This is a genomic window from Paeniglutamicibacter psychrophenolicus (genome assembly GCF_030812255.1).
GTDB lineage: Bacteria > Actinomycetota > Actinomycetes > Actinomycetales > Micrococcaceae > Paeniglutamicibacter > Paeniglutamicibacter psychrophenolicus_A.
Genome location: NZ_JAUSSH010000001.1, coordinates 574,424 through 689,766 on the forward strand (window position 1 = coordinate 574,424; position 115,343 = coordinate 689,766).

Below are 115,343 nucleotides of genomic sequence, written 5' to 3' on the forward strand. Positions count from 1 at the left end.
AAACACTTACTGAGCCGATGAGGCAGGAACACGCAAACTTCCATGGTCCTGGCGCTTCCCGCCTCGGCCCTAAGTGGTGGACCGAGTGACGCGGGGGATGCAACTGCGTAATCCCCTGGCAAGTGGAGTATCGAGTTGCCCGTGCCGGGGCACCAGAGCCTCCATAGGCTGGAAAGAACTTCGGTAGGTGCGACGCGTATGACCACGAAACGTCTACGAGGCGACCGGGATGGCTCCGAATCAGGGGGAGGAGACACGCCATGCAAGAAACCAAACAGCCCGTCACGCTGGGCGACCTAGGCAAACTCGTCAAAAGACGCTGGAAGGCAGGATGCATCGCCTTGCTGGTGACCATCATCGCCGCCGTGGGAATCTGGGCGATGGTGGGAACGAAGTACGCAGCGACGGCCGTGCTGACGGTGAGCCCCATGACGACAAATCCCTTCTCGACGGCGGCGGTCAACCAGCAAATCAACATCGCCACGGAACGTGCCATCCTCGGATCGGGAGAGGTCGCACGGATGGCTGCGGCGAGCCTCGGTGAAAACGTCAGCGCCGCAACCCTGGTGCAAAACACGAGCATCGAGGCGCCCCAGGGATCACAGGTGCTCTCCGTCACCGTTGTCGACCGGGACCCGGAACGGGCAGCCCGGCACGCCAACGCCCTGGCCACGGCCTATCTGGCATTCAGGGCCAAGGGCGCCGCGGACGTGGCGAACACCTACATCGAAGCCATCGACAAGCGGATTGCCGAACTCGACACCAAGGCGACAAAGGGCTCGGTCAGCTCCGTCGTCCTGACCGATCTGGTCAACCAGCGCAACGATTTGTCCCTGGTCGCGGAAAATCCGGGCAGGGTCATCGGCGTCGCCGACGGCTCCGCCACACCTTCAACACCCGGACTGCCGGTGTACCTGGCCGCGGGCCTGTTCGGAGGCCTGATCACCGGACTTGTCACCGCGGTTTCCCGCGACCGGCTGAGCCGCAAGACCGGCACTGCCGAACGGCTGGCAGCGCACACCGGACGGAGGGTGCTGCGGATGGAAGACACGCAAGACACGGAGGGGGTCCGGTGGATCATCCGGTTCCTGCGCATCGGGTCGCGTCCGCTGCACAGCGAAGAACCAACGATCATCGGGATCCTCGGCCTCGGGGAGATCGCCGAGGACCGGTTCCGGGCAGTCTTGGCCCACGTGCTGGCCGAGCAGGAAGTCAACTTCCGCAGCGAATCCCTGGCCGCTGTCGCACCCGGGGTCGTCGACCGCGGGTGGCCAACCCCGGTCCAACGCAGCGCATGGTCGAACCTGAACGCGCTGCTGCTGGGATTCCCCTCCGGGATCGAGGACGCGCGGATCGCCGTGCTGTGCGACAGGGTGCTCTCATCGGCCATCGTCTTCGTTGACGACTCGGCCGACCTGGCCAGCGTTGATCGAAGGCTTGCCGTGGTTGACGGACTGCCACCGGAATCCGTATGCCTCGTCTTTGTCAACAAGCGCCACCGGCGCGGGGGCACGGAGGAATGGGCACCGAAGAATCGAGGTCCCGCGGAAGACCGGGAGCCAGCCGCCGCGACGATGGCCGTGGGGAACGCCATCACAACCAAGGAGGAATACAGCAAATGAAAATCCTTTTCGTAACGTCGCCCGGCGGGCACCTGGCACAGCTTCTGTCACTGCGGTCCTGGTGGGAAAACTATTCCCACGAATGGGTGACGTTCAAGCAATCCGAGGTCGAATCCACCCTGGCAGGTGAACAGATCACCTGGGCCCACTTTCCCACGACGCGCAACGCCCGCAACGCCATCAAGAACTTTTGGCTGGCCTGGCCCACGCTTCGCAGGGTTCGCCCCGACGTGGTGGTTTCCAACGGGGCAGGAGTCAGCGTCCCCTTTTTCCTGGTATGCAAGATCATGAGGATCAGGACCGTCTACATCGAGTGCTTCGACAGGATCACCCTGCCGACACTGAGCGGGCGGATCTGCTACCCGCTCAGCGACCTGTTCTGCATCCAGTGGGAGGAACAGTCCGAGTTCTATCCGGGCTCCGTGAACATCGGACACCTGCTATGAACCCCCGGGAGCAAACGCCCGCGGACATCGGGCCCGAGATCGTCGTCTCCGTGGGCACGGACTTCCACCTCTTCAACCGGCTCATCGACTGGGTGGACGACTGGCTCGCCGAGCAGGGCACACCGCCCTCATGCGTGGTCCAATACGGGTCAAGCCGCGAGCCGACCAACGCCCTGGGGATCTCGCGCCTGCCGCGAAACGAGCTGCTGGAGCTCTATGCCAGCGCCAAGGCCGTCATCGTCCAGGGCGGCCCGGGTTCGATCCTTGACGCCCGGGAGGTCGGGATCCTGCCGATTGCCGTCCCGCGCCGGCCGGAGATGCACGAAGTGGTGGACGGGCACCAAATCGCGTTCACCAAGACGATGCAGGAGCACGGCGAAGCCCTGATGGCCGAAACCGAGCAGGAACTGCGCACGGTGCTGGAACGGGCGATGGCGAATCCCGAATCAATGCGCAAGGCCGCACGGGTAAACCATTCCCAGGACGCGGCCAGCGTCCTGGGCTCGGAAATTGAGCGAATCATGGCAGCACCCCGGCATCCCCAGGCCCTGCGGAGGACCTGGCGGCTGTGGCGCCGGAAACCAGAGGACCACCCCCGGCGGGCCGCACCCCTGGAAACCCCCGCGGGGGAAGCCCTGGGCTTCGAAGCCGCCGCGGCATGGCCCATGCGCAACAAGGACGATGGATAACCGGAATCGAGTGGGAATGATGAACAAGAAGTGGAAAGGACCGCTGCCCCTGCTGGTGGTTGCGGCGGTGGCGCTCGCCGGGTCCTCGGGTTGCGTGCCGCAACCGGGCCCGGGTTCCCTGGCAGACGGGCCGACGGTTTCCGCGACGGGTGGGAGCCCTGCACCACCCGCGGTATCCGTGGCGCCGAGCCAGAAATCCGCGCAGCCTGCCGCGGCCCAGTCGCCGGCTCCTGCCGCAAAAACGAAGGCGACCAAGCCCTCGGCCACGCACCCGGCGGACCCGCCGGCCAAACCGCTCGCCAACCCGGGGAAGCCGCCGAAGACCTGGCCCAAGGATTCCCGCGCGAGCAGTGAGAAGGAAAAGTCGGCTACCGACCACTTTGTGGCCAAGACCGAGCAGATGACCTCTCCCGACTTCGGCAAGAAGGACAAGGAGCCCAACAAGGCGCTGCCGAAGCCGCCGGATTACCGGTCGGTGGCGACCGGGGCGGCACTTGGCGAGCTTCAGGCGCAGTTCACCGAATACGCAAACAACAACTGGAAGCAAACGGGCGCGGTGGTGGTCCGCGGCGAGCCGAAGGTCCAGGACTTGACGGTGGATGGCGTGGCCACGCACCGGGTTTTCGTCTGCTTGGACTCGAGCGCCCTGCAGGTGATCGAGCAGGACGGGTTCGTGGTGACGCCCAAGGCCAAGCCGGGCACCCGGACCGCACTGAATATATACGATCTTCAGGAACACGACGGGCAGCTTGTCGTCGTCAATCACCTCTTTCCAGAAGACCCAAATTGCTAACTCAACCTTGGGGAAAACCATGAGAATGACAACAAGACCGGGGCGGACCGGCATGCTCGGCCGCCTCGCCTGCGTGCTGACAGGCGTGGCGCTTGCCGCGACGGGCGTGGGAGTGGCCGCCCCGGCGGCCCAGGCAGCGGGAACCGTGGTCCACGACGGACTGAGCCAGGAAGGTGCCGCGGCATCGTGCTGGGAGGCCAAGACGATCCGGCCTGCGGCCGGCTCGGGCATCTACTGGCTCATGACGCCGGCCATGGCCGCGCCCGAGCAGTTCTACTGCGACCAGGAGACCGACGGGGGCGGATGGGTCCTGGTCGGCAGGGGCAGGCAGGGCTGGAAGGAAACCTACGAGGGCCTGGGCAGCGCGGCGCAATTGCGCTCAACGGTCACCGGGACCGGGGCCTTCAGCCCCCGGCAGCTGTCCTCGAGCACCATCGACGGGTTGCTCAACGGCAAGACCGCCCAAAGCCTGCCCGATGGAATCAGGCTGCGGCGCGCGTTGAACACCACCGGCAGCCAATGGCAGGAGGTCCGCTTCCAGACCACCAAACGCGAGCGGTGGACCTGGGCGTTCTCTTCCCAGACGCCCGTGACAACATACAAGTTCGACGCCTCCTCCGGCAGCGGCGGGGCGACGGCGAGCTTCGGTTCCGACCAGGGCACCCGCCGGGTCGTCACGAGCGAGGCGCAGGCGCAGGGCTGGACCCAGGGGTGGGCCTACGGCTCAAGCATCGCCGGGACCAACTCCAGCAGCTCCTACCTCTGGTCCGCGACCGCCGGCGTCGGAAACGCGCGCCCCTTCACGCAGATGTACCTGCGGCCCAAGCTGTTGCAGGCCGATGTTTCCTTCGCGACGGTTCCCAATGCCGGAACGGCCAAGCACGAGCAGCGCTCGATGCAGGAAACCGGCGCCATGCCCACGGTGTGGGGCGTCAACGGCCTGGTTTCGGGAAGCGGCGAACTGCGCACCGAGGCACAAAGCTTCGCCCAGGTCGGGAACACGGTCTTCGTCGGCGGCAACTTCAGGTACGTGCAAAAGACCTCGGCAGGCGGAAGCCGGGTCGAGCAATCCTATGTGGCCGGCTTCAACGTGGACACCGGAGAGTTCGTGCCCGGATTCAACCCGACCCTCAACGGCCAGGTCAAGGAGCTCGTGGCCCTTCCCAACGGGTTGCTGGCCGTCGGCGGCGAATTCACCACGGTGAACGGGAAGCCCGCCGTGGGCCTGGTGGCCCTGAATCCCGCCACCGGGGACACCTCCGCCTCGTGGAAGGTGACCATGGAAAACCGCATCTCGGGCGGGGCGGTTTCGGTGCGCGCGATGGGCGTCCACGGGAACTGGCTGTACCTTGGCGGAGCCTTCACGCACCTGACCGGGGGAACCAACACCAGCCCGGTCTATGCCAGGTCCGCCGCGAGGGTGTCTGTGCTCGACGGAACCGCGGACAGGGAATGGAACCCGGCCTTCAACGGGACGGTGCTTGACGTGGCACCCTCCAAGGACGGAAGCCGCGTGTACGCCTCGGGCTACTTCACCGCCTCCAACGGCACGCCGGCCGACGCGGCGGCGGCCGTCAGGACCACCGCCAATGCCCCGCTTGACACCTGGAACTGGACGCCCAGCGCCTCGGCGCACTTCCAGTTCGGCGTTGCGGATGAGGGCGGACGGGTCTGGCTGGGCGGCTCGGAGCACAGCCTCTTCAGCTTCAACCCCTCCACTTTCGAACGGTTGTCAACCAACATCACCCGTGCCGGCGGCGACTTCCAGGACGTCACCGGCAGCAACGGACTGATCTACGCCGGCTGCCACTGCGGAAACTGGAACTACACCGACGGCACGATCTGGCCCGGCCCGGGCCCCAACTGGACCATCGCCGACAAGATCAACCTGGTGGGGATCTGGGACGCCAAGACCGGCGCCTACCTGCCGCAGTTCAACCCCACCATCAAGGGCCGCGGAGGCTACGGAATCTGGGGCAACTTCGTGGACAGCCGCGGCGTGCTCTGGAGCGGCGGGGATCTGGTTTCCTCGGCGCGGAGCAACGGTTCGGGCCAGTGGTCCGGGGGATTCGCCAGATTCGCGCTGAACGACTCCACCGCGCCCGGGGTTCCCGGCACGGTCAAGGCCACCAGCGACGGGACCACCGACACCGTCACCTGGGCCGCCGCCACCGGGGCCCCGGCCGCCTACCAGGTGCTGCGCAACGACAGGGTCATCGGAACCACGACGACGGCGCGCACCTTCAGCGTCGACCACCAAGACGGGGCCAGGTACTTTGTCAGGGCCGCCGATGCGGCAGGGAACTACTCCGCTTCCTCTTCCGTCGCCGTGGCCGCCGCCGTGCAGCCGCCGGCGGGGTCAACGCAGCTGGTCGCGAACGGGGATACCTGGAAGTACCGCTTCGAGAACAGCGCGCCGCCGGCCAACTGGACCACCGGTGCCTTTGGCGATGCCGCCTGGGCATCGGGCAAGGCACCGCTGGGCTGGGGCAATGCATCGGTGGTGACGACGCTCAGTGCGGCCGGGACCAAGCCGCTGGCCTACCAGCTGCGCAAGTCCTTCAATGTCGCTGATGCCGGCACCGTCGAGAGCCTGGAGATCACCACGCGGGCCGACGACGGGGTCGTGGCCTACCTCAACGGGGTCGAGGTCCTGCGTTCGAACATGGGCACCGGAACCATCGCCTACAACTCGTATGCCACGACCGCCCCGCGGACCACGACGGCCCTGGGCAACCCGGTGACGGTGACGGTGCCGGGATGGGCCGTCCAGGACGGTGCAAACGTGGTCAGCGTGGAGGTGCACTCCAACTACCGCAGCACCCCGGACTCGACGTTCGACCTGCAGGTCAAGGCGACACTCGGCACGCAGCCGGCGCCGCCGGCCGAGCCGCCGAACGCCGACCCGGCCATGGCCATCGACGCAGGGGCAACCTGGAAGCACCGCTTCGAGAACTCCGCCCCGGCGGCAGCCTGGATGCAGCCAGGCACGTCGGACAGCTCTTGGGAACAGGGGGCGGCGCCGCTGGGCTGGGGCAGCTCCTCGATCCGCACCGAGCTGGTGGCGGCGGGCACCAAGCCGTTGGCCAGCTACTACCGCAAGTCCTTCACCATCGCGGACCCCGACGACGTGGCCGAACTGAAGATCACGACTCGGGCCGACGACGGGGTGGCGGTGTATCTCAACGGCACCGAGGTGGCCAGGAAGAACCTGCCGACTTCTGCCCTGACCTACCTCAGCTATGCCACGGCCGCGCCCTCGACGTCCGCCGCCCTGAACGCGCCGGTGGAGGTCTCGGTGCCCGGCAGCGTCCTGGTGGAAGGCACGAACGTCATCGCGGCCGAGGTGCACTCCAACTATCGGGCGACGCCGAATGCCAGCTTCGAGCTGCAGGCCGAGGTCGTCGGCGTGGCGGCGGCCCAACACCTGATGAAGAAGGGGCTTGCCAAACAGGATCTCTTGAACGACTAGACGGGGAAACACAGCAACATCGCGGCCTGCGGGCCGCGGGAAACCGGGGGGGAAACAATGAGTACAAGTCAGATCGGGGGGGACACCGGCGCCCGCGCCGGGTTCGGGGCCGTGTTGGCGGACCTTGAAAACGCGCAAAAGCCCGGTGCCGGGGTGCCTGCCTACACCCGGTGGGTCAACCGGCGGGCCGCGCGGGTCGTCGCGGCCGCGGCGGTCCACGCGGGGATTGGCCCGAATGTGGTCTCGCTGCTCAGCGCGCTGGTGAGTTTTGCCGGCCTGGCGCTGCTGGCGCTGGTTCCGGCGGGCTGGACCGTCGGTGTCGCCGCCGCCTGCCTGCTGGCGCTGGGCTACATCATGGATTCGGCGGACGGGCAGGTTGCCCGGGTCACCGGAACCGGGAGCCCGGCTGGCGAATGGCTGGACCACGTCATCGACGCGGTCCGGACCCCGGCCCTGCACCTGGTGGTGCTCATCGGGTTCCATCGCTGGTTTGATGCCGGCCCGGCGCTGTTGCTGCTTCCGCTGGCGTTCAGCCTGCTGGCCGTTGGGCATTTCATGAGCCAGATCCTGGCCGAGCAGCTGGGACGCCAACTTGCCTCGGCGACGCCGGGACGGAGGACCGCAGCCCCGGCCGAGGCGTCCTTGGGCAAGGGCCCGGCCTGGTCGGTGTTGATGCTGCCGGTGGACACCGGAACCATGTGCTGGCTTTTTGTGCTCTGGGGCAGCCCGGCCCTGTTCACCGCCTGCTACGCGCTGCTCTTCGCCGTCCATTTGGTGTTCGCCTGCATCTCGGCGGCCAGGAAGTTCAAGTCGCTACACGGGGGCGCCAAATGAACAACACCGGGATCGCACCGACGCCCGGCTCCCGGGCCTCGGACCGGGAACCGCGGCCGGTCAGCGCCGTCATCACCACCTGCGGGCGGCCCGAGCTGCTGCGCAAGGCCGTCCGCTCCATTCTCGACCAGGACTACCCCGGGGACATCGAGGTCGTGGTGGTCTTCGACCGGATCGCCGTCGACGCGCTGCGCGACGTCGCCGTTCCACCCGGGCGCAGTCTCAAGGCCATCGCCAACACCCGGACCCCCGGGCTGGCCGGGGGACGGAACACCGGCATCGCCGCGGCTGGCGGGGATGTCATCGGGTTCTGCGACGACGACGACCACTGGCACCGGCAGAAGATCTCCCGGCAGCTGGAGACGTGGGGCGCTGAGCCCGCGGCCGTGGCTGTGGCCAGCGGGATCCGGATCCGCACCGGGGGAACGGACATCGTCCGGCTGCCCCCGGATCGGGTGGCGTTCGGTGACTTCCTGCGCTCGCGCATCACCGCGCTCCATCCCTCCACCATGCTATACCGCCGGGCGGACCTGCTGGGCAGGATCGGGCCCGTCGATGAGCAACTTCCCGCCGGCTACGGCGAGGACTACGACCTGCTGCTGCGGGCAACCCGGTTTGGGGACGTGGTCTCCACGCCCGAGCCCCTGGTGGGGATCCTCTGGGACAGGCCCTCGTTCTTTGCCGGGCGCTGGGCCAACATCTCCGGCGGCCTGAGCTACCTGTTGCGCAAGTTCCCCGAATTCGAGAGCTGTCCCAAGGGACTGGCCCGGATCGCCGGGCAGGTGGCCTTCGCCGAGGCGGCCCTGGGCAACCACTCCGCCGCCCGGGCCTGGGCCAGAAGCGCACTGTCGCGGGACCGCGGGCAGATGCGGGCCTACGCCGCCTGGGCGGTTTCCCTGGGGCTGGTCGATGCCGCATGGATCGTGCGGCAGGTGCAAAAGACCGGTCGGGGGCTCTGATGACCGCCGAACCGCGCATCGTTGTGCCCCCGCGGCACCGGGCCGCGGACCCTGCCGTGGCAGGGGATCCGCAGGGGCCCCCGCCCGCAGGCAGGGACCTGCCCCGCTGGCCCATCTTGGTGCTGCTGGTCGGCTTCCCCGCATGGTGGGCCCTGGGCGCGACACCGATCGCCCCGATCCTCCTGGCCATGGCCATGCTGCTGCTCATGTCCGGGCGGCTCACGATCGTGCCGGGATTCATGCCCTGGGTTTTCTTTGTGCTCTGGGTCCTGGCCGCGGCAGTCAACGTCCGCGGGGCCGGTGACCTGGCAGGCTTCGGGATGCGCGCCGGGGAATTGGTGGCCGTGGGCGTGTTCATGCTCTACATCGCCAACGCGCCGCTCTCTCTTCCCAAGCAACGCGTCGTCAACTACCTGGTGTTGATGTGGGTTGCCATCGTCCTGCTCGGATTCCTGGCCCTGCTCATGCCCGAGGTGCGCCTGAAGACCCCCGTCTCGATGTTGGTGCCGGACTCGATTGCCTCCAACGAATTGGTGCGGAACCTGGTGTTGCCCCCGCTGGCGGAGGTCCAGCAGCCCTGGGGTGCCCCCGAACCGTTCATCCGTCCATCGGCGCCGTTCCCGTACGCCAATAGCTGGGGCGTGGCCTTCGTGGTGCTGACACCGGTGGTGCTCTCCCGGGTCGCGACGCTGCGCCGCCGCGGGCCCCGGCTGCTGCTTCTTGGCCTGGTGGCGCTGTCGTTCATTCCTGCGGTGGCCACCAGCAACCGCGGGATGTTCCTGGGCCTGGGCGTCGCCGTCGGCTATGCGCTTCTCCGCTTCGCGGGCCGGGGGCGGTGGGGGCTTGTCGCGCTCATCGGCGGGGCGGGCCTGGCCGCGGCGGCGGCGTTGGTGGCTTCCGGGGCCGTCGACCGGATCCTGGGCCGGCAGGACTACAGCGATTCGACCGGGGGGCGCCTGGCGCTGTACCAGCGTACGTGGGAGTTGAGCGTGCAATCGCCGCTGCTGGGATACGGCGCTCCGCGGCTCGACCCGACGATCGGGGTCTCCCTGGGGACCCAGGGGTACGTGTGGATGCTGCTGTTCTCCTACGGATTCGTCGGCCTGGGGCTTTTCGCCTACTTCATGGTCAACGGCATCCTGCGGACCCGCGTTGTCGAGTCGACGGGTGACATCTGGCTCCACGGCGTGCTCCTCGGCGGACTGGCCATGACCCCCTTCTACAGCCTCTCGGTCATCCAGATGTCCGTCATCGGGATCGTCATGTCGCTGCTGCTGCGCCAGCGGTATCGGGCAACCGATGCGTAGCCATGCCGAGGCCCCGGCCGCCGCCGGCACCGGCGCCTCCACGGCCAGGACCACGCTGCTCACCTTCGCCAGCGTGCTCGGGGGAGCGTGCCTGGCCTTTGCCACCGCGCTCTACCTGGGCAACACTCTCGGGGACGCAGGCACGGGCATGTTCTTCCAGGTCATGGCGTTCTTCTCGATTGCGGTGGTGGCCTGCACCTTCGGGGCCGATACCGGGTTGGTGCGAACCCTTTCGGCGCAGCTGGCGCTGGGCGGCAACCGGCAGCTGCGCCGCACCTTGGTCATCGCCCTCTGGCCGGTGCTGCTGGCCACGGGGCTGCTCGCCGCGGCCCTGTGGTTCGGCGCCGACGCCCTCGCGGCCCGCACCGGGGTGCCGGGGCTGGCCGCCGCCATCCGGCTGGCTGCGCCTCTGCTGCTGCCGGCCGCCGTGATGGCACTGTGCTTCGGGGCCATGCGCGGAACGGGCCACGTGGCGGGTTTCAGCGCCCTGCAGAACCTGGTGCTGCCCGCACTCCGGTTCGCGCTGGCCGCGCTGGCGGTGCTGGCCGGCGGGAGCCTGCTGCAACTCACCGCGGCATGGACCCTGCCGGTGTTGCTGGTGGTGGTTCTCGCGGCCATCGCCACCTGGCGGGCGGTGCACGGCCGCCAGGGAGCGGGCGCGGAACCCTCCGACGAGGCCCCCCGGGCGGGTTTTGGCGTGTTCTGGGGCTTTTCCTCGGCCCGCGGCGCCAGCGCGCTGGTCGAGACCCTCCTCGAGTGGATCGATGTCATCGCGGTGGCGGTCTTCCTCGGGCCCGCCGCCGCGGGGATCTACGGCGCGGTCAACAGGTGCGTGCGGCTCGGGGTGATGCTGGAGCACACCGCCCGGCTGGTCACCGGGCCGATGATGAGCGCCTCGCTGGCCACCGGGGACCACGACGGGGCCCAGCGGCTCTTTGGCGACACCGCCAAGGTCCTGGTGGTCTGCGCGTGGCCGTTTTACCTGACCCTGGCGATCTTCGGTCCGGCGGTGCTCTCGCTGTTCGGCCCCGGGTTCCAGGCCGGTGCCGGGCCGTTGGCGGTCATCTGCATCGTCATGATGTTCGCGGTGTCCGCCGGGGGGGTGCAAAGCATGCTGCTGATGGGCGGTAAAAGCCGGTGGCAGCTGCTCAACAAGGCCTGTGCCCTCGGCGTGGCCGTGGCGCTGAACCTCTGGCTGGTCCCGGCCTGGGGACTTCTGGGCGCCGTCACCGCGTGGTCGGCGGCCGTCGCCGTCGACTACGCGCTGGCCACCCTCCAGGTGGGGCTTTCCATGCGCTTCTGGGCGCCGGCCCGCGAGCTGCTGGCCCTGGCGGTTCTCTGCCTGGCGGTGTTCGGGGCCGGCGGGATGGCCTGGCGCCTGGCCCTGGGGCCGGGCTTGGCCGGGCTTGGCCTCAATCTTGCGGTCGGATTGCCCGCCTATGGCTTCATCTGCCTGAAATTCGGCAGGCAGCTGGGGATCGATGGGCTGACCGGCCAGCTGCGCCGGGCCTTGGGAAAGAAAGCCCCGAAGCCCGCCGGGATCCCCGGGATCCCATAGCCCCGGCAGGCACGAAAAAGCCCGGTGCCGCACCTGCCGGAGGGCAGGTGCGGCACCGGGCCGGGGGATCGGCAGCGATTAGCCCTTGTAGGACCAGACGCGGACGTAGTCGACCTTGTAGTCGGCCGAATCCTTGGTGGTGGAATCCGGCATGCCCCAGTACGGCGAACCATACTGCATGTTCAGGCGAACATGGAACTTGGCGGAGGTCTCGAATGCAGCCTCGTAGGCCGCGTTCCCGGCACGGTTGACGGTCTTGTACGGCTTCCCGTCAAAAAGCCAGGTCATGCCGGTCGGGGTCCACTCGAAGGCCCAGGTGTGGTAGCCGCCGGCGAGATCGGTGACTGGGATCCAGGAGTTGGTCTTTGACTTGCCGGTCTGGTCGTAGTGGAGGGTGCCCTCGCTTCGGTTGAACGGGTCGAAGCTGGTGTTGGCGGTGATCGGGGTGCCGTAGGCCTCCATGATGTCGATCTCGCCGCCGGTGGCTGCGCCGTCGGGGCGAAGCCAGAACGCGGGCCAGATGCCCTTGGAGTTGTTCTTGGTCAGCGGCAGCTGGGCACGCATTTCCCAGCGGCCGTACTTCTGTGAGAACTTGCCGATGCTGTCGATGTAGCCGGTGGAGAACTCGCGCAGGCCGCTCTTGTTGACCGGCTCGCTCATGCGGCGGCCCTGAAGGTTCAGCACACCGTCCTTGGTGGCGGCGTTTTCCTTCTTGATGATGGCGCGGTCGTAGGACAGCACGCCGTGGGTGGCATCATCACGCACGGTCCACTTGGACAGGGACCCGGAGAATTCATCCTGCCACACCGGGCTGCCCCAGCTGGGCAGGTATCCGGACTCCGGAGCAGGGGTCGGCGTCGGAGTCGGAGTCGGCGCGGGGGTCGGCGTTGGGGTGGGCGTGGGGCTTGGTACCGGCGCGACAGAAGTGCCGGCGGTCAGCGGCTTAACCACCAGGTCGTCGTAGGACAGCACGGCCACCGGGCTGTTGGAGCCGCGGAACGCGCTGGCTTGCACTGCACCGACACCCGTCAGCGACTGCGCCGAGGAGTCGGTTGCCGTGGCGGACCAGGCTGAAGGTTCGGTGGTGCCCACCGGCCAGGCCTTGGCCCGGATGTCGACCGAGGGCTTTCCGGTGACCTGGAGCTTCACATTGATCTGCCGGTTCGCTTCAACCTTGAAGGGAAGCTTGACCGGGGTGCGCAGGCTCTTCATGCCGCTGCTGGTCCAGCGGTTGAGCTCCAGATAGGCGACGCCGCCGGGGGACACCCGCAAGGTCGCGCGGTAGTCGCCCGCGACGGACTTTCGGGCATGCAGGGAGGAATAGATCCCGGCTCCGGTGGTGGCCAGCTTGTTCGTGGACACCTTGTAGGTTGCCGCCACGTCCTGGAGGTTGTACGAAGCGGTCACGCTGCTGGTCTTGCCGGAAGCCGGCAAGGCAATTTGGGCGCGCGAGCCATTCACGGAGAACTCCGAACCGCTGCTCATGTAGGAAACGGAGGAAGAGGCCTTGCCCCAGCCCGAAGAAACGAGGCGGCTCATGGAGTCCGACACGACCGGGGTGCCGGAGGTGTAGGAGACGGCGGCCTCGGCCTGGGTGGGTGCACCCAGCACCGGGGCGATGATGCCGAGCGCGGTGGCCAAGGCAGCGGCCGCGGTCACGGCCTGGATGGTTCGCTTCTTGTTTTTTCGGGCCTCCGGAAGCACCGGCTGTGTATCGTTATTCGTCAACGGGGATCTCAAATCATGGTTTCGTCCCGGTCGTTGCACATGGCGAGTACAGGCATGGAACTCGGGAAACGGAAGATGTCTTGGTGCTGCGGCGGCCCCCCACTGCAGCGGGTGCCATCATCGTGGCACGCGCTCAGGATCGTTAGCAAATCGTTGCACTGACGGATTTGCACCTCCCTCCACCTTCACGTTCCGCGCACGAAACACCTATGCCTGCCGCCGCCGGCCAGTTCTGGATCGGATTCTAAATTCGTCCTGACCAGTGTCGTCCACCGGCGGCCGCGCGCTGCGTGGAGCGCTGTCGCGGTGGCCTCTTCGGGGCCGGGTTTTGGATGGATCGCGACCCGGTTGTAGTGACGCAACTCATGGGGAAGCGCGGTGCGGCACTCACCGCGCCGGGCAGCGGCGGCGGTACCCGTGAGGCCGGTCCGGCGCGGCCCGGCAGGATGCCCGGGATTCGGCGGAACATGCATCCAGCGTGGTCGGCGCCGGGCGCATCAGGCGTGCTGCATGCGTGGCCCGTGCCAAGGGCTGCGGTGCCGCGCCCCCTCTACAAGGGGAAAGCGTCGTGCTCGGGCGGCGGGGGTGTGTCGATGGAGATCGGTCGCGGCCAGCCCGACGACCGGGTCCCCTTCCAAGGGCGGGTGCCGCGGGGGCAGAGTCCGGCGCACTGCATTGCGGTGGCCAAGCCGGGGTGCGGAACCGGGAATCGTCCTTCGGGTGTCGATGCGGGTGGGCCTGCGCGCGCCGGCTCGGGAAATCCGCTATTGCGGTCCGGCTTGTCCCTCTCGCAGGCCAGGTTCCTTGCGCAGGCCGGTCAGCCCGTACCAGGCGAGGTTGACCACGTGGGCGGCAACGGTGCGCTTGTCGGGGTGCCGGGCGTCCAGCCACCACTGGGCCGTCATGGCGACCATGCCCACTAGCATCTGTGCGTAGATCGAGCCGTCCTCGGCGCTGAACCCCCGGTGGGTGAATTCGTCCGCCAGGATGTGCTCGACCTGTTCGGTCACCTTGGTCAGCAGCGTGGAATACGTGCCTTCGGGCTGGGACGGCGGGGCGTCGCGCACCAGGATGCGGAAACCCTCCGTGCACTCCTCGATATAGGTCAGCATCGCGAGTGCAGCCTTTTCCAGCAGCACGCGCGAGGAATCCTCCTCGCCGGAAAGCGACTCCGTGATCCGGTGCAGCAGCTCCCGGTATTCGTTGGTGACCACTTCCATGTAGAGCGCTTCCTTGGAGCCGAAGTGCTCATAAACCACGGGCTTCGACACGCCTGCGGCTCGGGCAATTTCCTCGATCGTGGTCCCGTCCACCCCTCGCAGGGAGAAGAGGTGGCGTGAAATGTCGATCAGCTGCAACCGGCGCTGTACTCCGGTCATGCGCGTGCGCGGGCGTGCGGTGGGGCTCATAGTGATCATGGTAACCACAGGTATGGTCCAAACGGGGCCTAGTCGCGAAGCTGTGACCGTGGGACTGACACGGGCCTTTGTCCAAGTCGCATCCATGGCCCCAGTCGTGGCAGAATAGTTCACTGTGCCGGTGAGGCGAGCTCAACGCACATTCCGCCCTGGTGTAATGGCAGCACCCCAGCCTTTGGAGCTGTGGAGTATAGGTTCGAATCCTATGGGCGGAACACATCACCCATTGAATTTCCGGGAATTTTCCCGGGATAGAATGGTGAGGCCTGGCCCGGCCGGTCCGGCTAGCCAATGTACAGGGAGTACCAATCTTGAGCGTTCACGCCAACGCACCAGCCGCTGTCATCGTTCTTGCCGCAGGGGCGGGAACCCGAATGAAATCGGCAAAACCCAAGATCCTGCACGAACTCGGTGGCCGTTCCATGGTGGGGCACGCGCTGGCCGCGGCAGAGGGACTCCAGCCCCAAACGCTCGTTGCCGTAGTCCGCTTTGAGCGCGAACGCGTCGTTGAGCACCTCCTGCAGATCAAGCCCGATGTGATCATCGCCGACCAGGACGATATCCCCGGCACCGGCCGAGCCGTGCAGCAGGGCCTCGAGAAGCTGGATCCCGCGCTCGAAGGCACCGTGGTGGTCACCTACGGCGACGTCCCGCTGCTGACCACCGAACTCCTCGGCGAACTCGTTGCCGCCCACGACTGCGAGGGCAACGCCGTCACGGTACTCACGGCACTGCTTGAGGATGCCACCGGGTACGGCCGCATCCTGCGCGCCGAGGACGGGACCGTCACCGGCATCCGTGAGCACAAGGATGCCAGCGACGCCGAACGCGCCATCCGCGAAGTGAACTCCGGCATCTACGCCTTCGATGCGCAGGTGCTGCGCTCCGCACTGGCCGAGGTCACCACCGACAACGCGCAGGGCGAAATGTACCTGACCGACGTGTTGGGCATTGCCCGGTCCACCGGGGGCCGCGTCGCAGCCGTCGTGACCGAGGATGCCTGGCAGGTCGAGGGCGCCAACGACCGCGTCCAGCTCGCTGCGCTCGGCAAGGAAATGAACCGCCGCATCCTGGAAAAGTGGATGCGCGCCGGGGTGAGCATCATTGATCCGGACAGCACCTGGATCGACGTCGACGTGGCCCTGTCCAACGACGTGACCATCAAGCCCGGGACCCAGCTTCACGGCAGCACCGCGATCGGCACCGACGCGGTCATCGGCCCGGACACCACCCTGGTCAACACGCATGTCGGCCGCGGAGCCAAGATCGTCCGCTCGGACGTCACCGACTCGTCCATTGCCGAAGGCTCGTCCGTCGGCCCCTTCGCCTACCTGCGGCCCAAGACCAACCTTGGCCCCGACGCCAAAATCGGTGCCTTCTACGAGACCAAGAACATCACGGTCGGCCGTGGGTCCAAGCTCTCGCACCTGGGCTATGCCGGGGATGCCGAAATCGGTGAATACACCAACATCGGTTGCGGCAACATCACCGCCAACTACGACGGCGTCAACAAGCACCGCACCGTCATCGGATCGCACGTGCGCACCGCCTCCAACACCGTGTTTGTCGCCCCGGTCACCATCGGGGACGGCGCCTACACCGGTGCCGGTGCCATCGTCCGCAAGAACGTTCCGGCCGGGGCCCTTGCCCTTTCCATGGCCCCGCAACGCAACACGGAGGGCTGGACGATCACCAAGCGTCCCGGTTCCGCCGCCGCGGAGGCCGCATTCAGGTCCGCACTGGATTCCGGCGCAGCCGCCGAATCCGCGGACCAGGTCAAGTAACCCTCCACATCATTTCCGATCCCCGTCTGAGCGAGAAAGCGATCCCATGAGCGAACTAAGCTATAACGTCGATAAGAAGCTGGTGCTGGCTTCCGGGCGTGCCCACCCGGAGCTTGCCGAAGAGGTGGCCGCGGAGCTGGGTACCGAGCTGCTCCCGATCAGCGCCTACGACTTTGCCAACGGGGAGATCTACGTCCGCTCCGGCGAATCCGTCCGTGGCAAGGAAATCTTCGTGATCCAGGCCCACCCGGCCCCGCTGAACAACTGGCTCATGGAACAGCTGATCATGGTCGACTCCATGAAGCGCGCCTCGGCCCGGCGCATCACCGTGGTGGCGCCGTTCTACCCCTACGCACGCCAGGACAAGAAGGGCCGCGGCCGCGAGCCGATCTCCGCCCGCCTGGTCGCCGACATGTTCAAGGTCGCCGGCGCGGACCGCATCATGAGCGTTGACCTGCACACCGCGCAGATCCAGGGCTTCTTCGACGGCCCGGTCGACCACCTCTTCGCCATCCCGCTGCTCGCAGACTACATCCGCGGCGTGGTCGGCGATGACCCGGTCACCGTGGTTTCCCCGGATACCGGACGCGTCCGCGTGGCCGAGCAGTGGGCCGAGCGCCTCGGCGGCGCCCCGCTGGCCTTCGTGCACAAGTCCCGCGACCTGACCGTCCCGAACCAAGCCGTCTCCAAGACCGTCGTGGGCCAGGTCAAGGACCGCACCTGCGTGCTCATCGACGACATGATCGACACCGGCGGAACCATTGCCGGTGCCGTGAAGGTCCTCAAGGACGCCGGTGCCAAGGACGTCATCATTGCCGCCACGCACGCGGTGTTCTCCGACCCGGCCGCGCAGCGCCTCGCCGAGTCCGGTGCCCGCGAGGTCGTGGTCACCAACACCCTGCCGATCCCGGAATCCAAGCGATTCGAGACCCTGACCGTGCTTTCGATCGCACCCCTGCTGGCCCGCGCCATCAAGGAAGTCTTCGAGGACGGCTCGGTCACCAGCCTCTTTGACGGAGACGCCTAACCAACTGCCCTTGCCGCGACGGCAAGTTGTCCTCGGGCCCCTGTGCTGCTCCGTTCCCGGAGCGGCGCAGGGGCCCGATGCCGTTTGCGGTCCAGAGCGACGGACGGCCGCCAATTTCTGTCAGGAGCCCGGTTCCTGCTAAAATATTTACTTGTGCCCAGGCGAGGGAACTTCACGCGAGTGGAGGTCCGTTATCGACGAGGCTAGAAACGCACTTGGCGTCCTTCTCCTTCACCGGAATCGGATGATGATGCTTCTAGGCCCGAGCGGGGCAGGAAACAATCAATCATCTTCCACAAGGAGAACACCATGGCTAACACCATCAAGCTTGACGGCGAACTGCGCACCGACTTCGGCAAGGGTGCCGCACGCCAGGCACGCCGCGCCGGCAAGATCCCGGCAGTCATCTACGGCCACGGCACCGATCCGGTTCGCGTTCTGCTCCCGATCGCCGCAACCACCCTTGCCGTTCGTGGCGCCAACGCCCTGCTGAACATCTCGGTCGACGGCGAAGAAACCGTCACCCTGGTGAAGGACATCCAGCGCCACGCCCTGCGCCAGACCGTTGACCACCTTGACCTTCTGATCGTCAAGAAGGGCGAGAAGGTCGTCGTCGAGGTTTCCGTGCTCATCCAGGGCGAGCTGACCGCCGGTTCCTCCCTGTCGCTTGACCACCCGGTCATCGCCGTCGAGGCAGAAGCCGTTGCACTGCCGGAGCACGTTGTTGCCAACATCGCCGGCCTGCCGGCAGGCACCCAGGTCCTCGCCTCGGACCTGATCCTCCCGGAGGGCACCGCACTGGCCATCGAAGCCGACGTCGTCGTTGCAACCATCGACGCCGCAGCAGTCGAGTCCGAAGAGGATGCAGCGTCGGCAGCTTCCGCCGAGTAATCATCCTCATATTGGTTCTCGCATGACTAGAGAAACCTGGCTTGTAGCCGGGCTCGGCAACCCCGGGCCCGGCTACGCGCATAACAGGCACAATGTTGGCCAAATGGTCCTCGACGAACTCGCCTCCCGAATCGGGGGAAAGTTCAAGACGCATGCTTCCCGCGCCCAGATCCTCGAAGGTCGCATGGGAATCGGCGGCCCCCGTCTCGTCCTGGCAAAGCCGATGACCTACATGAACCTCTCGGGCGGCCCCGTGGCCAACCTGGCGAAGTTCTTCGGCATCGACCCCGCCCACGTCATTGCCGTGCACGACGAGATTGACATCCCCTTCGACACCGTCAAGCTCAAGCTCGGCGGGGGCGAGGGCGGACACAACGGGCTGCGCGACATTTCCAAGGCCCTGGGCACCAAGGACTACCTGCGGGTGCGCGTGGGCGTGGGGCGGCCCCCGGGCCGCATGGAGACCGCGGACTACGTGTTGAAGGACTTCTCGAAGGATGAAAAGAAGGACCTTCCGTTCTTGACCGACACGGCGGCGGACGCCGTGGAGGAAGTGGTGAACCACGGGCTGGAAGTGGCGCAGCGCAAGTTCCATATTGCGCCATAGGAACGTGAGCCGTTCGGTGAAACATCTTGCGTGATTTCCGCGATTTGTTCAACGATCTTGCGACTCATACACTGTTCTAGTGCCGTTTTGGCCCCAAAACGAGGGGTCGGCAGCGGGAGGCCTCCGAGACTGGGCCACCCCCCACCCGCTGCCGACCTCTTTTTTGTGCCCGGGAACGGGCCCCATGGTGCAGTGGTAAGGGTCCACTTATATGCCTTGAGGGCCCGGACGTGGGAGAATTAGCGAAGCAAATGATGCCGTATTCAAGATGCGGCCCGCGAAGACCGCCGCCCGACGGGCGAGGATGCACCCGCGGGCACATCCGGCATGGAACAACCTTCGGAGGATCCCAACGTGTCCAGTGCTTCGCCCACGACGCAAGATACCCTTCCCCGGCACCTGGATGACGTGGAGGTCTCCCGACTGCGGGCCGACTTCCCCATCCTGGGGCGCAGCGTCAACGGTGTTCCGCTGACATACCTGGATTCCGGGGCCACCTCGCAAAAGCCAAATTGCGTATACGAAGCCGAACAGCACTTCTACGAGAACTTCAACGCGGCGGTCCACCGCGGGGCCCACTCGCTGGCCGTCGAGGCCACCGACGTCTTCGAGCAGGCCCGCACGGATGTTGCCGGCTTCATCGGGGCCAAGGACAACGAGGTCATCTGGACCTCCAACGCCACCGAGGCGCTGAACCTCATCACCTATTCCTTCGGCAACGCCAGCGCCGGCCTCGGGGGAGAAGCCGCCCGGGCCTTTGCCCTGGGTGCCGGGGACGAGATCGTGGTCACCGAGCTCGAGCACCACGCGAACCTGATCCCGTGGCAGGAACTGGCCCTGCGCACCGGCGCCACCCTGAAGTACATTCCCGTGGATGAGTCCGGTGCCCTGCGCATGGACCTGGCCGGGAAGATCATCACCCCGGCCACCAAGGTGCTCGCCTTCACCCATGTCTCCAACGTCCTGGGCACCGTGACCGATGTCCCCGCACTGGTGGCACTGGCCCGCAACGTCGGGGCGCTGACCGTCCTTGACGGCTGCCAGTCGGTCCCGCACCTGCCGGTGGACGTCAAGAAGCTCGACGTGGACTTCATGGCCTTCTCCGGGCACAAGATGCTCGGCCCCACCGGGATCGGCGGGCTGTACGGCCGCGCCGGGCTGCTGGACGCCATGCCGCCCTTCCTCACGGGAGGGTCCATGATCACCTCGGTGACCATGGAGAAGGCCGAGTACCTGCCCGCCCCGATGCGCTTCGAGGCCGGCACCCAACGGATCTCGCAGGCCCACGCCCTGGCCACCGCCGTTTCCTACCTGCAGGAGGTCAGCATGGACCGCATCGCCGCCTGGGAGGAACTGCTGGGCGAGCGCATGCTCACCGGACTGGGATCCATCCCCGGAGTGCGCGTCCTGGGCCCGGCCCCCGGTGCAGCCCGCATCGGCACCGCGCCCTTCGTCGTCGAAGGCGTGCACCCGCACGACGTGGGCCAGTTCCTGGACTCGCGCGGCGTGGCCGTGCGGGTCGGGCACCACTGTGCCCAACCGCTGCACCGCGCGCTGGGCGTCGTCTCCAGTACCCGTGCCAGCACCTACCTTTACAACACCACCAGCGACATCGACCGCCTGCTCAACGCGGTGTCCGATGTGCGCGGATACTTCGGAGTCGGCAAATGAGCGATCTGGACCAGCTGTACCAACAAATCATCCTGGACCATGCCAAGGCCCGGCACGGTGCCGGGTTGGTCGAGGCGCCCGAGGGCGTGGCCAGCGGCGAATCGATGCAGCACAACCCGGTGTGCGGTGACCATATCCGCCTGCGCATCCAGCTTGAGGGGAGCACCGTGAAGAACGTTTCCTGGGAGGGGGACGGGTGTTCGATCTCGATGGCCTCGGCCTCGGTGCTCAGCGAGATGGCCGAAGGCCTCGAACGGGATGAATTCATGGTCATCCTGGACGAGTTCCGCGAGCTGATGCGCTCGCGCGGATCCCGTGCCGGTGACGAAGAAGTCCTGGGCGACGGAGCGGCCTTTGCCGGGGTCTCCAAGTTCCCCGCCCGGGTCAAGTGCGCCATGCTCTCCTGGGTGGCCGCGGAGGCCGCCCTGTTGGCAGCCAACGACTAGGACGCACGCCCCCGTATGGCAAAGGGCCGGGTTGGCGGGCCGCAGGAGATCCTGTGGCCCGCCAACCCGGCCCTTGTTCGTGCGGAGTCGGGCTAGGCGTTGTTCTCCGGAGCCTGGAAAACATCCGGGATGCCGTCTTTGTTCTCGTCCCTAGCGGCGCGTTCGTTCACCAGGCGGTAGCGACGGTCGCGTGGCCGCAGCCAGATTGTGCCGAGGATCGCTGCCAGCAGGGAACCTGTCAGGATCGCGACCTTGGCGTGGTCGTAGTGTGGCGAAGCCAGGCCGAAGGACAGTTCCGAGACCAGCAGCGACACTGTGAAGCCGATTCCGGCAAGGAACGTCACGCCCAGGAGGTCGCCCCACTTGGTGTCGGGATCGAGGTTAGCCTTCGACGACCGGGTCACCAGCCAGGTGGCGCCCAGGATGCCAATGGGCTTGCCGAAGACCAGTCCGAAGACAATGCCCCAGAGCACCGGGTCGCCCAGGGCCGAGGCGAAGCCCTCGGCGCCACCGACGGCCACGCCGGCCGAGAAGAACGCAAAGACCGGGACGCAGAAACCGCTGGAGAGCGGGCGGAAGCGGTGTTCGAATTGCTCGGCCAGGCCCGGCTTGTCGATTTCGTGCTTGTTCTTGCGCAGCACCGGGACACAGAAGCCCAGGACAACGCCGGCAATGGTCGAGTGGATGCCCGAGCCGAAGACCAGGGCCCAGCTCGCGATGCCCAGCGGCAACAGGATGACCCAGGGTGCCCAGAGGTTCGCGGCAAAGAACCTCGGCCACATGTGCGTGAGGAATGCGTAGAGGCCGATGGGCGCGATCGCCATCAGGAGGTACGGCGGGCGCAAGTCATCGGTGAAGACGAAGGCGATGATGACAATGGCAATCAGGTCATCGACCACCGCGAGCGTCAGCAGGAAGATGCGAAGCGGGGAGGGCAGGTTCGACCCGATGACCGCAAGCACCGCAACCGCAAAGGCGATGTCGGTGGCGGTGGGGATGGCCCAGCCGCGCAGGGTTTCCCCGCCGGTGGAAGCATTCAGGGCGGCAAAGATCAGGGCCGGGACCAGCACTCCGCCGAAGGCCGCCGTCACCGGGACGATGGCACGTTTCATGTCGCGCAGGTCCCCGGCGACGAATTCCTTTTTCAGCTCCAAGCCGACTAGGAAGAAGAACACCGCCAGCAGGCCGTCTGCGGCCCAGTGGCCGAGGGAGAGGTTCAGGTCGATACCGAAGGCCTGGAAACCGATGGTGAAATCGCGCAGGGCAAAGTAGCTGTCGGATGCGGGGGAGTTGGCCCAGATCAGCGCCACGATGGCACCGATGATCAGTACGAGTCCGCCAACGGTCTCCTTGCGGAGGATCTCACCGATGCGCAGGGACTCGGCGTAACTGCCGGGGCCAAAAACCGTCTTGGGTTTCGGTGTGGGTGTGGGGGATTGGCTCATGGTCTACTTCTTTTCATTTCGGGGACGCTGAAGTTATCGCCGACCAGACTTCCCGGCACACCAAGAACCACACTAACGCCTAAACGTGTCCCGATGCACACCGAGGCAACCGCATGACCTTGAGAACAGGGTGTCCCGTGGCAGCCGGCTGCATCTCCGGGGAAGTCGTAAGAGACGACAGGACCGGTGCCTGACGTGCCCGAACGGACACGCACGCACCGGTCCCGGGCGAAGGAACCAGCCCACCGAAGAAATCGGCGGATTGGTTCGGTCCGACCCCTAGACGCGTTCGATCCAGGAGGACACCTTGGCGCCCTGCAGCGCCAGCGCCTTGGAGATGAACGGCTCGGCGGCCGAGGCGATCTTGCCACCCACGAACGGGATGGAGGAGGACACGGTGGCTTCCACGCCCAGTGCGGAGCCCGCATCGGTGGCCTTCAGCGACTCGGTGCCGGCGACGGAGACCGGTAGCGAACCTACGGTGACCTTCAGCGTGGCCTGGCGCGATCCGTCGGCGGCGGGTGCGGACCAGGACTCGACCTGGGTGACGTCGACGGTCTGGCCGACGAACTTCCGGGCGATTTCCGGGGCCCGGTCGGTGGGCAGGGTGCGCACCGTGGTCAGGGTGAACGCCGCGGCGGTGTCGCCGGCGACCTCGAAGCTCTTCAGCGTGCCGCCGACCAAACCGGTCAGGTGCTCGGCGAAGTCGCGGTCTGCCAGCGTGGCAATGACGGCTTCGGGGGCATGGATCAAATCAGTGGTGGCGTTAAGGGCCATGGGGCAAAACTCCGTAAAATAGATTGGCCGAACCAAATGTTCTTGCAACCCCACCAGCGTACCGGGCATGGGCGCGCGCGGCGGTACGCTTGAATGGCGCACCCCGGGACCCGGCATGGATCTCGGGTACTTGTGTTGTGCGCGTACCCGGTCTTCGGAAAGGACCCCAGTCGATGGCGCTTCACGGCCTGCGCACCGCCCTGCGAGAAGACATTTCCTTTTCCCGCGTCAGATCCAATGCGGCCACGACCTATGCTGCCCGCGCCAACGAGCTGGAGATCGCGGCCCCCGCCGGGATGCGCGCGGTCATCACCGCCGAGGCCGTCGAGGCCCTGCGCACCAAGGTCGCCGGCGGCCTGCTGCTGGCGGTGACCGCCACCGGCCGCGAGGCCGAGGAACTGGTGGCCGGGCTGCACGGGTTCCTGCCCGCCGACGCCGTGGCGGAATTCCCCTCCTGGGAAACCCTGCCCCACGAACGGCTCTCCCCGCGTTCGGACACCGTGGGCCGGCGCCTGCACGTGCTGCGCCGGCTGGAAACCCGCGACCCTTCCCTGCAGGTCATCGTCGCCCCGATCCGCGCCGTCATCCAGCCGCTGGTCGCGGGACTGGGCAAGCTGGAACCCGTGGAGCTGGCGGTGGGCGACGAATACGAGTTCTCCGCCGTCGTCCGGGCCCTGGCCGACGCCGCATATGCCCGGGTGGACATGGTCACGCACCGCGGTGAATTCGCCGTGCGCGGCGGCATCCTCGACGTCTTCCCGCCCACCTCCAACCACCCGGTGCGCATCGACTTCTTCGGGGACGAGATCGAGGCCATGCGCTATTTCTCCATCGCCGACCAGCGCTCGCTGGAAGGCGAAGCGCCCACCGCGATCCAGGCCCCGCCCTGCCGCGAGCTGCTGATCACCCCCGCGGTGATGTCCCGGGCCGCGAAGCTGCAAACCCAAATGCCCGCCGCACGCGACATGCTCGCCAAGATCGCCGGGGGCGTCGCGGTGGAGGGCATGGAGTCCCTGGCCCCGCTGCTGGTCGATGCCATGGTGCCGCTGCTCTCGGTGCTGCCGGCCGAATCCATCGCCGTGGTCATGGAACCCGAACGTGTGCGGGCCCGGGCCCACGACCTGGAAGCCACCAACGCCGAATTCCTGGCCGCCGCCTGGGCCACGGCCTCCGACGGCGGGGCGGCACCGCTTGACCTGTCCCAGGCCCAGGCGCAGGCCGCGGTGGACGAACTTGAGGCCGGGGACTTCACCTCCCTGGCCGCCACCCGCACGCACGCGCAGGCCGCCGCGGTGTCCTGGTGGTCGCTGACCTCGCTGGGATCCGACGCGGAGCTGCTGCCCGAGGCCGACACGATCCGCATCAACGCCCGCGAGCCGCGCGGCTACCAGGGGGATGTGGCCGAGATGCTCGAGTTCATCTCCCGGCGCATCAAGGACGACTGGTCGATCGTGGTGGCCACCGACGGCCCCGGCCCCGCCCAACGGCTGGCCGAGCTCTTCCACGACGCCGACATCCCCACCCACCGCATCAATTCGCTGGACGAGGCACCCACCCCCGGGCTGATCGAGATCACCACGGGCCAGGCCGGGCGCGGGTTCGCCCTGGATTCGCTGAAGCTCGGCTTCCTCACCGAGGCGGACCTCCTGGGCCGCTCCAGCGCCTACGCCCCGCGCGGGGCCAAGCGACTTGCCGCCAAGCGCCGCAACGCCGTGGACCCGCTCACACTCACCGAGGGCGACTTCGTCGTCCACGAACAGCACGGCATCGCCAGGTTCGTGGAGCTGATAGCCCGCAAGGTCGCCGGCGGGGCCGACGCCAAGCGCGAATACCTGGTCCTGGAGTATGCGCCGTCCAAGCGCGGGGCACCGGGGGACAAGCTCTTTGTCCCCACCGACCAGCTGGACCAGGTCACCCGCTACGTCGGCGGGGAGGCCCCGACCTTGTCCAAGATGGGCGGCTCGGACTGGTCAAGCACCAAGTCCAAGGCGCGCAAGGCCGTCAAGGAGATCGCCGGGGACTTGATCCGGCTCTACTCCGCCCGCATGGCCAGCCGCGGCCACGCCTTCGGAACCGACACCCCCTGGCAGTCGGAGCTGGAGGAGGCCTTCGCCTACGTGGAGACCCCCGACCAGCTGACCACCATCAACGAGGTCAAGGCCGACATGGAGCGCGAGATCCCGATGGACCGGCTGGTCTCCGGCGACGTGGGCTTCGGCAAGACCGAGATCGCGGTGCGCGCCGCGTTCAAGGCCGTGCAGGACTCCAAGCAGGTCGCCGTGCTGGTGCCCACCACGCTGCTGGCCTCCCAGCACCAGCAGACCTTCACCGAGCGATACTCCGGCTTCCCGGTGCGCGTGAAGACGCTCTCGCGCTTCCAGACCGCGAAGGAATCCAAGGACATCATCGAAGGGCTGAAAAACGGCACCGTCGACGTGGTCATCGGCACCCACCGGCTGCTCTCGGACACCGTGCAGTTCAAGGACCTGGGCCTGGTGGTGGTCGACGAGGAGCAGCGCTTCGGCGTCGAGCACAAGGAACAGCTCAAGAAGATGCGCACCAACGTGGATGTGCTGTCCATGTCCGCGACCCCGATCCCGCGCACCCTGGAGATGTCCCTGACCGGCATCCGCGAGACCTCCACGCTGGCCACGCCGCCGGAGGAGCGCCACCCGGTGCTCACCTACGTGGGCCCGCGCACCGACAAGCAGATCTCCGCCGCCATCCGCCGCGAGCTGATGCGCGACGGGCAGGTCTTCTTCGTCCACAACCGCGTCTCCTCCATCGACAAGATCGCCTCCGAGCTGCGCGAACTGGTCCCCGAGGCGCGTGTGGAGGTGGCGCACGGCAAGATGAGCGAGTCCCGGCTGGAGAAGATCATCCAGGACTTCTGGGAGAAGAAGTTCGACGTGTTGGTCTCCACCACCATCATCGAGACCGGTCTGGACATCTCCAACGCCAACACGCTGATCGTGGATAGGGCCGACAACTACGGCCTGTCCCAGCTGCACCAGCTGCGCGGACGCGTGGGCCGCGGCCGCGAGCGCGCGTACGCCTACTTCCTGTGGAACGCGGAGAAGCCGCTGGGCGAGGTCGCCCTGGAACGGCTCAAGGCCGTGGCGGCGCACAACGAGCTCGGCTCCGGCTACCAGCTGGCCATGAAGGACCTGGAGATCCGCGGCGCCGGCAACCTGCTCGGCGGGGAGCAGTCCGGGCACATCGCGGGTGTCGGCTTCGACTTGTACCTGCGCCTGGTCGGCGAGGCGGTGGCCGACTTCAAGGGGGAGGCCGACGAGAAGACCGCGGAGATGAAGATCGAGCTGCCGGTCAATGCGCACCTGCCGCACGACTACGTGCCCGGGGAGCGGCTGCGCCTGGAGGCCTACCGAAAGATCGCCGCGGCGACCGACTTCGCGGCGCTTGAGGATGTGCTGGCGGAGCTGGTGGACAGGTACGGGCAGCCGCCGGCCCCGGTGGTGAACCTGTTGGAGGTTGCCCGGATCCGCATCCGCGCCCGGGCACTGGGCCTGACCGACGTGGCGATGATGGGCAACGCGATCAAGTTCGCCCCGGCGGCCATCGCGAACCTGCCCGACTCGCGCCAGCTGCGCCTTGCGCGGATGTACAAGGGCGCCGCCGACAAGCCGGCGCTGAACGCCATCACCATCCCGAAGCCGCAGACCTCGCCGGTGGGGGGACGGGACCTGGTGGACGAGCAGATCCTGGAGTGGGTCTCGTCCGTGCTGTCCAACATCTTCGAGGTCGAGGCGCCGCGCGCCAGGGCCTGATAAGTGCCGGACACGCCAATGCCGGGCGGGCCAGCCCCTGGTGGGGCGGCCGGCCCGGCCTCCGTGCCCGTCGGATCTGCGGGGCGGTTCCTAGGCGGCGGCTGTTTCGCCGTGGTGGATCAGCACCGGGCACTTGGCGTGGGCGGCCAGCGAGCTGGACACCGAGCCCATGACCAGGCCCTTGAAGCCGCCGCGGCCGCGTGTGCCCAGCACCAGCATGGCCGCGTCCTTGGATGCCTCGATCAGGTTGGGGGCCGCCGGGCCCATGGTGACCTCGCGCTCCAGATTGGCCGGGACGTTCTCGCCGAAGGCCTCGGTGATGGACTTGTCCAGCGCGTCGCGGGCGTCCTGCTCCGGCGCCCACTCCGGGGTGTAGTCCTCCAGCGCGATGCGCGGCAGCCACGAGGAGAAGGCCACCAGGTCGTGGCCCAGGGATGCTGCCAGGGACGAAGCATAGCGCAGCGCGGAAATCGATTGCGCCGAACCGTCAATGCCGACAACGATCTTGCTGCGGTCAGTTTTTTCCATGGTGAAACGCTCTTTTCCTCAATCGGGGAAGGCTGGTCCAACGGGGCCCAAGGGCCCTGTTGGATTCATCATACCCTTGCCCACCAGTGACTTTCTACAAATTGTAGAAATCAGGCGGTGAAGCTTCACGCTGCCGGGACACCCGATACCGGTCCCGCCGGCGGCACCGGCGCGGCGCATGCAAAAAGGAGGCCGGGGCGCCGCCGGCACCAACACCCGTGCACCTGGTGGTGCGCGGGTCTTGATGCTGCATGGTGCTCCGGCCTCCTCGGGGAAAACCGTGCGGAAAGCTAGTCCCGCTGTGAAGCTGTCTTCGACGGGTTCTTGTCCGACATGCCCAGGATGTGCTGCGGGATGCCGAAGGCCAGCATGGCCAGCACGAAGCAGGAGATGCCCGGGATCCAGGCGTTTTCCAGCGTCCAGAACGACAGCGAGTAGAGGCAGCCAAGGAACAGGATGAAGAACACCGCGAAGGCGATGAGGTTTCCGGCCAAGCGGCCCTGGCCCGAGTGGGCTACGTTCTTGCCGTTCGAGTACACAGCGATTCTCCTAAAATGGTCTTGTTGCAATGCGCGTTCGAGGGTGGGTGGTCAGTAGCCCTCGTCGCCTTGTTCACCCTCCACAATAGCAACTCCGGAGCTGGAACCAAGACGCGTGGCCCCGGCATCGATCATGGCACGGGCGGTTTCCAGCGAGCGGACCCCGCCGGAGGCCTTGACGCCCAGATCCGGGCCGACGGTTGCGCGCATCAACGCCACATCCTCAAGGGTGGCGCCGCCGCCGCCAAAGCCCGTGGAGGTCTTCACGAAGTCGGCACCCGCGCGCACCGAGGCGCGGCAGGCCAGGATCTTTTCGTCGTCGGTCAGCATCGAGGTTTCGATGATGACCTTCAGGATCGCTCCGCCCTCGTGCACGGCGTCGGCGATGGCGGAAATGTCGGCCACCAGTGTCTCCTCGTCCCCGGCCTTGGCCGCGGCGATGTTGATGACCATGTCGATCTCGTTGGCGCCGTCGGCGATGGCCCCGCGGGCCTCGAAGACCTTGGACGCGGTGGGGGTCGCGCCGAACGGGAAGCCGATCACCGAGCAGGTCAGCACCCCGGAACCGGCAAGTGCGGCGCTCACGGTGGAAACCCAGATCGGGTTCACGCACACGGACTTGAACCGGTACTTGGCGGCCTCGGCGCAGATGCGTTCGATGTCGGCGCCGGTGGCATCGGCGTTCAGGATGGTGTGGTCGATGTACGAGGCGATGAAGGTGTCTTTGGTGCTCATGGCGTGTGTATCAGGCTCCTGGTCGAGATGAAGGAAGGTCGGGGTGCGGGGGAGCGGGTCACCGGCGGAGCAGGTCCGCAAGTTCCTGCTTGATGCGCCCCAGCGCCCGGGTGGCCGCGGCACGGGCCGCCGGGAGCCCGGCGGGGCCGGCTACGGGGGTGATGGTTTCAAGGTAGCACTTCAGCTTGGGCTCGGTACCCGAGGGGCGCACGATCACCCGGGTGTTGGCCGCGGTGGCAAAGAGCAGCCCGTCGGTCGGCGGCAGGTTCGCCCCCAGCGACAGGTCCTCGAACCCGGTGACTTCTTCCCCGCCCAGGGTGGCCGGCGGGGCCGAGCGCAACGCGGCCATCATGCCGTCCAGCAGCCCCAGGTCCGCCACGCGCACCGAGAGCTGGTCGGTGGCGTGCAGCCCGTGTGCCACGGCCAGGGCATCGAGCACCTCGGGCAGCGAGGACCCGGCGGCCTTGAGCTCGGCGGCGTAGTCGGCCAGCAGCAGCGCCGCGGAGAGCCCGTCCTTGTCGCGCACCAGGGCCGGGGCCACGCAATAGCCCAGCGCCTCCTCGTAGCCGAATGCCAGGTGCGGCACGCGGGAAATCCACTTGAACCCGGTCAACGTGTTCTCGTGCGCCAGGGAATGGGCCGCGGCGATGGAGGCGAGCATGCGCGAGGAAACGATGGAGTTGGCCAGCACCGTGCCCGGCGCGGCGTTCGCGGCGGCGCGGTCGCCCAGCAGCCAGCCGAGCTCGTCCCCGCGCAGCATCCGCCAGCCGGTGCCCTCGAACTTCACCGCTGCGGCGCAGCGGTCCGCATCGGGGTCGTTGGCGATGACCAGGTCGGCGTCGGTGGCCCCGGCCAGGGCAAGCGCCAGGTCCAGGGCGCCGGGCTCCTCCGGGTTCGGGAAGGCGACGGTGGGGAAGTCCGGGTCCGGCTCGGCCTGCTCGGCCACCAGGCGCACCCGCGAGAACCCCGCCTGCCCCAGGGCCTGGGCCATGGTGTGCCCCCCGACCCCGTGCATCGGGGTCAGCACGATCCGCAGGCTTTCCCGCGCCGCCGCCAGCGCATCGTTGGCCGTCCCGCCGGTCCGGGGCACCACCGAGGCGATGGCATCCAGGTACGCGCCCTCCACGTCCCCTGGCTCCCCGGCGCCGGGCAACACCTCCCAGCCGCCGGCGGCCAGCGCGATGTCCGCCATGGGCTCGTCGTGGTTGATCCGTGCGGCGATCTGCGCATCGACCGGCGCGACGATCTGCGCGCCCTGGCCCCATCCGGTTTCGGCGCGCCCGCCCAGGTAGACCTTGTAGCCGTTGTCCGCCGGCGGGTTGTGGCTGGCGGTGACCATGATCCCGGCCTCGGTGCCCAGCTCGCGCACGGCCCAGGCCAGCACCGGGGTGGGCAGGGCGGCGGGCAGCAGCTGCACCTGGATCCCGGCGGCGGTGAGCACCGCCGCGGACTCGCGGGCAAAGACGTCCGAGTTGTGCCTCGCGTCGTAGCCGATGACCGCGCGCGGAGTGTAGGCGCCGTCGGCCGCGGCGAGCAGGAAACGTCCGATGCCGGCGGCGGTGCGGCGCACCACCATCGAGTTCATCCGGTTCGGCCCGGCGCCGAGCTCCGCGCGCAGGCCCGCGGTGCCGAATGCCAGGTTCCCCGCGAAGCGGTCCGCCAGCTCGGCGTGTGCGCCCCGGTCCCCGGCGACAACTTTCGCGCACAGGGCCCTCAGCTGTGCGGCGGCGGCCGCGTCGGGATCCTGGTCCGCCCAGGTGGCGGCGCGATCCAGCAAAGCGGTATCCGGTGCGGGGCTGCTCATGGGGTTGGTTCCTTTGTGCGACGGGTTCTTGGGTGCGGGGTGCGAAGCGGCGGCTAGAGCCTGGCGACGATGTCGGCCAGCAGCGCGGAGATCCGCGGGCCGGCGGATTGGCCTGCCTCGATGACCTCTTCGTGGCTCAGCGCGGTGGCGGAGATGCCGGCGGCCAGGTTGGTGACCAGCGAGATCCCGAAGACCTCCAGGCCCGCGTGGCGAGCGGCGATGGCTTCCAGCGCGGTGGACATGCCCACCAGGTCGGCGCCGATCACCTTGGCGTAGCGCACCTCGGCGGGGGTCTCGTAGTGCGGTCCGGTGAACTGCGCGTACACGCCCTCGTCCAGGGACGGGTCCACCTGGCGGGCCAGGTCCCGGATGCGCGGGGAATACAGGTCGGTCAAGTCCACGAACGTCGCACCCTCCAGCGGGGAGGTGCCGGTGAGGTTGAGGTGGTCGGAGATCAGCACCGGGGTGCCCGGGGCCCAGGCCGGGTTCAGCCCGCCGCAGCCGTTGGTCAGCACCAGGGTCTTGGCTCCCGCGGCGGCGGCGGTGCGCACCCCGTGGACCACGGCGCGCACGCCGCGGCCCTCGTAGAAGTGGGTGCGTGCGCCGAGCACCAGCACGCGCTTGCCGCCGGTGGTGAGCACCGAGGAAATCGTGCCCACGTGCCCGGGCACCGCGGCGGCGTGGAAGCCGGGTAGTTCGGTGGCGTCGATGCGGTGGGTGGTTTCGCCGATCAGGTTCGCCGCCTCGCCCCAGCCGGAGCCGAGCACCAGGGCAATGTCGTGGGTCGGGACGCCGGTGAGTTCGGCGATCTTGGCGGCGGCGGCGGTGGCCAGGTCAAAGGGGGCGGATTCGTTGTTGATCACGGGGTTAAACCTACCGGCGGAACCCCGCCTTGTCAGGTGGCCGGTGCCCGGTGCGCCCCGCCGGCCCCGGGCGCGGCCGATTGCCGCGCGGCCCCCAGCGTGTGCGTTGTGCACTTAACCGCACGGTAGGGAAGAATGGGGGATCGTGAGTGCACAACGCGAATTCAAGTCCCCCCGGCTGGTAATCCTTGGCGGTGGCCCCGGCGGCTACGAGGCCGCGATGGTGGGCGCCCAACTCGGCGCCGAAGTCACCATCGTCGAACGAGCGGGAATGGGCGGCTCGGCCGTGCTGACCGACGTCGTCCCGTCCAAGACGCTGATCGCCACGGCCGACGCCATGCGCCGGGTCTCCGGGGCGCGCGAGTTCGGCGTCGAGGTCGGCAACTCCGACACCGCGACGGCCACCAACCTTTCGGTGGTGAACTCCCGCCTGCTTCAGCTGGCCCGGGAACAGTCCTCGGACATCCACGTGGGCCTCGAGCGCGTCGGGGTGCGCGTGGTCATCGGCGAGGGCAGGCTGCTCGACGCCTCCACCGTCGAGGTTGCCCGCGCCGACGGCAGCACCGAGACACTCGAGGCCGACGCCCTGTTGATTTCCGTTGGCGCGCACCCGCGCGAACTGCCCACCGCGATTCCCGACGGCGAACGCATCTTCAACTGGACCCAGATCTACAACCTCAAGGAAATCCCCGAGCACCTGATCGTCATCGGTTCCGGTGTCACCGGCGCCGAATTCGCCTCGGCCTACAACCTGCTGGGCACCAAGGTCACCCTGGTGTCCTCGCGCGACCGCGTGCTGCCCGGCGAGGACGCCGACGCCGCCGAAGTGCTTGAGCAGGCGTTCAAGAACAACGGCGTCAACGTCGTGGCCAAGTCGCGCGCCGAGGCCGTGGAACGCGTCGGCGACTCCGTCAAGGTCACACTGGGTGACGGGAAGGTCATCGAGGGCAGCCACTGCCTGGTGGCCGTCGGCTCGATCCCCAACACCGCAGGCATCGGGTTGGAAGAGGCAGGCATCAAGCTCAGCGAGTCCGGCCACATCCAGGTCGACGGCGTCTCGCGCACCACCGCCACCAACGTCTACGCCGCGGGCGACTGCACCGGCGTGTTCGCGCTGGCCTCGGTTTCCGCGATGCAGGGCCGCATTGCCATGGCGCACCTGCTGGGCGACTCGGTCAAGCCGCTGAAGCTCAACGAGGTTTCCTCCAACATCTTCACCTCCCCGGAAATCGCCACGGTCGGCGTCACCGAGCGCATGGTCGACGAGGGCAAGTACCAGGCCGACATCATCAAGCTGGACCTGGCGACCAATGCCCGGGCCAAGATGATGAACGTGACCGAAGGCTTCGTGAAGATCATTGCGCGCCGCGGCTCCGGAACCGTCATCGGCGGCGTCGTGGTCGCCCCGCGTGCCTCCGAGCTGATTTTCCCGATCGCGTTGGCTGTGCACAACAAGCTGCACGTCGACGACATTGCCGAAACCTTCTCGGTCTACCCCTCGCTATCGGGCTCCATCTCCGAGGCGGCCCGCCGCCTCCACGTCCACCTCTAGGGACCTTCCGCCGGTACGCCGGCACCGTGGCCGAACCGCCGCAATGTGCGCCAACCTTGGTGCCCGTTGCGGCGGTTCGTTCTCTTTAGCCCGCAATCGGGGCCGTCACGTGGCATGCTGGTCCTCGGAACGGGTGAGACCCACAGCACACTTGTCCAGATAGTGGAAGGACTGTCCGAAGGGTGGACATCCAGCCTAAACTTGTCCCCTAGTAACTTGCCGGAACCCACCAAGAGAATCACGAGCCCATGTCCAACAAGACCGCGGTCGTCGCACCGAAGGAAAACACACGCGGACGCGTGCTGTTTGCCAGCCTCATCGGCACCACCATTGAATTTTTCGACTTCTACGCCTATGCGACCGCATCGGTGCTGGTTTTCCCGACGCTGTTCTTCCCGAACGCCTCGAACGTCAACGCGATCCTGTCCTCGTTCGCGATCTTCGGCGTGGCCTTCGTGGCCCGCCCGGTGGGCTCGGTGCTCTTCGGGCACTTCGGCGACAAGATCGGCCGCAAGGGAACCCTGGTGGCCTCGCTGCTCCTGATGGGCATCGCCACCTTCCTGATCGGCTTCCTGCCCCCGGCGCAGGGCAACTTCGTGGTGCTGGCGCCGCTGATGCTGGTGCTGCTGCGCTTCGCCCAGGGCCTGGCCCTCGGCGGGGAGTGGTCCGGAGCGGCGCTGCTGGCCACCGAGAACGCCCCGGCCAACAAGCGCGCCATCTACGGCACCTTCCCGCAGTTGGGCGCGCCCATCGGCTTCATCATTGCCAACCTGATGTTCGTCGGCCTGCAGCTGGGCCTGACCCCGGAGCAGTTCATGTCCTGGGGCTGGCGCGTGCCGTTCATCCTCTCGGCCGTGATGGTCGCCGTGGGCCTGTGGGTCCGCCTGAAGCTGGTCGAGTCCGTGGCCTTCACCAAGGTCGTTGACCAGAAGAAGGTCGCCAAGTCCCCGTTCAAGACCACCATGAAGTACCACTGGCGCCCGACGCTGGCCGGCACGTTCATCATGCTGGCCACGTACGTGCTTTTCTACCTGATGACAGCCTTCACGCTGACCTACGGCACCTCCCCGGCCACCGCGGAAGTGGCCCGCGCCGCCGCCGAGGCCAAGGGCAAGGCGTTCGACGCGGCAGCCTTCGTCCCGGGCCTGGGCATCGCCCGCCCCGAGTTCCTGACCATGCTGATCATCGGCGTGGTCTTCTTCGGCATCTTCACCGTGGTCTCGGGCCCGCTGGCCGAGAAGTTCGGCCGCCGCAAGTTCCTGATCTGGGTCACCCTGGGCATCCTGCTCTTCGGCGCGACCTGGACGCTGATGTTCGGCCCCGGCAAGGGCGCGGCGATGGCCGGCCTGGTCATCGGCTTCACGCTCATGGGCCTGACCTTCGGGCCGATGGCGGCCTACCTGCCCGAGCTGTTCCCCTCGAATGTGCGCTACACCGGATCGGCAGTGGCCTACAACATGTCCTCGGTCATCGGTGCGGCCCCGGCATCGTTCGTGGCCATCGCGCTGTGGCAGTTCGGCGGCGGCAACACCGTCTGGGTGGGGGTCTACCTCGCCGCGGCCGCGGTGCTCACGCTCGTCGCCCTGTTCCTGACCAAGGACACCAAGGACGTCGACTACGAGAACAACGTCTCCTAGTCACCGGCTGCCGACGCTGCCCGCCTTCCCCACACGGACGGCGGGCAGCGTGCGTTAACGCCGGGGCTACTCGCCCACGGTCCCGTCGAGACATTCGCGCAGCAGGTCCGCGTGTCCGTTGTGCCGGGAGTACTCCTCGATGAGGTGCACCAGGATCCAGCGCACAGTCACCGTCCCGTGGTGCCCGGCCTCCACCGCGCGCTTCAACGGCTCGGAGCCCAGGGCGGCATCGGCAAAGGCCATCTCGTCCTTCCACGCGGCGAGGGACAGTGCCACCATCCGGGCATCGGCTGCCGGGAAGTCGAAATCGGTGTCGTTCCCGTCGGGGCCCCAGTACAGCGGCGGGGCCGGGTCCCCGGCCAGGCATGCGCGGACCCAGAACCGCTCCACGTCGCTCAGGTGCCGCACCAGGCCCAGCAGCGACAGCCCGGAGGGCGGCACCGCGCGGGTGCCCAGCTCCGCCGCGCCGAGCCCGGTGCACTTGAGCTCCAGGGTGCGGCGTTGGTAGTCCAGGAATCCCAGCAGGGTTTCGCGCTCGCTGCCGCACGGCGGCGGGTCGGTGCGCGGGTCCGGCGCAGGCGCCGCCATCTCTTGTGCTGACATGGGCACCAGCCTATGGCCGAATGCCCGCCCCCGAGGCAACGCGCGCGGAGGATTGGCGGGAATTCAGCGAACCGGCGTCAACAAGACAAGCGGTGGCACGATGGCGCGAAAGGGGCGGCCCGGTCTCCACGAGGAAGACCGGGCCGCCCTGTTCGGTGCGTTGTTCGGTGCGGTGTCAGTCGCCGATGGAGGCCAGCACGGCCCCTGCCGAGACGGTGTCGCCCGGAACGGCGCTGAGCCCGGAGACCACGCCGTCGCAGTGCGCGGTCAGCGGCTGTTCCATCTTCATGGCCTCCAGGACCACGATCAAATCACCCTCGGAGACGGTGTCCCCGTCGGCCACTGCAACCTTGACGATGGTGCCCTGCATGGGGGAGACCAGGTCCGCCCCTGAGCTGCCGGCGGCTGCGGTGGAACGCGAGGAACGCTTCTTCTTCCGCGTCTTGCCGTTGGACGAGGAGGACACGGTGCCCAGCGACGAAGGCAGCACGACCTCCAGGCGCTTGCCGCCGACCTCGACGGTGATGGCGTTGCGGCCCTCGTCCTCACCCGGGGTGCCGGCGGTGGCCGGGTCCCAGGCGGGGATCTCGTTGGAGAACTCGGTCTCGATCCAGCGGGTGTGGATGGAGAACGGGCCCGACTCCGGGGTGAACGCCTCATCGGCCATCACGGCGCGGTGGAAGGGCAGCACCGTGGGCATGCCCTCGATGCGGAACTCGTCCAGCGCGCGGCGGGCGCGGGCGGCGGCCTGGGCGCGGGTGGCGCCGGTGACGATCAGCTTGGCGATCATCGAGTCGAAGTTCCCCGAGACGGTTTCCCCGGCCTCGACGCCCGAGTCGATGCGCACGCCCGGCCCGGTGGGCAGGTTCATGGTGGTGATGGTGCCCGGCGCCGGCATGAAGCCGCGCCCGGGGTCCTCGCCGTTGATGCGGAACTCGAAGGAGTGCCCGCGCACCTCGGGGTCGGTGTAGCCCAGCGCCTCGCCGCGGGCCAGCCGGAACTGCTCGGCCACCAGGTCGATGCCGGTGACCTCCTCGGAGATCGTGTGTTCGACCTGCAGGCGGGTGTTGACCTCCAGGAAGGAGATCACTCCGTCCTGGCCCACGAGGAATTCGCAGGTGCCCGCTCCTACGTAGCCTGCCTCGCGCATGATGGCCTTGGACGCCTCGTAGAGGCGGGTGTTCTGCTCCTCGGTGAGGAACGGCGCGGGGGCCTCCTCGACGAGCTTCTGGTTGCGGCGCTGCAGTGAGCAGTCGCGGGTGGAAACCACCACGACGTTGCCGTGCACGTCGGCCAGGCACTGGGTCTCCACGTGGCGCGGGGCATCCAGGAAGCGTTCGACGAAGCATTCGCCGCGCCCGAAGGCGGCAACCGCCTCGCGGACCGCCGATTCGTAGGACTCCGCGATTTCCTCGCGCTTGCGCACGACCTTGATGCCGCGCCCGCCGCCGCCGTAGGCGGCCTTGATGGCCAGCGGCAGCCCGTGCTCATCGGCGAAGGCCAGCACCTCGTCGGTCGATGAGACCGGGTCCTTGGTGCCGGGCACCAGCGGGGCACCGACCTTTTCGGCCAGGTGGCGGGCTCGGACCTTGTCACCCAGCTGGTCGATGGCCGCCGGCGGGGGGCCGATCCAGGTCAGTCCGGCGTCGATCACGGCCTGGGCGAAGATGGCGTTCTCCGCCAGGAACCCGTAGCCGGGGTGCACCGAGTCCGCGCCGGAGCGCTTGGCGACCTCGAGGATCTTGGCGATGTCCAGGTAGGACTCCGCGGCGGTGGAACCGCCCAGGGAGTAGGCCTCGTCGGCCAGACGGGAATGCAAGGCATCGCGGTCCGGTTCGGCGTACACGGCAACCGATCCAATCCCCTCATCGCGGGCGGCGCGGATGATGCGTACGGCGATTTCTCCGCGATTGGCGATGAGAACCTTCGTCAACTGACTCATGGCAGGGGCTATCTCCTTAAATATGCTCTTGTGGAGCCTACCTGCGTTTGTGGGATGTGCACCCCCAAAACCCCCTGTGTCGGGAGTAGGTCGTGATTTCTTTGTAGGAGTCCTACAAGAGCCAGCCGTTGCAGCAACTGCTGCGGCACGAGGTGCGAAGCGCCCCGGAGTCGCGCGTTGCGGCCGGTGGCTCCCGAGGCCGGGGAGGGGCCCAGGGCTGTGCCGGTGCCTTCATTCGGGTGGCGGCGCCCGTTGACGCCCACACCGCACCGAGCATGGCCCCCATCGAGGAGCCCATGACGACCATTCCGGCGCTGTCCCTGGACGGTCCACAGGTGACCGGGACCGCCATGCAGGCAATTCCCGCGGCGAAGCTGAGCCAGGCGCACTGCGCTGCTGCGGCCCCGGTTGCTGTTCCTGGTGTTGGTGGGCGTGTTCATGCGGGCGGTCCTCCCGGTTGGCGTGTCCACCCAACCCAGAAACCACTTGCCATCATGGAAATCGGTTTCTGGAAATATTTCACGGCTCATCGTGTGAGGGATCCGCTTCGGGCATTGGGCACCCGCTTCGGCGCGTTAACCGCCCGAGGGGCCCGCACCGGGTGTCGGTGCGGGCCCCTCGGACGGTGCAAGGCGTGGCTAGACCCAGACGTCGGAGATCGACAGTCCGGCCTCGTGCAGCAGCTCGCGCAGCGTGGCCACGTTCAGCCCGATCACGGTGTGCGGGTTGCCCTCGATGCCGCGGATGAAGGCGGCCCCGCGCCCGTCGATGGTGAACCCGCCGGCGCACGGCAGCGGCTCGCCGGTGGCCACATACGCGGCGATCTCCTCCGCATCGACCTGCTCGAAGTCCACGCGGGTGGAGGAGACTGCGCCGATGGTCGCCCCGGAGCCGCCGTCCCCGTCTTCCTCGGAGCGGTTGTCGATGAGCCAGTGCCCGGTGTGCAGGATCCCGGACTTCCCGCTCATCGCCGCCCAGCGTTCGGTGGCGACTTCCGCGGTTTGCGGCTTGCCGTAGATGACGCCCTCGAACTCGAAGACCGAGTCGCAGCCCAGCACCACCGCACCGTCGGCCTCATCCGTGGAGGCGACGTCCTCGGCCTTGGACTTGGCCAGCAGCAGCGCGGTGTCGGCCGGTCCCAGCTCGCCAAGGCGCTCGACGGCGCTTGCCAGTGCCGCGTCCTCGTCGACCGCGGAGACCTGGACGGCGAAGTCGATGCCGGCGTCGGTGAGCACCTTGGCCCGTCCGGGGGAGGCCGAGGCCAGAACCAGCAAGGGCAGGTCCTCGGGGTTCTCGATTTCACCGCGCGGATCGGTGGCGGTGGCGTTGGTGCTGGGGTTCAGGTTCTGGCTCATGCATCAACCGTATCCCGGGCCGAGGGCGCCTGCGGCCCGTGCCCGTCGCCGTGGCCCGGATCCGGAGCAGCGTGCCCGTCCTGCCCATCGGCGGCGAGCGCGGCGATCTTCGAGCCCTCCACGTCCACGTCCGGCAGGATCCTATCCAGCCAGCGCGGGATGTACCAGGCGCGGTGCCCCAGCAGGTGCATGATCGCCGGGGTCAGCGTCATGCGCACGATGAACGCATCGAAGAGCACCCCGATCGCCAGCGAGAACCCGATCGCGCGGATCATCGTCAGGTGCGAGAACACAAACCCGGCGAACACGGAGGTCATGATCAGCGCGGCGGCGGTGACCACCGGCGCGGAGTGGGCGAAGCCCGAGCGCACCGCGGCGCGCGCCGGCTGCCCGTGTGCGAAGGACTCGCGCATGCCGGCGACCAGGAACACCTGGTAGTCCATGGCCAGCCCGAACAGGATGCCGGTGAGCAGGATCGGCAGGAAGCTCATGATCGGCCCCGGCACGTTCACGTCGAAGAAGTCGCCCAGCCAGCCGAACTGGTAGACCGCGACGGTGGCGCCGAAGGCTGCCAGCAGCGAGAGCAGGAAGCCGGCGGTGGCCAGCAGCGGCACCACGACCGAGCGGAAGACCAGCAGCAGCAGGATCAGCGAGAGGCCCACGACGATGCCGATGTACATCGGCAGCGCCTCGGCGAGCTTCTCCGAGACGTCCACCTGCGCGGCGACCTGTCCGGTGACCGCAATGTGCGCACCCGTCGCCTGCTCGATCCCGGGAGACGCGTCGCGCAGCGCGTGCACCAGGGCCTCGGTCTCGGCGCTGGCCGGCCCCGCATCCGGGATCACCTGGATCGCACCGAGGTTCCGTGCGTCGTTGACCTGCACCGGGATCGCGGCCACGACGCCCGGGATCTTGCGCACGGCGTCGGCAACATCGAGGTTCGCCGCATCCGCGCCACGGGCATCGAGCCCGGCCGGCAGGTCGGCGAGCACCAGCAGCGGGCCGTTGTAGCCGGCCCCGAACGCGTCGCTCATCTGCTCGTACGCCTTGTAGGCGCCCGAATCCACCGGTTCGGCGCTGCCGTCGGGCAGCGCGGTGCGCAGCTGCAGGGCCGGCAGCGCCACGATGGCCAGGAGCGCGATGGACGCGATGGCGGCGATCCACGGGCGGCGGGTGACCACCGCGCCCCAGCCGCGGTTGCCCGCGTCGTTGCGCGGCGCCCGGGTCTGCGCCGCGCCGGCCGCATCCCGGCGGGCCCAGGCCCGCTTGGACACCAGACGGTTGCCGATGATCCCCAGCAGCGCCGGGGTCAGCGTGATGGCGATCAGCACCGCCATCATCACGGTGAACGCGGCGGAGAAGCCCAGCACGGCCAGGAACGGGAGCCCCGGCACGGCCAGCGCGGACAGCGCGATGACCACGGTCAGCCCGGCAAACACCACGGCGTTGCCGCTGGTGCCGGTTGCCCGGGCGATGGATTCGCCCAGCGGCACGCCCTGAAGCAGCTGGCGGCGGTGCCGGTGCACGATGAACAGCGAGTAGTCGATGCCCACCGCCAACCCCAGCATCAACGCCAAGGCCGGGGTGATCGAGGCCATGTCGATGAGCGAGGACAGCGCGAGGGTTCCGCCGACGCCTGCGCCCACGCCGAGCACCGCCATGAGCAGCGGCAGCCCGGCGGCGACCAGCGTGCCGAGCATGACCAGCAGCACCGCGGCGGCCACGGCCAGGCCGATGATTTCCGCGGCCCCGAAGATCGAGGAGAGGTCCTGCAGGATCTCCTTGGAGAAGAGCACCTCGACGCCGGCGGCCTCGGGTGCTGCGGCAATGGACTGGATGTCGGCGCGCTGCGCAGTGGAAAGCGCGTCGGTCGAGCCAACGAACGTCACGTGCGCCACGGCGGTGGAACCGTCCGCGGAGATGAAGCGCATGCCCGCCGAGGCACCGGCCTGGCGCTCGGCGAACGCCAGTTCGGCGCGGCCCGAAGCCAGGTCCTTGGCGCCGGCCTCAAGCTTCTCCTCGGCATCGGGCAGGGCCGCGGTCTTCTCGTCCACGGTCTTTTGCCCGGCGAGAAGCTTGGCCTGGTTCTCCTCGATGGCCTGCTGGCCCGCGGCCAGCTTGTCGGCATTCGTGTCGATCTCGGCCTGCCCGGCACGCAATTGCGCCCGGCCGGCGGAGATCTCGGCCGCTGCGGCCTGCATCTTGGAGCGGTTGGTGGCCAGTTCCTTGGCCCCCGCGTCCAGCTTCGCCTTGGCTGCGGGAAGCTTCGCGGCGCCCGCCTCCAGTTCGGCCTGCTTGGCCTTCAGCGTCGCCTGCCCGGTGGCCAGTTCCCTGGCCCCGGCATCGAGCTTCGCCTTGGCGGCGTCCAGGGCCTTCAGGCCCTCGAGGCCCTGGGTAACCCGGGCCAGCATGGCTTCCAGGGACTCCTTCTGCTTGAGCAGCTCGGCTTTTTGGCCGTTCAAGGTCGTGAGCGTTTCCTCCAGCGTGGCGATGTCCTGCTCGGCGGCCTGCTTCTTCGCGTCGGTGTCGGCATTCTTCAGCGCCGTCTTCGCAGCCTGGAGCTGCTGCTTCGTCGAGGTGATCCCGGCATCGAGGTCCTTGATCCCCGCATCCAGCGTGGCCAGCCCCGCGGCGGCCTGCTGCTTGCCGGCTGCCAGCTGCTTCTCCACGGTGGCCCGGGACTTGCCCTCCAGGATGGCCTTCATGCCGGCGTCGTACTGTGCCCGCCCGGTGGCCAGTTCCTTGGCAGCGGCATCGAGCTTCGCCTGGCCGGCGGCCAGTGCCTTGCGGCCATCGGCGATCTGCTTCGCCCCGGCCTGGTACTCGCGGTTGCCCGCATCCCACTTCCTTTGCCCGGCTGCCAGCTGGCCCTGCCCGTTCCTGAGCGCGGCGGCGCCGGTGGCCAGTTCCTTGGCGGCGGCATCGAGCTTCGCCTGTCCTGCGGCCAGTTTCGTGCGGCCTTCGGCGATTTCCTTCTTGGCATCGCCCAGCTGCAGGCGCCCGGAGTCGAGGTCGTCCTGCGCCTCGGCCAGCTGCTTCTTGCCGTCCGCCAGCTGCTTCTTGCCGTCGGCCAGTTGCCTGGCGGCGTCGTCGAGCTTGGCCTGCCCCTCGGCGAGCTTCGGCTTGGCCTCGTCGAGCTGTTTTTGCAGCTCGAAGGGCTTGGCGACCTCGGTGATCCCGGACTGGGAGGCCAAGTCTTCCAGCGAGGATTCGATGGCCCGGTGCTGGGTTGGGCTCAGCGCCTCGCCGTCCTGGGAACGGAAGACGATCGACCCGCTGCCGCCGGCCAGCTCGGGCATCTCGACCTTCATCCGGTCCAGCGTGCGCTGGGTTTCGGTGCCGGGGATGGTGAAGGTGTTGGACAGCTTGCCCATGAAGGCGCCGGCGCACAGGCCGATGGCCAGCAGCAGGACGGCCCAGATGCCCACCACGGCCCAGCGCCTGCGGTAGGCCAGTGCACCCAGTCGGTAAAGGAAGGAAGCCATGGTCTCTTAGGCCTTTCGTGTGTGCTGTGCACGTTGTTGCAGGGAGGGGAAGCCGTCGCGCAATTGGGCGATGGCCTCGGCGAGGGTGGCGCGCAGCAGGTGCGTGCGGCGCGGATCGGCGGGGTCCGGGGTGGCGGCGAGCTCGCGGGACCACTGGGCGAAGGCGGCCTTGCCGGCGCCGATGACGCAGTGGGCGAAGACCGTGGCGGCCAGCGGGGTGCCGTGCCGGGCGCGGGCGGTGATGATCCCGGTGAGCGCCTCGGCGCAGTCGTTCCATGCCTCCAGCTGCATTCGGGCCATCTGCGGGTGCTCGGAGGCCAACAGGTACAGGTTGGCGATGGGTTCGAGCAGGGCCGGGTCCACGAGGGATTCGACCGTCGTCACCGCGGCGGAGAGCAGGTCCAGCTCCGGGTCCAGCTCGTCGAGCACGGCCACGGCGTTTTCCAGCAAGAGCTTGGTCGGCTCGTTCAGGGCCGCCTCGATCGAGGGGAAGTAGTTGAAGAAGGTGCGGCGGGAGACCCCGGCGGCGTCGGCAACGGACTCCGCGGTCAGTGCGGCGTAGCCGGCGGATTCCAGTTGGCCGAAGGCCGCCTGCACGATGGCCGCCCGGGTGGCTGCCTTGTTCAGTTCGCGCCGCGAGGGCGGGGGCGTGGGGGAGGGACTCACCTTTCTACACTACGTGCAAACTTGCATGCCGTGCAATTTTCTTGGCGATTTCCTGTCGGCTCCCCGACAGGGGGCAGTTCCCGGGCACAACAAAGGGCGGGCCGCCCGGTGCCCGGGGATGTTGCATCCCGGGAACCAGGCGACCCGCCCTGGTGGAAAAATCGTGACTACCGCACGGCGTTGCGGCTAATTGGCCTGGGCCGGCTGCAGCTCGCGCGCCTGGGCATCGGTGGATTCGGCGGCTTCTGTGGCCGCCTTGAATTCGTCGTTGAACGGGTCGCCGTGGCGCGGTGCGTTGTACAGCTCCTCGTCGAGGATGCCTTCGCGCTTGGCGACGATGGTCGGAACCAGGGCCTGCCCGGCGACGTTGACCGCGGTGCGGCCCATGTCCAGGATCGGGTCGACGGCCAGGATCAGTCCGACGCCGGCCAGCGGCAGTCCGACGGTGGACAGCGTCAGGGTCAACATGACCACCGCGCCGGTGGTTCCGGCCGTGGCGGCCGAGCCCAGCACCGAGACCATGGCGATCAACAGGTAGTCGGTCAGGCCCAGGTCGATGCCGAAGAACTGCGCGACGAAGATCGCGGAGATCGCCGGGTAGATCGCGGCGCAGCCGTCCATCTTGGTGGTGGCGCCCAGCGGCACGGCGAAGGAGGCGTAGCCCGAGGGTACGCCCAGGTTGCGTTCGGTCACGCGCTGGGTCAGCGGAAGGGTGCCGATGGAGGAGCGGGAGACGAAGGCCAGCTGCACGGCGGGCCACACGCCGGAGAAGTACTGCTTGATGCTCAGGCCGTGGGCGCGGACCAGCACCGGGTAGAGGCCGAAGATCACCAGCGCCAGTCCGATGTAGATGGCCAGGGTGAACTTGCCCAGCGCGCCGATGGTGTCCCAGCCGTAGGTGGCCACGGCGTTGCCGATCAGGCCCACCGTACCCAGCGGGGCCAGGCGGATGATCCACCAGAGGACCTTCTGGATGACGGCCAGGGTGGCGGCGGAGAAGTCCAGGAACGGGCGGGCGGCGTCGCCCACCTTGAGTGCCGCGATGCCCACGGTGATGGCAATGACCAGCACCTGCAGCACGTTGAAGCTCAGCGCCGTGGTCGCGTCCCCGCCCTCGGCAATCTTGGTCGTTGCTCCGAGGCCCAGGAAGTTCGAGGGGATGAGCCCGGTCAGGAACGCCCACCAGTCACCGGTGCGCCCGTCGTATTCGGGAGGGGCGCCTTGGCCGGTGCCGGATCCCGGGCGCAGCACGGTGCCCAGCACCATGCCGATGACCACGGAGATTGCCGAGGTGATGGCGAACCAGAGGATGGTCTGCCAGGCCAGGCGTGCCGCATTGGTCACCTTGGACAGGTTGGCGATGGAAGCCACGACCGCGAAGAAAATCAGCGGGATGACCGCCGCCTTCAGCAGCGAGATGTAGCTGGAGCCGAGCGTGGCCAGGGTCGTGCCCAGGCCCGTGGGGGTCTCCTTGGTGTGCCCGGTGTACTTGGCCAGCAGGCCCAGGACCAGGCCCAGGACCAGGGCGACGATGATTTGCGGGCCGAACGCGGTGGCCCAAGCCGGGATGCGCCTCGTGGGCGTCGTATTGGAGGTAGTCACGATAAGAAGCTAGGCGGTGGACCCTAGCAAAGGACAGCCAGCATTGAGCAATGTTACGCAAAAGTCCTCCCCAGCGGATTGTTTCGGGGAATTTGTGTTCCATTACATAGCGATGCGCCCCGGTGTTAAGCTGGGCTTTCAACCAATCGGTTTGTGTGTTATTTGTTCGTGCCCGCGGAAAATGCAGTACTCCGGGCCCGATGAATCGCAGCTGGGGAACGGAGGCCGGAACGCATGACCTGGGGAAAATTCGACGACACGCTGTCCAGGCCACGCCTCGAGCGCCTGCTTGAACAGGCGGTGGCATCTTCGGCGGTGATCGCCAGGGCACCGCGCGGCGCCGGCAAGCGCGTCGCCGTTCGCGACTGGCTGTCCCGGCGTGATCCCCAGGCCCGGAGCTGGAGCTGGATCAAATGCAGCGAACTCGAGGAGCCGCTGGATCTCGTGCTGGCCAAGCACTATGAGGCGGCCGCCGCCCCGGACTCGCACCTGGTCGTACTCGAGGACTGCACCGCCGCGTTCAACGGCTGGCTCACCGGCTTCGTGCAGCAGATGGCACACGGGCATCCCGGGCGACGCGCGCTGGTGCTCACCAACGAATACCTTGACCTCGAGCGCCGGCGCACGCTGCTGCCGTTCGAAGTGGCCGTGGTTCCGCCACATGAATTCCGCTTTACCCCAGATGAGGCGGCGGACTATTTTCGGGGTAGCGTGCTCGAGCGCTTCGCCGAGCCGTTGTGCCTAGATTTGTGCGGCACACCGGAACTCATGCGCATGGCCAAGCTCCGGGCGCAGACCATGCGCGCTCCGGAGCCGGCGCGGGTTAAACCGGGCAAGCACGCTTCGCCACTGGGCCAGCCGACGCCTGCACTGCTGGAACTGGACCCGCCGGCCCGGGCGTTTCTGGCCGAAGTGAATGCCGCGGTGGACCGCGACCTGAAGGCGATGCTGGAAGGCGAAGCGCTCGAGCCCGGACAGCTCGACTTCCTTGCGGTGCTCGCCGTGCCCACCACGGTGCCCCGGGAGTTGCTGCCGCTCGTGGCCGAAGACCACCTCGCGGCATGGCTGCCGGATTTGGAGAGCAGGGGCCTGGTCTATCGCTCATCGAGGAACCCCGACGACGAATATTGCCTGCACCCCGTGCTGCGCCGGGTGCTGACAAGCACCTGCCTGGCCTCGGACAAGGACCGGCTGCGCTCGCTGCACCAGATTTGCGCACGGTACGAGATGACCCATGGGTCCGCGTTCCGGGCGCTGCGCCACGCGTTGGCCGCGCCGGACCACCAGCTGGCCTCCGACATCCTGCGCATGCATGCGGACGAATACCTCGAGGGGGAACTGGGCACCCGCGGGTCGGTGCTGCTGGACGAACTGCCCCTGACGGTGCTGGCGCGGTACCCGCTGCTGGCCATCTGCCTGGCCATCGCCTACAGCGCCACCGGCAAGTTCAAGCTCAAGACCCTGGAATTGCTGGCCCTGGCCGCCACCGGTGCGCGCACGGTGGGGCGCAATGCCCCGCCCGCGGACAAGATGGTCATGGTCCTGATCGAATCGGTCGCGGCGAGGCTCAGCGGCATCGGCGAGCTGTCGGTCAAGACCGCACGCAGCGCCCTCGCCCTGCACCGCGACATGGACCCGGGGCAGCGCGACGACCTGGGGCCGTTCGAGGGCCCGATGCTCGTCCAGTTGGCACTGGGCCTGCAGGCCGGCGGTGCCCACGACGAGGCGCTCATCGCCGCCGAGCTGGGGGTCTCCGCAGACCAGCGGCACAACCGGGCAGACAACGACCACTACGCAACCACGGTCCAAGCCTATTTTTATACACTCAGCGGGGACATCCACAAGGCGTCGGCACTGCTGGCCGAGTCCTTGCCTGAACACTGGGCCAATCCCGCCACCAGCGCCTACTTCGCCACCCCCTTCAGGGCCGCGTCCTTCGTGTGCGCCATGGAGGAACAGCGTTTCGAGGATGCCGCACGCTGGGTGGAACTGCTGCGCATCGACCAGCACAACAACGAGTTCTGGCCGGCCATCCGGTTGGCCGAGGCGATACTGGCAGTGGTCACCGGCGAAACGACGGCGTCCCTGGTGCGGATGCAGGGCTACCTGGGGCGCGAACGCGAACAACCCGTCGCGCAGAAATACGGCAAGCAGATGCTGGTTTCGGCCTCCTGCCTGCTGAACCTGGCGGTGGGTGATCCGGTCAATGCGTTGAGGGTCGCCGCCAAGTCCGTCTCGGAAACGTCGCGGACCTTGATGCAGGCGCGCGTGCGCCTGGCCCAGGGGGATGCCGCGGAAGTCCTGCGGCTTTGCACCTCGCTGGGAGCGGTCGTGCAACCACGCACCCGCTTCCGGCAGGCGGTCCTGGTCCTGGCCGCAACCCTGCAGCAAAACAACCGCCGCGCCGTCGGCGGGGCCCTTCGCATGGTGGCCGCGCTGAGCGAGGAATACGGCCTGGGCATGGCCCTGAACCTGTTGCCCGCCCCGGATCTGGAGCGGATACTCGCCGAAGCCAGGGAACTGGGCATCACGCTGAAGGTCGATCCGAACACCGTCTCGAACATCCCCGGCGGCCTGGGACGTGCGGTGCTCAGCGCCCGCGAGCTGGCGGTGCTGGGGGAGCTGGTTTCCACCGGGAGCGCTGCCGAGATCGCCGAGCGGCAATTCGTCTCCGTGAACACCGTCAAGAGCCAGTTGCGTAGCATCTACCGGAAGCTGGGGGTGTCCGACCGCGCCTCCGCACTGGAAGCGGCACGCGTGCAGGGGCTGATCCCGAGCAAGGACGTCGAAGCGGCCGATTAGGAAAGTGCGGACCGTGGGTCCGGAAGCGGCACGGTCCGCAAGGTGAAATCCGAAGGGCCCGGTGGCATGCGGTGCCCCGGGCGGGGGCAGGGTTTCCACCAAACACAACTCGAAACATTCCCCCATCGGCACCGATGCAGCCCCCAAGCAATGCATCCATGCCGCACTGCGAACTTCCCCAGCGGTGAACGCTTTTGTACGCGAAGTGGAGTTTTCCGGTTTCCCGGGTTGTGGTCACCTCGACGTGTTCTGCAGCAACATGACCAACTATCGCAGGTAATCAAGCCGGATATCAGTGTCGATGCGCGGTTTCACCCTTGCCTTCACCCTCAAACCAACGCAAATGGATAAAATGTCCGGCAGGGTATCCGGAACGCATGCAAAACACCTAATCAGGCTCGAAAATTTCACCAGGACGGGTTTCGGTGCCAAGATGCCGCCAAATCGGTGCCCGGCCTTCAAGGCTGCGGCCGGGCACCGATTGTCCGAACCGGGGGAGGACAGGACCCCCGGGCTACGCCAGCAGGGCCCGGCGCAGGGTGTCCAGCCCCACCGAACCAAGCCCCAGCGCCTGGGTGTGGAACGCCTTCAGGTCGAACCCGTCCCCGGCGCGGGCGGCACGCTCGTCGCGGATCTGCTCCCACAGGCGCTGTCCGACCTTGTACGCCGGCGCCTGGCCCGGCCAACCCAGGTAGCGGTTGAACTCGAATTCCAGCTGTCCGGCCGAGATGTCCAGGTTCTTTTCCAGGAACGCGAAGCCTGACTCGCTGTCCCAGGTCCCCGAGCCCCAGGCCTCGGGAATCTGAAGCCCCAGGTGGACGCCGATGTCGAAGACGACGCGCGCGGCGCGCATGCGCTGGGCATCGAGCATGCCCAGGTAGTCGCCCGGATCCGCCAGGTACCCCAAGTCGTGCATGAGCCGCTCGGCGTACAGCGCCCAGCCCTCGCCGTGCCCCGAGACCCAGCAGGCATGCCGGCGCCAGTCGTTGAGCGTGTCGCGGGACATGACGGCGGTGGCCACCTGCAGGTGGTGGCCCGGAACGCCCTCGTGGTACACGGTGGTCAGCTCGGACCAGGTGGTGAACTGGTCCTCTCCCTCGGGCACCGACCACCACATGCGGCCCGGGCGGCTGAAGTCCTCGGAGGGCCCGGTGTAGTAGATGCCGCCTTCCTGGGTGGGGGCGATCATGCACTGGATCTGGTCCATGGGGGAGGGGATCTCGAAGTGCGTGCCGGCCAGCGCCAGCAACGCCGCGTCGGACTTCTCCTGCATCCAGGCCTGCAACGCGTCGGTCCCGGCCAGCTGGCGTGCGGGATCCTGGTTCAGGACCTCCTTGGCCTCGGCGATGGAGGCTCCGGGGCGGATCTGTTCGGCCACCCGCTCCTGCTCCTTGATGATGTTCGCCAGTTCATTCACGCCCCAGGCGTAGGTCTCCTCCAGATCGACCGCGGCACCCAGGAAGCGGCGGGACATCAGCGCATAGTATTCCCGGCCCACGGCGTCCGTTTCCGGCGCCAGCGGCAGCAGCTCCGACTCGAGCACCTTGGCCAGGCGCAGGTAGGCGGCGTTGGCGGCCGCCGCCCCGCCGGCCAGGCGCTCGCCAAGTCCGGGGTCGACATTCGTGCCGGCGGCGGCGAGGGCGTCGAAGAAGCCGCCTTCCTTGGCGTACTCCCGTCCCTGGCTGATGACGATCTTCACCTGCCGGGAGGCTGCGACGAGTCCGCGGGCCGCCGAATCGCGCAGCGAGGCGATGTACCCGTCCATCGCTGCGGGCAGGTTGTGCATCCGCTCGGCGATGAACCCGTAGTCGGCGGAGGTCTCCTGCGGCATCAAGTCGAAGATGGCGCGCAGGTCCTGGGCGGGGGAGGCGATGTTGTTCAGCTCGGTGCGCCGGGTCTCGGCGATCTCGATGTCCAGCCCGAGGCGCTCGTTCATCGCGTCGAGCGTGGTCGCATCGATCGCGTCCACCGGGGCTAGGGGCTCGAGCTTGGCCAGGGCCTCGCGGGCCGCGGCGGTCTGGGCTGCCACGCCGGAGGGCGAGTAGTCGGAGTAGGCGGCCTCGTTGCCGGGCAGGCCCAGCTCGGTGGCGAACTCCGGGACGAGCTCGAGCAGGCGGGCGAAGTACTCGTTGGCGACGGCATCGATGGCGCTGGGGGTGCGCACGGCTGTGGTGTTGGTCATGGCACCAGCCTAAACGCTTCTGAAAGCGTTGTTGAAGATATTCCACGACCAATTTCGCATGGGGGGCACCACCGGGCACGCCGGGCAGCACCTCGGGGCAGGTTTCCACGCACCGGATTCCACGAGCAGAGGGCGGTGCGTGGCACGCAGGGCGAGCCTACGTGCCGTGCTCCGCCCCCGCCATGCCGTTGCCGGTCCCCGGTTCGAGGGGGAGCCGGGGACCTGGCTAGTGCCGCCCGACCTTCCAGGGCAGCGGAGCCCCGGTCAGTTCGCGGCGCCGGCGGATGCGCCCGCGGCGCAGCTCCGTGCCCGAGGGCAGCGCTGCGGAGGGTTCCTGGGACACCAGCACGGAAACCACGGCGGCCAGGGCCGCGATTTCCTCGGCCGTGGGGTTCCCGCGGGTGATGGACAGCGCCGCGGCCCGGGCCTGGGCAGCGGGATGCATGTTCCGGCCGCCGGTCACAGCGGGATGTTCCCGTGCTTCTTGGCCGGCAGCGAGGCGTGCTTGTCGCGCGTGGCGCGCAACCCGCGCACGATCTGCAGGCGGGTCTCCGAGGGGGCGATGACCGCATCGACGTAGCCAAGCTCCGCGGCCTGGTAGGGATTCAGCAGCTCGGCCTCGTAGCCCTCGATGATCGCGGTGCGGCGTGCCTCCACGTCCCCGCCCTCGGCCTCGACCGCGGCCAGGTCGCGGCGGTAGAGGATGTTGACCGCGCCCTGGGCGCCCATGACGCCGATCTGCGCGGTCGGCCAGGCCAGGTTGATGTCCGCGCCGAGCTTCTTGGAGCCCATCACGATGTACGCCCCGCCGTAGGCCTTGCGCGTGATCACCGTCAGTTTCGGCACGGTGGCCTCGGCGTAGGCGTAGAGCAGCTTGGCACCGCGGCGGATGATGCCCTGGAACTCCTGGTCCTTGCCCGGCAGGAAGCCCGGCACATCGACCAGGGTGAGCAGCGGGATGTTGAAGGCGTCGCAATTGCGCACGAAGCGGGCCGCCTTCTCGGAGGCGGCGATGTCGAGCGTTCCGGCGAACTGCATCGGCTGGTTGGCCACGATGCCGATGGTGGCGCCCTCGACGCGGGCGTAGCCGATCATCACGTTCGGCGCGTAGAGCGACTGCATCTCCAGGAAGATGCCGTCGTCCACGATGTGCTCGATGACCTTGCGCATGTCGTAGGGCTGGTTGGCCGAGTCCGGGATCAGCGTGTCCAGTTCGAGGTCCTCGGCGGTCAGCTCGAGCTCCTCGTCGAACTCGGTGGCCGGGGCGTCGGAGATGTTGTTCGAGGGCAGGAACTCGAGCAGTTCCTTGCAGAACTCGATGGCGTCGGATTCGTCGGTTGCCAGGTAGGTGGCGGTGCCGGTGGTGGCGTTGTGCTGGCGCGCCCCGCCCAGGGTCTCCATGTCCACTTCCTCGCCGGTGACGGTCTTGATCACGTCAGGGCCGGTGATGAACATGTGGCTGGTCTTGTCGACCATGATCACGTAGTCGGTCAGCGCGGGGGAGTACGCCGCGCCTCCGGCGCTCGGGCCCATGATCAGCGAGATCTGCGGGACCACGCCCGAGGCATGGACGTTGTTGCGGAAGATGTCGGCGAACATCGCCAGCGAGGCCACGCCCTCCTGGATGCGTGCGCCGCCGCCGTCGAGGATGCCGACCACGGGGCAGCCGTTGCGCAGCGCGAATTCCTGCACCTTGACGATCTTCTCGCCGTTGACCTGGGACAGCGAACCCCCGTAGACGGTGAAATCCTGCGAGTAGACCGCCACCTGGCGCCCGTCCACCGTGCCGTAGCCGGAGACCAGGCCGTCGCCCAGCGGTCGTTTCTTGTCCATCCCGAAGGCGGAGGTGCGGTGCACGGCCAGGGCGTCGAACTCAACGAACGAGCCTTCGTCCATCAGCATCTCGATGCGCTCGCGGGCGGTGTGCTTGCCGCGGGCGTGCTGCTTTTCGATCGCTTCCTGGCCCGAGGGTGCCTGGGCGAGGGCCTCGCGGCGACGGAACTCGGCGATCTTGCCGGCAGTTGTCGACAGGTCGATCGATTCCGTGGCGTCAGCGACGCGGCTCTGGGTCATCCCATGGCTCCCTTGAAGTAGTTACGTAGTAGGAAAGGCACAACAACCATGCCACCTTGGCCAGTCTAATGAGGCTTTGTGCGCTTCCGTGTGTAGGAAAGCTACAAAATCGTGTCGCGCCGGGGGCCAAGTCGTCCATAAAACAAGTTACTGGTGAGTAGCCTTAGTACCGGGGGTTCCCGTAATGTGGCTCACATGAGTGAATTGAACCGCGGGAAGATCGCAGCCAACGCCAGGCCCCTGAAGGGCAAGACCATCCTGATGAGCGGGGGCTCGCGCGGCATCGGGCTGGCCATCGCGCTGCGCGCGGCCGCCGACGGGGCGAACGTCGCCATCATGGCCAAGACCGCCACCGCGCAGGCGAACCTCGCCGGGACCGTGTTCACCGCCGCGGACCAGATCACCGCCGCCGGCGGCGCGGCGCTGGCCATCGTGGGGGACGTGCGCAACGACGAAGACGTGATCTCCGCCGTCGCGCAGGCAAAAGAGCGTTTCGGCGGCATCGATGTGGTGGTCAACAACGCCTCGGCCATCGACCTGTCCAAGACCGACGAGGTGTCCATGAAGAAATACGACCTGATGATGGACATCAACGTCCGCGGCACCTTCCTGCTGTCCAAGACCGCCCTGCCGCACCTGCGCGAAAGCGCCAACGGGCACATCCTCACGCTCTCCCCGCCGCTGAACCTGGACCCCAAGTGGGCGGGCATGCACCTGGCCTACACCATGGCCAAGTACGGCATGAGCATGACCACCCTGGGGCTGGCGCAAGAGCTGCGCGGCACCGGGATCGGGGTGAACTCGCTGTGGCCCGCCACACTGATCGACACCGCCGCGATCCGCAACATGCCCGGTGGGGAGCGGATGGTCAAGGCTGCCCGCTCGGCAAGCATCGTGGCCGATGCCGCACACGCGATCCTCACCTCGGACGCGCGCACCTGCAGCGGGAACTTCTTCACCGACGAGGCCGTGCTGGCCGCCGCCGGGACCACCGACCTGTCCGGCTATTCCATGGGAGCGGACGAATCCGACCTGATCGGCGACATCTTCCTCTAGGAACCCGTCGGTGCCCGCCGCCGCCGTGGCGAATGCCAAGAAAGACTGGCTAGTCTTGGGTTCATGAGCAACCCACAGGTCCCCGGGCCGGAGCACGAAACTTTCAGCGCCTTCGAGATCTCCGAGGCCGACCGCGCGCCGCTGGATGCCGCCGCCCTGCGCCGGGGCATGGCCGCGGCCGGCCTGGGGGAGCTGTGGATTTCCGAGCACACCGGATCCACCAACGACGACCTGGCCACACGTGCCCACGGCGCGGACCTGGCCAACCTGTCGGTGGAAACCACCGAGCACCAGATGGCCGGGCACGGGCGGCTCGGGCGCGACTGGCAGACCCCGGCGCGCAGCGCCCTGGCCTCGTCCATCTACTTCCGCCCGGGCCCCGGGTTCGATTCCTCGGGCCTGGCCTGGCTGTCGATGCTCTGCGCCGCGGCCATGGTGCAGACGCTGCGCGAAGACGCCTCCCTGGCTGCCGGGCTAAAGTGGCCCAACGACGTGGTGGCCGAGGGCAAGAAGGTCTGCGGTGTGCTGGCCCAGCTGGTCATGCGGCCCGCTGGCCCGGTGGTCGTGGTGGGTGCCGGGTTGAACGTGAGCCTCACCGCCGCCGAGCTGCCGGTGGACACCGCCGCCAGCCTGGGGATGCTGGGTGCGGCCACGGTGGATCGCACCGCGCTGCTGGACGGCTACCTGCGCCGGGTCGCGCAACTGTTCCGGACCTTCGAGAGCGCCGGCGGGAATGCGTCCGCCAAGGCCCGCTACACGGCGGGGGCCGGGGCAACGGATGCGGAAACGCCTGACGCGGAAACGCCGGAGGCTCCGGAAGCCACGCTGCGCGAGGTGGTGCGCTCGGTCATGGTGACGATCGGGCACCGCGTCGATGCGCACCTGCCCAACGGCACGGTGCTGCGCGGCACCGCCATCGACCTGGACGCCGACGGATCGCTGAAGGTGCGCCAGGACGACGGCACGGTGCACAGCGTGATGGCAGGGGACGTGACGCACCTGCGCCGCTCCGACGGCTCCTACGCCTAGAACGCCCGGGGCCGGATACTCCCGGCGGGCGTTCGCGAAACCACCGGCCGGCCGGTGCCCTGAACCGGCGGGACGAGTCCCCGGGCATCGAAGCAATGGCGCCAATGCAGGACACATCACGCAACGATGTGCGGCGCCCGGATCCGAAACGTGGGTGCACTGGCTCTACCATGGAAGGAGCAAGACCGGCACGCACAACCGGTGTGTGGGTTGAAGGAGCCGGGACGTGAAATTGATACTGGAGAAGCGCGAGCGAGTCCTCGTCAAGACCCGTGCGCACCGCCGGGTGCTGCGCGGGCCGCTGCTGCGCTTCCTGCTCCTGGTCGCCGGCACCTGCTACCTGCTGGGCCTGTTGCTGCGCGAGGACCTTCCCGGGTGGGTCGTCGAGGCACGCGCGCTGGCGCTGGCGCTGCTGGCCGTGGTGTTCGCCGTGCTGCTGGTCATCTGGTGCCTGCGGCCGTGGATCCGCTGGGCCAACAGCTTCATCTACCTGACCACCGAGCGCATCGTCACCAAGCGCGGACGCCGGGCCGCGGGGCAACATTCCATCGGGTTGTACGCAATCCACGATATCGTTGCCGTGGTGAGACCCAAAGCGCCGGAGCTTGCCCCCGGGACGCTGACCCTGGTGCTGGCCGAACAACGTTTCAACATCCCGCACGTCCCGGCGGTGGCCCGCATGCGCGGATACTGCATCGGGGCGATCGGTGCACTGCCGCACTTCCCCCGGGTCGATGGTGTAAACATGGAAGAAGCCGACGGCAGCGGGCCGCCGATGAAGCCGACGAACGAAGCGCCCCACCAGCATGACCAGCAACACCACCACGAACGAAGAGAATGGACGCAGCATGAGTGAGCGGTCGCCGGCGACGGGCACCCAACCCGCCGCGCCCACCGCTGCCCGCGACGCGGCCCGTGCCCAGCGCCATCCCGCCGAGTCGTCCGAGACCCCGGCACCCGAGGCCAACGGCGCGACGCACCCGGCCACGGTCCACCCCGCCACGGTGCACCGGGCGGCGGAGATCGAACCGGCGCTCGATGACCCGCTTGCCGAACTGGTCGAGGCGATGAAGCGCCCGGACCAGGTCGACGGGTCCACCCCGGCACCGGCACGCGACGCGGTCCGCGAACTGGAGCTGCGCCTGCTGGGCGCCGACCGCACCATGCGCCGACGCGAAATGGCCGCGGGGGCCGGAGTCTCGCTGCTCTCGGCCCGCAAGATCTGGCGCGCCATGGGCTTCCCGAACCTGGGCGACGAAGAGGTCTTCTTCACCACCGTCGACCAGGACGCGCTCAAGCTGATGCTGAACATGGTCCGCGACGGCATCCTCACCGAGGAAACCGCGATCTCGCTGACCCGTTCCATCGGCCAGATGACCGACCGCATGGTGGTCTGGCAGGTCGAGGCACTGGTCGAGGACATGGTGCAGAACCAGAAGATGAGCGACCCCGAGGCGCGGCGCAACCTGGTGAACCTGCTGCCCGAGCTCATCTCGCCGCTCGAGGAGCTGCTGGTCTACTCCTGGCGCCGGCAGCTGAACGCCGCGGTCCACCGCCTGGCCGTGCGCGCCGAGACCGGCCTGGCCGCCTCCGCCGAGGGTCGCGACGGCTCCGAGGACGACGCCCCGCTGCCGCTGGCCCGCGCGGTCGGCTTCGCGGACCTGGTCTCCTACACCTCGCTCTCGCGCCGGATGAACGAACGCACCCTGGCCCAGCTGGTGCAGCGCTTCGAATCCAAGTGCGCGGAAATCATCTCCATCGGCGGCGGCCGGCTGGTCAAGACGGTCGGCGACGAGGTGCTCTTCGTGGCCGAGACGCCGCAGGCCGGCGCGCAGATCGCCCTGGCGATGTCCCGGGAGTTTGCGGCCGACGAGCTGTTGCCCAACACCCGGGTCGCGCTGGTCTGGGGCCGGGTGCTTTCCCGCCTGGGCGACATCTACGGGCCCACGGTGAACCTGGCCGCGAGACTGACCTCGCTGGCCGAGCCCGGAACCGTGCTCACCGACGAGCTGACCGCCTCCACGCTGGCCGGGGACGCCCGCTTCGTGCTGCAGCCGCAGGAAACCACCGCGGTGCGCGGCTTCGGCGACATCAACCCGGTGCTCCTGGCACCGGGCACCGGCTCGGGGCTGGTGCTGGACTAGATGCGCTTCGGATTCGGGCAGGTTCATGCCGTGGCGGCAACCGACATCGGGCTGCGCCGCGCGGTCAACGAGGACTCGGTGCTCGAGGCCGGAACCATCTTTGCGGTGGCCGACGGCATGGGCGGGCACGAGGCCGGCGACCTGGCCTCGCGCCTGGGCATCGGGACGCTGAACGAGATCGCCGCCGGCCCCTGCGATGCCGGCGACCAGCAAACGCTGCTGCCGCACGCCCGCGACGTGCTGGCGCAGGTCACCGCGGCCGATGTCCGCATCCGCCAGGCCATCGGTGCCCGCGGCGGAACCACGCTGTGCGCGCTGGCGCTGGTGCGCGTGGAGGACGACGGCGGCACCTGGCCCGCGCAGACCTCCGGCACCCCGGCCACGCCCGAAACCTCGGCCCTTCCGGCCGTCGCCGGGCCCGCCGGGCAGGATCCTGACACCACCGAGGCGCTGCACCTGCCGCTTCCGGCGCTGGGCACCCCGCGCTACCTGTCCAGCACCCGCGAATCCAACGAGCCGGCCGCATCCCGGGATTCCCGCGAAGCAGGCGACGGGCCCGAGGCATCCAACGCGGCCGGCCAGGCCGGGGCGGGGGACCCGGAGCCCACCACCGATGTGCTCCCGCGCGCGCAGGCCGACGCGGCACTGGCCGCCGGCGCCGTGCCGCCGGCGGTTGCCGCCACCTCCGCGAAGGTCACCGAGATCCCGCTCCCGGGGGCCGGCACCCCGGCGGAGGCCGACACGGTCCGGCTGATGCTGCTCAACGTGGGGGACTCGCGCGGCTACCGGCTGCGCGCCGGCGTGCTCAGGCAGCTGACCCGCGATCACTCCGCGGTCCAGGAACTGATCGACGGCGGCATCATCACCGAGGCCGAGGCCCGCATCCACCCGCAGCGCAACCTGATCACCCGGGCGCTGGGCGCCGGCGGCAACTCGGTCCCCGACACCCAGTTCCACCACCCGCGCCCCGGGGACCGCTACCTGCTGTGCACCGACGGGCTCACCGGCGAGGTCGAGCACGCGGCCATCGAACAGATCCTGGCCAACACCCCGGACCGCACCGAGGCCGTGGGCCGGCTCATCGACGCCGCCCTGGCCAGCGGCGGACGGGACAACATCTCGGTGGTCATCGTCGATATCGAGGGCCCCGCGGCCTGATCGGGCGCACGCCGGGCACGACGCGCCACACGGGCACCGGCCCCGGACACCAACCCGGGGACGTTCTGGGGCAAAATGGAGGGGTGAGCCACGAAGAACCGACCCCGCAGCCCGAGACGCACCAGCCCGTTGCCGCCCGCCCGCCCGAGGATGCCCACGTCCTGGCCGAAGCCCTGGAGGCCGGGGCAGTGGTCCCCGACGAGGCCCTGCGCGCCGAATACGTACAGCTCACCGACGAGGTCCGCAAGCACCGCGCCGCCTACTACAACGACGACGCCCCGCTGATCTCCGACGCCGAGTTCGACAAGTTGTACTCCCGCCTCGAGCTGCTCGAGGCGCAGCACCCCGAAATCGTCGCCAACGACTCGCCCACCCAGGAGGTCGGCGGCGAGGTCTCCGCGGCCTTCGCCGAGGTGGTCCACCTTTCGCGCATGTACTCGCTGGAGGACGTGTTCTCCCTGGAGGAGGTCACCGCCTGGGGCGAAAAGACCGCGGCCAACGCCGCGCTGCGCGCCGCCGGGCACGAGCTGAAGTGGCTCTGCGAGGTCAAGATCGACGGGCTGGCGGTAAACCTGCTCTACCGCCAGGGCAAGCTGGTGCGCGCCGCCACCCGCGGGGACGGCACCACCGGGGAGGACGTCACGCACAACGTGCTGACCATCAAGTCGATCCCCACCCAGCTCCAGGGGGAGAACTGGCCCGAGGAGGTCGAGGTCCGTGGGGAGATCTTCATCCCCTCGGCCGACTTCGCCGCCTACAACGAGGCGCTCATCGAAGCGGGCAAGGCCCCGCTGGCCAACCCGCGCAACGCCGCGGCCGGCTCCATCCGGCAGAAGGACCCGGCGGAAACCGCCAAGCGCCCGCTGCAGATGTTCGTCCACGGGTTCGGCGTGCGCGCCGGCCTGGCCGCGGCCACCCAGTCGGAAACCTACGCGCTGATGGCCTCCTGGGGCCTGCCGGTCTCCCCGTACTCGCGCGTCGTCGACACCCTCGATGAGGTGCTCGGGTTCATCGCCGAAAACGGGGAGCACCGCCACGACCTGCTGCACGAGATCGACGGCATCGTGGTGAAGACCGACTCCTTCGAGATCCAGCGCAACCTCGGCTTCACCTCCCGGGTCCCGCGCTGGGCGGTGGCCTACAAGTACCCGCCCGAGGAGGTCAACACCAAGCTGTTGGACATCCAGGTGCAGGTGGGCCGCACCGGCCGGGTCACCCCCTTCGGCATCATGGAACCGGTGCTGGTCGCCGGGTCCACGGTGGAGCGCGCGACGCTGCACAACCAGGACGTGGTCAAGGCCAAGGGCGTGCTGATCGGGGACACCGTGATCCTGCGCAAGGCCGGGGACGTGATCCCGGAAATCGTCGGGCCAGTGCTGCCGCTGCGCGACGGCACCGAGACCGAGTTCGTGATGCCCACCACCTGCCCCTCCTGCGGGACGCCGCTGGCCCCGGCCAAGGAGGGCGACGTGGACATCCGCTGCCCCAACGCCGAATCCTGCCCGGTGCAACTGACCGAACGCGTCGCCCACTTGGGCGGGCGCGGCGCCTTCGACATCGAGGCGCTGGGCTACGAGGCAGCGCAGGCGCTGACCATCGGCCCCGGCGAAGACCCGGCGGAAAACGGCGGGGTCATCGTCCCGGCCGGCCCCGGCCCGCTGCGCAACGAGGCGGCGATCTTCGATTTGGCCGCCGGCAACCCGGATCCCGCGCTGCGCCAGACACTGGCCGACGTCCAGGTGTGGCGGGAGATCCGCACCAAGGGCGAGGGCACCGGGAAGTTTCAGCTGGTCCCGTACTTCTACTCCAAGGCCACCGCCAAGAAGCCCTCGGGCCCGACCCGGACCACCGAAAAGCTCTTCGACGAGCTGGAGAAGGCCAAGGCCAAGCCGCTGTGGCGGGTGCTGGTCGGCTTGTCCATCCGGCACGTGGGGCCCACCGCCTCGCGCTCGCTGGCCACCCGGTACGGGTCGATGGACAAGATCATCGAGGCGCTGGAGGCGGAGGGCGCCCGCGAGGCGCTGGCCGAGGTCGACGGGGTCGGCGCGATCATCGCCGATGCACTGATCGATTGGTTCAGCGTTGGCTGGCACCGGGACATCATTTCGGCCTGGGCGGCGGCCGGGGTCCTGATGAAGGACGAGCAGGATGAGTCCATCGTCAAGCACCTGGAGGGGATGAGCATCGTGGTCACCGGCACGCTGCCGACCTACAGCCGCGACGCCGCGAAGGAAGCGATCATCATCCGCGGCGGCAAGGCCGCCGGGTCGGTCTCCAGGAACACCGCCTACCTGGTGGCCGGCGAGGCCGCCGGGTCAAAGCTGGACAAGGCGGTCGCCCTGGGCGTGCAGGTGCTCGACGAGGAGGGCTTCGTGCTGCTGCTCAACGGCGGACCCGAGGCGGTTCAGGGGCGGCCCAACCCCGAGGCATAGCGCCGCGGGCCCACGCCGGCCCGGCCCGCAATCCCCGCCGTCCTGTTCGCAGGTCCCGGTCCCGACGTCACCAAGGAGCAGCACATGAACACCAACCCCAAACACAAGCAATCGGCACAGGGTGCCGCCGAGCCATCCGAGGGCCAGGACCCCTCGCTGCGCCGCCAGCTGCTGGCCGTGGCCCGCGAGGCGGCCGCCGCCGGGGCCGCGGTGCTGGCCGAACGCGGACGCGGCCGGGTTGCCGCGGACACCAAGAGTGCCGCGGGCGACTGGGTCACCGACTTCGACCGCCGGGCGGAAATGGCGGTGCGCGACGTGATCGCCGCGGCCCGCCCCAACGACGCGATCACCGGCGAGGAATACGGCCGCACGGTGCCGGCGGAACCCTCGGGCTATCGCTGGTCCATCGACCCGCTCGACGGCACCGCGAACTTCGTGCGCGGCATCGTGTACTACTGCACCTCGGTGGCGGTCTTCGGGCCGCTCGACGAGACCGCGGCGGCAACGCCCGCCGAGAAGGCCGCTTCCGAAGCCACCACCGATGCTGCCGATGTCCCGGGACATCCGGCGGCACCCGGCGGGAACTCGCTGGCCGCCGACGCCGCGGCCATGGATGCGGGCACGCACGGCTGGCTGGCCGCCGCCGTCAACGCCCCGGCGTTGGGCACCGAGTACTACGCCGCCGCCGGGGACGGTGCCTGGCTGGTGGACTCGACGCTGCACGTGGGCTCCGACGCCCGCCGCGGCGGCAGCGCGACCCGGGCGCAGCGGCTGGCCGGCGGCGACAGGGAGGAGGCCGGGCGTCTGCTGGCCACCGGCTTCGGATACGACGCGGACCGCCGCCAGTTCCAGGTCGGCGCGCTGCTGGGCCTGATGCCCGGCTTCGCCAACGTGCGGCGCATCGGCTCGGCCGCGCTGGATCTGTGCCTGGTCGCCGACGGCACGCTCGATGCGTATGCGGAGTACGGCACCCAGGAGTTCGACTGGGCGGCCGGCGCGCTGATCGCGGCAGAGGCCGGGCTGCCGGTGCTGCGCCCGCGCACCGACCCGGGCTGGCAGGCCGCCGGCCACCTGGACTTCGACGCGCTGCCCGCCGGGGAACCCGCAACGTAGCGCAGCGGACACGCAAAAGCCCACCGCCTCCGTGGACCACGGGGGCGGCGGGCTTCGTCGTCGGCCCCGATTGCGGGACCCGGTGCGTGCTGCCGGGCGGAGTGCTAGATGCCGAACTGCAGGCCGGCGGCCGAGTCGTCGTAGTAGTCGCGGTTCTTCAGGCCCACGGCGGCGGCCTCGTCGAGCACCACCACGGCGTCCGGGTGCAGCTGCAGCACCGAGCCGGGGCAGGCCGAGGACAGCGGCCCCTCCAGCGCGGTGGCCACCGCGGCGGCCTTGTGGCTACCGGTGGCGACCATAACCACGCGGCGGGCCTCGAGGATGGTGCCCAGGCCCTGGGTCACCGAGTGCGTGGGGACCGCGTCGAGCCCGTCGAAGAAGCGCGCGTTGTCCTCGCGGGTCTTGGAGGACAGGCGCTTGATGCGGGTGCGGGAGCGCAGCGAGGAACCGGGCTCGTTGAAGCCGATGTGGCCGTTGGCGCCGATGCCCAAGATCTGCACGTCGACGCCGGCGGCGGCGATGGCCGCGTCGTAGGCGGCGGACTGCGCGCGGATCTGCTCCTCGGAATCCCCGAAGCCGTTGGGGGTGAACAGGTTTTCCTCGCGGATGCCGATGACCTCGCACAGCTCGCGGACCAGGGTCTGGCGGTAGGACTGCTCGTGGGTGCCCTCCAGGCCGACGTACTCGTCCAGCGCGAAGGCCAGGGTGTCGCCGAAGTCGACCTCGCCGCCGGCCACCGCCTTGGCCAGCTCGCTGTAGAGGCCCAGCGGGGTGGACCCGGTGGCCACGCCCAGGACGGTGTTGCCCTCGGTGCGCGAACGCAGCCCGTCAAGCACCGCCTCGGCGGCGAACTCCGCGGCTTCCTCGGCGGTGGCGGCGATCAGTACTTCCATGTGGGTGTTCCTTCAAGGTGGTGCGGGAATGTGGGCCAGCGGTGCGGCCGTGCGGGCACGCATGGCGAACCTAGAGCGTATCCCGATCGTGGCCGGGCATTCCAGCCGGGCCCGGGGCCAAAAGCTCGACCAGCGCTCGCGAGACGGTGCGCGAGGCGCCGAAGGTCACCAGGTCCGCCCCGCCGCGGGGCCAGCCGCACTCCACGACGATGAGCGTGCGGGCATCGGCGCGCAGCCCGTCGGCGATCTGCCAGATCCGGTGGTCCGCGTCCAGCCCGCGGCCGACCAGGGCGATCTTCGCCGACGGATCGGCATGCTTCAGGGTGCCCGCCGCCCCGGCGGAGGCCGGTCCCCACGGGACGTGCCCGACGGCCATGTTCGCTTCGCTGTCGACCTGGATGAGCAGCGGTGCGGCAGGGTCCGCCAGCCAGTCGCGTGCGGCCGGCCCGATGTCGAAGGCCGCGGTGATGGCCGCGGCATCCGGGACCGCGCCCGCGGTGATGGCCGCGGGAACCGGGGAACCGGCTGCCCGCGGCCGGTAGGCGGCGCCCAGCACCGCGACGCGCCTTGCGGCGTCCTCCAACCGGGCGGCCTGCAGGTCCCCGGCGTACACGGCATCGACGATGGCCCCCAGGATCCCCGCGTAGCGCTCCGCGGTGGTTTCCGAACCCAGGCAGAGCAGATCGGCGCCGGCGGCCAGGGCCCGCACCGCTGCGGCCTTGATGCCGGTGATCGCGCAGGCCCCGGCCATGTCCAGTGCATCGGTGATGATGGCGCCCTCGAAGCCGAGCTCCCCGCGCAGCACATCCTGCAGGATCGCCCGGGAGAACGTTGCGGGGTTTTCCGCGTCGAGCACCGGGACCATGATGTGGCTGGTCATGACGCTGGCGGTGCCCGCGGCGATCGCGGCGGCAAAGGGCACCAGCTCGCGGGTGCGCAGCGTGTGCGCGTCCACCGCGATGGTGGGCAGGGCCAGGTGCGAGTCGGTGGCGGTGTCGCCGTGGCCCGGGAAGTGCTTGGCGCACGCGGCGACCCCGGCCCGCTGCAGCCCGGAAGTGAAGGCCGCGATGTGCCGGGCGACCAGGGCGGCGTCGGCGCCGAAGCTGCGCACCCCGATCACCGGATTGGCGGCGGTGGAGTTCACGTCCGCGTCCGGGGCCAGATTCAGGTTGAAGCCCAGGGCCACGAGTTCCGCGGCGATGGCCGCGGCGCAGGCCTCGGTGGCGGCGGCATCGTCGATGCGCCCGAGGACCGCGTTGCCCGGCTGGTTGGAACCGGTGAGGTAGTGCAGGCAGGTGACGTCCCCGCCCTCCTCGTCCAGGGCCAGCAGCACCGTGGGGGAGGCCGCGCGCAACCGGGCCACCAGCGTTGCCAGCTGCGTGGGGGAGGTGAGGTTGGTGCCGTAGATGCACACCGATCCCACCCCGGCTGCCAGCGCGTCGGCGATCCAGCCAGGCATCCGCGTGCCGGTGAACCCGGGCATCAGCGTGGCCGCGGCCAGGGTGCGCAGCCGGGCCTCGCCGGGTCGGGCCTCGCCGGGTCGGGGCGCGGCCTTGGCCGTCGTCGGCGTGGTGGCGATGAAGCCCTCCGGCAGGCGGAATGGAGAGGGGGTCCCGGACGACATCAGCGCAGCACCGCCCGGGAGCGGCCGGCGGCGCAGGTGCGGGAGTGCGGGAGTTCGCCCGGGCGGGCCGGGGAACACCGGGGCGTGCGTGGGTTGGCCATGGCAACCAGCCAACGGCACCAACGGGCAAAAGACCAGAGGCCGGGGACCGTTGCCGGAGTTTTGATGCGGTGGCGAGGCAACGGGGCGCTGGCGCCGCGCGGTGCGGGGACGGGGTTGGCCGGAGGGGCACCGCGTCCGCTGTTGTCTCCCGGGTGAGGTTGGCAACAAGCGGCCGCAGCCGGGCTCCAAGCCGTGTGGCCGGCTGGCACACTGGAAGGTAATGACTACCGCAACCCTCGCCCCCGCCGGCACCCTGTTGATCCGTCCGGCCACCGAAGCCGACTACCCGCACATCGCGCGGATCACCGTTGACTCGTACCTGCATGCCGGGCACTTCGATGACCCGGACCACGAGTACCTGCAGTTCGTGCAGCAGGTCGCCAAGCGCCATGCCGACTCCGAGATCCTGGTCGCCGAGCGCGACGGCGTGGTCATCGGATCGGTCACGCTGGTGCGCCCGGGCAGCGAATACGCGGATATCGCCCTGAAGGGCGAGCTCGAATTCCGGATGCTGGTCGTCGACCCGGCCGTGCAGCGCTCCGGTGCCGGACGCGCCCTCCTCAACGCGGTGATTGCCCGCGCCGGCGAGCTCGAGGACGTGCACACCGTCTCGCTGACCACCGGCGGGCACTGGGTCGCGGCCCGCGCGCTGTACGAGGCCGACGGGTTCATCCACGCCTCGGCGCGCGACTGGTACGTCCCGAACACCGAGATCGTGTTGGTCGTCTACACCCTCGCGCTCTAGCGCCTAGTCCTTGGCGCCTGGTGAATCCGGTGTGTGACGCGGTTCCACACACCGACATGGGCCGATTCGATAGGGTGGGGCCACGGCCGGGATGCCGCCGCACGGGCGGACGGCGCTGGGCCGCCTGTTCCATCCGTCGACGTCGTGCAGGAGCGCAACATGAGCGAGATTTTTGCCACCACCATGGATCCCACCAAGCACCAGCTGATCGCGGCGTGGTTGCCGCGCCAGGATTGGTTCGCCGGCGAGGGCAAGCCGGTGCTTCAGACCCTCGGCGGCTTCCGGCTCGATGACCCGGCCGGCGATGTGGGCATGGAATTCATCGTCGTGGCCGACACCGCACCCGCAGAACCGGTCATCTACCATGTGCCGCTGAGCTATCGCGGGGCGGAGTTGCCCGGTGCCGAAGCATCGCTGCTGGGCACCAGCGAGCACGGGGTGCTGGGCGTGCGCTGGATCTACGACGGCGAGGGCGACCCGGTGTGGCAGGCGCAGGTGCGTGCGTTGCTGGCCGGGGACGTGGCGGCGCAGCACCAGAACATCTCCCACACCCTCGAGCCGCTGGTGGGCGTGGACCGCGCCGCCGGCCAGGGAACCGGCGAGGCTGCCGGAAACCGCAAGACCACCGTGATCCGCCGCCCGGTTGCCGGTGGCGCGGGCTCGTCGGGCGCCGCGGCGTGGGTCAGCTCACCATGGACCGAAGCCGGTGAGCCGGTGCGCGGAGCGGTCATCGAATTCTCCTAGCCACAAGGCGCTCCGGCCCCGGGGGGAACGGGGCCGGGGAGGGCCCTGCTGGCGGGCCGCGCGAAGCCATGGGCAGGGTCCGGGCGTACTAGACTAGGGGGGAAACCCCATCCGCCCACCTAGGGAGATACATGTCTGCCATCAGCCGTGAGGACGTTGCGCATTTGGCGCAGCTGGCCCACATCGAGATGAGCGATGCCGAGCTGGACAAAATGACCGGCGAACTCGGTGTCATTGTCGAATCAATCGCGTCGGTCTCCGAGGCCGCCTCGGCCGACGTCCCGGCCACCACGCACCCCATTGCCCTGTCGAACGTCTTCCGCGAGGACATCGTGGGTCCGACGCTCACCGCCGAGGAAGCGCTGATGAACGCACCGGACTCGGTCGACACCCGCTTCAAGGTGCCGGCCATTTTGGATGGAGAGTAATTCATGAACCAGATCATCCAACTTTCCGCCACCGAGCTCGCGGCCAAGCTGCGCGCAGGCGAGATCACGTCCGTGCAGGCCGTGCAGGCACACCTGGACCGCATCGCGGAGGTTGACGGCGGAGACCGCGGCGTCCACGCCTTCCTGCACGTGAACACCGACGAAGCCCTGGCCGTGGCCGCCGAGGTCGACGCCATCCGCGCCGCCGGCGGAGCCGACGCGCAGGCACTGCACCCGTTCGCCGGCGTGCCGATCGCCATCAAGGACCTCATCGTCACCAAGGGCCAGCCCACCACCGCGGCATCGAAGATGCTCGAAGGCTGGATGAGCCCCTACGACGCAACCGTGATCGAAAAGATCCGCGCCGCGAAGCTGCCGATGCTCGGCAAGACCAACCTGGACGAGTTCGCGATGGGGTCCTCCACCGAGCACTCGGCCTACGGCCCGACCCGCAACCCGTGGGACCTGGACCGCATCCCGGGCGGCTCCGGAGGCGGTTCCGCCGCCGCAGTGGCAGCCTTCGAGGCACCGCTGGCCCTTGGCACCGACACCGGCGGATCGATCCGCCAGCCCGGAGCCGTCACCGGCACCGTCGGCGTGAAGCCGACCTACGGCGGGGTCTCGCGCTACGGGGCGATCGCCATGGCCTCCTCGCTTGACCAGATCGGCCCGGTCACCCGGACCGTGCTTGACTCCGCGTACCTGCACGAGCTGATCGGCGGGCACGACCCGGCCGACTCCACCTCGCTGAACGAGCCGGTGCCGGCCCTCGTTGAGGCCGCCGAGCAGGGCGCCAGCGGCGACATGACCGGCGTGCGCGTCGGCGTCATCAAGGAACTGCAGGGCGAGGGCTATGAGGCCGGTGTCCAAGAGCGCTTCAACGAATCGCTCGAGGCGCTGCGCGCCGCGGGTGCCGAGATCATCGAGGTTTCCTGCCCGAACTTCAAGTACGCGCTGGGCGCCTACTACCTGATCATGCCCTCGGAGGTCTCCTCCAACCTGGCGAAGTTCGACGGCGTGCGCTTCGGCACCCGCGTGCTTCCCACCCAGGGTCCGCTGACCATCGAACGCGTCATGGGCGCAACCCGTGCCGCGGGCTTCGGCGACGAGGTCAAGCGCCGCATCATCCTGGGCACCTACGCGCTGAGCGCAGGCTACTACGACGCCTACTACGGCTCGGCACAGAAGGTCCGCACGCTGATCCAGCGCGACTTCGACGCCGCATTCGCGCAGGCCGACGTGCTGATCTCCCCGACCAGCCCGACCGTCGCCTTCGAGCTGGGCTCGAAGACCGACGACCCGCTGGCGATGTACCTCAACGACGTGGCCACCATCCCCGCCAACATGGCCGGGATCCCGGGCATCACCGTGCCCGGCGGCCTGTCGCAGGGCCTGCCGGTCGGCATCCAGTTCCTGGCCCCGGCACGCGAGGATGCCCGCCTGTACCGTGCCGGAGCGGCACTTGAGAAACTGCTGGAAGACAAGTGGGGCGGCCGTCTGCTGGATTCGGCCCCCGAACTGTCCGCCGCCACCACCGGAGGGGTTGCCTAACATGGCCATGCACCAAGAAGAACTTGTCGACTTCGATGTCGCCCTGGAAAAGTACGACCCGGTGTTGGGCTTCGAGGTCCACGTCGAGCTGAACACCAAGACCAAGATGTTCTCCTCCGCACCGAACGTTTTCGGCGATGTGCCCAACACCAACGTCACCCCGGTGTGCCTGGGCCTGCCCGGCGTACTGCCGGTGGTCAACAAGACCGCGGTGGAATACGCGATCATGATCGGCCTGGCGCTGAACTGCAAGATCGCCGAGCGGTGCGGTTTCGCCCGGAAGAACTACTTCTACCCGGACACCCCGAAGAACTTCCAGACCTCGCAGTACGACGACCCGATCGCGTACGACGGCTGGATCGACATCGAGCTGTCCGACGGCGAGGTCTTCCGCGTGGAGATCGAGCGCGCGCACATGGAAGAGGACGCCGGAAAGCTCACCCACATGGGCGGGTCCACCGGCCGCATCCAGGGCGCCGACTACTCGCTGGTCGACTACAACCGTTCCGGCGTGCCGCTGGTCGAGATCGTCACCAAGACCATCGAGGGTGCCGGCAAGCGCGCCCCCGAGCTGGCCAAGGCCTACGTCGCGGCGATCCGCGAAATCGTCAAGGCCCTGGATGTCTCGGACGCGAAGATGGAGCGCGGCAACGTGCGTTGCGACGCCAACGTCTCGCTGATGCCCAAGGGCGCGGAGAAGTTCGGCACCCGCACCGAGACCAAGAACGTGAACTCGCTGCGCGCCGTCGAGCACGCGGTGCGCTTCGAGATCGAGCGCCACGCTGCGGTGTTGAACTCGGGGGCTGCCATCGTGCAGGAAACCCGCCACTGGCACGAGGACACCCGCACCACGACCTCGGGCCGCCCGAAGTCCGACGCGGACGACTACCGCTACTTCCCGGAGCCGGACCTGGTTCCCGTGGTGACCACCGTCGAGTGGATCGAGGAGCTGCGCGCCCGCCTGCCCGAGCCGCCGGCCGAGCGCCGCAAGCGCCTGCAGGCCGACTGGGGCTACTCGGACGCCGAGTTCCGCGACGTCGTCAACGCCGGTGTCACCGAGCAGATCGAGGAAACCATTGCCGCGGGCACGACCGCAGCGGTGGCCCGCAAGTGGTGGATGGGCGAGATCGCCCGCCTGGCCAAGAACGCCGACAAGGACGTTGCCGACCTGGGCGTCACCTCGGCAACGATCGTCGAGCTGAACTCGCTGATCGAGTCCAAGAAGATCAACGACAAGATCGCCCGCCAGGTGCTCGAGTTCGTGGTTGCCGGCGAGGGAACCCCGTCCGAGGTCGTGGAGAAGCGCTCGCTGGCGGTCGTCAACGACGACTCGGCCTTGGGTGCCGCGATCGACGCCGCCATGGAGGCCATGCCCGACGTGGTCGCCAAGGTCAAGGGCGGCAAGCTCCAGGCCATCGGTGCGCTGATGGGCCCGGTCATGAAGGCCACGCGCGGACAGGCCGACGCCGGCCGCGTGCGCGAGCTGGTGCTTCAGAAGCTGGGCATCGAGGGCTAGGTCCCCGTTTTCCGCTGGAGACGGCGTCGAGCCCCGGTCACCCACTGTGTGGGAGCCGGGGCTCGACCTCGTTAAGGGTGGCTTTCGCCGCATGGACGGCCTGGGCGCAGAACGGCTGTTGGACTCAGAACAGCGGCGGGTTGCTGTTGAACTGCCGCCAGTAGGTGTTGCGTCGTGGTCGTTGTTCGGGGTCCATGAATTTGGGCAAGATGACGGAGAAGAGCCCGTCGGCATCCCGGACCACGTCGATGAGTCCGGTGTGCTTGGCATGATCGTGGTTCGAGCAAAACGGTCTGCCCTCGTCGATTTTGGTGGATCCGCCCTTGGCCCATTCGTCCTCATGGTCGATCTCGCAGTGCTCCGGCGGCACGGTGCACCCCGGGAAGATGCACCCGCCGTAGACGGCGAGGATTGTCTTGCGCATGTAGTCGGGGAAGTAGCGCTGCTCGGTGCCCAGATCCAGGATCCGGCTTTCCCCGTTCATTGTGATCGGGATCGCCCCGCCAATGCACAGGGCATGCCTGAGTTCGGCCGGGTTGTATTTTTGCCCGTGCAGCGTGAGCCCGGATTGCGCCACCCGACCCTCGAGCTCGGCCAGCGTCGTGATGATGAATATTTCCGGTGAAGGAAGCCCCGCCGTCCTGGTTCCCTTGGGTGGGCGGCCACTGGACTTGAGCAGATTCATCAAACCCTGGAGATGCCGCTGCGGTGGAGTGAGGCCGTCGGAGCCGTATTCGGTGTTGTTCATGGCTTCCAGGATGTTGGCTTCGGAGGGAGCCGGGTCCAGGGTGAGCTTGTCTGCCTCGACGGGGTCGGTCAGCGGGAGGCCCGTAGCTGTATCAACCAGGAAGTCGGGGAAGTCCGGAGTCGAGGGTGCCGTGCCGGCTTGCGTGCCGTTTCCGTCCTCGGGGGTGGCCGCATCTGATTCGTTGGAACCGTTGGAACTGTTGGAACTGTTGGAACTGTTGGAACTGTTGGAACCGGTGGAACCGTTGGAAGTATTGGAGGCCTCGGCACCGTTCCAAAGATCCCGTGCCTGCTGGAGCAATTTGTCGCGGTCCCCGGCCTTGGTGCGCGGGTTGTCCATTTGGGCGAAGAGCGCAAGGAGGGTCTCGGCATCGGCCGCCCGGACGCGCAGCAGGAACTCTGCGATCCCGGCGTTGGTACCGCGGTAGAACGCGCCAAGCTTGGCGCGCAACACTTCCTCGGAAGGTTCCTTGACGCCGCCGGCGAGCTCGACCCCGAGGGCGCTGAACAACTTGTTGGTGCTGCGGGGGTCTTCTTCCCGCACGGAGTCGGCCACCTGGGCCTCGAGCCGGGCGGCAAGCTCCTCGGCGTTCGGATACTGCTTGATATCCGGGTGCAACCGCTCCAGCTTCTTGGCGGCCTCGGCAAGCTGGTCCGGTGAGGCCTGGCCGCCCGCGAGTGCCTCGGCCAGCAACGGGAATTGTGGAGGCTGCTCGATGCCATGGACATCGGTGTGCGGGAAGAATCGGGTGGCGGCCTGCACTCGGTCGCGGGCCTCAATGAAGCCGATGCGGAAGGTGCGCTGCAGGAACTCGGTGGTGTCCTTGAAGGTGGGCCGACCCTTCGGCGGGGTGGCGGGGCCTTCGGGCACATCGATGGTTCCCTCGATGTAAGCGTCCGGGTCCGCGAGGCACCGGTTGATCCCGACGAGGGTGTCCTCGGGCAGCTCGTGGACCAGGGTGCGCTGCGCCAGGTCGGTGGCCGAGAGCTGGGCGAATCCGGTGGCGCGGTGGGTGCGTTCGACCACCTGGACAAAGTATGCCGCCTCCGTGGGGGAGCTGGTGTGCTCGGCGATGCGCGGCCCGAGTTCCTCGAGGGCCAACGCCAGTGCGGTGTAGGCGCGCAGCTCATCGTCCGGGGTCACTGGGTACCTCGGATCCTCACGATCGTTCGTGAGCAGGGCGATGGCTGCTGCTGTGGTCATGGTTCAAGCATGCGCCCCCGGATGCGGCGGCGGGAGGGGGTGCGCGGGGATGTGGATAACGTGGGCCGGGTCTTGACAGGCAAGCGACCACTTGCCTTAATGGTGGGTGTGGAGGAGCTGTTGAAGGCGTTGGCGGACCCGACCCGGGCGGTGATCCTGGACGAGCTGGTGGAACACACCGGCCAGACGCTCTTTGAGATCTGCAACCGGTTGTCGTCGCGGCATGGCATCAACCCCAGCCGGCAGGCGATCTCGCAGCACCTTGCGGTGCTCGAGGCGGCGGGGCTGGTGCGCAGCGAGCGCTCGGGGCGTTACAAGTTCCACTACGTGGACACCGCGCCGTTGCGTGCGATCACGGAGCGCTGGCCGGACACCGAGGCGCAGGACTCCACAAGGGAAGCCGACGGACTCGGCAGCACCACGGACCCGGACGCGCCGCGCCCGGGCGCATTGCCGGCATCGAAAGGGAAAAACCATGAGGATCAATCTTGCCAGCGTGCTGGTCAGCAACCAGGCCAAGGCGCTTGAGTTCTACACCACCAAGCTGGGGTTCGTGAAGAAGAACGACGTGCCGATGGGGGAGTTCTCCTGGCTGACGGTCGTCTCGCCGGAGGACCCGGATGGGGTGGAGCTGGTGCTGGAACCGGACAGCCACCCGGCGGTGCGGCCCTTCCTCGACGCGCTGGTGGCCGACGGAATCCCGTTCACCTCCTTCGCCGTCACCAACGTGCAGGCGGAATACGAGCGGCTGGTGGGCCTGGGTGTGCAGTTCACCCAGCCGCCGACCGCGATGGGGCCGGTGACCACCGCAGTGTTCGATGACACCTGCGGGAACCTGATCCAGATCGCCGCGATGGTCCAGGCACCGGGGGAATGACCCCCACGCCCGTGCCTGCTGCCGACGTGGCCGTCGATCCGGCACTGGTGCGGGCCCTGTTGCGCGCCCAGCACCCGGACCTGGCCCGGCTGGAACTTCGGTTCGCCGACGACGGCTGGGACAACGTGATCTACCGGCTGGGGACCGAGCTCGCGGTGCGGCTGCCGCGCCGGGACGTTGCCCATGCGCTGCTGCTCAACGAGGTGCGCTGGCTCCCGTTCCTGGCGCCGCGGCTGCCGCTGCCGGTCCCGGTGCCGCTGCACCGCGGCAGGCCGGGAGAGGGCTACCCGTACCACTGGGCGGTGGTGCCGTGGCTGCCCGGTTCCAGCGCGGCCTCGGTGGGCGTGCAGGTGCGCGACGGGTACGCCGGGGAACTGGCCACGTTCTTCCGGGCGTTGCATGTGCCGGCCCCGGCCGATGCCCCGCGCAACCCGGTGCGCGGGGTTCCGCTGCGGGACCGGGACCAGGCGCTGCGCGGGCGGCTGGAGGCGGTGGAGGAGCCCGAGCGCGCGGCACTGCTGGACATCTGGGAGCGGGGGCTCGCCGAGGTCCCGCACGCCGGGCCGCGCTTGTGGCTGCACGGGGATCCGCACCCGCACAACATGCTGGTGCGCGATGCCGCGGGCACCGGGAAGTCCCGGCTGTGCGCGGTCATCGACTTCGGCGACCTGACCGCCGGGGACCCGGCCAGCGACTTGGCCGTGGCGTGGCTGCACTTCAGCGCATCTGCGCGCGCGGAGTTCCGACGGCAGCTGGAGAATCATGGGCTCTATTCGCCGGGCACCTGGGAACGGGCCCGGGCCTGGGCGGTGAACTACGCGGTGCTCATGGCCGCGCTGCCGGTGGGAGATCCCCTGCATGGCGTGGGGGTCCATGGCATCGGGCAGCTGCTGGCCGAGGCCTAAGGCGGGCCGAGGGACATGGTTCCGATCGGATCGACCCGGGACCGAGACGGCTTCTCGATCTCGGCGCGCACGCGGGGCTTTCCGGCCATGAGCCGGCGCAGGTCCCACCGGGAATGCGCGGAAAAGTAACCGGGCGGGAAGAAGTCACCGGTCATGCCGGCGAGCAGGGCCAGTTGGTGCCCGGCACAGGCGAGCGCGCCCGGGACAGAGTCGTCGAATTGGGACACCAGCACCACATGCACGATGGCACACAGCGGAACGCCGAGCACCGCGGCCATGATCCATCCGCCGGCGACGCTGCGGCCGGCATACATGGTGGCGAGGTGGCTGGCCCTTGGCGTGGCCGAGTTGACCCGGCGCCAGAGATACAGGCCCAACCCCGTCGACAACACGGAGGCAGGGACCAGCCACGGCAGGGCGCCCGGCAGCGCATCGGAGGTGACCACGTTGACGAGTGCGGCCCGGGCCAGGGTGATGCCCAGCCCCACCGGAACACTTGCGGCACCGCGCCGGGCGCCGAGGTTTTGCGCCGTGGAGCGTAGGGCCGAGCCCGCCTCGGCCGGGACCGCAGCCGACGTACGGGGATCCAGCCAGCAAGCCAGCTCGTGTCGTGGCGGTTGGGCGAATCCCGGTTCCGGTTGCCATGCGGAGGCCTGCGGCGTCGGGTCGTCCATGCGCGGTTCTCCTGGAAGCTTGCCCCGGTTGGTCGCCTGGCCGCAGCAGGAAATCGACGGAACGACCTTCCGTGGGAGGGGCCGCGTCGGGATCAGGCCGTGGGTCCCGGAACCGCGTCGCCGGTGAGCTCGGCCATGGCCTGGCCCATGGCGGTGGCCACCAGCTGCACGCTGCGCCGGTGCATGGATTCGGGCCGCGCCAGCAGGTCGATGCGCCGGCGGTTGGCGATGCCCTCGAGCCGGCGCAGCACCACGTTCTCGCCCAGCGCGGCGCCGGCGGTGTAGCGCGGAATGATGCCGATGACGTCCCCGGCGGCGACCAGGGCGGCGACCGTGGCGTAGTCGTTGACGCGGTGGATGATGTCGGGGGCCGAGCCGGCGACCGCGCTGATGGCGCCGAGCACATCGGCCGGGGAGAACCCCTCGCGGCTGACCACCCAGTGCTCGCCGACCAAATCCGCCGGGCGCAGCGTGTCCCTCGCCGCCAGCCGGTGGCCGGCAGGCAGGGCGATGTCCAGGGGCTCGTGCGCGAGCGGGGTGACGACGACCCGCTCGGCGGGCCAGTGCGGGGTGTGGTCCATGCGGTGGGCCAGGACCAGGTCGTAGCGGGCGGTCAGCGCCGGAAAATCCTGCTGGGCCACGTCCTCGTCGAAGAACCGCGGCGCGGGGGAGCCCGGGGCGGTGAGCTTGCCCAGCAGCGGGGCGAAGAGCACCTGGCCCACGGAGTGGAACCCGGCCACGGAGACCGGGGCGGCGGTGCTCTCCTGGAACTCGCCGATCGCGGCCCGTGCCGCGGCCAGCGAGGAGACCACCGTGGCGCCGGCGGCCGCCAGCACCTGACCGGCCTCGGTGAGCACCAGGTTCCGGCCCTCCTTGCGGGTCAGCGGGACCTGGATGTTGCGCTGGAGCAGGGCCAGCTGCTGGGAGACGGCCGAGGGCGTGACATACATGGCGCGGGCCACGGCCTTGACCGAGCCGAGGTCGCCGAGTTCGCGCAGGATCTGCAACTGGTGGACTTCCATGTAGTCAATCCTAATTCGTTGATTGAGAAACATGCGTATCTTCTAAGGTGTCTATGTCGGGTGCGAGATGCCAGACTGGAGGCGAATCGTCCATGAACGCGCGCCAGGCGGCGCAATTGAGGAGCCATCGATGAAGGCACTGTACAAGTCCGGACCGCACGCCGGATTCGAGCTGGTTGACCGCCCCGAGCCCGTGGCCGGCGACCGCGACGTGAAGATCCGCGTGATGACCGCAGGCATCTGCGGCACCGACCTGCACATCCAGGCCTACGACGACGCCGCCAAGGCCATGATCAAGGCCCCGATGATCCCGGGCCACGAGTTCTACGGCGAGGTCGTCGAGGTGGGCGACGAAGTCACCGACGTGAAGATCGGCGACCGCGTTTCCGGCGAGGGCCACGTGGTCTGCGGCATGTGCCGCAACTGCCGCGCGGGCCGGCGCCAGATGTGCATCAACACCGTCTCGGTCGGCGTGCAGCGCGACGGCGCCTTCGCCGAATTCGTCGTCATTCCCGAGACCAACGTCTGGGTCCACCGCGACCCCTCGATCACCCCGGAACTCGGCGCGATCTTCGACCCGTTCGGCAACGCCGTGCACACCGCGCTGTCCTTCCCGCTGGTCGGCGAGGACGTGCTGATCACCGGTGCCGGGCCCATCGGCCTGATGGCCATCGCCGTGGCCCGCCACGCGGGTGCCCGCAAGATCGCCATCACCGACGTCTCCCCGCAGCGCCTGGAACTGGCCCGCGGCATGGGCGTGGACCTGGCCATCGACGTCTCGGCGACCCGCATCAAGGACGCCCAGCGCGAACTGGGCATGCGCGAGGGCTTCGACTTCGGCATGGAAATGTCCGGCCACCCCACGGCGCTGCCGGAAATGATCGAGAACATGAACCACGGCGGGCACATCTCCATGCTTGGCCTGCCCTCCAGCTCCATCGACATCGACTGGGGCAAGGTCGTCACCCACATGCTCACGCTCAAGGGCATCTACGGCCGCGAGATGTTCGAAACCTGGTACGCAATGAGCGCCATGCTCACCTCCAACCCGGTGCTGCGCGAGCGCGTCGCCTCCGTGGTCACCGACTACCTGCCGGCCACGGACTGGGAAGCCGGCTTCGACGCCGCGCGCTCCGGCCACGGCGGCAAGGTCGTCTTGGACTGGACCGTCTTCTAGACTTTCCCCCAAGCATCTTCCACATTCCCGCGACCTTTAGGAGAAGCCCCGTGTACACCACCATGAAGGACGAGCTGGCAGCCGAACTGGCCCAGCTGCGCACCGACGGCCTGTTCAAGTCCGAACGCCACATCGACTCGGCCCAGTCCAACCGCATTTCCGCCGGAGAGCTCGGCTCCAGTGCCAAGAAGGTGCTGAACTTCTGCGCCAACAACTACCTGGGCCTGGCGGACGACGAGCGCATCATCGAGGCCGCCAAGAACGCCATGGACACCCGCGGCTTCGGCATGGCCTCGGTCCGCTTCATCTGCGGCACCCAGGACCTGCACCTGGAACTCGAGGCTGCGGTCTCCAGGTTCCTGGGCACCGAGGACACGATCCTGTTCTCCAGCTGCTTCGACGCCAACGGCGGTGTCTTCGAGTCGCTCTTCGGCGCCGAGGACGCCATCATCTCCGATGCGCTGAACCACGCCTCGATCATCGACGGCATCCGCCTGTCCAAGGCCGCGCGCTTCCGCTACGCGAACCAGGACATGGCGGACCTGGAGACCCAGCTGGAGGCAGCCGCCGCACTGAACGACGGCAAGGGCGCCCGCCGCACCATCATCGTCACCGACGGCATCTTCTCCATGGACGGCTTCATCGCCCCGCTTCAGGCCATCTGCGACCTGGCCGACAAATACGGTGCACTGGTGATGGTCGACGACTCCCACGCGGTGGGCTTCATGGGTGCCACCGGCGCCGGCACCCCGGAGCACGCCGGGGTCTCGGACCGCGTGGACATCTACACCGGCACCTTCGGCAAGGCCCTGGGCGGCGCCTCGGGCGGCTACGTCGCAGGCCGCGGCGAGATCGTGGCGATGCTGCGCCAGAAGGCCCGGCCCTACCTGTTCTCCAACTCGCTGGCCCCGGCCATCGTCGCCGCCACGCTCAAGGCCCTGGAACTCGTGGAGGGCTCGGGCGAACTGCGCGAGAAGCTCTTCGCCAATGCCGCGCTCTTCCGCCGCCGGATGACCGAGGAGGGCTTCGACCTGCTCGATGGGGAGCACGCCATCGTCCCGGTGATGTTCGGTGACGCCGTCAAGGCCGCAGAGGTGGCCGGCAAGATGCTCGAGCAGGGCGTCTTCGTCACCGCGTTCAGCTTCCCGGTGGTCCCCAAGGGCGCCGCACGCATCCGCGTGCAGCTTTCGGCGGCCCACTCGGACGAAGACATCGAGGCCTGCGTGCAGGCGTTCGTCGCCAGCCGCTGATCGCACAACAGGCATCGCCCGCCTTCCCCATGCCGGGGGAGTGCGGGCGATGCCTGTTTTTTGCGGCGGTTGGCCACCTGCCGAAGGAGGCGGGGTGGCCACCGTGCCTCCGGGAACGACCGGGAACGACCGGGAACGACCGGGTGCGACCCGGTGCGACCGGAAATGACCGGGTGCTAGCGGCCGGCCAGGCTCGCCGCGGGGGTCACGGTTTCGGAGCCGGAGCGGCGGATCAAGGCCCCGTAGATCAGCGCCGCCAGCACCGGGGTGGCCAGCGAGCCGATGTTCGAGGCCCAGGGGCTGCCGGATTGGATCAGCGTGATCCCGGCCGCTGCCGAGATCACCCAGGCCGCGACTCCGGCCCGGTTCAGCGCGGGGAAGGCGGAATCGGGAAGCGATCCGGCCGGCACGATGCCGCCGCGGCGCTCCTGGACCAGGATGTGCACCAGTGCGATGGCCACCCAGCCGGTGACCAGGGCACCCTGCCAGGACAGGGCCAGCAGCAGGTACTTGACCACCGGCAGCAGCATCAGCAGGTAGATGATGGTGGCGCCGATCCCGACCCAGGCCAGCGAGGGCAGGCGCAGGTGCAGGGCGCGCTGGGCGAATTCACGCAGGTTGGCAATGCCCAGCGCGTAGTTCGCGGTGTTGATCCGGGTCTGCGACACGAAGATCACCAGCAGGCCCAGCGGACCCATGAGCTGTACCAGGGCCCCGGCCACACCGGTTTCCGTGGCTTCCGCGCCGGGAATGGTGAAGGTCAGGTAGATGCCGATCAGCGAGTTCACGCCGAAGGCCAGGGTGTAGAACAGCCAGCCGAAGGTGTAGCGCTGGTGGAACTTGACGTCCTTGGCGCGGCCCAGGGCGGCGAAGTCCATCGTGTACATCATCAGGATCCACACGCCCATGAAGGCGGCGCAGGTGGCCAGCCAGCCGGGACCGCCGGCGGTGAACGGCAGGGCCCCGGGGGAATGGGTGAGCCAGGCACCGCCATCGGGGTGGGCGATGGACGCCCAGATGACGGCGACGAGCAGGCCGCCCCAGTAGACCGGCAGAAGCCAGCCGTTGATCTTGTCCAGCCAGCGTTGGATGCCACCGGCGATCAGCGGGATCGTGTAGAGCACCACCAGCGCGTACCAGAGCTCGAGGGGCCCGCCGAACTGGGCCTGGAAGGCGTAGCCGAGGATGGCACCTTCGAAGACCGCATAGTAGATGGCGGTGGCGGCGAAGACCAGGGTGGCCAGCAGGGCGCCCTTGCTGCCGAGCAGGGTGCGGGAGAACTGGGCGACGGTCAGGGAATGCTTCAGCGCATACCCGGCCAGGACCCGGTTGATCGCCCCATAGAGGACGATGGTGATCGCCAGCCCGATGAGGGTGTCGATGGTGCCATAGGCCTGGGCCAGCGAGGCGCCGATGTAGATGAAGAACATGGCCGACACCAGGCCGTACCAGGCCATGGACAGGGAGCCGGCACCCATCTTGGTGTTTTCGGTGGCCGGGTTCTCGGCCGTTGCTTGCGTTGACACGGGACTTCTCCTTCAAAAGGGCACGGCAGGGCCAAGGGGGCGATCCGGTGGGTGCCTGGTGCCGGGGGTGGGTGACAAGGAATGGGGTCGAGGCCATCCCCTGGGGGTCAGCCGGTGCCCTGTGTGTGAAGTCGAACAATTGCTGCGTGCTGGTGCGCGGTTCGGCAGCCGATCCCCGCGCCCCGGGTGTCGGTGCCGGTGTCCCCCGCCGCGGCAGGGGGACACCGGCACCGATTACCTCGAGCCCCGCACTGGGGGGTGGTGCGGCCGGGCGGAAGGGGGGGCGAAGAGTTCCGGGAAACCCGGCGGCTTCGAGCATTCCCCCTTCCGCCCGGCGGCGGTGGGCCGTCGGCTACTGCCAGTGGGCCGATGAGCGGCGCTTCATCAACTGCCGGTACTCGGCCGTGGTGTTCTCATACAGTTCGCCGGTGCCCCAGTCCAGGATCACGCCGTGGCGGCGAATGACATCGAGCATGTCCGTGGTGCCGTTGCGGTAGCGTTCGGCCACCGCGTGCGCATCCTCGGTGAGCCAGCCCTGCCGCGCGGCACGGATCTGCCCGCGCAGCTCGGTGGTGGCGGCCTCGTCGATCTCGAACTCGTCGAGTTCCGCGTCGATCTCCCGGATCACCACGCCGTAGTCCCTGGCGGCCCGTTCGAGCGAGACGTAGCCGTCGATGACGTCCTCGCGGACCTCGTCGGGGGTGCGCAGCAGCGGGTCGCCGAAGCCGCCGCCGCCGGCGGAGGGACGGGTGAAGGTGTCCCCGGACTGCACCGGCACGGAAGAGAAGTTCGAACCGAGGTAGCGTTCCTGCTCCGTCCCCTTGTTCAGCCAGACGCCGTGCGGGATGGAGGGCAGGCCGCCCTCGATGCCCCAGGTGATGGAGCGGGCACGGTCGCAGCAGTAGCTCATGACGGTGTCGAAGGCGTCGGTGAGCACCCCGCCCTTTTCGATCCCCAGTCCGCCGCGGTAGCGGCCCGGCCCGGCGGAGTCAATGGCGATCTCGTGCCGGGTGGTCAGCACGGGGGAGAGTCGTTCCTGGCCCTCGACCGGCTGCACGGCCAGCCCGGGGCCGAAGACCGGTGCGGTGGCCGAGGAGCCGTCCTTGCTGGCGCGTCCGCCCCAGCCGCCGGCCATCCAGTCGTACCACATGAAGTACTCGTTGTTCGGGGTCCGGGCGTCCTTGCCGCCCACCAGCAGGTACTCGAGGTTGAACGCGCACGCCATGGCGCGTTCGGGCATGATCTGGCTCCACAGTTCGAAGATCCCGTTCATGATCTTCTCGTACGGACCGGAACAGAACCCGGTGACGGCGTAGGGCCATCCGGCGTTGACCACGGTGCCTTCCGGGCCGATCTCCGCACGGACCGCGGCGTAGAAGCCGGAGTTCAGCGGGACATCGGGGAAGAAGGTCTTGGTGCCGGCGTAGATGGCCGAGTGGGTGGTCCCGTACCCGGAATTCAGGAAGGTGGCCACGGCGGGGGCGGAACCGGTCAGGTCGTAGTGGATGCCGTTGCCGTCGAGGGTGAGCTTGATCTTGATCGGCACCAGGCCCTCGCCCTTGCCCGGGTCCACGTCGATGTAGTCGGTGGTTTCCCATTCGCCGCGGGGCAGGGACTCCAGCTGCCGCAGCACCGTGCGCTCCACGTAGTCCTGGGTTTCCTGCATGGCCGCCAGCACGGTGCCCTTGGTGTACTTGCCGACCAGGCGGTGCACTTCGCGCTCGCAGACCGCGGTGGCCTCGGACTGGGCATGGAGGTCGCCCATGGCCTGGCGCGGTGCGCGGGTGTTGGACACCAGCAGCTGGGCGACGTCGTGCAGGAAGACGCCCTTGGACCAGATCCGCACCGGGGTGATGCGCAGTCCCTCGCCGAAGTGCTCCTTGGCGTTGACATCGAAGGATCCCGGGACATTGCCGCCGATGTCTGCCCAGTGCCCCTTGTTCTGGGCGAAGGCGATGACCTCGCCGTCGGCGAAGATCGGGCGGATGAAAGACACGTCGTTGAAGTGCGTCCCGCCGCGGTAGGGGTCGTTGATCGCGAAGACATCGCCGGGGTGGATGTCCGTGCCGAACTCCTCGAGCACGGCCTTGCACTGGAAGTGCAGCGTTCCCACGTGCACCGCGATGTCGCCGGAGCCCTGCATCACGGTGTTGCCCCGGGCGTCGCACAATGCCGAGGAGAAGTCGCGGGAGTAGATGACGAAGGAGTAGCAGGTGCGCAGGATCTGTTCGCTCATCAGGTCGACCGAGGTCGCGAACGCGTTCTTGAGCACCTCGAAGGTGACGGGGTCCAGCGAGGGATGTTTCGCCGTGTTGGCCAGGGTATCTGGGGCAACGAGTGTATCGGTCATGACTAGGACTCCTTGCTTGAGGGAAGGTCGTGGAGGTGGATGCGGATGTTGCCCCAGCCGTCGATTTCGGCGGTCGTGCGCGGTGGCACGACGGTGGTGGAATCGAGCTGGTCGATGATGGCCGGTCCGGGGAAGGTGGCTCCGGCGGGGAGCCGGCTGCGGTCGAAGACCGGGGTGTCCAGCCATCCGGCGTCCCCGAAGTACACTTCCCGCGTGGAGACCGGGGAACCCGGGGCCGCGTTGAGTTCGGTGGCCGGAATGAAGGCCGGCTTCGGGGTCTTGCCGACGGCGCTGAGCAGCAGCTGGTAGATCTCCACCGGCTGGTCGTCCTGGCGGAAGGCGAATTCGCGCTCGTGTTCCTGGTGGAAGGTCTCAATGGCCGTGTCCAGGGCGCCGCGTCCGGACCCGATGGGCACCGAGAGCGAGCGCCACTGTCCCGCGTAGCGCATGGAGATCTCGCGTTGCAGTACGGCGTTGTCGTCGCTGACCCCCTCATGCCGCAGGCGCGAGGAGGCTTCCCTTTCCAGGGTCGCGAAGCGGGCTTCGATGTCGGCCGGATCGGTCTCGGAGGCCAGGCCGGTGAACATCGCCGAGAGGTCGTGGCGGATGTCGACCAGCAGGCAGCCCAGTGCGGAGGTGACCCCGGGATTCGCCGGAACCACGACGGTGGGGATGTTCAGTTCGCGTGCCACCTCGGCGCCATGCAGTGCCCCGGCCCCGCCAAAGGCGATGAGCGCGAAGTCCCGCGGGTCGTAGCCCCGGCGGATCGAGATCAGGCGGACCGCATCGGCCATGTTGGCGTTGGCGACCTGCAGGATCGCGTGGGCGGCCTCGGCCTCTTCCATGCCCAGCGGCTCGGCAATGACGCGCTTGATGGCCTCCAGTGACAGGGTGCGGTCCAGGGACTTGGCGCCGCCGGCCAGGGAGGTTCCCAGGCGGTTCAACGCCACGTTGGCGTCGCAGTTGGTGGGTTCTTCGCCGCCGGTGTTGTAGCAGGCCGGGCCCGGTGCCGCGCCGGCGGACTGGGGGCCGTTGCGCAGGGATCCGGCGATGTCGATGTGGGCCAGGGAGCCGCCGCCGGCACCGATGGTCATGACCTCGATGGAGGGGAAGACGATGGGGTGGCCGTATTCGACCTGCCATTCCTTGGTGATGCGCAGTTCACCGCCCGAGACCAGGCAGATGTCGGTGGAGGTGCCGCCCATGTCCAGCCCGACGGCGTTCTCGAAGCCGCATTGCTGGGCGACGTGCTTGGCGGCGATGGCGCCGGCGGCAATGCCGGAGGCGGCGAGCCGCACCGGGTAGCGCTTGACCATTCGCGGGGTCATCGATCCGCCGCCGGAGTGAAGCAGCAGCAGGTCCCCGGCGTAGCCGCCGTCCTTGAGCTGTGTGGCCAGGCGGTCCACGTATCCGGTCACCAGCGGGGCCAGCACGGCATTGGAGACCGCGGTGTTGAAGCGGTCGTGCTCGAAGATCTCCGGAAGGATCTCGGCCGATGCCGAGACGGTGGCCTCGGGGAGCTCTTCCTGGAGGATCTCGCGCATCCGGATCTCGTTGGCCGGGTTTGCGTAGGAGTTGATGAAGCACACGGCGATCGTGGTGGTGCCGCGCTTGCGCAGCAGGGCGGCAAGCCGCCGGGCCTCGACCTCGTCCAGGGAGGTGACGACCTTCCCGGAGAAGTCGACGCGCTCGGTGATCTCGAAGCGGTCGCGGCGTCGGATGTAGGGGCCCGAGACATCGTTGTACGCATCCCAAAGATCGTCCTTGGTTCCGTCCCGGATTTCGATCACATCGCGGAATCCGCGGGTGGTGATCATGGCCGAAGCGGGGAACTTGCGGGTGATGAGGGCGTTTGTCGCCACGGTGGTCCCGTGTGAGAACAGTGAGACATCGGCAAGATTGATGTTCGCCCGTTCCACCCCGCCCATGACAGCCAGCATCGGGTCGTGGGGTGTGGAGGGAACCTTGGTGACCCGCATTTCCTGGGTCTCTTCGTCGAAAATGCAGACGTCGGTGAACGTGCCTCCCACGTCCACGGCAACTCGTAAATTAGCCATTCTGCGCTCCTTGCAGGGTTCGTGTTATTCGCTTCCCACAACCATGCAGTGTGATGCACATCTCTGTCATTAGTGGATTTCAAAGCTCGCGGGCCTATCATTGGAATTTCTACAAACACCCGCACGGCTCGGGATGATTCGGGGCCCCACGGCCTCGAAAACGAAGAGTGGATCGAACGAAGGAAATCGCGGTGTTGCACTTAAGTGACTTGGTGAAGGACAGGACCCTGGGTTTGGAACTCGTGGTGGCCGGCCCCCTTGATCCGCGGGTCACCGGAGCCCATAGTTCCGAGATCCACGATCCGGCCCGCTGGTTTGAACCGGGAAACATCATGCTGACCACCGGCATGCGGTTCATCACCGAAGCGCGTCCGGAGGCCGCGGCGCGCGAGCTGGTGGAGGCACTGCTCCGGGCGGAGATTTCAGCGCTGTTTTTCGGCATCGGCCTGTATTTCCCCGCGGTTCCCGGGGCCTTGCGCGAGAGCTGCCTCGAGCTTGGCTTGCCGCTGGTGGCCGTCGCCCCGGAGGTCCCCTTCCGGCAGATCGAAAACCACGTCAATCGAAACGCTGCGGTGCCCGAGGAGTACGGCATCAAGCGCATGCTTTGGCTGACCAATGACCTGCTGGACAGCATCTCCTCCGACACCCCGGTGAAGTCGCTGATCGGCCGGGTGGGCACCGCCTGCCGCGGGACCGCGGTGCTCTACGATGATTCCGGGGCCATCGTCGAATCCACGGGCGAGGGGCCCACGAACCTGATCCTCTCGGCGATCGCCAGCGGGCCCTCGCCCCTGGACAGGATTTCGATTGGCCGCTGGGAAGTGATGTACCGTTCGATGGTGCTGCGCGGACGCGGCTACCATTTGGCGATTGCCACGCGGCAGGGGGCGCTGCTCGATGACCTGGGCGATGTCCTGCTGGAAACCACCCAGCGCATGCTCGGGGCGATTGAGGGCATCAGCCATTTCGACACCTCGCGCCAACGCCATGAGAATGCCCGGCTGCTGACCAGCCTGCAGGACGGGATCGAGGTCTCGCGGGAACTGCGCTACTGGGAGTCGCTCAAGCCCCTGGGATTCACGGCCTTCGAGCCGGTCCGCGTGGTGGTGGCCACCACGCTGGGGGAGGCGTTGCTGACCCCGGCCCGGGTTGAGGCCCTGATGGATGTTGCAGGTCGGCTGGATGTTCCGCTGCTCTTCGCCGAGAACGGAAAGACGCCAGAGGTGCCTCCGGGGTTCCATGCCCTGCTTCCGGAGTCCAGGGCCGGCGGGCAATGGCTGGAAGCCGTTGCGCAGGGCCTGGCGATTGGGTTGAGTGAGCCCTTCGCTTCACTCGCGCAGGTCCCGGAGCAGTTCGCGGAGGCCGAACTTGCCGCCGGCATCGCCCGGCGGCGGCCTTCCGGCGAGGCGGGTGGGACCGGGTGCATGGTGAAGATGGAGCAGGTTGATCCCGCGAGCTGGTTGCTGGCGCGGCTCAAGGGCCCCGCGGACCGCAAGCGATTGACCCGGTTTGTGCAGCCGCTGCGACAGGAAAAGGAATTGGTGGACACGATCCAGGGGTATTTGGCGCTGGACCAGGATGTCGCCAAGGTCGCGGCCTGGCTCTACGTCCACCCGAACACCGTTCGCTACCGCGTCAAGAAGGTGGGCGAGCTCCTCGGCGGGGGCCTGGACGAGCCGGGCCTGATCGCCAACCTTTACCTCGCCTACCAGGAGGAGATCCTGCGGATCAGGGCCCAAGCCACCGGATCATAGCCGCCTGGTTCCGCGGGCTCACCCGCGGGAGGGAAGCGCCTGCGGGTCGATCTCGCCTGCGTCGTGGCAGTAGCCCAAGACCCGGATGATCGTTTCCAGGTCGCCCGCGGGCAGCGCCTGGAGGATGTCGCGGTGGGCCTGTGCGATGGAGGCCTGGTGTTCCGGCCCCAGCTGGTAGGCGCGGGTGATCCGCCGCTGGATCGGGTGTCCCCAGATGCTTCCCAGGGTTTCGCGCAGGTACTGGTTGGGGCAGGGGTCCAAGAGCCTCAGGTGGAATTCCTTGCCAAGGCGGAACTGTTCCTCAGCGTCGGTGGGTTCCACCGTCTCGAATTCGTCGATGAGTGCCCGCAGCCGCACCAGTTGCGCCGGTGAATGCTTCCCGATGGCCTGTGCCATTGCCAGCTGCTCCAGGTGGTAACGCACCTCGAAGACGTTGTGTACATCCTGGGCGGTGAGGTCGTTGACCACGTACCCGCTTCCGGGCACCAGCGTGGCCAGCCCCTCCATGGCGATTTGCGCCAACGCGTCGCGCACCGGGGTGCGTGAGACCCCGTATTGGGCGGCAACCTGCTCCTGGACCAGGGATGCCCCCGGCTTCAGCGTTCCGCTGACGATTTCGGAGGCGATTTGTTCATGGACGCGCACCGCCAGCGGCCTTGCGTCGTGGACTCCCGTAGCCATGCGTCTCCCTGAAAGTGTCTATTCGCCGTTCCCAGCATTCTATCGTGCGGTTTTCGGTTCATGGCGAGGAGCTGGTGGCGGAGATCACAAAAAACCCTTGACCTATCTGTATCCACTGTATACGGTGAATGCAGTCAGTCACTGTCGATCTTCTGGAAAAGGAAAAACATGTATGTCTTGAACACCTGGTACGTGGCGGCCTGGAGCAATGAGGTCGACCGCAAGCCGGTCAAGCGGGTCATCTGCGAACAACCCCTGGTACTCTTCCGCACCCAGAACGGCACGCCCGTGGCCCTGGCCGACCGCTGCGCCCACCGCGCCTTCCCGCTCTCGGAGGGCCGCACCATCGGGGACTCCATCGAGTGCGGTTACCACGGCTTCACCTATGGCGCGGACGGCATGTGCACCAAGGTCCCGGCGCAAAGCACCATCCCGGAGCGCGCCAAGGTCCGCAAATACCCGTTGGTGGAAAAGGACGGCTGGATCTGGGCCTGGATGGGCGATGCCGATTTGGCCGATCCCGCGGACGTGCCGGACACGCACTGGATGACCGATCCCGAGTGGGCGACCGTCACCCACTCCTTCCACTTCAAGTGCCGCGCCGGGCTGATCCATGACAACCTGCTGGATTTGACCCACGAATCCTTCCTGCACAAGACCACCGTGGGCGACGACTACATCTACGAGCACGGCATCACCGTGGAAGTCGAGGGCTCGGTGGTCAGCGTCGACCGTCTGATGCCTTCGGTGGCCGCCCCGCCGCTGTATGCCGACACCATGGATGCCCGCGGCTTGTTCGACCGCTTCCACTGCACCGAGTTCTTCGTCCCCAACCTGCACGTGCTGCACTCCGGAATCACCGGGGAAGGCCGTCCCCGCGAGGAGGGCTACCTGATCAAGGTGCTCAACGGCATCACCCCCATCGACGAGCACAACTCCTGGTACTACTACGCTTTCAGCCGCAACTTCGCCGTCGACGACTCGCAGGCCACCGAGGACCTGCGCGTGGGCCTGAACACCGTGCTGGAGGAAGACGCCGAGGCCCTGGAAGCCCAGGAAATCGGCATGCAGACCCGCCCGGCCGGTGAGTTCGACGTGCTCATCGCCCAGGACGGCGGCGTGGCCAAGGCCCGGCGCATCCTCTCCACGCTGCTCAAGCGCGAGCAGGCAGCAGCCGCGGACCGGCCCGTCGCCGGTGCAAGGGCATAAACGCCATGTGGATGCTGGTACGGGCCGATTCGCTCGACGACTACTGGGAGGCCGGGCAGGGGCAACGAACCCTGGCCGCCAACCCGGACACCGATGAACGAGGAGACCCCTGGCGCTGGACCGCCCGGCTGGCCGAGCGCGACTCCGGGCCCGAGGTGCTCATCGATGCCGACCCCGACTACATCGGGGTGCAGACCTCCGTCTACACCGACGGGCACACCGGGATCGTCGAACGCCCCGCCGGACACCAGCTGGTGGTGACCTCGCTGCACGGCGAGGTGCTCATTGCCGCGGTCGACGGCCCGTGGGAACGCTGGCTGAAGCCCGGCGACGTGTTCATCGTCGAAGGCGAGGAGGACGAAGCGCTGCGCGTTTCGCTCACCGCCCCCGACGCCAAGGTCTCCGTCACGGTGCTGGCCCCGCGCCGCGCCGCGGCCCTGAGGTGGGTTCCGTGAGCGCCGGGGCGGCGCAGCTGCGCCAGCTCGCCGCGGTCAGCGACTCCTTCACCGGAATCGACTTCTCCGCCATCGGAAAACAGCTGGGCTACGGACATGTGGTGCATTCGGACAATGTGCACGACGGCTCGGTCATCCCGGTCCCGGTGGCCGTGATCTCCTCGGGCCCCGGACCGGTGGCCCTGTTGGTCGCCGGCACCCACGGGGACGAGTACGAGGGCCAGATCCTGGCCCACGAACTGATCCGTGAATTGGAAGCGGAGCAGCTGACCGGCACCGTGATCATCGTGCCGGCGGCCAACTCCCCGGCCGTGCGCGGCGCTGCGCGGGTCTCGCCCATCGACGCGGGCAACCTCAACCGCAGCTTTCCCGGCAACGCCGATGGCGGGCCCACCGCACAAGTGGCCGCACTGATTGCCGGGGAACTGCTGCCGCGTGCCGATTTCCTGATCGACATGCATTCGGGCGGCTCGAACGCCACCTACCTGCCCAGCGCCTTCATCTACCGCGGCCCGGACGAGGAGCTGTGGGAAGCGAAACTGCGGGCCGTCCGCCTGCTCGGACTGCCCTACGTGATGGTGGTCGCCCCGCTGCTGGAACCCGCATCGCTTTCCAGCGCCGGGGACCTGGCCGGGGTCCTGACCATCTCCACCGAGCTGTGCGGCGCCGGCACCGTTGACCGCCAGGTGCTCTCCACCATCCGCGGCGGCATGCCGCGGATGCTGGCGGACCTGGGGATCATGCGCCGGGACACCGACGCCGGCGACGCCGCACCGGTGGCCGAGCCGCAGTGGCTGGAACTGGTGCCCGAATCCACGGTCACCTCGAGGGTGGCCGGGCTCTTTGAACCGCTCGTGGACCTGGGTGAATCCGTGCTCGCCGGGCAACCGGTGGCGCGGGTGCACTTCATCGACGAGCTGGACCGGCAACCGCGGGTGTTCCATGCGCGGATAGACGGCGTGGTCGCGATCATGCGCCGGCCCACGCTGGTGGACCCCGGGGCCCATCTTCTCCACGTTGCGGAGTTGCTGGAATCCCCCCAGTCGTAGCAAATCCCGTTCCCCCACCAAGCCCGGCGCCACTCGCGGCCCGGACAACCCCGAAAAAGGACAGATTATGATCTCGCAGCGCACCTCACGTTTTCTGGCCGGCGGCATCCTCCTTGCCCTGGCCGCCACCGGATGCACCACCGTCTCCGAGGCCGGAACCACCCAGGGCACCGACGCCCCGGCTGCCGGATCCGGCACGGCACTGGCCGTCAACGAGGAAGCCCGGGCCCTGCTCCCGGCGGAGATCCGGGACAAGGGCGTCCTGACGATCGCCTCGGACCCGACCTACCCGCCGTTTGAGTTCTACGACACGGACAACAAGACCATCATCGGCTGGGATGCCGACATGGGCGACGCCATCGGTGCGGTGCTGGGCCTGAAGGTCGAGCACGTCCCGGCGACCTTCGACACGATCCTGCCGGGCCTGGCCTCGGGCAAGTACGACATGGGCATGTCCACCTTCACCGTGACCGATGAGCGCCGCAAGGTCGTGGACTTCGTTCCCTACCTGCAGGGCGGCACCGGCCTGGCCGTGGCCCCGGGCAACCCGGAGGCGCTGACCGTGGAAGCCACCTCCCTGTGCGGCAAGGCGATCGCCGCACAGAAGGGCTCGATCCAGTCGCTGGACATCCTGCCGGCGTTCTCCAAGGAATGCACCGAGGCCGGCAAGAGCGCCATCGACATGCAGTTCTTCCCCACACAGAACGATGCAAACCTCGCCCTGACCTCCGGTCGGGTCGCGGGAGTCATGGCCGACTCGGTGTCCCTGGCCTACCAGGGCACGCTGGCTGACGGCAAGTTCGAGCTGGCCGAGGGCCCGGACTACGAGCCGGAACTGACCGCCACGGCGCTGGGCAAGAAGAGCGGGCTGCTGCCGGCCGTCCAGGCAGCAACCGTCGCGGTGCTGGAATCCCCGACCTATGGGGAAATCAACACCAAGTGGGAGCTTCCGGCCAGCACGGAAATCACCCCTGCCGAAGTTGTCCTGAAGTAGCCCGGAAACCACGCCATGACACTAATGACTGAACCAAAAAAGACCGCGACGACGGCCGATGACTTCAGCATCGTCAAGGCCCGGCACCCGGGACGGTGGATTTCCGCCGCCGTGATCGTGTTCCTGGGCCTGCTGCTGGCCCGCTCGGTGGTCACCAACCCGAATTTCGGGTGGGAAACCGTCGGGATGTACATCCGCGACATCTCGATCGTGCGCGGCATCGGGATCACCTTGCAGCTGACGGCGATCTGCATGGCCATCGGCATCGTGCTTGGCGTGGTGCTGGCCGTCATGAGGATCTCCGCGAACCCCGTGGTGCGCACCGCCGCCTTCGCCTACGTGAACTTCTTCCGCGGCACCCCGGTGCTGGTGCAGCTGCTGTTCTGGTACAACCTGGCAGCGCTCTACCCCTCGATCACCTTCGGCATCCCCGGGGTGGATTTGGACGCGAACCGGATCATCACCCCGATGACCGCCGCGATCCTGGGCCTGGGGCTGAACCAGGCCGCGTACATGTCCGAGATCGTGCGGGCAGGGATCCTGTCGGTGGAAAACGGCCAGTCGGAGGCGGCCGGTGCGCTGGGCATCAACCGCCTGCAGACCATGCGGCGGATCATCCTGCCGCAGGCCATGCGGGTGATCATCCCGCCCACGGGCAACGAGACCATCGGCATGCTCAAGACCACCGCCCTGGTCTCGGTGATCTCGGTGCCGGAGCTGCTGTACTCGGCGCAGATCATCTACGCACGGAACTTTGAGACGATTCCGCTGCTGATGGTGGCGAGCATCTGGTACATCGTGGTCACCTCGATCCTAAGCGTCGGGCAGTACTACCTCGAACGCCACTACGCCAAGGGTGGGCAACGCAGCCTGCCGGCGACCCCGTGGCAACAACTCAAGCGCTTCGTGCGTGTCCACGACCCCCTGACCCTCAAGGGAGCCAAGAAATGAGTGCGACCATGATGGAGGCCTCCGCCGCCGCCAAGACGCTGGAACCGATGATCAAGGCCGATGCGATCCGCAAAGACTACGGCCGGCTGCAGGTGCTCAAGGGCATCGACCTGCAGGTGGAGCGCGGGGAGGTGGTGTGCCTGATCGGTCCCTCCGGGTCGGGAAAATCCACGCTGCTGCGCTGCATCAACCACCTGGAGACCATCGAGGGCGGCCGGATGTGGGTGGACGGCTCGGTGATGGGCTACGACCTCAAGGGCACCAAGCTGCACGAGCAGTCACACTCCAAGGTCTGCCGGTCCCGGATCGAGATCGGGATGGTGTTCCAGCACTTCAACCTGTTCCCGCATATGACGGTGCTGGAAAACCTGATCGAGTCCCCGCGCCTGGTGTTGAAGGAGAAGCGTTCCACCGCCACGGCGCGGGCCCTGGAGCTGCTGGATTCGGTGGGGTTGGCGGACAAGGCCAAGGCCTACCCGCGCCAGCTCTCCGGCGGCCAGCAGCAGCGCGTGGCCATTGCCCGGGCGCTGTGCATGCGTCCGAAGGTGATGCTCTTTGACGAGCCGACCAGCGCGCTGGACCCGGAGCTGGTGGGCGAGGTGCTGAAGGTGATGAAGGACCTTGCGGCCACCGGCATGACCATGGTGGTGGTGACCCACGAGATGAACTTCGCCCGGGACGTTGCCGACCGGGTGGTGTTCATGGCCGATGGGCATGTGGTGGAGCAGGGTCCGGCCAAGGACGTCATCGGCAACCCGCAGCATGAACGCACCCGCGCCTTCCTCGCCTCTGTGCGCTGAGGCACGCATCAACCATTTATCCACGCACTCTTGAAAGGGCACAGACCAATGTCGACCCTGGAATTCTTTGAAGCCGAAGTCCACCGCATCACCAGCGAGTCCGAAGGCGTGCTGTCCCTGGAATTGCGCCACCCGCTGCGCCAGGACCTGCCCGACTGGGACGCCGGCTCCCACCTCGATGTGTTGCTGCCCAACGGCCTGGTGCGGCAGTATTCGCTCTGCTCGGACCCCGGACGGAAGGACAGCTGGCGCCTGGCGGTGCTGCGCGAGCCGGCGGGACGCGGCGGTTCGGCCTATGTGCACGACGAATTGCGTCCCGGCACCAAGATCCAGGTGCGCGGGCCGAAGAACAACTTCGCGCTGGCCCCGGCCCCGGAATACGTGTTCCTGGCCGGGGGCATCGGCATCACCCCGATCATGCCGATGGTGCGGGCCGCCGCCGCCGGGGACAAGCCGTGGCGACTGGTCTACATGGGCCGCAGCCGGAAGAACATGGCCTTCCTCGACGAGCTCGCCGGCTACGGGGAGAACGTGCACATCCACGCCGACGACGAGAGCGGCTTCTATCCGCTGGCCGAGCTGCTGGCCGACGACGCCGCGGATTTCCATGTGTACACGTGCGGCCCCGGTCCGCTGCTGAAGGTCATCGAATCCCTGGCCGGGACCTGGGCAGATCCCTCCCGCCTGCACTTCGAGCGCTTCGCCGCGGACCCCGAGGCCGCCGGCGCGGCCGTGGCCCCGCACGAGGGCGACCACGAATTCACGGTGGAGGGCACCGACGGGACCGAGATCAACGTACCGGTGGGGGTGAGCATCCTGCAGGCACTGGAGGACGCCGGACGGAACCCGTTGAATTCCTGCCGCGAGGGGATCTGCGGCACCTGCGAGACCCCGGTGGTTTCCGGGGAGATCGACCACCGCGACTCCCTGCTTTCGGAGGACGAGCGCGAGGCGGGGGACACCATGATGATCTGCGTGTCGCGGTGCAAGGGCAAACGCCTGGTGCTCGACCTGGGCTAGGCGCCCTAAGGGCGCCCGCGCCTTGTCGACGGGCCGTGGCCGTCGAATTCTTGGCGGCGGGGAACCGCATGGCGACACGCCAAGGCGGGGATACGGGCGCGTGCACTCCATGATGCCGGATTCGCCCCGGGAGAAACCGTCCCGGGACGGTTGAGAAGTTGCGCTGCCGAGGTGCAAAGGGGCGGCAGATCTTCGCGCCACCGAGGTCCGTGGGGTTTCCGACCCCCTTGACTAGGCAGGCGCGGACGGGGAACCTCGAACTAGGCACTCTGTCTGTCACGGCCCGGAGCGTTGAGAGCCGGCGGACCCAACCGAGCACATCCAGCCAAGGAGAGCATCATGGGCACGAAGTTCAACGACATGCTGACGCACCAGATCGGCAACGAGTTCGGCGCCTCCCAGCAATACATTGCCGTCGCTGTTTGGTACGACGGGAAGGACCTGCCACAGCTGGCGAAACATTTCTACCGCCAATCCCTGGAGGAACGGAACCACGCCATGATGATGGTCCAGTACATGCTGGACCGCGGCATCAGGACCAGCATCCCGGGCGTAGAGGCGGTACGCAACGACTTCGAATCGGCGGAGGATCCGCTGGTGCTGGCGCTCGAGCAGGAGCTCGAGGTCACCGAGCGGATCAAGGAGCTCTTTGCCCTGGCCCGTGCCGAGGACGACCCATTGGGCGAGCAATTCATGCTGTGGTTCCTCAAGGAGCAGGTCGAGGAGGTGGCCTCGATGTCGACGCTGCTGAACGTGGCCCGGAGGGCGAGCAACCTTTTCGATGTCGAGACATTCCTGGCCCGCGAGTCGGTGGGGGATTCAGGGCAGTCCGGCGGATCGGGCGGGACCCCGGAAGCCGCCGGCGGGGCGCTGTAGGCCATTCCGCGTCGGCCGGGGAATTTTCCTTCCCGGTGACGTTGCAGTGGACGGTCACACCCTTCGCGTGGAACGGCCGGCGATCCTGCCGCCCCGACCGGAGAAAGGATCCAAAGGGCCTCTCGCACCCCGGAAGGGGTTAACAAACGACCAGCCCAGATGCTACTTTTGTCGCAATGGACTTGCTGCGTTGCCAGGCAACACGGATTCCCCCACGGCCCCGATGGGTGTGTCCTGGCCCAGGCCCGGCACGCAGCCCACGGCGCCCGATCCGCGCACGGCCGTCCGAAAGCAGGGACACATGAGTGTTTCACCCCTCATCTGGGGCATCACGGTCGCCGCCATTCTGGCCCTGCTTGCCTTCGACTACTTCTTCCACATCCGCAAGGCCCACGTGCCCACGCTCAAGGAAGCCTCGATCTGGTCATCGGTCTATGTGGGGATTGCCATTCTGTTCGGAATCCTGGTCCTGGTCTTCGGCGGAACCACGATGGGCTCGGAGTACTTCGCCGGCTACATCACGGAGAAGGCGCTGTCGGTCGACAACCTGTTTGTCTTCCTCATCATCATCGCCAGCTTCCGGGTCCCGCGCGAGGACCAGCAAAAGGTCCTGCTCTTCGGCATCGTGTTCTCGCTGATCGCCCGTACCGGGTTCATCTTCCTGGGTGCGGCGCTGATCAATTCCTTCGCCTGGGTGTTCTACCTCTTTGGCCTGATCCTGCTGCTCACCGCCGGCAACCTGCTCAAGCCCGGGGACCACGCGAGGGGCCAGTCGGAGAACTTCATCATGCGCCTGGCCAAGAGGTTCCTGCACACGACCGACCACTTCGACGGCGACAAGCTGTTCACCATGCACCACGGCAAGCGGGCGCTGACCCCCATGCTGTTGGTCATGGTGTCGATCGGCGGCACCGACATCCTGTTCGCGCTGGACTCCATTCCCGCGATCTTCGGCCTGACGCAGAACGTCTACATCGTCTTCACCGCCACGGCCTTTTCGCTGATGGGGCTGCGCCAGTTGTACTTCCTGCTCGATGGCCTGCTGGACCGGCTCATCTACCTCTCCTACGGGCTGGCCGCGATCCTGGCGTTCATCGGCGTCAAGCTGGTGCTCCACGCGCTGCACGAGAACAACCTGCCCTTCATCAACGAGGGCGAACCCGTCCCGGTCATCGAGATCACCACGGCCCTGTCCCTGGGCTTCATCATCGGGGTGCTGGTGGTGACGGTGGCCGTGTCCCTGCTGAGCAAGGCGGGCAAGGCACAGACGGCGATCAACAGTGCGCGACGGCATGCCGTTGAATTCGTGGACCTCGGCTACACCGCCGATCCCGCCGAGCGCGAGCGCGTCTACCGGTTGCTGACGCAGGAGGAGGCGCAAATCCAGGCGATGGACCTGAAATACCGCAACAAGGCCAAGGACGTCGACAAGATCCGCGCGCTGGTGGCCGAGGCACACCGGCAGCACGATGAATACCCGCGGCAATAGCCATTGCCAGCGGGCAGGAAACCGACCAGCAAGGAGAAACGATCATGGAGACCGAGAACCCGTTTGGCGCAACACCCCCCATCCAGCCCGCACCGGCAGGCAGCATCGTCGTGGGGCACGACGGGTCCAAGGGCGCACAGCTCGCCCTGGAGATGGCCGTGGAACTGGCCGGGCAGTTGGCGCTGCCGGTGGTCGTCGCCCGGGCGTGGTCCATCGTCACGGCACCAAAGCCGGCACAGTGGACCTCCGGATACGTCCCGCCGTTCGAGGAGTTCGCCGCCGCGGTCAAGGACGAGATGGAGCGCGACGCGCGTCCCGTAGCCGGGAAGTTCCCCGGCGTCGAGATCAGCTACAGCCCGGTGCATGCGCCGCCGCTCAAGAGCCTGGTGGCCATCTCGCACGACGCGCGGATGCTGGTGGTGGGAACGCGCGGGCGCGGGGGACTGAAGGGGATGCTGCTGGGCTCGGTCAGCGAGCAATGCGTGCGGCACGCCGCCTGCCCGGTGCTGGTGGTGCGGCCGCGGGACTGAGGCCGGGGGATCGGTGCCGGGTGCGGGCCGGCTGCAGCACCGTCCGCCGGGCAGCCCCCGGCGGACGGTGCCTCTAGCCCCGTTCCCTGGGCGCGGGAACGTCGTTGATGATCCGGAATCCCAATTCCGCGTCGAATCCGTGGATCTCACGGGTGTCGAGCGCCGCCATGAAGGAGAGGATCTCCTTGGTGAACACCTGTCCCGGGACCAGGATCGGGAATCCGGGCGGGTAGGGGGTCACGAACCCCGCGGAGACGATTTCCTCCCCGGCACGCACCCGGTCGATCAGTTCCTTCGGCATGATGTAGCCGCAGGCATCGTTCTTGTAGGTGGTGAAGTAAGCCGTGCGGATGTCCCCGTCGACGGTGTGCGCACCGCTGCGGTATTTGTCGGCGAAACGGCTGAAGTCGGGCAGCGGCGGGGGCGTGGCCAGCAGCCGGGCGGCCTTCGCCTGGCGGGCAGCCAGCGCGCGCGGGGACATCTCCGCCCGCTCGGTCTCGAAGTGCTCGGCAAGCTTGACCAACACATCGATCAGGTAGGCCACGGCGCTGCGCGAGGTCCCGATGTTGGTCATGAACAGGACGGTGTTCCGACTGGTCTTGTTGACCTGGATCCCGTGCAGGTCCATCAGGTACTTGTGCTTGAAGGTGTCCCCGTCCACGCCGGTGTTGCCGATGTGCAGGGTCAGCCGGCTGGGGTCCATGACGAACTCGTCGGTGCGCCAGGCCTCGTCCATCGCGGCGATCCCGTCGCGCAGCGGCATGGGACGGCGGGTTTCACGGTATTCCTCCGGGATCAGATCGAGGGTGTTCAGCACCCGGAAGTACTTCTTGAGCAGCGGGTGGCGGGCCACGGCCTGGGCCACGGACAGGGCCAGATAGGCCTGGCGCTGCACCAACTCGAAGCCCTCCAGTTCCGCCTGGCGGCGGCCGATGTCCAGCGAGGCCAGGATCTGGTAGTTCGGCGAGGTGGAGGTGTGCGTCATGTACGCGGCATTGAACGTCACCTCGTTGAGGTGGCTGAAGTCCTCGTCGAAGATGTGGATCATTGAGCCCTGGCGCAGCGCCGTGAGCGTCTTGTGGGTGGACTGGGTGGCGTAGACGCGCAGCCGGGTTGCGTCCGGATCCGGCAGCAACCTGGTCCTGAGCCATGCCGCGTCGTCCACCGGCTCGCCGGTTTCCGGGTCGAAGAGGGCCGCCCGCTGGGCCTTGGCCCGTGCCCGGTAGGCGGGGTCCTTGAAGTTTGCCTGCAGCCGCGCGGCCGCGGCCATGGCGGTCCGCCGGCGGAAGATCGGGTGGAAGCCGGCGAAGGCGAACCAGGCCTCGTCCCAGAGGAAGACCAAATCGGGCTTGATGGCCAGGCATTCCTCCATCACCCGCTCGACGTCGTAGACGATGCCGTCGAAGGTGCAGTTGGTCAGCGTGACCATCTTGACCTCGTCCAGCCGCCCGGCACGGCGGTAGTCAAGCAACATGGACTTGAGTGCCTTCAGCGGCACGGCCCCGTAGAACGCGTACTCGTTCAGCGGGTAGGCATCGACGTAGGCGACCTGCGCACCGGCAAGCATCAGGGCGTAGTGGTGCGACTTGTGGCAATTTCGGTCGGCGATGACCACGTCCCCGGGGGCCAGGATCGACTGGTGCACGATCTTGTTGGCCGTGGAGGTGCCGTTGGTGACGAAGTAGGAGCGCCGCGCCCCGAAGGCTCGTGCGGCCAGGTCCTGGGCCCGTTTGATGGAGCCGTGCGGGTCCAATAGCGAATCCAGCCCCCCGGAGGTGGCCGAGGTCTCGGCGTGGAGCAGGTTCAGACCGTAGAACTCACCCATGTCCTTGATCCAGCGGGAATTGACCACCGATCCGCCGCGGGAGATGGGCAGGGCGTGGAATACCGCGGCGGGCTTGCGGCTATGGTGCTGCACGGCGTCGAAGAACGGGGTCTCGTAGCGTTCGGCAACCCCGCCCAGCAACGAGAGGTGCAGCTCCATGGACTCCTCGCGGCGGAAGAGCCGATTGAAGCGGCGGTTCGAGGACCCGGCCAGGTCTTCGATGGATACATCTGCCACCAGGTAGAGATCCAGTTCGGGGCGCAGCTCCTTGAGGGTGTCGGCCAGGGACAGGATGCGGGCCTTGGGCGTGAACTGCGGCAGCCCGGGGTCAAGGAGGCCGTCGAGGTACCGGCGCAGGTCCTCGCCGGGACGGTTCCTGGCGGAGACGGCAAACCCTGGTCGAAGGATGCATGCCTGGATCGTGGGATTGAGCATCACCGCAATCAGGGCGTCCTCGAGGGACGGAACCACGTTGACCTGGTACGTGAAGGCATCCGATTCCCGGCGCTGGCCGGCCATTTCCGCAAAGAGTTCCTCGCGCACCGTCTCGGAGATGTCGTCCACGACCAGGACCTCGAAGCGCGGCCGGCGGTCGGCCATCGGCGTCTGGTCGTTGGGCTGGGCCTCGGGATCGAGGTCGGTGGCCCGGTCATCGACCTCGTGCCTGAAGCGGGCGAAGCCGCGGGTGACCGGTTCCACCAGGTCCAGGGCGGCGGGGTAGTCGCCGTCCTCGATGCGGGCGCGCAGCGTCGCCAGGTGGGCCTTGCCCGGCACCGCCCAATAGGGCTCGATGGCTTCGAGGACGTTGAGCTTGCGATTGACCTCGACCAGCATTTGCTGGTGGGCCGCTGTCACGCCTTTGCCCGGGGTGGCCAGTGCCGTGAGCTGCTTGGAGCCGTAGCCCAGGAATTCCCAGGCATCGGTGCGCAGTCGCCACACGCTGGAGGGTGTGGCATAGGGGGTGGCATCAATTTTCGCCAGTGGCGCTGTCACGTCTGTTCCAATCATCGGGTGTGCCCGTTTCGGGCAGCACAAGTCAGGCTGATGTTCTGGGTTCGCTGTCGGCGGGCAGCGGGTGTTCCCGCCCCGGGACGGCGAACAGCGGCAGGAACGCCTGGGATGCCGCCGGGGTTTCCGAAGACAGCAGCGCGGCAATCGCGTCGAAGGCACGCAAGGTGCCAAAGAGCTTGGCCGCATCCTGCGGCAGCGGCCAGCTCGACAACTTCACGGCGACCACCTGGGCGGGCCGGTTGATGTAGACCATCTGCCCGTGGATGCCCAGGCAGAGCAATACGTCGTTCCCCTCGTAGGGGAACCACATCTGGTTGCGATACATCCCCCCGGGCATGCGGTTGTCGCCCGGGCTTTGGGCAAAGGCAACCCTGGAGTCCGGGGCCCCCGCCAGGGTTTCGTGGATCCACTTGCGGGAGAGCACGCGCTCGCCGGTGGGGGAGGTGCCCTCGTTCAGGAAGAGGCTGCCGAAGCGGGCCATATCACGCAGCGTGGCGTTGATCCCGCCGTCGAACATGCCGGTGCCGTATTGGTCGATCCCGATCGAGGCATCGAACTCGGCCCCCAGCTTGCCCCACACCAGGTGCGAGAGCAGCATGGGCATCGGGGCGCCGGCGGCAGCCTCGCAGACCCACCCGAGCATGTCGGACTCGCAGGAGCGGTACTCGAATACCCCTCCGTGTTCCCATTTCCGGCGCAGCGTCATCAAGAAGGTGTACATCCCGATCGGGCCCGCCGAGTCGGGATCGGCCCAGCCGATCGCCTGCTCGAGCATCCGCACCTCGGCCCGGGGGTCAAGGTAGTCTTCCGAGAACTCGATGCCCGAGCGCATGTCCAGCAGGTGGCGCACCGTTGCCCCGTCATAGCCGGTGCCGGACAAGGCCGGAAGGTAGCTGGTCAACGGGGCTTCGGGGTCCAACAGCCCCGAGTCGCACAGCGACCCGGCCACCGTTCCAACCAAAGACTTGCTGACCGACATCAGCAGGTGCGGGGCCGCGGCGGACATGGTGCCGAAATACTGCTCGGCAAGCACCGTCCCGCGGTGCACCAGCATCCACCCGTCGGTATCGGTGGTGGCCATGACCGAGCCGACGCTCATCGGCGGTTCATCGGGCCAGGCGGCGGGAATGGGAATCGAATCCAGGTCGCGCAGTGCCACGGGAAGCACGGAGGCCGGGCCCTGTCCGCGCGAGATCATCGCGGTGGGCAGGAAATCGGCGATGTGCTGGAACGACCAACGAACGTTCTGGGGCAATTGCCAGTTCTTCATGTCGATGTCCGGGTTGCCGTGCTCAAGGTTTGTGCCGTCCATGACTGGTTCCTTCCGTGGCCGCAACGGTGCGGCTTCTTCGTTGCCGCGCGCCGGCGGCGGATGCAGGTCCGCGGGGGTGCGGCATCTGCATGCCGCACCACCCTATGGAATTATTCGGACCCTACCACTGGGACTTCACACCGAGGGGCTCCGACCCGTGCGGCCGCGCGCCCTCGCCCAGCGGCATGCCGGTGAAGCCGGCACGCAGGCAGTCGATGAAGTGCTGAGCCCTGATGTTCAGCTTCGGGGCACCGTTCCTGTCGACCTGCAGCCGCCCCTTGGTGACCAGGATTCCCAGGTCCGCGCCCTTCCAGCGGTAGTCGCCGGGGCCGTAGATGCGCAGGAAGAACGCCTCGGACTCGTTTTGCAGCATGTGCCAGTCCAGGGCCGCCCGGTTGAAGACCATCGCGCCGTTGGCGTCCAGGTAGTACTGGCCGGTGGCCGGGGTGGCGGTGAGCAGCTCGACGGTATCGGAGGTCTCCTTGATGATCATCTGGCTCCAGGTGTCGGCCCCGGAGAGCGCCTCCCAACGCTTGTTGACCTCATCGATGTCCAGCTCGAATTCCACGTCCATGTATTCAAGCAGGTGGAAGAGGAACAGCGGCACATCCGCATAGGCGCCGGCGGTGACGTTGGTGATAGCCGATGCCCCGGAAATGCGCGGGTTCAATTCACCGAGGTAGACCTCGTCGCTGTCGACGTCAACGAGCACGTCGACCTCGAAGAATCCGCGGTAGCCTTCCTTGGCGAGGCGGCCGCCCATGCGCTTGACAAGATCGGTGGCCAGTGCGCGCTGCCGGTCGGTGAGCACGTCGGGGTGCATTTCGTTGCCGCACCAGCCGCCCGGGTAGGGAGTGAGGTCGTCGTGCCCGGCCAGCTCGGTGAGGAACGGGCCCACCACGGTTCCCGAGCGGGTGAGCACAGCCTCGACGGCCAACGGCAGGTTGTTGATCCGGCGCATGACCTTGATGTCCTCGCCGACGATTTGCGCGCTGTGCTCGTCCCAGTCCGACTCGGTGTTGATGAAGAAGGTGGTCTTGCCGGAATCCCCGTAGGGGGTCTGGACGACCAGTTCGTCGCCGAGCCCGGCCGCGTCGGCCTCGGCTCGCAGGGTCTTCCAGTCGGAGCCCTCGGTCAAGATGTTGGGCACGGAGGCCACACCGGCCTCGTTGCCCAGGCGGGTGGTGACGATCTTGGAATCGAGCCGGCTGCGAAGTGCGGCCGCGGGCAGGATCAGGTCATAACCCAGCTCGTCGCATATCTGCTGGGTTTCCTCGTCGAAGAAGACCATGGCGACCTTCGGGCGCACGCCGGGACTCAGGTCCTTGCCCATGCGGGCACGGACCTCGGGGTTCAGCAGGAGCCAGTTGTTTATTTCCTCGCCGGAGTTGAACACCCGGTAGGGCTTGTCCACGGGGGTGAACACGCGCGGGTGCGCCCCGTCCCAGGCATCGTAGTAGCTGATGTAGGTGAAGTTCCGGACCCAGCGGTCCAGCCCCAAGAGGTTGAACGGGGTGGCTCCAATGAAGAAGATCGGCACGTCATTGGTGCGGAAGAAGTGCCGGACCTCGGAGATGTTGTGCAACGTGTGCGGAATCGACTCCGCGGGGACCGCAGCGGCGAACGCGGCGTCGGTGCCGATGGTTGCCTCCGGCGCCTCGGGCCCGGTCGGGAGGGCACGCGGCAAGGTGGTCGCCGCTGTCTGCTTGGCAGTGGTCGCCGCTCGCTGCTGTGGCACCGCCGGGGTCTTCGCCGAGGAAGGTTCCTTCGCAGTCGCCGACATGCTCTTGGCCGTGGTCTTGGCCTTGGCCGACGCAGGGCTCTTCTTGGTTTCCGCTTGCTTGGCGAGGGTCGCCTTGCGCGCACCTGCCGGTTTGGAAGCCACGGCGGGTGCAGACTTCGGGGCGGACATCTCCGGAGCTGCGGTTTCCGCAGCGGTCGCCGCCTTGGCGGTGTCCGTTGTTGCAGTCTTGGCCGGGGCGGGGTTCTTCTTGGTTTCCGCTCGCGTGGAAACGGTTGCCTTGGGCGCCACAGCGGCTGCGGAGGCCGGGGCGGATTCCGCAGGAGCTGCGGTTTGGGCAGCCTCCGACGTCTTGGCGGCGGACGCGGTTGCCGGGCCGTCCGGTTTTGCGGCGGTGGGCTTGGTCGCCGGGACAGCGGCCTGGTCCTTGGTGGTTCCCGTCGTGGCCGCCGACTTGATGGCGGTGGGCGCCTGCGCCATGGAGTTGGCCTCAGAAGTTTGCTTGATTGGGTCGTTGGCCTTCTGTGTTGCCGGTTTTGTGGAGGATTGCTTGGCGGGCTCGGTGGACTTGCCCAGCAATGCGGAACCGGTGGAGGTCTTGGTTTCGGCGGCGTCCTTGGTGGCACCACCTGCCGGTTTTGCCGCCAGCTTTTCAAAGGCGGCTGTCGCAGCGTTCGAGCGTCCTGTGCCTTGGGCAGCGGGCTTGGTGGCTGGCTTCACGGCCGGCGTGGCCGCGGCCTTGGCGGCCTTGGCCGGATTCACCGCGGTGGGCACAGCCGCGCCCGAGACCGCCGGCTTGACAGCCGCCGCCGGCCGCGGTGCCGGTGCCTGCTTCGAACCTTCGGGCGTATTCGGGCTGGCAGCAGCCGTGCCGGTCTTCTTCGGGGCAGGGCTTTTTGCAACCGTGCTCGTACTTGAAGAGGATTTGGCCACCGTCGTGGTGGTCTGGCTCCGCAGCAGAGTTTCCTTGCCGCCAGACTTGTTCGCATTCGCGGTCATTTTCCTGCTCCTTCCGTCGTTACTTGGTCGAATCCGACAGAGGCAGGTAGTTCCGCGGCGCCGTGTTCCCGAGCATTCCGGTCTAGTCCGGAATGCCCAGGAATATGGCACCAAGGTGAGAACCAACCCCCAAGACCGAATTACACACACAGGTGCGTAATGGTCGTTTCGGATTCACCATTTCAATGATCAAGTTCAGCAAACGTAGTGCGGAAAAGTGAATTGCGCGTGTACGGAAGGTGATTGTGACACGTGCCACGAACGAACGAATCCCGGAACGGACGACTGGCGCGACGGGCGAGCCAGCGTGCGCAATGAGTGGCATCGCAAGTCGGGAGACGGTGACGGGGCAGCCTCCATATATTCCGCGAATTCATGGGCGACATGGACCAATGCAAGTTTTAACAGCTACTGCCGGCTCGCCGCGCTCATCCTTTCCCGGCGGGGGGTGGTCCGTTGATGCATCGCGGAATAAAATCAATCGCAAAGATTTGGGGTCAACTAGAAGACTTCCGATTATTACCTTCGGTGTCGTTTTGTGTAATGCCGGTTGCGGAGGTCCGCCAATGCTGCAGAGGTCCATTTAATATACGATCCGAGATACAATTGAATTACCCGCGGGAAACCTACCGATCGGTATTTCGTATCGAGGTGGATGTCGGGCCAAAATAAGCCGATAAGGACATTTTTCGGATTCTTGAGCTGGTATTAATTACTTATTTGAAGCGATTGATATTCCATGAACGTAAGTTGGTCGTCCCGCTGGCGGCCAGCACCCGGAACCCACCGCTGCAATTCCTCCAGAAGTGCCGCTGAATGGGCTGCCGCATCGGTGATGCCGAGGAATGCGTGGGTGATGATGCGATCGCGCACAACCAGGGTGCTGCGGACGTGGAGCAGCTCGCCGTCGAAGCCGAAGGTCGGCAGGCCGCACGCGGTGGCCAGCACGAAGCCGGGATCCGAAAGCAGCGGGTAGGGCAGGTGCAGGCGTTCGGCGGCCTCACGCTGGTAGTCCGTGTCTTGGCTTGACAGGCCCAGGATGCGGTAACCGATTGACCCGTAGTCGGCGGCGAGGTCGCGGAATTCGCAGGCTTCGGCCGTGCAGCCCTTGGCACCCGGGACCATCGACCATTCGGGCGGTTCCACACGGTCCGGGCGTCCGGTGCGCGGATAGATGAACAGCACGAAGTTGCCGGTGGCGAAATCCATGGGGCCCATGACCTCCCCGGTGGTTGACGGCAAGGCGAGCAACGGGAATTGCTCTCCGAGCAGGTGCTCGGCGGGGATGGTTGGGGGCATGTCCATCATCTTGCCACGCCGGGCGCCGGCGGCAGCCGTTGACGGCTTGCCTGCAACTGCCCCCGCCACACGGCTTGGTGCGTCCGGAACCGGCGCCGGGCCAACCTCCGGCCACGTCGGACACCTGCTTTGTACGAGTTTCCCGGGGAAAGTCGATTCCGTCGATATTTCCTGTTCAGAACCTGCACCCCGCTCCTAGACTGGCCTCAGCCTTAACCCGCCGCTACGGGTACGTTCGTGATGTCGGTTTCGGCGTTCCCCACGCCGGGGCGCAACGCCGGATGGCCCCGGTTCCAGCCAGGTCCCTTCCGTTCCAAGGTCGCCGGGCGGATGATCTGACCAACCAGATACAAGGAGCGAACATGTACAGCGACGGAACGCTGAGCCCGATGAAATCCCCGACGGCCAAGCTCAAGCGACTCTTTGGGGGCTCCGGGATGGAGGTCTTTGCCAAGCTGGACCTGCTCCAGCTCTCGGGCAGCACCAAGGAGCGAACTGCCAACAGCCTCATTGAATCACTCGTGGCTTCCGGACGGGTTCAACCCGGGGGCCTGATCGTGGAATCGACCTCCGGAAACCTCGGCATCGCGCTGGCCCGGCAATCGGTGGTCCGCGGGATCGGGTTCGTGGCGGTCGTCGACGAGAACGCCAACCGCTCGGCACTCGAGATCATGCGCGCCTACAGGGCCAGGATCGAGCTGGTGCCAACGCCTCCCGATGGCAACAAGCTCGCCGCACGGCGGCAACGGGTCCAGCAACTGCTGAACGAGAACCCCGGGGCGGTGACCACCAACCAATACGGATCTCCCGCCAACCCGGACGCGCACTTCAACACGACGATGCCCGAATTCATGGAGGCGGTGGGCGGGCGGCTGGACATGCTGTTCGTGGCCACCAGCACCACCGGCACGCTCCTGGGCTGCCAACGGTACCTGCGCCAACACCATCCGGAAACCAAGCTGGTGGCCGTGGACGCCGTCGGATCGGTGTTGTTCGGCAGCGAGGAAGGCCAGCGGCGCTTCCCGGGGCTGGGCGCCGGCATCGTAACGGAGCTGTCCCTGCAGGCGGACCCCGACGTGGTGTGCAGGATCGAGGAGATCGAGATGGTTCGCGGGTGCCGCAGGCTTGCCCAACGCGAAGGGATCCTCGCGGGCGCCTCCACCGGGGCGATCGTTGCGGCCATGGAACGGCACATGCCCGACCTCGGGGAAGGCTCACGCCTCGGCTTCCTGGTCCACGATTCGGGCGTGCCGTACCTGCACACCGTCTATGACGACGACTGGGTCCGCAACAACCTCGGCTGCGAGCCGGAACCAAGCGCCGTGGACCGGGTGCAGGGCACCAGCACCCGATGACACGCATAGCCTTCATCGGGGGAGGGCCCAAGACCCTGTTTGCGTTGCTGGAACTGAATGACCGATGTTCCCTCGTGGATGACGAAGGCCCGGTCGTCGATGTCTTCGACCCCTACCCGCCCGGTGCCGGGCGGGTCTGGCAGGCGGGCCAGCCCAGGCAGGTGCGGCTGAACGTGGCGGCGGGCATCGTTGACGCCACATCCGCCGATGGAGACGGGTCCTTCGCTTCCTGGGTGGCCCGGGTCGAGCCCCGGTACGGCACCGAGCCCTACCCGCCCCGGGCCGTGGTCGGCAGGTACCTGCAGGAGCGGTTCCGGACCCTGGCCGACACCGCCAGGTTCCCGCTGGCCCACGTGCCGGCCCGGGTCACGCGCGTGGCACGCGCCGGGGATCAATGGGAGGTGGCCAGCGACGCCGGGACCGGGTTCTATGACGAGGTGGTGCTGGCGACCGGCCACGGGCTGCCCGGCGAGGCCCCCGGGCCACCGCTCGCCGGCGCGTGCAACCCGGACGCACTGATCGGGGACTACGGAGCGCTGGGGGAGCAAGCCGTCCCGGCCGGAAGCGCGATCCTGATCCGGGGTGCCGCGCTGACCGCTTACGATGCGGTGCTCCTGCTGACCGAGGGCCGCGGCGGGCAATGGATGCCGATCGAGGGTGCCGGCGGCCCGTCGCTGGGCTATGTCCCCGCCGGCCGGGAACCGGCAAGGATCACCATGGGATCGTTGGGCAACCTGCCTATGGAACCCAAGCCCGCGCAAGTGCCCGAAACGATCAACCGGTGCCTCGACGCGTACCGGGACCAGGTCCTGGCGTGGGGCGCCGGCCTCGCCGCACGCCCGGGCGGGCCCGGCGCCCGATGCACCGGGCTCTTTGGCCTCCTGCTGGCCTGCGCCATGGAATGCGCGCAACTCTCCGGGGCACCGGCCACGCCCCTGGCCCTGTGGCGCACGGCCCTGACCGGGCGTGCGGAACCGGGACGCGGCACCGAAACGGCCGCCGAACACCTGCGCCGCAGCATCGCGGTGAACCGGGGGCACACGCCTCCGGGCACGGCGTGGATCTGGGGCAGGGTCTGGTCGGGACTGTATCCCCAGCTGGTCCGCGCGGTCTCCCGGGTGCGCTGGGATCCCGCGCAGGCCCGGGTATTCCGGCGCGTGGCCAGGTCGCTGGAACGCCTGGCCTTCGGGCCTCCCGAAAGCACGGCCTTGAAGCTGCTGGCGCTCTTCGACTCCGGACTGCTGGACCAACGTGTATTCCCGCCACACCTGCCGGCCGACACCGTGGTCGTTGATGCAATCACGCCGCCCCCCGGCGTCCTGGTGGCCCCGGCACCCGGCGGAGCGGCCTTCTCGCCCGTCATGGCCGGCCTGCTGGCCGCCGGGGAGGTCACGGTGCGCGCGGGCGAAACCGGGCTGCTGACCGACACCGATGGAACCTGCCTCGATGCGCGCGGCAACCGCAACGAATCCCTGGCCGCGCTCGGACGCCCCACCGAGGGCCCCACGCTGGGCCACGACACCCTGAACCGCTCGCTGCACGACGAACATGTGCGGTGGGCCCGACGCATCGCGCGTCAACGGCTGCCCCAACACCTTGGAGAACGAACATGAAACCCCTGATGCACGGAACCGTTCCGCTCACCGCCCGCCTCGAACCCTGGATGGAGACCCTGCTCGCCGACCCCGCCGGGTGCCGGGAACTGATCGACACCTTTGGATCCCCGGTGAACCTCCACGACTTCTCCGCGCTGCGGCGCAACGCCGACGAGCTGCGTGCCGCGGCCGCCGGGCACCGCGTGGACTTCCGGGTGTACCTGGCGCGCAAGGCCAACAAGACCATCGGCGCCATCGATGCGGCGGTGGCTGCGGGCTGCGGGATCGACGTGGCCGGCTTCCACGAGCTCGACCAGGCCCTGCGCCGCGGCGTGGACCCCGACCAGCTCATCGTCACGGCGGCCGTGAAGTCCCGCGAGCTGCTGGCGCTGGCCCTGGACAACGGCGTGGTGGTGAGCCTGGACAACCGGGACGAGGCCGAGGACCTCCTGGAGGCCGCCGCCGCCCGCGGGGTGCGGGCCAGGGTCGCGCTGCGCCTGGCCTCGGCCAACCCCCTGCTGCCGCCGACCCGCTTCGGGCTGCGGGCGGATCGCTGGCTCGCGTTCCTGGGCGGGCACCACGACACCCCCGAACTGGAGATCGCCGGGATCCACTTCCACCTCAACGGCTACAACGCAGAACATCGCGCCCTGATGCTGGCCGAATCCCTCCGGCTCGTCGACGCGCTGGCCGGGTTGGGGCATGCACCGGGGTTCATCGACATGGGAGGCGGCATCCCGATGTCCTACCTGGATGACCCCGGGCAATGGACGGCGTTTTGGGAGGCGCTCGCCGGCCAGCGAGCCGGGAGCGAGGACGTCACCTGGAAAGCCGATTCGCTGGGGTCCGTGGGGACGAACCCGGGCACCGGCGTCTACCCCTACCACCAGGAGCCGGTCCGCGGACCGTGGCTCGACGCGGTCCTGGCCTTCCGGCCCGCCGGAGCCCCGGAAACCATCGCCCAGCTGCTGGTGGCACGGAACCTCCAGCTGCGCTGCGAACCGGGGCGTTCACTGCTGGACGGGTGCGGCCTGACCCTGGCCGCGGTGGCCTTCGGGAAGGAACGCAGCGACGGGGTCCCGCTGCTGGGCCTGCACATGAACAGGACCCAGTGCCGCTCGACCTCGGCGGACTTCCTGCTGGACCCGATCCTGCTGCACGCGGCCCGGCCGCGGCGGGCCCGCGAGCCGTTCAGCGGGTTTTTGGTGGGTGCCTACTGCATCGAGGAGGAGCTGATCCTGCGCCGGCGGTTCGAGTTCCCCCAAGGGGCCGCCCCGGGGGACGTGGTCGCGTTTCCCAACACCGCGGGCTACCTGATGCACATCGTGGAAAGCGCCTCGCACCAATTGCCGCTGGCGGTGAACCTGGTCCGGGAGGGGCATGGTTGGGTGCCCGATCGGATCGAGGACCGGGTGCTGCGCGCCTGAGTCCGGAAGGGGCGCTATTGCTTCCCGGTGCGTGGCGTGTGCACGTGGGCGGCCCGGCGGTGCCGGCGCCAGCGGACGGCCTTGGAGGCCGCGAAGCTGGCCAGGGTGGCGAGGAAACCGAGAATTCCGCCGAACCAGGAGCCGAAGACCAGGGAGATTCCGCGCAGGTCCAGGCCCTTGCCCCCGGAGAGGCCCGGGACATGGGGCGGCGGGAACACCGCCCCGACGGCCAGTCCGGCGAAGAGCCCGTAGACGATCGAACCGAGGCATCCCAGGAACATGTACCAGTCCAGTGCCCTGGCACCGCGGCGCACATGCACGTGGATCCCGATGGCCACCAGCGGCAGTGCCGCGGCGAGGCAGAGCACCCAGAAGGCAACGAGCTCGAAGTCGTTGTAGTCCATGCCCGTCGGCGCCCAATCCTGGTTGGCGGTGAAGCAGCCATTCTATCCGGGCCGCTGCAGGGAACCCGCGGCTCAGCCTCGCTGGTTCGGGAGCGTGCCGAAGAGCGGCAGCAGCACCTCGTCCACGAAGCCCACGAGCGTGCCATCGTCCAGCGGTTCCCCGCGAAAGAGGAAGTGGTTGCGCAGCAGTGCGGCCCCGACCTCCAGCCGGGCGGGGGTCACCGCGCCGTCCGGGACCTGGCCCCGTGCGCTCGCGCGGCGCAACACCTCGGCCATCAGCTGGCGGTTCCTGCCCTGGGAGCGGGTCCGCAGCGCCGTGCTTCGATCGGCATCCGGAAGCGCCTCGGCGAGCATCCCGCGCATTGCCTCCCCGGCCGGGCCCCGCAGCGCGGCCGCGCCCAGGCGGAGGGCCGCGAGCAGGTCCCCACGCAGCGTGCCGGAGTCGGGCAGGGACTGCGGGGAAGGTGCCAGCGTGTAGACGGCGTCCATGACCAGTGCCGCGCGGGTCTGCCACCTCCGGTACAGCGAGGCCTTGCCGGCGCCGGCCCGCTTGGCGACCGCCTCCATCGTCAAGGCCGGGTAGCCGTGCTCGGAAAGCTCGGCCAGGGCCGCGGCGAGGATGGCCTCGTCCAGTTCCTGCCCGCGCCGGCGCGGCAGCGTGCGGTGGTCCAGGGGCTCCGTTTTCATGCCGTGGCCGCTGCCTGCGCGGCGCGGGTGACGCGCCCGCGTGTCCCGTCCACGGTGACCTGCTCCCCGTCGGAGATCACCGCGGTTCCGTTTCCGGTCCCCATGACGGCCGGGATCCCGTACTCGCGCGCCACGATCGCCGCGTGCGAGGCCACGGATCCGGTGTCCACCACCACGGCGGCGGCCCGGCGGAACAGCGGCGTCCAGGCCGGGTTGGTGTAGGGGCACACCAGGATCTCGCCGTGCCCCAGCCGCTCGAAGTCGGCGGCGTCACGGATGATCCGGGCGATGCCGGTGGCGGTGCCTGAGCCCGCCGGGGTGCCGGTGGCCAGGGCATCCGAGGCGGCCGCGGCGGGGAAGAACACCGAGGCGTCGAACATCGGCACGCCGGCGAGCTCGGCGCGCTTGGCCGTGCGCGCCCCCACGGCGGCGCGCAGCCGCTCGGCCTGCCCGGCGGGGATGGCCGCGGCGTCGAAGATCCCGGTGAGTTCCTCCCAGCGCAGGTGGAAGACCTCCTCCGGTTCGTGCAGCACCCCCGCTTTCTGCAGCCGGGCCCCGATCTGCAGCAGCGAGCGGCGCAGCACCGGCAGCGCGGCGGTGAAGTAGAAATGGGTGTCCTCGCGGAAGGCCACCGCTTCCCGGGCGGCCTGGACCCGGGCGCGGGCGAATTTGGCCAGGCGCGGGCCGCGCAGCAGCCGGTGTTCCAGCAGGTTCTCCAGGGCGGCGGCGGAGCGCGAATCCGCTGCGCCTTTCGCGGCCGGGGCACCGGCCAGGGACAGTGCCATGCCCAGCACGATCTGCGGGGACTCGGCCAGGGTCGGCGGGCTGACCAGCAACGGGGAGGTGGTTTCGCGGCGGCCGAACTCGGCCAGGAATGCTTCCAGCCGGGCGGCGAATCCGGCGAGCCGCGGATCCCGCGACAGCGCGAGGGAAACCTGTTCCGCGTCGAGTCCGGTGAGTGCCCCACGCAGCTGCGGGTCGGCCCGCAGCTCGTCGGCGAGCCCGGCCAAGGCCTGGTTGGAATCCTCGGTGCGGGTCCTTGCGCCGCCGAGCAGGTCGGCGAGGAGCTTGCGGCGGCCCAGCACGGCGGTGAGCACGACCAGTCGCGCCAGGGCAAGCCCGCTTCCGGGCAGGTAGTCGATCCGCAGGTCCCGGCAATATTCCTCGGCGGCCATGGCCCGGGCCGGCACATCCAGGAGCGTGGCCCAGGGCAGCGCCGCAAGCTCGAGGGACTCGAGCGCGTCGACCTCGGCGAGGAAGGCGGCCTGCCGGGGATCGGTGGACCAGTTCGCGGGCTTGAAGCGGCGGGCCTTGCGGGCCAGCTTCGCCGGGGTGAGGAGCAGGCGCGGGGTGGGGCGCGGGGACGGCGGGACCAGGGCAACGACCACCCCTTCCTGCTCGCGCAGGTAGTTGGTGAAGGCGCCCTCCAGCCCGAAGTGGTGGGCGATCTCGCGCATCATCTCGGCCGGTCCGTGGGCGACCTGCGTGGTCATGTCCAGCGGGTAGGGCCGCACGGGCAGGTACTCGGCCAGGATTGCGCCCTGCAGACGGCCGAAGCGTCCCAGGGGTGCGGTGGGCTCGGGCAGTGCCGTCATGGGCCGGGCCTGCACGATCCAGGTCTTGCCCGCGGCGATCGCCCATTCGATGTCCTGCGGGCGGCCGAAGTGCTTGGCGATGGTGCGCGCGTGGGATGCCAGGGACGCCAGATCCGCGGCGGTGAGCAGCGCGCCGTGAAGATCGGTGCCGCCGGCCGGTGCCGCATCCCGCGTCAGCGCCGTGTGGGCCACTCCGCCGCCGGCCCTCGGGCGGATGACGACCTCGCCGCGTCCGGGCCTCCAGTCCAGCAGCTTCCCGCCGGTCTCGAGCACGTAGTGGTCGGGTGTGACCAACCCGGAAACCACGGCCTCGCCCAGTCCTGCGCCGGCGTCGATGAGGATGCGGTCCCGTGCCCCGCTGAGCGGGTCCGCGGTGAACATCACCCCGGCGGTGTCGGATGCGACCATCACCTGAACCACCACGGCGATGCGGACCTCGTCCGGGGTGATCAGGCGCTGGCGCCGGTAGTCGACGGCGCGGTCGGTGAACAGCGAGGCCCAGCAGCGGCGCACCGCATCGAGCACCGCCTCGGCCCCGACGACGTTGAGGTAGGTGTCCTGCTGGCCGGCGAAGGCAGCCCCGGGAAGGTCCTCGGCCGTGGCGCTGGAGCGCACCGCGACCGGGACGCTTTCCCCGAGCCGGCGGTAGGCGGCGGTGACCGCGTGGCCGATGTCCTTCGGCATCCCGGTGGACAGGATCGCCTCGCGCAGGGCCGCCGGCGTGGCGGCCGCCTCGGCGAAGAGAGCCTCGAGTCCGGCGAGCTGCGCTGCTTGCGCATAGGCGTCGGTGGTGAGAACGAATCCGTCGGGCACGGGCAGTCCCGCACGCATGAGCTCGCCGAGGTTTGCCGCCTTGCCGCCGACCGCCTGGAGGTCTGCCGAGCCGAACTCGGCCAGCGGTGCAACGGCCACGGGGCGGGAATCCGTCGTGGTGCCCATGTTTCCTCCTGGGGATGTGGATCCACGCCGCACGGCCGGGAACCGGAACATATTAGAGAACTATGCGTTCTCTAAATGTAGACCCCTTGACCGGGCGGAAGCAACGGCCTGCCCGGGGGTTCCCGCCCGTTCCAGGCAGGGACAGGCTGCGGGGTGTATGGTCCCGTGCCGTTCAACGCACCGGGCGGGCGCGGCCAATGGTGATGTCGCCGTGGGAGGTGCGGCCGGTGACCTGCAGGGTGTCCGTCGATGCCCCGGGAGCCGAATCGGTGGCGGTGAGGTTGTTGCGCACGGTGCCGTGGCCGGTTTCCAGGTCCAGCCAGGCCGCGCTGCCCTCGCGGATGCCGAGCTCCAGCTCGCCGTAGGAGCTGCGCATCTCGATGGCCCCGCGCAGCGCATCGTGGATGCGCACCTTCCCGTAGGCGGTCTTGGCCACGACGGTGGCCAGGGCACGGTCGACCTCGATGTTGCCGTAGGAGGAGGCTACCCGCAGGTCGCCGGTGGCCAGGCCCACGTGGGTGCCGTGCTCGGCGCTGCGGATTGCGGCGGTGCCGTCGAGCTGCCCCACGCGGACCTTCCCGCCGCGGATATCGGTGTGTCCGCTGCCGTGGTCCAGGACCACCTTCCCGTAAGCGGTGCGCAGCCGCAGGTCCTCGCCTTCCTCGACAGCGATGTCCCCGTAGGAGGTCTTGAGGCTCGAGGGTCCGAGGGCTCCCTCGGTGCGGATGGACCCGTAGGCGGTGTTTGCCCCGATGCGGGAGCCGGAAGGAAGATGGACGACCAGGTCGATGGAGCTGCCGGAGCTGAACCACGTGTAGGTGCGCAGCGACTTGGGCTGGGTGACTTCCAGCCGGTCGCCGGAGAATTCGACGTGCGTGGACTCGGCCGAGCGGACATCGGCGGCCTTGGCGGGGTTGGACGGCTCGACCCGCACGGTGAGGATCTCGCCGTCGCCGGCGAGAATGCGGATGTTGCCCATGGACAGGTCGATGGAGGCGACAACGGGGCCGGATGGCTTGAAGGTGTACATGGCGTTGTCCTAACTGACCCAGCCGGTGAAACGGTGGCCGGAGTTCTTCTGGCGTTGTGCGGCGACGCCGGGCGGGATGTTGAGCGTGGCCGAGACGGCACGCACCAGCCACGTGTTGACCGAGAGGCCCTCGTGCGCGGCGGCGGCCTCGACCTGGGCCTTGAGGCCTTCGGGCAGCCGCAGGGTCAGGCGCGAGGTCGCCGAATCGGCGTCCTGGCCCGGCTCCGGCAACGAGGGGTCGGCCCGGGGGGATTCGTGGTCGGCGGAATCGAGGGAAGACGGGGGAGCGGTGACGACGAATTCGGGGTCGGCTCCGCGCAGGCGCACATCGACCGAGCCCGGTGCCAGGTCGGTGGTGATTTCTGCGGCGGCGTCCGAGAGGACCTCAAGCAGCAGCAGTCTCACCGATGCATCGAGCGTCGGGGCCAGCCGTTCGGCGACGGTCTGGGCCTCGTCGCCCGAAGCCTGGGCGGCCGCCGAGAGCTGGTTCTGCAGGTTCTTGACGTAACGGGAAATGTTCACAATGCCAGAGTGGCGCCATGGTGACGTCAGGTCAATGGTCAGTGCCAACAAATTGGTGTCATGCATGTTGGCCTCGGGGTGGAGAGGCAGGGGATCCCCTGGCAGCCGTGTCAAGGCTGGCGGGCATGAGCAAAACTGTGTTCCCACCCTTCCTGGTCACACCGGCCGCGATCCTGCAGCTCGAGGCCTTCGGCGGGACGGTGCGGATCGACGTCGAGCCCGGAGGGTGCTGCAGGGACACCTACGTGTTCACCCTCGAACCTGGTGGTCCGAGGGACATCGCCTATGGCTGCCCGGGGGGGGCGAGCTTGTCGTCAGCCACAGGGCCGCGGCGCTGCTGTCCTCCGCCACACTCGACTGCAGTGCGCGCATTAAGCCGCCGCGCTTCCGCGTGATTGGGATCCCTGATATCCCGGGGCGCTGCCACTGCAACCGCTCCATCGGGTCGGACTGGCCCGGCACCAGGCAGGAAGATTTCCGTTCCCGAAGCGTCATGCCGTGGGATGCCCCCGATCCGTGACACCTGCACGGGTCGCCTGGGGCGAAGCTGGGCCTGGCTGGTGCAATCCTTCCAGCAATGATCTTTCCGTATGACAATATCTGTATGAGTGAACACGAGATGATCAATGGGGTTCCGGTCTCCGAGGAGCAAATAGAGGCGTGGGCTGCAGAAGCTGAGCGCGGATACGACGTGCAGGCCCTCAAAAAGCGTGGGCGCGGTCGACCCGGTCGTGGGGCTCTGCCGTCACAGGTGGTCCCGGTGCGGCTGACCGTGGAGGAGCTTGCAACCATCGACGCCCGGGCAAGGGATGAACACAAGACCCGTTCCCAGATCATGCGCGAGGCGTTGGAGGCGCACCTGGAGTGAAAGGCCGGCACGAAAAACCTGCCGCAGCCTTGCAAGGCGCTGCAGAAATCGGCGGGACATGGTGAAGACTTGGGGGGACACCCGCAATCGATTGAAGGATGCACATGATCAACCTCAAGCAGGACGCCGACGGATTCGTGCGGATGAACCGGCACTTTCCCGAAAAGATGACCCTGACCGTCACCTTCGCCGACGGGACCCAGGAAGAGGTCAGCGGTCGCCGGATGAACGAGCTCTATGACGTGGCCCTGGCAGATTTCCGCGTGGGGAACAACATGGACGCCAAGGGCTTCTCGCGCTCGCCTGTGAAGATCCACCGCAAGAACGCCATCGAGTTCGTGCCGGTCTCGCCGGGTCTCACCAAGTAGTCCAAGGCCCGGTCGGGGTTCGACGGCGGCCCCGGGCAACGCCGCCGTTGCCCGGGCCGGGAACTATGGCAGGTCCAGTGACACCACGGCCATGAAGCCGCGGCCGGAAATCCGCGGGGAATCCTCCTCGCCGCCAATGACGGTGTCACGCAGTTCCAGCGGACTCTCAGCCTCGGCATGCCGCACGACGGCCTTGCCCTGCAGCAGCACGCCGAACTGGGCACCGAACAGGTGCTGCTCGCGCTTCTTGGACAGCTCCACGATGCGCACGCTGCCCCGCACCGCTCCGGACCGCGTGATCAGGTTCAGCGCCAGCACCTCTCCGGTGGGCAATGCGGCGGTGACAGCGCTGCCGCCGGAGAACCTCAGGGGCCGCAGGGCCTCCACCGCCTGGGTGGCGCCGTCGACGGTCAACTCGAGCAGCTCCCCGGAAATCACCGTCAGCGTGCGGTCGCATCCGTCATAGGGGGTGAACTCCCCTGCGCGCTCGATGGAAGCGACGCTCAGACGCCAATCCCACGTGCTGCCTTCGGCGGGCAGCAAGCCGGAATCCGGGCCCAACCGACCGGCGGCGATTTCCCGCACGTCGCCGTGGGCCCATTTTCTCTTGGGGGAATCGGCAAGGTGCAAGACGGTGCCGGTGGCCAGCGCGCGGTTCGTGGTTGTCATGAAAAGAAGTCTAACGGGCTAGATAAATGCCCCGATGAGCACCACGGCTCCCATGATCGCCAGGGCTCCGGAAGAAATCCGTTCGAGCCAGATGCCCACTGTCGGGCTCTTGAACCAGGCCATGGCCCGGGCCGCGATCGCCGTCAGCACCATCATGTACGTGCCACCCATGAGTGCAAACACCGCGCCGAGCAACAGCGCGGAACCAAGCATGTTCGAGCCGACGGGGATGAACGGGGGCATCAATGCCAGGAAAAGCAATCCCAGCTTCGGGTTCAAGGCCGAGGATAGCATCCCGGCGCGCAGGGACTGCAGCACGGTGAATTCGGTGCCGGTGGCGGCCACCGACCGGGTGGCGGTGCGGGCCGTCGCCGCCGAGGCACCGGCCAGGAATCGTGCCTTGATCAGGGAGCCGAGCCCCAGGTAAAGCAGATAGATGCCGCCGATGATGGCGATTGCCTGGTGGATTGCCGGGTAGGTCTGCAGCAGTGCTGCCACACCCAGTCCCGCAAGCGCCGCCCAGCCCATGATGGAGACCATCATGCCCAATGCGGCGACGACCCCGTTGCGCGGGCGGTTCAACGCATAGCGAAGCGTCAGGAAGGTGTCGGGCCCCGGGGCAAGCACCACGACAAGGGCGACCCCGGCAAAGCCAAGGAGAGATGAAGTCGGCATGGAAGAAATTATCCGGGCCAGACACCTGCCCGCGCCAATTTGACGGGGGCGATCTCGCGGCCTGGGGCCGGGCCCACATCCCGACGACGCCCGGCACGGCCGGCCGGTACCTCGCAGGGGCACCGGCCCCGCCGTGGGCTATGCCGGGGTCAGGCAGACCACGGCCAGGGAGCCGCGGCCCTCCAGGACGGGCGCGGATTCCCCGCCACCCACGACGGTGTCGTAGCGTTCCAGCTCCTGGCGGTGGTGGCCGTTGGCCGGCAGCGTGGCGGTGCCGGCCAGAAGCACGCCGAGGCTGCCGCCGGCCAGCGGCAGCGGCTGCCCCGGCGCCAGCTCCATGATCTCCACCCGTCCATGGACCGACCCGTTGCGGATGTTCAGGTTGAAGTCCCGGATCGGTCCCTCGGGCAACGTCGCGCTGGTGGCGGCCGCTCCGTCGAAGGCAAACGGGGCGTAGGGTTCCAGCCGCCGCTCGATCCCGTCGGTGCGCAGGACCATGCCCGCGCCCTCGACGACGGTCAGGATCCGCGCCATCCCGGTGAAGACGGAGAATTCCCCCGGCTCGCCGACATCGGCAATGCTCAGCCGCCAGCTCCAGTCATCCCCGGTGGATTCCTCCGGGTGGCCGGAGGAATCCAGACGGCCGGCCGCGATCTGCCGGGTGACGCCGCCGCCATTGCGCCAGGGTACGGGCCGGAGCCCGGAATAAGCGATGACGGTCCCGGGAACCAGGGCACGGGAACCTTGGGTGCCGGTGCCGGTGCCGCGCTGCGGGACGGCTGCGGAATCGGTCATTAGGCCAACGGGGCGTCGAGCGCCGAGTTGGCTGCAGCGAGCAGCGAACCGTCGGCCACCAGCTGGAACACGGACTCGATCTCGGGGGAGAGGAAGCGGTCGGTGCCCGGGCCTTCGACCTTGGTGCGGATGGCTTCGCGCACCGCGGTGATCACTGGGGAGGACTTGGAGGACCCCAACCCGCCGTCGCGCATGTCCAGCGCGCGGGCGCTGGTGAGCAGCTCGATGGCCAGCACGCGGGCCAGTCCGTCGATGCCCTTGCGCAGCTTCAGCCCCGCGTGCCAGCCCATGGACACGTGGTCTTCCTGCATGGCGGAGGAGGGGATCGAGTCCACCGAGGCCGGAACGGCCAGGCGCTTGAGCTCCGAGACGATGCCGGCAGCGGTGTACTGGGCGATCATGTGGCCGGAGTCGACGCCCGGGTCGTCGGCCAGGAAGGCGTTCAGGCCGTGGTTGCGGGCCTTG

At 68.1% G+C, this 115,343-nt stretch carries 92 protein-coding genes and 1 tRNA gene (1 of these 93 cut by a window edge); 53 read left to right on the plus strand and 40 right to left on the minus strand.

Features of this window, described 5'->3' with window-relative positions; all coding sequences use genetic code 11:
• Nucleotides 1-260: 260 nt before the first annotated feature.
• From J2T21_RS02530 to J2T21_RS02570, 9 genes are read left to right on the plus strand one after another with little or no spacing between them, the layout of a single operon-like run.
• Nucleotides 261-1,622: a YveK family protein gene (locus J2T21_RS02530; protein ID WP_307578104.1), complete on the plus strand. Its 1,362-nt coding sequence runs from the start codon at nucleotides 261-263 to the stop codon at nucleotides 1,620-1,622.
• On the plus strand, nucleotides 1,619-2,068 hold the full coding sequence (gene pssD / locus J2T21_RS02535) for a PssD/Cps14F family polysaccharide biosynthesis glycosyltransferase (protein WP_307578106.1): 450 nt from the start codon (nucleotides 1,619-1,621) through the stop codon (nucleotides 2,066-2,068). Before J2T21_RS02530 ends, pssD begins: the two co-directional genes overlap by 4 nt.
• Entirely contained in the window at nucleotides 2,065-2,757 is a 693-nt protein-coding gene (locus J2T21_RS02540) for a glycosyltransferase (RefSeq protein WP_307578108.1), read from the plus strand. Before pssD ends, J2T21_RS02540 begins: the two co-directional genes overlap by 4 nt.
• 16 nt (nucleotides 2,758-2,773) lie before the next feature.
• On the plus strand, nucleotides 2,774-3,550 hold the full coding sequence (locus J2T21_RS02545; protein WP_307578109.1) for a hypothetical protein: 777 nt from the start codon (nucleotides 2,774-2,776) through the stop codon (nucleotides 3,548-3,550).
• 25 nt (nucleotides 3,551-3,575) lie between these two features.
• Nucleotides 3,576-7,022: a fibrinogen-like YCDxxxxGGGW domain-containing protein gene (locus J2T21_RS02550; protein WP_307578111.1), complete on the plus strand. Its 3,447-nt coding sequence runs from the start codon at nucleotides 3,576-3,578 to the stop codon at nucleotides 7,020-7,022.
• A 57-nt stretch (nucleotides 7,023-7,079) separates the two neighbouring features.
• Nucleotides 7,080-7,856, plus strand: a complete 777-nt coding sequence (locus J2T21_RS02555; protein ID WP_307578114.1) for a CDP-alcohol phosphatidyltransferase family protein — start codon at nucleotides 7,080-7,082, stop codon at nucleotides 7,854-7,856.
• Nucleotides 7,853-8,815: a glycosyltransferase family 2 protein gene (locus tag J2T21_RS02560; RefSeq protein ID WP_307578116.1), complete on the plus strand. Its 963-nt coding sequence runs from the start codon at nucleotides 7,853-7,855 to the stop codon at nucleotides 8,813-8,815. Before J2T21_RS02555 ends, J2T21_RS02560 begins: the two co-directional genes overlap by 4 nt.
• Nucleotides 8,815-10,122 (plus strand): O-antigen ligase family protein, encoded by a 1,308-nt coding sequence (locus tag J2T21_RS02565; RefSeq protein ID WP_307578118.1) that lies wholly within the window; start codon nucleotides 8,815-8,817, stop codon nucleotides 10,120-10,122. The genes J2T21_RS02560 and J2T21_RS02565 overlap by 1 nt, the downstream gene beginning before the upstream one ends.
• On the plus strand, nucleotides 10,115-11,680 hold the full coding sequence (locus tag J2T21_RS02570) for a lipopolysaccharide biosynthesis protein (RefSeq protein WP_307578120.1): 1,566 nt from the start codon (nucleotides 10,115-10,117) through the stop codon (nucleotides 11,678-11,680). The genes J2T21_RS02565 and J2T21_RS02570 overlap by 8 nt, the downstream gene beginning before the upstream one ends.
• Before the next feature lie 78 nt (nucleotides 11,681-11,758).
• Here the strand turns inward: J2T21_RS02570 and J2T21_RS02575 are convergent, their stop codons facing one another.
• Both J2T21_RS02575 and J2T21_RS02580 read right to left on the minus strand, forming a co-directional pair.
• The gene (locus J2T21_RS02575; protein ID WP_307578122.1) at nucleotides 11,759-13,408 is read right to left on the minus strand and encodes a glycoside hydrolase family 16 protein; all 1,650 of its coding nucleotides are present in this window, start codon (nucleotides 13,406-13,408) and stop codon (nucleotides 11,759-11,761) included.
• A gap of 764 nt (nucleotides 13,409-14,172) precedes the next feature.
• Nucleotides 14,173-14,817 carry a TetR/AcrR family transcriptional regulator gene (locus tag J2T21_RS02580; RefSeq protein WP_307578124.1) on the minus strand — a complete coding sequence of 215 codons (645 nt, stop codon included), beginning with the start codon at nucleotides 14,815-14,817 and terminating at the stop codon, nucleotides 14,173-14,175.
• 152 nt (nucleotides 14,818-14,969) lie between these two features.
• Between J2T21_RS02580 and J2T21_RS02585 the strand changes: the two genes are divergently transcribed.
• The 7 genes from J2T21_RS02585 to sufU all read left to right on the plus strand — a co-directional run bounded on the left by J2T21_RS02585 (nucleotide 14,970) and on the right by sufU (nucleotide 21,252).
• A tRNA-Gln gene (locus tag J2T21_RS02585) sits at nucleotides 14,970-15,041 on the plus strand.
• A gap of 96 nt (nucleotides 15,042-15,137) precedes the next feature.
• The gene (glmU, locus tag J2T21_RS02590) at nucleotides 15,138-16,610 is read left to right on the plus strand and encodes a bifunctional UDP-N-acetylglucosamine diphosphorylase/glucosamine-1-phosphate N-acetyltransferase GlmU (protein ID WP_307578127.1); all 1,473 of its coding nucleotides are present in this window, start codon (nucleotides 15,138-15,140) and stop codon (nucleotides 16,608-16,610) included.
• A gap of 46 nt (nucleotides 16,611-16,656) precedes the next feature.
• Complete coding sequence (locus J2T21_RS02595; RefSeq protein WP_307578129.1) at nucleotides 16,657-17,637, plus strand: ribose-phosphate diphosphokinase; 981 nt, start codon at nucleotides 16,657-16,659, stop codon at nucleotides 17,635-17,637.
• 309 nt (nucleotides 17,638-17,946) lie between these two features.
• A complete protein-coding gene (locus J2T21_RS02600) occupies nucleotides 17,947-18,528 on the plus strand; it encodes a 50S ribosomal protein L25/general stress protein Ctc (protein WP_307578131.1) in 582 nt (193 codons plus the stop codon).
• Between the two features lie 22 nt (nucleotides 18,529-18,550).
• Nucleotides 18,551-19,135: an aminoacyl-tRNA hydrolase gene (pth, locus tag J2T21_RS02605; protein WP_307578133.1), complete on the plus strand. Its 585-nt coding sequence runs from the start codon at nucleotides 18,551-18,553 to the stop codon at nucleotides 19,133-19,135.
• A gap of 327 nt (nucleotides 19,136-19,462) precedes the next feature.
• Nucleotides 19,463-20,806 carry a SufS family cysteine desulfurase gene (locus tag J2T21_RS02610; RefSeq protein ID WP_307578135.1) on the plus strand — a complete coding sequence of 448 codons (1,344 nt, stop codon included), beginning with the start codon at nucleotides 19,463-19,465 and terminating at the stop codon, nucleotides 20,804-20,806.
• Nucleotides 20,803-21,252: a Fe-S cluster assembly sulfur transfer protein SufU gene (gene sufU, locus J2T21_RS02615; RefSeq protein WP_307578136.1), complete on the plus strand. Its 450-nt coding sequence runs from the start codon at nucleotides 20,803-20,805 to the stop codon at nucleotides 21,250-21,252. Before J2T21_RS02610 ends, sufU begins: the two co-directional genes overlap by 4 nt.
• A gap of 92 nt (nucleotides 21,253-21,344) precedes the next feature.
• On the opposite strand, the gene nhaA is transcribed toward sufU, so the two are convergent.
• Complete coding sequence (gene nhaA / locus J2T21_RS02620) at nucleotides 21,345-22,697, minus strand: Na+/H+ antiporter NhaA (protein WP_307578138.1); 1,353 nt, start codon at nucleotides 22,695-22,697, stop codon at nucleotides 21,345-21,347.
• Nucleotides 22,698-22,976: 279 nt separating this feature from the next.
• Nucleotides 22,977-23,474 (minus strand): DUF2505 domain-containing protein, encoded by a 498-nt coding sequence (locus J2T21_RS02625; RefSeq protein ID WP_071215507.1) that lies wholly within the window; start codon nucleotides 23,472-23,474, stop codon nucleotides 22,977-22,979.
• 173 nt (nucleotides 23,475-23,647) lie between these two features.
• On the opposite strand from J2T21_RS02625, the gene mfd reads away from it, so the two are divergent.
• A complete protein-coding gene (gene mfd / locus J2T21_RS02630) occupies nucleotides 23,648-27,262 on the plus strand; it encodes a transcription-repair coupling factor (RefSeq protein WP_307578141.1) in 3,615 nt (1,204 codons plus the stop codon).
• Between the two features lie 90 nt (nucleotides 27,263-27,352).
• Here the strand turns inward: mfd and J2T21_RS02635 are convergent, their stop codons facing one another.
• The 5 genes from J2T21_RS02635 to J2T21_RS02655 all read right to left on the minus strand — a co-directional run bounded on the left by J2T21_RS02635 (nucleotide 27,353) and on the right by J2T21_RS02655 (nucleotide 31,731).
• A complete protein-coding gene (locus J2T21_RS02635; protein WP_307578143.1) occupies nucleotides 27,353-27,790 on the minus strand; it encodes a universal stress protein in 438 nt (145 codons plus the stop codon).
• A gap of 290 nt (nucleotides 27,791-28,080) precedes the next feature.
• Nucleotides 28,081-28,329, minus strand: a complete 249-nt coding sequence (locus J2T21_RS02640) for a hypothetical protein (protein ID WP_307578146.1) — start codon at nucleotides 28,327-28,329, stop codon at nucleotides 28,081-28,083.
• A 51-nt stretch (nucleotides 28,330-28,380) separates the two neighbouring features.
• Nucleotides 28,381-29,064: a deoxyribose-phosphate aldolase gene (gene deoC, locus J2T21_RS02645; RefSeq protein ID WP_307578149.1), complete on the minus strand. Its 684-nt coding sequence runs from the start codon at nucleotides 29,062-29,064 to the stop codon at nucleotides 28,381-28,383.
• Nucleotides 29,065-29,122: 58 nt separating this feature from the next.
• On the minus strand, nucleotides 29,123-30,868 hold the full coding sequence (locus J2T21_RS02650; RefSeq protein WP_307578151.1) for a phospho-sugar mutase: 1,746 nt from the start codon (nucleotides 30,866-30,868) through the stop codon (nucleotides 29,123-29,125).
• Nucleotides 30,869-30,921: 53 nt separating this feature from the next.
• Nucleotides 30,922-31,731, minus strand: coding sequence for a purine-nucleoside phosphorylase (locus J2T21_RS02655; protein WP_307578153.1), 810 nt, complete (start codon nucleotides 31,729-31,731; stop codon nucleotides 30,922-30,924).
• Nucleotides 31,732-31,951: 220 nt separating this feature from the next.
• Between J2T21_RS02655 and J2T21_RS02660 the strand changes: the two genes are divergently transcribed.
• Together J2T21_RS02660 and J2T21_RS02665 are read left to right on the plus strand one after the other, a co-directional pair.
• Nucleotides 31,952-33,283 carry an NAD(P)H-quinone dehydrogenase gene (locus J2T21_RS02660; protein WP_373457879.1) on the plus strand — a complete coding sequence of 444 codons (1,332 nt, stop codon included), beginning with the start codon at nucleotides 31,952-31,954 and terminating at the stop codon, nucleotides 33,281-33,283.
• A gap of 248 nt (nucleotides 33,284-33,531) precedes the next feature.
• Nucleotides 33,532-34,920 (plus strand): MFS transporter, encoded by a 1,389-nt coding sequence (locus J2T21_RS02665; protein WP_307578158.1) that lies wholly within the window; start codon nucleotides 33,532-33,534, stop codon nucleotides 34,918-34,920.
• Between the two features lie 66 nt (nucleotides 34,921-34,986).
• Here the strand turns inward: J2T21_RS02665 and J2T21_RS02670 are convergent, their stop codons facing one another.
• From J2T21_RS02670 to J2T21_RS02695, 6 genes are all read right to left on the minus strand, one after another.
• Nucleotides 34,987-35,523 carry a DinB family protein gene (locus J2T21_RS02670; protein ID WP_307578160.1) on the minus strand — a complete coding sequence of 179 codons (537 nt, stop codon included), beginning with the start codon at nucleotides 35,521-35,523 and terminating at the stop codon, nucleotides 34,987-34,989.
• A gap of 175 nt (nucleotides 35,524-35,698) precedes the next feature.
• Complete coding sequence (locus J2T21_RS02675; RefSeq protein WP_307578162.1) at nucleotides 35,699-37,465, minus strand: acetyl/propionyl/methylcrotonyl-CoA carboxylase subunit alpha; 1,767 nt, start codon at nucleotides 37,463-37,465, stop codon at nucleotides 35,699-35,701.
• Between the two features lie 638 nt (nucleotides 37,466-38,103).
• Nucleotides 38,104-38,745, minus strand: coding sequence for a Maf family protein (locus J2T21_RS02680; protein ID WP_307578341.1), 642 nt, complete (start codon nucleotides 38,743-38,745; stop codon nucleotides 38,104-38,106).
• Between the two features lie 71 nt (nucleotides 38,746-38,816).
• Nucleotides 38,817-42,305, minus strand: coding sequence for an MMPL family transporter (locus J2T21_RS02685; RefSeq protein ID WP_307578163.1), 3,489 nt, complete (start codon nucleotides 42,303-42,305; stop codon nucleotides 38,817-38,819).
• Nucleotides 42,306-42,311: 6 nt separating this feature from the next.
• Nucleotides 42,312-42,971, minus strand: a complete 660-nt coding sequence (locus J2T21_RS02690) for a TetR/AcrR family transcriptional regulator (protein ID WP_307578165.1) — start codon at nucleotides 42,969-42,971, stop codon at nucleotides 42,312-42,314.
• 186 nt (nucleotides 42,972-43,157) lie between these two features.
• On the minus strand, nucleotides 43,158-44,573 hold the full coding sequence (locus J2T21_RS02695; protein ID WP_444939666.1) for a dicarboxylate/amino acid:cation symporter: 1,416 nt from the start codon (nucleotides 44,571-44,573) through the stop codon (nucleotides 43,158-43,160).
• Nucleotides 44,574-44,807: 234 nt separating this feature from the next.
• Here J2T21_RS02695 and J2T21_RS02700 point away from each other — a divergent pair, with 234 nt between their 5' ends.
• Nucleotides 44,808-47,375 (plus strand): response regulator transcription factor, encoded by a 2,568-nt coding sequence (locus J2T21_RS02700; RefSeq protein ID WP_307578167.1) that lies wholly within the window; start codon nucleotides 44,808-44,810, stop codon nucleotides 47,373-47,375.
• A 514-nt stretch (nucleotides 47,376-47,889) separates the two neighbouring features.
• Here the strand turns inward: J2T21_RS02700 and J2T21_RS02705 are convergent.
• From J2T21_RS02705 to J2T21_RS02715, 3 genes are all read right to left on the minus strand, one after another.
• Nucleotides 47,890-49,557, minus strand: a complete 1,668-nt coding sequence (locus J2T21_RS02705) for a DUF885 domain-containing protein (protein ID WP_307578169.1) — start codon at nucleotides 49,555-49,557, stop codon at nucleotides 47,890-47,892.
• Nucleotides 49,558-49,783: 226 nt separating this feature from the next.
• Nucleotides 49,784-50,020 carry an acyl-CoA carboxylase subunit epsilon gene (locus tag J2T21_RS02710; RefSeq protein ID WP_307578171.1) on the minus strand — a complete coding sequence of 79 codons (237 nt, stop codon included), beginning with the start codon at nucleotides 50,018-50,020 and terminating at the stop codon, nucleotides 49,784-49,786.
• Entirely contained in the window at nucleotides 50,017-51,630 is a 1,614-nt protein-coding gene (locus J2T21_RS02715; protein WP_307578173.1) for an acyl-CoA carboxylase subunit beta, read from the minus strand. Before J2T21_RS02715 ends, J2T21_RS02710 begins: the two co-directional genes overlap by 4 nt.
• Nucleotides 51,631-51,825: 195 nt before the next feature.
• On the opposite strand from J2T21_RS02715, the gene J2T21_RS02720 reads away from it, so the two are divergent.
• From J2T21_RS02720 to J2T21_RS02750, 7 genes are all read left to right on the plus strand, one after another.
• Nucleotides 51,826-52,686: an SDR family oxidoreductase gene (locus tag J2T21_RS02720; protein WP_307578174.1), complete on the plus strand. Its 861-nt coding sequence runs from the start codon at nucleotides 51,826-51,828 to the stop codon at nucleotides 52,684-52,686.
• Between the two features lie 63 nt (nucleotides 52,687-52,749).
• Complete coding sequence (locus tag J2T21_RS02725; protein ID WP_307578176.1) at nucleotides 52,750-53,715, plus strand: biotin--[acetyl-CoA-carboxylase] ligase; 966 nt, start codon at nucleotides 52,750-52,752, stop codon at nucleotides 53,713-53,715.
• Nucleotides 53,716-53,941: 226 nt separating this feature from the next.
• Complete coding sequence (locus J2T21_RS02730; RefSeq protein ID WP_307578178.1) at nucleotides 53,942-54,571, plus strand: hypothetical protein; 630 nt, start codon at nucleotides 53,942-53,944, stop codon at nucleotides 54,569-54,571.
• 211 nt (nucleotides 54,572-54,782) lie between these two features.
• Nucleotides 54,783-55,859, plus strand: a complete 1,077-nt coding sequence (locus J2T21_RS02735; RefSeq protein ID WP_307578344.1) for an adenylate/guanylate cyclase domain-containing protein — start codon at nucleotides 54,783-54,785, stop codon at nucleotides 55,857-55,859.
• A 30-nt stretch (nucleotides 55,860-55,889) separates the two neighbouring features.
• The gene (locus J2T21_RS02740) at nucleotides 55,890-57,017 is read left to right on the plus strand and encodes a PP2C family protein-serine/threonine phosphatase (protein ID WP_307578180.1); all 1,128 of its coding nucleotides are present in this window, start codon (nucleotides 55,890-55,892) and stop codon (nucleotides 57,015-57,017) included.
• 83 nt (nucleotides 57,018-57,100) lie between these two features.
• Nucleotides 57,101-59,449, plus strand: a complete 2,349-nt coding sequence (gene ligA, locus J2T21_RS02745) for an NAD-dependent DNA ligase LigA (protein WP_373457875.1) — start codon at nucleotides 57,101-57,103, stop codon at nucleotides 59,447-59,449.
• Between the two features lie 84 nt (nucleotides 59,450-59,533).
• On the plus strand, nucleotides 59,534-60,562 hold the full coding sequence (locus tag J2T21_RS02750; protein WP_307578182.1) for an inositol monophosphatase family protein: 1,029 nt from the start codon (nucleotides 59,534-59,536) through the stop codon (nucleotides 60,560-60,562).
• A gap of 104 nt (nucleotides 60,563-60,666) precedes the next feature.
• Here J2T21_RS02750 and J2T21_RS02755 read toward each other — a convergent pair whose 3' ends face one another.
• Both J2T21_RS02755 and J2T21_RS02760 read right to left on the minus strand, forming a co-directional pair.
• Nucleotides 60,667-61,455, minus strand: a complete 789-nt coding sequence (locus J2T21_RS02755; protein WP_307578183.1) for a glucosamine-6-phosphate deaminase — start codon at nucleotides 61,453-61,455, stop codon at nucleotides 60,667-60,669.
• 70 nt (nucleotides 61,456-61,525) lie between these two features.
• Nucleotides 61,526-63,079 (minus strand): glycoside hydrolase family 3 N-terminal domain-containing protein, encoded by a 1,554-nt coding sequence (locus tag J2T21_RS02760; RefSeq protein WP_307578185.1) that lies wholly within the window; start codon nucleotides 63,077-63,079, stop codon nucleotides 61,526-61,528.
• Nucleotides 63,080-63,401: 322 nt separating this feature from the next.
• Between J2T21_RS02760 and J2T21_RS02765 the strand changes: the two genes are divergently transcribed.
• The 5 genes from J2T21_RS02765 to gatB all read left to right on the plus strand — a co-directional run bounded on the left by J2T21_RS02765 (nucleotide 63,402) and on the right by gatB (nucleotide 68,165).
• Nucleotides 63,402-63,926: a GNAT family N-acetyltransferase gene (locus J2T21_RS02765; protein ID WP_307578187.1), complete on the plus strand. Its 525-nt coding sequence runs from the start codon at nucleotides 63,402-63,404 to the stop codon at nucleotides 63,924-63,926.
• A 159-nt stretch (nucleotides 63,927-64,085) separates the two neighbouring features.
• Nucleotides 64,086-64,670, plus strand: coding sequence for a maltokinase N-terminal cap-like domain-containing protein (locus tag J2T21_RS02770; protein WP_307578189.1), 585 nt, complete (start codon nucleotides 64,086-64,088; stop codon nucleotides 64,668-64,670).
• Nucleotides 64,671-64,801: 131 nt separating this feature from the next.
• Nucleotides 64,802-65,098, plus strand: coding sequence for an Asp-tRNA(Asn)/Glu-tRNA(Gln) amidotransferase subunit GatC (gene gatC, locus J2T21_RS02775; RefSeq protein ID WP_307578191.1), 297 nt, complete (start codon nucleotides 64,802-64,804; stop codon nucleotides 65,096-65,098).
• 3 nt (nucleotides 65,099-65,101) lie between these two features.
• Nucleotides 65,102-66,649, plus strand: coding sequence for an Asp-tRNA(Asn)/Glu-tRNA(Gln) amidotransferase subunit GatA (gene gatA, locus J2T21_RS02780; protein WP_307578193.1), 1,548 nt, complete (start codon nucleotides 65,102-65,104; stop codon nucleotides 66,647-66,649).
• A 1-nt stretch (nucleotide 66,650) separates the two neighbouring features.
• Complete coding sequence (gatB, locus tag J2T21_RS02785; protein ID WP_373457876.1) at nucleotides 66,651-68,165, plus strand: Asp-tRNA(Asn)/Glu-tRNA(Gln) amidotransferase subunit GatB; 1,515 nt, start codon at nucleotides 66,651-66,653, stop codon at nucleotides 68,163-68,165.
• Between the two features lie 124 nt (nucleotides 68,166-68,289).
• Here gatB and J2T21_RS02790 read toward each other — a convergent pair whose 3' ends face one another.
• On the minus strand, nucleotides 68,290-70,116 hold the full coding sequence (locus J2T21_RS02790) for an HNH endonuclease signature motif containing protein (RefSeq protein WP_307578195.1): 1,827 nt from the start codon (nucleotides 70,114-70,116) through the stop codon (nucleotides 68,290-68,292).
• 108 nt (nucleotides 70,117-70,224) lie between these two features.
• On the opposite strand from J2T21_RS02790, the gene J2T21_RS02795 reads away from it, so the two are divergent.
• The 3 genes from J2T21_RS02795 to J2T21_RS02805 are packed head-to-tail and all read left to right on the plus strand — an operon-like array spanning nucleotide 70,225 to nucleotide 71,898.
• Nucleotides 70,225-70,644, plus strand: a complete 420-nt coding sequence (locus J2T21_RS02795) for an ArsR/SmtB family transcription factor (protein ID WP_307578197.1) — start codon at nucleotides 70,225-70,227, stop codon at nucleotides 70,642-70,644.
• Nucleotides 70,592-70,993 carry a VOC family protein gene (locus J2T21_RS02800; RefSeq protein WP_307578199.1) on the plus strand — a complete coding sequence of 134 codons (402 nt, stop codon included), beginning with the start codon at nucleotides 70,592-70,594 and terminating at the stop codon, nucleotides 70,991-70,993. Before J2T21_RS02795 ends, J2T21_RS02800 begins: the two co-directional genes overlap by 53 nt.
• Nucleotides 70,990-71,898: an aminoglycoside phosphotransferase family protein gene (locus J2T21_RS02805; RefSeq protein WP_307578201.1), complete on the plus strand. Its 909-nt coding sequence runs from the start codon at nucleotides 70,990-70,992 to the stop codon at nucleotides 71,896-71,898. The genes J2T21_RS02800 and J2T21_RS02805 overlap by 4 nt, the downstream gene beginning before the upstream one ends.
• Here J2T21_RS02805 and J2T21_RS02810 read toward each other — a convergent pair.
• Both J2T21_RS02810 and J2T21_RS02815 read right to left on the minus strand, forming a co-directional pair.
• Nucleotides 71,895-72,572: a hypothetical protein gene (locus tag J2T21_RS02810; RefSeq protein WP_307578203.1), complete on the minus strand. Its 678-nt coding sequence runs from the start codon at nucleotides 72,570-72,572 to the stop codon at nucleotides 71,895-71,897. The genes J2T21_RS02805 and J2T21_RS02810 overlap by 4 nt on opposite strands.
• A 92-nt stretch (nucleotides 72,573-72,664) precedes the next feature.
• Nucleotides 72,665-73,594, minus strand: a complete 930-nt coding sequence (locus tag J2T21_RS02815) for a LysR family transcriptional regulator (protein ID WP_307578205.1) — start codon at nucleotides 73,592-73,594, stop codon at nucleotides 72,665-72,667.
• A 130-nt stretch (nucleotides 73,595-73,724) separates the two neighbouring features.
• Between J2T21_RS02815 and tdh the strand changes: the two genes are divergently transcribed.
• Both tdh and J2T21_RS02825 read left to right on the plus strand, forming a co-directional pair.
• A complete protein-coding gene (gene tdh, locus J2T21_RS02820; protein ID WP_307578207.1) occupies nucleotides 73,725-74,771 on the plus strand; it encodes an L-threonine 3-dehydrogenase in 1,047 nt (348 codons plus the stop codon).
• 50 nt (nucleotides 74,772-74,821) lie between these two features.
• Nucleotides 74,822-76,021 carry a glycine C-acetyltransferase gene (locus J2T21_RS02825; protein ID WP_307578209.1) on the plus strand — a complete coding sequence of 400 codons (1,200 nt, stop codon included), beginning with the start codon at nucleotides 74,822-74,824 and terminating at the stop codon, nucleotides 76,019-76,021.
• A gap of 176 nt (nucleotides 76,022-76,197) precedes the next feature.
• Here J2T21_RS02825 and J2T21_RS02830 read toward each other — a convergent pair whose 3' ends face one another.
• The 3 genes from J2T21_RS02830 to J2T21_RS02840 form a co-directional block, all read right to left on the minus strand.
• On the minus strand, nucleotides 76,198-77,547 hold the full coding sequence (locus J2T21_RS02830; RefSeq protein ID WP_307578211.1) for a purine-cytosine permease family protein: 1,350 nt from the start codon (nucleotides 77,545-77,547) through the stop codon (nucleotides 76,198-76,200).
• A gap of 352 nt (nucleotides 77,548-77,899) precedes the next feature.
• Complete coding sequence (locus tag J2T21_RS02835; protein WP_307578213.1) at nucleotides 77,900-79,897, minus strand: hydantoinase B/oxoprolinase family protein; 1,998 nt, start codon at nucleotides 79,895-79,897, stop codon at nucleotides 77,900-77,902.
• Nucleotides 79,898-79,899: 2 nt separating this feature from the next.
• Nucleotides 79,900-81,954, minus strand: a complete 2,055-nt coding sequence (locus J2T21_RS02840; RefSeq protein ID WP_307578215.1) for a hydantoinase/oxoprolinase family protein — start codon at nucleotides 81,952-81,954, stop codon at nucleotides 79,900-79,902.
• A 191-nt stretch (nucleotides 81,955-82,145) separates the two neighbouring features.
• Here J2T21_RS02840 and J2T21_RS02845 point away from each other — a divergent pair, with 191 nt between their 5' ends.
• Nucleotides 82,146-83,708 carry a PucR family transcriptional regulator gene (locus J2T21_RS02845; protein ID WP_307578218.1) on the plus strand — a complete coding sequence of 521 codons (1,563 nt, stop codon included), beginning with the start codon at nucleotides 82,146-82,148 and terminating at the stop codon, nucleotides 83,706-83,708.
• Between the two features lie 18 nt (nucleotides 83,709-83,726).
• Here the strand turns inward: J2T21_RS02845 and J2T21_RS02850 are convergent, their stop codons facing one another.
• A complete protein-coding gene (locus J2T21_RS02850; RefSeq protein WP_307578220.1) occupies nucleotides 83,727-84,389 on the minus strand; it encodes a GntR family transcriptional regulator in 663 nt (220 codons plus the stop codon).
• Nucleotides 84,390-84,557: 168 nt separating this feature from the next.
• Here J2T21_RS02850 and J2T21_RS02855 point away from each other — a divergent pair, with 168 nt between their 5' ends.
• From J2T21_RS02855 to J2T21_RS02900, 10 genes are all read left to right on the plus strand, one after another.
• Nucleotides 84,558-85,598, plus strand: coding sequence for an aromatic ring-hydroxylating dioxygenase subunit alpha (locus J2T21_RS02855; RefSeq protein ID WP_307578222.1), 1,041 nt, complete (start codon nucleotides 84,558-84,560; stop codon nucleotides 85,596-85,598).
• 5 nt (nucleotides 85,599-85,603) lie between these two features.
• Nucleotides 85,604-86,053: a hypothetical protein gene (locus J2T21_RS02860; RefSeq protein WP_307578224.1), complete on the plus strand. Its 450-nt coding sequence runs from the start codon at nucleotides 85,604-85,606 to the stop codon at nucleotides 86,051-86,053.
• Entirely contained in the window at nucleotides 86,050-87,102 is a 1,053-nt protein-coding gene (locus J2T21_RS02865; RefSeq protein ID WP_307578226.1) for a succinylglutamate desuccinylase/aspartoacylase domain-containing protein, read from the plus strand. Before J2T21_RS02860 ends, J2T21_RS02865 begins: the two co-directional genes overlap by 4 nt.
• Nucleotides 87,103-87,169: 67 nt before the next feature.
• Nucleotides 87,170-88,096 (plus strand): ABC transporter substrate-binding protein, encoded by a 927-nt coding sequence (locus tag J2T21_RS02870; protein ID WP_307578227.1) that lies wholly within the window; start codon nucleotides 87,170-87,172, stop codon nucleotides 88,094-88,096.
• A 24-nt stretch (nucleotides 88,097-88,120) separates the two neighbouring features.
• The gene (locus J2T21_RS02875; protein WP_307578228.1) at nucleotides 88,121-89,047 is read left to right on the plus strand and encodes an amino acid ABC transporter permease; all 927 of its coding nucleotides are present in this window, start codon (nucleotides 88,121-88,123) and stop codon (nucleotides 89,045-89,047) included.
• Nucleotides 89,044-89,847, plus strand: coding sequence for an amino acid ABC transporter ATP-binding protein (locus J2T21_RS02880; RefSeq protein WP_307578230.1), 804 nt, complete (start codon nucleotides 89,044-89,046; stop codon nucleotides 89,845-89,847). The genes J2T21_RS02875 and J2T21_RS02880 overlap by 4 nt, the downstream gene beginning before the upstream one ends.
• 48 nt (nucleotides 89,848-89,895) lie before the next feature.
• Nucleotides 89,896-90,867, plus strand: coding sequence for a PDR/VanB family oxidoreductase (locus J2T21_RS02885; RefSeq protein ID WP_307578232.1), 972 nt, complete (start codon nucleotides 89,896-89,898; stop codon nucleotides 90,865-90,867).
• Nucleotides 90,868-91,206: 339 nt separating this feature from the next.
• The gene (locus tag J2T21_RS02890; RefSeq protein ID WP_307578234.1) at nucleotides 91,207-91,743 is read left to right on the plus strand and encodes a ferritin; all 537 of its coding nucleotides are present in this window, start codon (nucleotides 91,207-91,209) and stop codon (nucleotides 91,741-91,743) included.
• Nucleotides 91,744-92,044: 301 nt separating this feature from the next.
• Entirely contained in the window at nucleotides 92,045-93,232 is a 1,188-nt protein-coding gene (locus J2T21_RS02895) for a TerC family protein (RefSeq protein ID WP_307578236.1), read from the plus strand.
• Between the two features lie 44 nt (nucleotides 93,233-93,276).
• Nucleotides 93,277-93,762 (plus strand): universal stress protein, encoded by a 486-nt coding sequence (locus J2T21_RS02900; RefSeq protein ID WP_307578238.1) that lies wholly within the window; start codon nucleotides 93,277-93,279, stop codon nucleotides 93,760-93,762.
• 73 nt (nucleotides 93,763-93,835) lie between these two features.
• Here J2T21_RS02900 and J2T21_RS02905 read toward each other — a convergent pair whose 3' ends face one another.
• From J2T21_RS02905 to J2T21_RS02920, 4 genes are all read right to left on the minus strand, one after another.
• Nucleotides 93,836-96,580: an aminotransferase class I/II-fold pyridoxal phosphate-dependent enzyme gene (locus tag J2T21_RS02905; RefSeq protein WP_307578240.1), complete on the minus strand. Its 2,745-nt coding sequence runs from the start codon at nucleotides 96,578-96,580 to the stop codon at nucleotides 93,836-93,838.
• 43 nt (nucleotides 96,581-96,623) lie between these two features.
• Nucleotides 96,624-97,910, minus strand: coding sequence for a serine hydrolase domain-containing protein (locus tag J2T21_RS02910; RefSeq protein ID WP_307578242.1), 1,287 nt, complete (start codon nucleotides 97,908-97,910; stop codon nucleotides 96,624-96,626).
• Nucleotides 97,911-98,031: 121 nt separating this feature from the next.
• Complete coding sequence (locus tag J2T21_RS02915; RefSeq protein WP_307578244.1) at nucleotides 98,032-100,650, minus strand: biotin carboxylase; 2,619 nt, start codon at nucleotides 100,648-100,650, stop codon at nucleotides 98,032-98,034.
• A 708-nt stretch (nucleotides 100,651-101,358) separates the two neighbouring features.
• The gene (locus tag J2T21_RS02920; protein WP_307578246.1) at nucleotides 101,359-101,949 is read right to left on the minus strand and encodes a peroxiredoxin; all 591 of its coding nucleotides are present in this window, start codon (nucleotides 101,947-101,949) and stop codon (nucleotides 101,359-101,361) included.
• 362 nt (nucleotides 101,950-102,311) lie between these two features.
• On the opposite strand from J2T21_RS02920, the gene J2T21_RS02925 reads away from it, so the two are divergent.
• Genes J2T21_RS02925 through J2T21_RS02935 form a run of 3 tightly spaced genes read left to right on the plus strand, consistent with a single transcriptional unit; the run spans nucleotide 102,312 to nucleotide 106,326 of the window.
• The gene (locus J2T21_RS02925) at nucleotides 102,312-103,304 is read left to right on the plus strand and encodes a pyridoxal-phosphate dependent enzyme (RefSeq protein WP_307578248.1); all 993 of its coding nucleotides are present in this window, start codon (nucleotides 102,312-102,314) and stop codon (nucleotides 103,302-103,304) included.
• Nucleotides 103,301-104,917, plus strand: coding sequence for an FAD/NAD(P)-binding protein (locus tag J2T21_RS02930; protein WP_307578250.1), 1,617 nt, complete (start codon nucleotides 103,301-103,303; stop codon nucleotides 104,915-104,917). The genes J2T21_RS02925 and J2T21_RS02930 overlap by 4 nt, the downstream gene beginning before the upstream one ends.
• Nucleotides 104,914-106,326 (plus strand): alanine racemase, encoded by a 1,413-nt coding sequence (locus J2T21_RS02935; protein ID WP_307578251.1) that lies wholly within the window; start codon nucleotides 104,914-104,916, stop codon nucleotides 106,324-106,326. The genes J2T21_RS02930 and J2T21_RS02935 overlap by 4 nt, the downstream gene beginning before the upstream one ends.
• A gap of 14 nt (nucleotides 106,327-106,340) precedes the next feature.
• Here J2T21_RS02935 and J2T21_RS02940 read toward each other — a convergent pair whose 3' ends face one another.
• The 5 genes from J2T21_RS02940 to J2T21_RS02960 form a co-directional block, all read right to left on the minus strand.
• A complete protein-coding gene (locus J2T21_RS02940; protein ID WP_307578253.1) occupies nucleotides 106,341-106,730 on the minus strand; it encodes a hypothetical protein in 390 nt (129 codons plus the stop codon).
• 72 nt (nucleotides 106,731-106,802) lie between these two features.
• Nucleotides 106,803-107,417 carry a TetR/AcrR family transcriptional regulator gene (locus J2T21_RS02945; RefSeq protein ID WP_307578255.1) on the minus strand — a complete coding sequence of 205 codons (615 nt, stop codon included), beginning with the start codon at nucleotides 107,415-107,417 and terminating at the stop codon, nucleotides 106,803-106,805.
• A complete protein-coding gene (locus tag J2T21_RS02950; protein ID WP_307578257.1) occupies nucleotides 107,414-109,951 on the minus strand; it encodes a PEP/pyruvate-binding domain-containing protein in 2,538 nt (845 codons plus the stop codon). The genes J2T21_RS02945 and J2T21_RS02950 overlap by 4 nt, the downstream gene beginning before the upstream one ends.
• A 172-nt stretch (nucleotides 109,952-110,123) precedes the next feature.
• Nucleotides 110,124-110,981: a DUF4097 family beta strand repeat-containing protein gene (locus J2T21_RS02955; RefSeq protein ID WP_307578260.1), complete on the minus strand. Its 858-nt coding sequence runs from the start codon at nucleotides 110,979-110,981 to the stop codon at nucleotides 110,124-110,126.
• A gap of 9 nt (nucleotides 110,982-110,990) precedes the next feature.
• Nucleotides 110,991-111,503, minus strand: coding sequence for a toxin-antitoxin system HicB family antitoxin (locus J2T21_RS02960; protein WP_307578262.1), 513 nt, complete (start codon nucleotides 111,501-111,503; stop codon nucleotides 110,991-110,993).
• A gap of 604 nt (nucleotides 111,504-112,107) precedes the next feature.
• Between J2T21_RS02960 and J2T21_RS02965 the strand changes: the two genes are divergently transcribed.
• Both J2T21_RS02965 and J2T21_RS02970 read left to right on the plus strand, forming a co-directional pair.
• A complete protein-coding gene (locus tag J2T21_RS02965) occupies nucleotides 112,108-112,371 on the plus strand; it encodes a ribbon-helix-helix domain-containing protein (RefSeq protein ID WP_307578264.1) in 264 nt (87 codons plus the stop codon).
• Between the two features lie 104 nt (nucleotides 112,372-112,475).
• The gene (locus tag J2T21_RS02970) at nucleotides 112,476-112,739 is read left to right on the plus strand and encodes a hypothetical protein (RefSeq protein ID WP_307578266.1); all 264 of its coding nucleotides are present in this window, start codon (nucleotides 112,476-112,478) and stop codon (nucleotides 112,737-112,739) included.
• 63 nt (nucleotides 112,740-112,802) lie between these two features.
• Here the strand turns inward: J2T21_RS02970 and J2T21_RS02975 are convergent, their stop codons facing one another.
• The 4 genes from J2T21_RS02975 to hutH form a co-directional block, all read right to left on the minus strand.
• Nucleotides 112,803-113,408 carry a HutD/Ves family protein gene (locus J2T21_RS02975; RefSeq protein WP_307578267.1) on the minus strand — a complete coding sequence of 202 codons (606 nt, stop codon included), beginning with the start codon at nucleotides 113,406-113,408 and terminating at the stop codon, nucleotides 112,803-112,805.
• An 18-nt stretch (nucleotides 113,409-113,426) separates the two neighbouring features.
• Nucleotides 113,427-114,083 (minus strand): LysE family translocator, encoded by a 657-nt coding sequence (locus tag J2T21_RS02980; protein ID WP_307578269.1) that lies wholly within the window; start codon nucleotides 114,081-114,083, stop codon nucleotides 113,427-113,429.
• A gap of 138 nt (nucleotides 114,084-114,221) precedes the next feature.
• Nucleotides 114,222-114,878 (minus strand): HutD/Ves family protein, encoded by a 657-nt coding sequence (locus tag J2T21_RS02985; protein WP_307578271.1) that lies wholly within the window; start codon nucleotides 114,876-114,878, stop codon nucleotides 114,222-114,224.
• Nucleotides 114,878-115,343, minus strand: the 3' end of a protein-coding gene (gene hutH, locus J2T21_RS02990) for a histidine ammonia-lyase (protein WP_307578273.1). Its footprint extends 1,118 nt past the window's final position; only the last 466 of its 1,584 coding nucleotides appear in the window; its start codon lies beyond the right edge, outside the window; its stop codon occupies nucleotides 114,878-114,880. The genes J2T21_RS02985 and hutH overlap by 1 nt, the downstream gene beginning before the upstream one ends.

Coding starts and splice junctions, on each gene's coding strand:
- J2T21_RS02530 (WP_307578104.1), top strand. CDS start 261: ATGCAAGAAACCAAACAGCCCGTCACGCTGGGCGACCTAGGCAAACTC.
- pssD (WP_307578106.1), top strand. CDS start 1,619: ATGAAAATCCTTTTCGTAACGTCGCCCGGCGGGCACCTGGCACAGCTT.
- J2T21_RS02540 (WP_307578108.1), top strand. CDS start 2,065: ATGAACCCCCGGGAGCAAACGCCCGCGGACATCGGGCCCGAGATCGTC.
- J2T21_RS02545 (WP_307578109.1), top strand. CDS start 2,774: ATGATGAACAAGAAGTGGAAAGGACCGCTGCCCCTGCTGGTGGTTGCG.
- J2T21_RS02550 (WP_307578111.1), top strand. CDS start 3,576: ATGACAACAAGACCGGGGCGGACCGGCATGCTCGGCCGCCTCGCCTGC.
- J2T21_RS02555 (WP_307578114.1), top strand. CDS start 7,080: ATGAGTACAAGTCAGATCGGGGGGGACACCGGCGCCCGCGCCGGGTTC.
- J2T21_RS02560 (WP_307578116.1), top strand. CDS start 7,853: ATGAACAACACCGGGATCGCACCGACGCCCGGCTCCCGGGCCTCGGAC.
- J2T21_RS02565 (WP_307578118.1), top strand. CDS start 8,815: ATGACCGCCGAACCGCGCATCGTTGTGCCCCCGCGGCACCGGGCCGCG.
- J2T21_RS02570 (WP_307578120.1), top strand. CDS start 10,115: ATGCGTAGCCATGCCGAGGCCCCGGCCGCCGCCGGCACCGGCGCCTCC.
- J2T21_RS02580 (WP_307578124.1), bottom strand. CDS start 14,817: ATGAGCCCCACCGCACGCCCGCGCACGCGCATGACCGGAGTACAGCGC.
- J2T21_RS02595 (WP_307578129.1), top strand. CDS start 16,657: ATGAGCGAACTAAGCTATAACGTCGATAAGAAGCTGGTGCTGGCTTCC.
- J2T21_RS02600 (WP_307578131.1), top strand. CDS start 17,947: ATGGCTAACACCATCAAGCTTGACGGCGAACTGCGCACCGACTTCGGC.
- pth (WP_307578133.1), top strand. CDS start 18,551: ATGACTAGAGAAACCTGGCTTGTAGCCGGGCTCGGCAACCCCGGGCCC.
- J2T21_RS02610 (WP_307578135.1), top strand. CDS start 19,463: ATGGAACAACCTTCGGAGGATCCCAACGTGTCCAGTGCTTCGCCCACG.
- sufU (WP_307578136.1), top strand. CDS start 20,803: ATGAGCGATCTGGACCAGCTGTACCAACAAATCATCCTGGACCATGCC.
- nhaA (WP_307578138.1), bottom strand. CDS start 22,697: ATGAGCCAATCCCCCACACCCACACCGAAACCCAAGACGGTTTTTGGC.
- J2T21_RS02625 (WP_071215507.1), bottom strand. CDS start 23,474: ATGGCCCTTAACGCCACCACTGATTTGATCCATGCCCCCGAAGCCGTC.
- mfd (WP_307578141.1), top strand. CDS start 23,648: ATGGCGCTTCACGGCCTGCGCACCGCCCTGCGAGAAGACATTTCCTTT.
- J2T21_RS02635 (WP_307578143.1), bottom strand. CDS start 27,790: ATGGAAAAAACTGACCGCAGCAAGATCGTTGTCGGCATTGACGGTTCG.
- deoC (WP_307578149.1), bottom strand. CDS start 29,064: ATGAGCACCAAAGACACCTTCATCGCCTCGTACATCGACCACACCATC.
- J2T21_RS02650 (WP_307578151.1), bottom strand. CDS start 30,868: ATGAGCAGCCCCGCACCGGATACCGCTTTGCTGGATCGCGCCGCCACC.
- J2T21_RS02660 (WP_373457879.1), top strand. CDS start 31,952: ATGGTGGGCGCCCAACTCGGCGCCGAAGTCACCATCGTCGAACGAGCG.
- J2T21_RS02665 (WP_307578158.1), top strand. CDS start 33,532: ATGTCCAACAAGACCGCGGTCGTCGCACCGAAGGAAAACACACGCGGA.
- J2T21_RS02670 (WP_307578160.1), bottom strand. CDS start 35,523: ATGTCAGCACAAGAGATGGCGGCGCCTGCGCCGGACCCGCGCACCGAC.
- J2T21_RS02675 (WP_307578162.1), bottom strand. CDS start 37,465: ATGAGTCAGTTGACGAAGGTTCTCATCGCCAATCGCGGAGAAATCGCC.
- J2T21_RS02685 (WP_307578163.1), bottom strand. CDS start 42,305: ATGGCTTCCTTCCTTTACCGACTGGGTGCACTGGCCTACCGCAGGCGC.
- J2T21_RS02700 (WP_307578167.1), top strand. CDS start 44,808: ATGACCTGGGGAAAATTCGACGACACGCTGTCCAGGCCACGCCTCGAG.
- J2T21_RS02705 (WP_307578169.1), bottom strand. CDS start 49,557: ATGACCAACACCACAGCCGTGCGCACCCCCAGCGCCATCGATGCCGTC.
- J2T21_RS02715 (WP_307578173.1), bottom strand. CDS start 51,630: ATGACCCAGAGCCGCGTCGCTGACGCCACGGAATCGATCGACCTGTCG.
- J2T21_RS02720 (WP_307578174.1), top strand. CDS start 51,826: ATGAGTGAATTGAACCGCGGGAAGATCGCAGCCAACGCCAGGCCCCTG.
- J2T21_RS02725 (WP_307578176.1), top strand. CDS start 52,750: ATGAGCAACCCACAGGTCCCCGGGCCGGAGCACGAAACTTTCAGCGCC.
- J2T21_RS02735 (WP_307578344.1), top strand. CDS start 54,783: ATGAAGCGCCCGGACCAGGTCGACGGGTCCACCCCGGCACCGGCACGC.
- J2T21_RS02750 (WP_307578182.1), top strand. CDS start 59,534: ATGAACACCAACCCCAAACACAAGCAATCGGCACAGGGTGCCGCCGAG.
- J2T21_RS02755 (WP_307578183.1), bottom strand. CDS start 61,455: ATGGAAGTACTGATCGCCGCCACCGCCGAGGAAGCCGCGGAGTTCGCC.
- J2T21_RS02760 (WP_307578185.1), bottom strand. CDS start 63,079: ATGTCGTCCGGGACCCCCTCTCCATTCCGCCTGCCGGAGGGCTTCATC.
- J2T21_RS02765 (WP_307578187.1), top strand. CDS start 63,402: ATGACTACCGCAACCCTCGCCCCCGCCGGCACCCTGTTGATCCGTCCG.
- J2T21_RS02770 (WP_307578189.1), top strand. CDS start 64,086: ATGAGCGAGATTTTTGCCACCACCATGGATCCCACCAAGCACCAGCTG.
- gatC (WP_307578191.1), top strand. CDS start 64,802: ATGTCTGCCATCAGCCGTGAGGACGTTGCGCATTTGGCGCAGCTGGCC.
- gatA (WP_307578193.1), top strand. CDS start 65,102: ATGAACCAGATCATCCAACTTTCCGCCACCGAGCTCGCGGCCAAGCTG.
- gatB (WP_373457876.1), top strand. CDS start 66,651: ATGGCCATGCACCAAGAAGAACTTGTCGACTTCGATGTCGCCCTGGAA.
- J2T21_RS02790 (WP_307578195.1), bottom strand. CDS start 70,116: ATGACCACAGCAGCAGCCATCGCCCTGCTCACGAACGATCGTGAGGAT.
- J2T21_RS02800 (WP_307578199.1), top strand. CDS start 70,592: ATGAGGATCAATCTTGCCAGCGTGCTGGTCAGCAACCAGGCCAAGGCG.
- J2T21_RS02805 (WP_307578201.1), top strand. CDS start 70,990: ATGACCCCCACGCCCGTGCCTGCTGCCGACGTGGCCGTCGATCCGGCA.
- J2T21_RS02810 (WP_307578203.1), bottom strand. CDS start 72,572: ATGGACGACCCGACGCCGCAGGCCTCCGCATGGCAACCGGAACCGGGA.
- J2T21_RS02815 (WP_307578205.1), bottom strand. CDS start 73,594: ATGGAAGTCCACCAGTTGCAGATCCTGCGCGAACTCGGCGACCTCGGC.
- tdh (WP_307578207.1), top strand. CDS start 73,725: ATGAAGGCACTGTACAAGTCCGGACCGCACGCCGGATTCGAGCTGGTT.
- J2T21_RS02835 (WP_307578213.1), bottom strand. CDS start 79,897: ATGACCGATACACTCGTTGCCCCAGATACCCTGGCCAACACGGCGAAA.
- J2T21_RS02840 (WP_307578215.1), bottom strand. CDS start 81,954: ATGGCTAATTTACGAGTTGCCGTGGACGTGGGAGGCACGTTCACCGAC.
- J2T21_RS02850 (WP_307578220.1), bottom strand. CDS start 84,389: ATGGCTACGGGAGTCCACGACGCAAGGCCGCTGGCGGTGCGCGTCCAT.
- J2T21_RS02855 (WP_307578222.1), top strand. CDS start 84,558: ATGTATGTCTTGAACACCTGGTACGTGGCGGCCTGGAGCAATGAGGTC.
- J2T21_RS02860 (WP_307578224.1), top strand. CDS start 85,604: ATGTGGATGCTGGTACGGGCCGATTCGCTCGACGACTACTGGGAGGCC.
- J2T21_RS02870 (WP_307578227.1), top strand. CDS start 87,170: ATGATCTCGCAGCGCACCTCACGTTTTCTGGCCGGCGGCATCCTCCTT.
- J2T21_RS02875 (WP_307578228.1), top strand. CDS start 88,121: ATGACTGAACCAAAAAAGACCGCGACGACGGCCGATGACTTCAGCATC.
- J2T21_RS02880 (WP_307578230.1), top strand. CDS start 89,044: ATGAGTGCGACCATGATGGAGGCCTCCGCCGCCGCCAAGACGCTGGAA.
- J2T21_RS02885 (WP_307578232.1), top strand. CDS start 89,896: ATGTCGACCCTGGAATTCTTTGAAGCCGAAGTCCACCGCATCACCAGC.
- J2T21_RS02890 (WP_307578234.1), top strand. CDS start 91,207: ATGGGCACGAAGTTCAACGACATGCTGACGCACCAGATCGGCAACGAG.
- J2T21_RS02895 (WP_307578236.1), top strand. CDS start 92,045: ATGAGTGTTTCACCCCTCATCTGGGGCATCACGGTCGCCGCCATTCTG.
- J2T21_RS02900 (WP_307578238.1), top strand. CDS start 93,277: ATGGAGACCGAGAACCCGTTTGGCGCAACACCCCCCATCCAGCCCGCA.
- J2T21_RS02910 (WP_307578242.1), bottom strand. CDS start 97,910: ATGGACGGCACAAACCTTGAGCACGGCAACCCGGACATCGACATGAAG.
- J2T21_RS02915 (WP_307578244.1), bottom strand. CDS start 100,650: ATGACCGCGAATGCGAACAAGTCTGGCGGCAAGGAAACTCTGCTGCGG.
- J2T21_RS02920 (WP_307578246.1), bottom strand. CDS start 101,949: ATGCCCCCAACCATCCCCGCCGAGCACCTGCTCGGAGAGCAATTCCCG.
- J2T21_RS02925 (WP_307578248.1), top strand. CDS start 102,312: ATGTACAGCGACGGAACGCTGAGCCCGATGAAATCCCCGACGGCCAAG.
- J2T21_RS02930 (WP_307578250.1), top strand. CDS start 103,301: ATGACACGCATAGCCTTCATCGGGGGAGGGCCCAAGACCCTGTTTGCG.
- J2T21_RS02935 (WP_307578251.1), top strand. CDS start 104,914: ATGAAACCCCTGATGCACGGAACCGTTCCGCTCACCGCCCGCCTCGAA.
- J2T21_RS02940 (WP_307578253.1), bottom strand. CDS start 106,730: ATGGACTACAACGACTTCGAGCTCGTTGCCTTCTGGGTGCTCTGCCTC.
- J2T21_RS02945 (WP_307578255.1), bottom strand. CDS start 107,417: ATGAAAACGGAGCCCCTGGACCACCGCACGCTGCCGCGCCGGCGCGGG.
- J2T21_RS02950 (WP_307578257.1), bottom strand. CDS start 109,951: ATGGGCACCACGACGGATTCCCGCCCCGTGGCCGTTGCACCGCTGGCC.
- J2T21_RS02955 (WP_307578260.1), bottom strand. CDS start 110,981: ATGTACACCTTCAAGCCATCCGGCCCCGTTGTCGCCTCCATCGACCTG.
- J2T21_RS02965 (WP_307578264.1), top strand. CDS start 112,108: ATGAGTGAACACGAGATGATCAATGGGGTTCCGGTCTCCGAGGAGCAA.
- J2T21_RS02970 (WP_307578266.1), top strand. CDS start 112,476: ATGATCAACCTCAAGCAGGACGCCGACGGATTCGTGCGGATGAACCGG.
- J2T21_RS02975 (WP_307578267.1), bottom strand. CDS start 113,408: ATGACAACCACGAACCGCGCGCTGGCCACCGGCACCGTCTTGCACCTT.
- J2T21_RS02980 (WP_307578269.1), bottom strand. CDS start 114,083: ATGCCGACTTCATCTCTCCTTGGCTTTGCCGGGGTCGCCCTTGTCGTG.
- J2T21_RS02985 (WP_307578271.1), bottom strand. CDS start 114,878: ATGACCGATTCCGCAGCCGTCCCGCAGCGCGGCACCGGCACCGGCACC.